The 114,704-nt window shown below is 69.6% G+C and carries 102 protein-coding genes, 1 tRNA gene and 5 pseudogenes (1 of these 108 running past the window's edge); 77 read left to right on the top strand and 31 right to left on the bottom strand.

The window, feature by feature from the left end:
- Together ABZV38_RS00810 and ABZV38_RS00805 are read left to right on the top strand one after the other, a co-directional pair.
- Nucleotides 1–376, top strand: the final stretch of a protein-coding gene (locus ABZV38_RS00810) for a methionine adenosyltransferase (protein WP_356323100.1). 872 nt of this gene lie to the left of the window's left edge; 376 of the gene's 1,248 nt are visible here — the last part of the coding sequence; its start codon lies beyond the left edge, outside the window; the stop codon is at nt 374–376.
- Nucleotides 377–1,066: 690 nt separating this feature from the next.
- Nucleotides 1,067–1,771 (top strand): 4'-phosphopantetheinyl transferase superfamily protein, encoded by a 705-nt coding sequence (locus ABZV38_RS00805; protein WP_356323098.1) that lies wholly within the window; start codon nt 1,067–1,069, stop codon nt 1,769–1,771.
- Nucleotides 1,772–2,398: 627 nt separating this feature from the next.
- Here ABZV38_RS00805 and ABZV38_RS00800 read toward each other — a convergent pair.
- A complete protein-coding gene (locus ABZV38_RS00800) occupies nt 2,399–3,370 on the bottom strand; it encodes a helix-turn-helix domain-containing protein (protein ID WP_356323096.1) in 972 nt (323 codons plus the stop codon).
- 366 nt (nt 3,371–3,736) lie between these two features.
- Between ABZV38_RS00800 and ABZV38_RS00795 the strand changes: the two genes are divergently transcribed.
- The 30 genes and pseudogenes from ABZV38_RS00795 to ABZV38_RS00650 all read left to right on the top strand — a co-directional run.
- Nucleotides 3,737–3,937 carry a hypothetical protein gene (locus tag ABZV38_RS00795; protein ID WP_356323094.1) on the top strand — a complete coding sequence of 67 codons (201 nt, stop codon included), beginning with the start codon at nt 3,737–3,739 and terminating at the stop codon, nt 3,935–3,937.
- A gap of 8 nt (nt 3,938–3,945) precedes the next feature.
- A complete protein-coding gene (locus tag ABZV38_RS00790) occupies nt 3,946–4,299 on the top strand; it encodes a hypothetical protein (RefSeq protein ID WP_356323092.1) in 354 nt (117 codons plus the stop codon).
- A 38-nt stretch (nt 4,300–4,337) separates the two neighbouring features.
- Complete coding sequence (locus tag ABZV38_RS00785; RefSeq protein WP_356323090.1) at nt 4,338–7,592, top strand: amino acid adenylation domain-containing protein; 3,255 nt, start codon at nt 4,338–4,340, stop codon at nt 7,590–7,592.
- A 37-nt stretch (nt 7,593–7,629) separates the two neighbouring features.
- Nucleotides 7,630–10,269 carry an acyl-CoA dehydrogenase family protein gene (locus tag ABZV38_RS00780; protein ID WP_356323087.1) on the top strand — a complete coding sequence of 880 codons (2,640 nt, stop codon included), beginning with the start codon at nt 7,630–7,632 and terminating at the stop codon, nt 10,267–10,269.
- A gap of 121 nt (nt 10,270–10,390) precedes the next feature.
- Entirely contained in the window at nt 10,391–11,617 is a 1,227-nt protein-coding gene (locus tag ABZV38_RS00775; protein WP_356323085.1) for a cytochrome P450, read from the top strand.
- 47 nt (nt 11,618–11,664) lie between these two features.
- Nucleotides 11,665–12,243, top strand: a complete 579-nt coding sequence (locus ABZV38_RS00770; RefSeq protein ID WP_356323083.1) for a GNAT family N-acetyltransferase — start codon at nt 11,665–11,667, stop codon at nt 12,241–12,243.
- A gap of 11 nt (nt 12,244–12,254) precedes the next feature.
- Complete coding sequence (locus tag ABZV38_RS00765; protein ID WP_356323081.1) at nt 12,255–12,836, top strand: hypothetical protein; 582 nt, start codon at nt 12,255–12,257, stop codon at nt 12,834–12,836.
- A complete protein-coding gene (locus ABZV38_RS00760; RefSeq protein WP_356323079.1) occupies nt 12,833–13,909 on the top strand; it encodes a BtrH N-terminal domain-containing protein in 1,077 nt (358 codons plus the stop codon). Before ABZV38_RS00765 ends, ABZV38_RS00760 begins: the two co-directional genes overlap by 4 nt.
- Nucleotides 13,910–13,914: 5 nt before the next feature.
- Nucleotides 13,915–15,192: a DegT/DnrJ/EryC1/StrS family aminotransferase gene (locus tag ABZV38_RS00755; protein WP_356323077.1), complete on the top strand. Its 1,278-nt coding sequence runs from the start codon at nt 13,915–13,917 to the stop codon at nt 15,190–15,192.
- 8 nt (nt 15,193–15,200) lie between these two features.
- Complete coding sequence (locus tag ABZV38_RS00750; RefSeq protein WP_356323075.1) at nt 15,201–16,058, top strand: transketolase; 858 nt, start codon at nt 15,201–15,203, stop codon at nt 16,056–16,058.
- On the top strand, nt 16,051–16,980 hold the full coding sequence (locus ABZV38_RS00745; RefSeq protein WP_356323073.1) for a transketolase C-terminal domain-containing protein: 930 nt from the start codon (nt 16,051–16,053) through the stop codon (nt 16,978–16,980). Before ABZV38_RS00750 ends, ABZV38_RS00745 begins: the two co-directional genes overlap by 8 nt.
- A 19-nt stretch (nt 16,981–16,999) precedes the next feature.
- Nucleotides 17,000–17,167 (top strand): lysine biosynthesis protein LysW, encoded by a 168-nt coding sequence (locus ABZV38_RS00740; protein ID WP_356323071.1) that lies wholly within the window; start codon nt 17,000–17,002, stop codon nt 17,165–17,167.
- Nucleotides 17,168–17,192: 25 nt separating this feature from the next.
- Nucleotides 17,193–18,053 (top strand): RimK family alpha-L-glutamate ligase, encoded by an 861-nt coding sequence (locus ABZV38_RS00735; RefSeq protein ID WP_356323069.1) that lies wholly within the window; start codon nt 17,193–17,195, stop codon nt 18,051–18,053.
- Nucleotides 18,050–19,060: an N-acetyl-gamma-glutamyl-phosphate reductase gene (gene argC / locus ABZV38_RS00730; protein WP_356323066.1), complete on the top strand. Its 1,011-nt coding sequence runs from the start codon at nt 18,050–18,052 to the stop codon at nt 19,058–19,060. Before ABZV38_RS00735 ends, argC begins: the two co-directional genes overlap by 4 nt.
- A gap of 5 nt (nt 19,061–19,065) precedes the next feature.
- On the top strand, nt 19,066–19,881 hold the full coding sequence (locus ABZV38_RS00725) for a [LysW]-aminoadipate kinase (RefSeq protein WP_356323064.1): 816 nt from the start codon (nt 19,066–19,068) through the stop codon (nt 19,879–19,881).
- A 2-nt stretch (nt 19,882–19,883) separates the two neighbouring features.
- The gene (locus ABZV38_RS00720) at nt 19,884–20,972 is read left to right on the top strand and encodes a M20/M25/M40 family metallo-hydrolase (RefSeq protein ID WP_356323062.1); all 1,089 of its coding nucleotides are present in this window, start codon (nt 19,884–19,886) and stop codon (nt 20,970–20,972) included.
- Nucleotides 20,969–21,784: a sulfotransferase family protein gene (locus ABZV38_RS00715; RefSeq protein WP_356323060.1), complete on the top strand. Its 816-nt coding sequence runs from the start codon at nt 20,969–20,971 to the stop codon at nt 21,782–21,784. Before ABZV38_RS00720 ends, ABZV38_RS00715 begins: the two co-directional genes overlap by 4 nt.
- The gene (locus tag ABZV38_RS00710) at nt 21,781–23,031 is read left to right on the top strand and encodes an MFS transporter (RefSeq protein ID WP_356323058.1); all 1,251 of its coding nucleotides are present in this window, start codon (nt 21,781–21,783) and stop codon (nt 23,029–23,031) included. Before ABZV38_RS00715 ends, ABZV38_RS00710 begins: the two co-directional genes overlap by 4 nt.
- A 36-nt stretch (nt 23,032–23,067) precedes the next feature.
- The gene (locus tag ABZV38_RS00705; RefSeq protein WP_356323056.1) at nt 23,068–23,424 is read left to right on the top strand and encodes a VOC family protein; all 357 of its coding nucleotides are present in this window, start codon (nt 23,068–23,070) and stop codon (nt 23,422–23,424) included.
- A 56-nt stretch (nt 23,425–23,480) separates the two neighbouring features.
- Nucleotides 23,481–23,753: a phosphopantetheine-binding protein gene (locus ABZV38_RS00700; RefSeq protein WP_356323053.1), complete on the top strand. Its 273-nt coding sequence runs from the start codon at nt 23,481–23,483 to the stop codon at nt 23,751–23,753.
- On the top strand, nt 23,750–25,273 hold the full coding sequence (locus ABZV38_RS00695; RefSeq protein WP_356323051.1) for an amino acid adenylation domain-containing protein: 1,524 nt from the start codon (nt 23,750–23,752) through the stop codon (nt 25,271–25,273). Before ABZV38_RS00700 ends, ABZV38_RS00695 begins: the two co-directional genes overlap by 4 nt.
- Nucleotides 25,273–26,571 (top strand): condensation domain-containing protein, encoded by a 1,299-nt coding sequence (locus ABZV38_RS00690; RefSeq protein ID WP_356323049.1) that lies wholly within the window; start codon nt 25,273–25,275, stop codon nt 26,569–26,571. Before ABZV38_RS00695 ends, ABZV38_RS00690 begins: the two co-directional genes overlap by 1 nt.
- Before the next feature lie 124 nt (nt 26,572–26,695).
- On the top strand, nt 26,696–27,247 hold the full coding sequence (gene cysC / locus ABZV38_RS00685) for an adenylyl-sulfate kinase (protein WP_356323455.1): 552 nt from the start codon (nt 26,696–26,698) through the stop codon (nt 27,245–27,247).
- A complete protein-coding gene (gene cysD, locus ABZV38_RS00680; RefSeq protein WP_356323047.1) occupies nt 27,244–28,176 on the top strand; it encodes a sulfate adenylyltransferase subunit CysD in 933 nt (310 codons plus the stop codon). The genes cysC and cysD overlap by 4 nt, the downstream gene beginning before the upstream one ends.
- Entirely contained in the window at nt 28,176–29,498 is a 1,323-nt protein-coding gene (locus ABZV38_RS00675) for a GTP-binding protein (RefSeq protein WP_356323045.1), read from the top strand. The genes cysD and ABZV38_RS00675 overlap by 1 nt, the downstream gene beginning before the upstream one ends.
- 180 nt (nt 29,499–29,678) lie before the next feature.
- Entirely contained in the window at nt 29,679–29,840 is a 162-nt protein-coding gene (locus ABZV38_RS00670; protein WP_356323486.1) for a hypothetical protein, read from the top strand.
- A 267-nt stretch (nt 29,841–30,107) separates the two neighbouring features.
- Nucleotides 30,108–31,235 carry an ABC transporter substrate-binding protein gene (locus ABZV38_RS00665; protein ID WP_356323043.1) on the top strand — a complete coding sequence of 376 codons (1,128 nt, stop codon included), beginning with the start codon at nt 30,108–30,110 and terminating at the stop codon, nt 31,233–31,235.
- A gap of 34 nt (nt 31,236–31,269) precedes the next feature.
- Nucleotides 31,270–32,067: an ABC transporter ATP-binding protein gene (locus ABZV38_RS00660; RefSeq protein ID WP_356323041.1), complete on the top strand. Its 798-nt coding sequence runs from the start codon at nt 31,270–31,272 to the stop codon at nt 32,065–32,067.
- Nucleotides 32,054–32,953: an ABC transporter permease gene (locus tag ABZV38_RS00655; RefSeq protein WP_356323039.1), complete on the top strand. Its 900-nt coding sequence runs from the start codon at nt 32,054–32,056 to the stop codon at nt 32,951–32,953. The genes ABZV38_RS00660 and ABZV38_RS00655 overlap by 14 nt, the downstream gene beginning before the upstream one ends.
- A 206-nt stretch (nt 32,954–33,159) precedes the next feature.
- A pseudogene (locus tag ABZV38_RS00650) lies at nt 33,160–33,544 on the top strand (PAS sensor protein); the annotation flags it as partial.
- 493 nt (nt 33,545–34,037) lie between these two features.
- On the opposite strand, the gene ABZV38_RS00645 reads toward ABZV38_RS00650, so the two are convergent.
- From ABZV38_RS00645 to ABZV38_RS00625, 5 genes are all read right to left on the bottom strand, one after another.
- Complete coding sequence (locus ABZV38_RS00645) at nt 34,038–34,328, bottom strand: hypothetical protein (RefSeq protein WP_356323484.1); 291 nt, start codon at nt 34,326–34,328, stop codon at nt 34,038–34,040.
- A gap of 997 nt (nt 34,329–35,325) precedes the next feature.
- Complete coding sequence (locus tag ABZV38_RS00640; protein WP_356323037.1) at nt 35,326–37,044, bottom strand: relaxase/mobilization nuclease domain-containing protein; 1,719 nt, start codon at nt 37,042–37,044, stop codon at nt 35,326–35,328.
- A 5-nt stretch (nt 37,045–37,049) separates the two neighbouring features.
- Nucleotides 37,050–37,625, bottom strand: coding sequence for a plasmid mobilization relaxosome protein MobC (gene mobC, locus ABZV38_RS00635; RefSeq protein WP_356323034.1), 576 nt, complete (start codon nt 37,623–37,625; stop codon nt 37,050–37,052).
- A 91-nt stretch (nt 37,626–37,716) separates the two neighbouring features.
- Complete coding sequence (locus ABZV38_RS00630; RefSeq protein WP_356323032.1) at nt 37,717–38,538, bottom strand: DUF2637 domain-containing protein; 822 nt, start codon at nt 38,536–38,538, stop codon at nt 37,717–37,719.
- Between the two features lie 187 nt (nt 38,539–38,725).
- Nucleotides 38,726–39,973, bottom strand: coding sequence for a DUF3631 domain-containing protein (locus ABZV38_RS00625; RefSeq protein WP_356323453.1), 1,248 nt, complete (start codon nt 39,971–39,973; stop codon nt 38,726–38,728).
- Nucleotides 39,974–40,263: 290 nt separating this feature from the next.
- Between ABZV38_RS00625 and ABZV38_RS00620 the strand changes: the two genes are divergently transcribed.
- From ABZV38_RS00620 to ABZV38_RS00605, 4 genes are all read left to right on the top strand, one after another.
- Nucleotides 40,264–40,788, top strand: a complete 525-nt coding sequence (locus ABZV38_RS00620; RefSeq protein WP_356323030.1) for a helix-turn-helix transcriptional regulator — start codon at nt 40,264–40,266, stop codon at nt 40,786–40,788.
- A gap of 179 nt (nt 40,789–40,967) precedes the next feature.
- Nucleotides 40,968–41,189, top strand: a complete 222-nt coding sequence (locus ABZV38_RS00615; protein ID WP_356323028.1) for a helix-turn-helix domain-containing protein — start codon at nt 40,968–40,970, stop codon at nt 41,187–41,189.
- Nucleotides 41,189–42,337 carry a tyrosine-type recombinase/integrase gene (locus ABZV38_RS00610; protein ID WP_356323025.1) on the top strand — a complete coding sequence of 383 codons (1,149 nt, stop codon included), beginning with the start codon at nt 41,189–41,191 and terminating at the stop codon, nt 42,335–42,337. The genes ABZV38_RS00615 and ABZV38_RS00610 overlap by 1 nt, the downstream gene beginning before the upstream one ends.
- A 102-nt stretch (nt 42,338–42,439) precedes the next feature.
- Nucleotides 42,440–43,609 (top strand): hypothetical protein, encoded by a 1,170-nt coding sequence (locus ABZV38_RS00605; protein ID WP_356323023.1) that lies wholly within the window; start codon nt 42,440–42,442, stop codon nt 43,607–43,609.
- A gap of 239 nt (nt 43,610–43,848) precedes the next feature.
- Here the strand turns inward: ABZV38_RS00605 and ABZV38_RS00600 are convergent.
- Nucleotides 43,849–43,922: transfer RNA gene (locus ABZV38_RS00600), tRNA-Gly, on the bottom strand.
- A gap of 477 nt (nt 43,923–44,399) precedes the next feature.
- On the opposite strand from ABZV38_RS00600, the gene dcd reads away from it, so the two are divergent.
- From dcd to ABZV38_RS00585, 3 genes are all read left to right on the top strand, one after another.
- Complete coding sequence (gene dcd, locus ABZV38_RS00595) at nt 44,400–44,975, top strand: dCTP deaminase (RefSeq protein WP_355768366.1); 576 nt, start codon at nt 44,400–44,402, stop codon at nt 44,973–44,975.
- Nucleotides 44,976–44,984: 9 nt separating this feature from the next.
- On the top strand, nt 44,985–45,494 hold the full coding sequence (locus ABZV38_RS00590; RefSeq protein WP_356323021.1) for a phosphoribosyltransferase: 510 nt from the start codon (nt 44,985–44,987) through the stop codon (nt 45,492–45,494).
- A gap of 86 nt (nt 45,495–45,580) precedes the next feature.
- Nucleotides 45,581–45,949: a hypothetical protein gene (locus ABZV38_RS00585; protein ID WP_356323019.1), complete on the top strand. Its 369-nt coding sequence runs from the start codon at nt 45,581–45,583 to the stop codon at nt 45,947–45,949.
- A gap of 1,233 nt (nt 45,950–47,182) precedes the next feature.
- Here the strand turns inward: ABZV38_RS00585 and ABZV38_RS00580 are convergent.
- From ABZV38_RS00580 to ABZV38_RS00540, 9 genes and pseudogenes are all read right to left on the bottom strand, one after another.
- Nucleotides 47,183–47,329 (bottom strand): chaplin, encoded by a 147-nt coding sequence (locus tag ABZV38_RS00580; RefSeq protein ID WP_356323018.1) that lies wholly within the window; start codon nt 47,327–47,329, stop codon nt 47,183–47,185.
- 100 nt (nt 47,330–47,429) lie between these two features.
- Nucleotides 47,430–48,548, bottom strand: a complete 1,119-nt coding sequence (locus ABZV38_RS00575; RefSeq protein ID WP_356323016.1) for a hypothetical protein — start codon at nt 48,546–48,548, stop codon at nt 47,430–47,432.
- 842 nt (nt 48,549–49,390) lie between these two features.
- Complete coding sequence (locus ABZV38_RS00570) at nt 49,391–50,305, bottom strand: Yip1 family protein (RefSeq protein ID WP_356323014.1); 915 nt, start codon at nt 50,303–50,305, stop codon at nt 49,391–49,393.
- Between the two features lie 117 nt (nt 50,306–50,422).
- The gene (locus ABZV38_RS00565) at nt 50,423–50,650 is read right to left on the bottom strand and encodes an FG-GAP repeat protein (protein ID WP_356323012.1); all 228 of its coding nucleotides are present in this window, start codon (nt 50,648–50,650) and stop codon (nt 50,423–50,425) included.
- A gap of 128 nt (nt 50,651–50,778) precedes the next feature.
- Nucleotides 50,779–51,207: pseudogene (locus tag ABZV38_RS00560) on the bottom strand (hypothetical protein); the annotation flags it as partial.
- A 137-nt stretch (nt 51,208–51,344) separates the two neighbouring features.
- Nucleotides 51,345–52,829 (bottom strand): FG-GAP-like repeat-containing protein, encoded by a 1,485-nt coding sequence (locus tag ABZV38_RS00555; protein ID WP_356323011.1) that lies wholly within the window; start codon nt 52,827–52,829, stop codon nt 51,345–51,347.
- Between the two features lie 392 nt (nt 52,830–53,221).
- Complete coding sequence (locus ABZV38_RS00550) at nt 53,222–54,697, bottom strand: VCBS repeat-containing protein (protein ID WP_356323009.1); 1,476 nt, start codon at nt 54,695–54,697, stop codon at nt 53,222–53,224.
- Between the two features lie 323 nt (nt 54,698–55,020).
- Complete coding sequence (locus ABZV38_RS00545) at nt 55,021–57,288, bottom strand: (Fe-S)-binding protein (RefSeq protein ID WP_356323007.1); 2,268 nt, start codon at nt 57,286–57,288, stop codon at nt 55,021–55,023.
- A gap of 109 nt (nt 57,289–57,397) precedes the next feature.
- Nucleotides 57,398–57,997 (bottom strand): sugar transferase, encoded by a 600-nt coding sequence (locus ABZV38_RS00540; RefSeq protein ID WP_356323005.1) that lies wholly within the window; start codon nt 57,995–57,997, stop codon nt 57,398–57,400.
- Nucleotides 57,998–58,313: 316 nt separating this feature from the next.
- Between ABZV38_RS00540 and dnaK the strand changes: the two genes are divergently transcribed.
- From dnaK to ABZV38_RS00520, 4 genes are all read left to right on the top strand, one after another.
- Nucleotides 58,314–60,167 carry a molecular chaperone DnaK gene (dnaK, locus tag ABZV38_RS00535; protein WP_356323003.1) on the top strand — a complete coding sequence of 618 codons (1,854 nt, stop codon included), beginning with the start codon at nt 58,314–58,316 and terminating at the stop codon, nt 60,165–60,167.
- On the top strand, nt 60,164–60,814 hold the full coding sequence (gene grpE / locus ABZV38_RS00530; protein WP_356323001.1) for a nucleotide exchange factor GrpE: 651 nt from the start codon (nt 60,164–60,166) through the stop codon (nt 60,812–60,814). The genes dnaK and grpE overlap by 4 nt, the downstream gene beginning before the upstream one ends.
- Before the next feature lie 93 nt (nt 60,815–60,907).
- Nucleotides 60,908–62,092 carry a molecular chaperone DnaJ gene (gene dnaJ / locus ABZV38_RS00525; RefSeq protein ID WP_267003701.1) on the top strand — a complete coding sequence of 395 codons (1,185 nt, stop codon included), beginning with the start codon at nt 60,908–60,910 and terminating at the stop codon, nt 62,090–62,092.
- A gap of 1 nt (nt 62,093) precedes the next feature.
- Entirely contained in the window at nt 62,094–62,540 is a 447-nt protein-coding gene (locus tag ABZV38_RS00520; protein ID WP_030929299.1) for a helix-turn-helix domain-containing protein, read from the top strand.
- A gap of 207 nt (nt 62,541–62,747) precedes the next feature.
- Here the strand turns inward: ABZV38_RS00520 and ABZV38_RS00515 are convergent, their stop codons facing one another.
- Complete coding sequence (locus tag ABZV38_RS00515; RefSeq protein ID WP_356322999.1) at nt 62,748–63,731, bottom strand: helix-turn-helix transcriptional regulator; 984 nt, start codon at nt 63,729–63,731, stop codon at nt 62,748–62,750.
- Nucleotides 63,732–63,885: 154 nt separating this feature from the next.
- Between ABZV38_RS00515 and ABZV38_RS00510 the strand changes: the two genes are divergently transcribed.
- On the top strand, nt 63,886–64,044 hold the full coding sequence (locus tag ABZV38_RS00510) for a hypothetical protein (RefSeq protein WP_356322997.1): 159 nt from the start codon (nt 63,886–63,888) through the stop codon (nt 64,042–64,044).
- Nucleotides 64,041–64,361 (top strand): hypothetical protein, encoded by a 321-nt coding sequence (locus ABZV38_RS00505; protein WP_030929305.1) that lies wholly within the window; start codon nt 64,041–64,043, stop codon nt 64,359–64,361. The genes ABZV38_RS00510 and ABZV38_RS00505 overlap by 4 nt, the downstream gene beginning before the upstream one ends.
- 93 nt (nt 64,362–64,454) lie before the next feature.
- Here ABZV38_RS00505 and ABZV38_RS00500 read toward each other — a convergent pair whose 3' ends face one another.
- Nucleotides 64,455–64,874, bottom strand: a complete 420-nt coding sequence (locus ABZV38_RS00500) for a TIGR03618 family F420-dependent PPOX class oxidoreductase (RefSeq protein WP_356322995.1) — start codon at nt 64,872–64,874, stop codon at nt 64,455–64,457.
- A 222-nt stretch (nt 64,875–65,096) separates the two neighbouring features.
- Here ABZV38_RS00500 and clpB point away from each other — a divergent pair, with 222 nt between their 5' ends.
- Nucleotides 65,097–67,703 carry an ATP-dependent chaperone ClpB gene (clpB, locus tag ABZV38_RS00495; protein ID WP_356322993.1) on the top strand — a complete coding sequence of 869 codons (2,607 nt, stop codon included), beginning with the start codon at nt 65,097–65,099 and terminating at the stop codon, nt 67,701–67,703.
- A gap of 291 nt (nt 67,704–67,994) precedes the next feature.
- Nucleotides 67,995–68,552: a YbjN domain-containing protein gene (locus ABZV38_RS00490; RefSeq protein ID WP_356322991.1), complete on the top strand. Its 558-nt coding sequence runs from the start codon at nt 67,995–67,997 to the stop codon at nt 68,550–68,552.
- Nucleotides 68,553–68,681: 129 nt separating this feature from the next.
- Here the strand turns inward: ABZV38_RS00490 and ABZV38_RS00485 are convergent, their stop codons facing one another.
- Nucleotides 68,682–69,860, bottom strand: coding sequence for a pyridoxal phosphate-dependent aminotransferase (locus ABZV38_RS00485; RefSeq protein ID WP_356322989.1), 1,179 nt, complete (start codon nt 69,858–69,860; stop codon nt 68,682–68,684).
- 153 nt (nt 69,861–70,013) lie between these two features.
- On the opposite strand from ABZV38_RS00485, the gene ABZV38_RS00480 reads away from it, so the two are divergent.
- The 8 genes from ABZV38_RS00480 (at nt 70,014) to ABZV38_RS00445 (ending at nt 77,674) form a co-directional block, all read left to right on the top strand.
- Nucleotides 70,014–70,274 (top strand): hypothetical protein, encoded by a 261-nt coding sequence (locus ABZV38_RS00480; protein ID WP_356322987.1) that lies wholly within the window; start codon nt 70,014–70,016, stop codon nt 70,272–70,274.
- A gap of 304 nt (nt 70,275–70,578) precedes the next feature.
- Nucleotides 70,579–71,100: a DUF2617 family protein gene (locus tag ABZV38_RS00475; protein WP_356322984.1), complete on the top strand. Its 522-nt coding sequence runs from the start codon at nt 70,579–70,581 to the stop codon at nt 71,098–71,100.
- Between the two features lie 84 nt (nt 71,101–71,184).
- Nucleotides 71,185–72,786 (top strand): polyamine aminopropyltransferase, encoded by a 1,602-nt coding sequence (locus tag ABZV38_RS00470; RefSeq protein WP_356322982.1) that lies wholly within the window; start codon nt 71,185–71,187, stop codon nt 72,784–72,786.
- 88 nt (nt 72,787–72,874) lie between these two features.
- Nucleotides 72,875–73,804, top strand: coding sequence for an SRPBCC domain-containing protein (locus ABZV38_RS00465; RefSeq protein WP_356322980.1), 930 nt, complete (start codon nt 72,875–72,877; stop codon nt 73,802–73,804).
- A 21-nt stretch (nt 73,805–73,825) separates the two neighbouring features.
- Nucleotides 73,826–74,623 carry an aldose 1-epimerase gene (locus tag ABZV38_RS00460; protein ID WP_356322978.1) on the top strand — a complete coding sequence of 266 codons (798 nt, stop codon included), beginning with the start codon at nt 73,826–73,828 and terminating at the stop codon, nt 74,621–74,623.
- 26 nt (nt 74,624–74,649) lie between these two features.
- On the top strand, nt 74,650–75,189 hold the full coding sequence (gene pyrE, locus ABZV38_RS00455) for an orotate phosphoribosyltransferase (protein WP_356322976.1): 540 nt from the start codon (nt 74,650–74,652) through the stop codon (nt 75,187–75,189).
- Between the two features lie 213 nt (nt 75,190–75,402).
- Entirely contained in the window at nt 75,403–76,425 is a 1,023-nt protein-coding gene (gene fbaA / locus ABZV38_RS00450; RefSeq protein ID WP_356322974.1) for a class II fructose-bisphosphate aldolase, read from the top strand.
- An 88-nt stretch (nt 76,426–76,513) separates the two neighbouring features.
- Nucleotides 76,514–77,674 (top strand): MalY/PatB family protein, encoded by a 1,161-nt coding sequence (locus ABZV38_RS00445; protein WP_356322972.1) that lies wholly within the window; start codon nt 76,514–76,516, stop codon nt 77,672–77,674.
- Nucleotides 77,675–77,742: 68 nt separating this feature from the next.
- Here the strand turns inward: ABZV38_RS00445 and ABZV38_RS00440 are convergent, their stop codons facing one another.
- Nucleotides 77,743–78,384 carry a hypothetical protein gene (locus ABZV38_RS00440; RefSeq protein WP_356322970.1) on the bottom strand — a complete coding sequence of 214 codons (642 nt, stop codon included), beginning with the start codon at nt 78,382–78,384 and terminating at the stop codon, nt 77,743–77,745.
- 121 nt (nt 78,385–78,505) lie between these two features.
- On the opposite strand from ABZV38_RS00440, the gene ABZV38_RS00435 reads away from it, so the two are divergent.
- The 8 genes from ABZV38_RS00435 (at nt 78,506) to ABZV38_RS00400 (ending at nt 87,096) form a co-directional block, all read left to right on the top strand.
- The gene (locus ABZV38_RS00435; protein WP_356322968.1) at nt 78,506–80,023 is read left to right on the top strand and encodes an MFS transporter; all 1,518 of its coding nucleotides are present in this window, start codon (nt 78,506–78,508) and stop codon (nt 80,021–80,023) included.
- Between the two features lie 57 nt (nt 80,024–80,080).
- Nucleotides 80,081–80,494, top strand: a complete 414-nt coding sequence (locus tag ABZV38_RS00430; RefSeq protein WP_030977723.1) for a DUF3151 domain-containing protein — start codon at nt 80,081–80,083, stop codon at nt 80,492–80,494.
- Nucleotides 80,495–80,653: 159 nt separating this feature from the next.
- On the top strand, nt 80,654–81,502 hold the full coding sequence (locus ABZV38_RS00425; RefSeq protein ID WP_356322966.1) for a tryptophan 2,3-dioxygenase family protein: 849 nt from the start codon (nt 80,654–80,656) through the stop codon (nt 81,500–81,502).
- Nucleotides 81,495–82,733, top strand: a complete 1,239-nt coding sequence (kynU, locus tag ABZV38_RS00420) for a kynureninase (RefSeq protein ID WP_356322964.1) — start codon at nt 81,495–81,497, stop codon at nt 82,731–82,733. Before ABZV38_RS00425 ends, kynU begins: the two co-directional genes overlap by 8 nt.
- 109 nt (nt 82,734–82,842) lie before the next feature.
- Nucleotides 82,843–83,718 carry an alpha/beta hydrolase gene (locus tag ABZV38_RS00415; RefSeq protein WP_356322962.1) on the top strand — a complete coding sequence of 292 codons (876 nt, stop codon included), beginning with the start codon at nt 82,843–82,845 and terminating at the stop codon, nt 83,716–83,718.
- 132 nt (nt 83,719–83,850) lie between these two features.
- Entirely contained in the window at nt 83,851–85,170 is a 1,320-nt protein-coding gene (locus tag ABZV38_RS00410) for a histidine kinase (protein WP_356322960.1), read from the top strand.
- Nucleotides 85,167–85,829, top strand: coding sequence for a response regulator transcription factor (locus tag ABZV38_RS00405; protein ID WP_356322958.1), 663 nt, complete (start codon nt 85,167–85,169; stop codon nt 85,827–85,829). Before ABZV38_RS00410 ends, ABZV38_RS00405 begins: the two co-directional genes overlap by 4 nt.
- A gap of 37 nt (nt 85,830–85,866) precedes the next feature.
- Nucleotides 85,867–87,096 (top strand): cytochrome P450, encoded by a 1,230-nt coding sequence (locus ABZV38_RS00400; RefSeq protein ID WP_356322956.1) that lies wholly within the window; start codon nt 85,867–85,869, stop codon nt 87,094–87,096.
- Nucleotides 87,097–87,166: 70 nt separating this feature from the next.
- Here ABZV38_RS00400 and ABZV38_RS00395 read toward each other — a convergent pair whose 3' ends face one another.
- Both ABZV38_RS00395 and ABZV38_RS00390 read right to left on the bottom strand, forming a co-directional pair.
- Nucleotides 87,167–88,789 (bottom strand): ABC transporter permease, encoded by a 1,623-nt coding sequence (locus tag ABZV38_RS00395; RefSeq protein ID WP_356322954.1) that lies wholly within the window; start codon nt 88,787–88,789, stop codon nt 87,167–87,169.
- A pseudogene (locus ABZV38_RS00390) lies at nt 88,786–89,316 on the bottom strand (ABC transporter ATP-binding protein); the annotation flags it as partial. The gene ABZV38_RS00395 and the pseudogene ABZV38_RS00390, both read right to left, overlap by 4 nt.
- Here ABZV38_RS00390 and ABZV38_RS00385 point away from each other — a divergent pair.
- A pseudogene (locus ABZV38_RS00385) lies at nt 89,317–89,517 on the top strand (MarR family transcriptional regulator); the annotation flags it as partial.
- Between the two features lie 46 nt (nt 89,518–89,563).
- Here ABZV38_RS00385 and ABZV38_RS00380 read toward each other — a convergent pair.
- Both ABZV38_RS00380 and ABZV38_RS00375 read right to left on the bottom strand, forming a co-directional pair.
- Entirely contained in the window at nt 89,564–89,836 is a 273-nt protein-coding gene (locus ABZV38_RS00380; RefSeq protein WP_355994427.1) for a DUF1876 domain-containing protein, read from the bottom strand.
- A gap of 78 nt (nt 89,837–89,914) precedes the next feature.
- Complete coding sequence (locus ABZV38_RS00375; protein ID WP_356322952.1) at nt 89,915–90,772, bottom strand: diacylglycerol kinase; 858 nt, start codon at nt 90,770–90,772, stop codon at nt 89,915–89,917.
- A 186-nt stretch (nt 90,773–90,958) separates the two neighbouring features.
- On the opposite strand from ABZV38_RS00375, the gene ABZV38_RS00370 reads away from it, so the two are divergent.
- The gene (locus ABZV38_RS00370) at nt 90,959–92,242 is read left to right on the top strand and encodes an adenylosuccinate synthase (RefSeq protein ID WP_356322950.1); all 1,284 of its coding nucleotides are present in this window, start codon (nt 90,959–90,961) and stop codon (nt 92,240–92,242) included.
- A 60-nt stretch (nt 92,243–92,302) separates the two neighbouring features.
- On the opposite strand, the gene ABZV38_RS00365 is transcribed toward ABZV38_RS00370, so the two are convergent.
- Nucleotides 92,303–93,832: a substrate-binding domain-containing protein gene (locus ABZV38_RS00365; RefSeq protein WP_356322948.1), complete on the bottom strand. Its 1,530-nt coding sequence runs from the start codon at nt 93,830–93,832 to the stop codon at nt 92,303–92,305.
- Nucleotides 93,833–94,289: 457 nt separating this feature from the next.
- Between ABZV38_RS00365 and ABZV38_RS00360 the strand changes: the two genes are divergently transcribed.
- The gene (locus tag ABZV38_RS00360) at nt 94,290–95,171 is read left to right on the top strand and encodes a glycoside hydrolase family 19 protein (protein WP_356322946.1); all 882 of its coding nucleotides are present in this window, start codon (nt 94,290–94,292) and stop codon (nt 95,169–95,171) included.
- A 99-nt stretch (nt 95,172–95,270) separates the two neighbouring features.
- Here ABZV38_RS00360 and dnaN read toward each other — a convergent pair whose 3' ends face one another.
- The gene (gene dnaN / locus ABZV38_RS00355; RefSeq protein WP_356322944.1) at nt 95,271–96,410 is read right to left on the bottom strand and encodes a DNA polymerase III subunit beta; all 1,140 of its coding nucleotides are present in this window, start codon (nt 96,408–96,410) and stop codon (nt 95,271–95,273) included.
- Nucleotides 96,411–96,775: 365 nt separating this feature from the next.
- On the opposite strand from dnaN, the pseudogene ABZV38_RS00350 reads away from it, so the two are divergent.
- Nucleotides 96,776–98,226 (top strand): annotated as a pseudogene (locus tag ABZV38_RS00350) (helix-turn-helix domain-containing protein).
- A 30-nt stretch (nt 98,227–98,256) separates the two neighbouring features.
- Here the strand turns inward: ABZV38_RS00350 and ABZV38_RS00345 are convergent.
- A complete protein-coding gene (locus ABZV38_RS00345; protein WP_356322942.1) occupies nt 98,257–100,122 on the bottom strand; it encodes a protein kinase in 1,866 nt (621 codons plus the stop codon).
- Nucleotides 100,123–100,300: 178 nt separating this feature from the next.
- Here ABZV38_RS00345 and ABZV38_RS00340 point away from each other — a divergent pair, with 178 nt between their 5' ends.
- The 3 genes from ABZV38_RS00340 to ABZV38_RS00330 all read left to right on the top strand — a co-directional run bounded on the left by ABZV38_RS00340 (nt 100,301) and on the right by ABZV38_RS00330 (nt 103,311).
- Nucleotides 100,301–101,683, top strand: coding sequence for an aspartate aminotransferase family protein (locus ABZV38_RS00340; protein WP_356322940.1), 1,383 nt, complete (start codon nt 100,301–100,303; stop codon nt 101,681–101,683).
- 112 nt (nt 101,684–101,795) lie between these two features.
- The gene (locus ABZV38_RS00335) at nt 101,796–102,527 is read left to right on the top strand and encodes a GntR family transcriptional regulator (RefSeq protein WP_356322938.1); all 732 of its coding nucleotides are present in this window, start codon (nt 101,796–101,798) and stop codon (nt 102,525–102,527) included.
- A gap of 133 nt (nt 102,528–102,660) precedes the next feature.
- On the top strand, nt 102,661–103,311 hold the full coding sequence (locus tag ABZV38_RS00330) for a hypothetical protein (protein ID WP_356322935.1): 651 nt from the start codon (nt 102,661–102,663) through the stop codon (nt 103,309–103,311).
- A gap of 66 nt (nt 103,312–103,377) precedes the next feature.
- Here ABZV38_RS00330 and ABZV38_RS00325 read toward each other — a convergent pair whose 3' ends face one another.
- Nucleotides 103,378–104,211: an SLATT domain-containing protein gene (locus ABZV38_RS00325; RefSeq protein ID WP_356322933.1), complete on the bottom strand. Its 834-nt coding sequence runs from the start codon at nt 104,209–104,211 to the stop codon at nt 103,378–103,380.
- A gap of 358 nt (nt 104,212–104,569) precedes the next feature.
- Between ABZV38_RS00325 and ABZV38_RS00320 the strand changes: the two genes are divergently transcribed.
- From ABZV38_RS00320 to ABZV38_RS00290, 7 genes are all read left to right on the top strand, one after another.
- Nucleotides 104,570–104,905 carry a YbaB/EbfC family nucleoid-associated protein gene (locus ABZV38_RS00320; protein WP_356323451.1) on the top strand — a complete coding sequence of 112 codons (336 nt, stop codon included), beginning with the start codon at nt 104,570–104,572 and terminating at the stop codon, nt 104,903–104,905.
- A gap of 73 nt (nt 104,906–104,978) precedes the next feature.
- Nucleotides 104,979–105,578: a recombination mediator RecR gene (recR, locus tag ABZV38_RS00315; protein WP_356322931.1), complete on the top strand. Its 600-nt coding sequence runs from the start codon at nt 104,979–104,981 to the stop codon at nt 105,576–105,578.
- A gap of 92 nt (nt 105,579–105,670) precedes the next feature.
- Nucleotides 105,671–106,330 (top strand): DUF5063 domain-containing protein, encoded by a 660-nt coding sequence (locus ABZV38_RS00310; RefSeq protein WP_356322929.1) that lies wholly within the window; start codon nt 105,671–105,673, stop codon nt 106,328–106,330.
- 221 nt (nt 106,331–106,551) lie between these two features.
- Complete coding sequence (locus ABZV38_RS00305) at nt 106,552–107,823, top strand: aspartate kinase (RefSeq protein ID WP_356322927.1); 1,272 nt, start codon at nt 106,552–106,554, stop codon at nt 107,821–107,823.
- Nucleotides 107,820–108,884, top strand: coding sequence for an aspartate-semialdehyde dehydrogenase (locus ABZV38_RS00300; protein WP_356322925.1), 1,065 nt, complete (start codon nt 107,820–107,822; stop codon nt 108,882–108,884). Before ABZV38_RS00305 ends, ABZV38_RS00300 begins: the two co-directional genes overlap by 4 nt.
- A 378-nt stretch (nt 108,885–109,262) precedes the next feature.
- Complete coding sequence (locus ABZV38_RS00295) at nt 109,263–109,838, top strand: SigE family RNA polymerase sigma factor (protein ID WP_356323449.1); 576 nt, start codon at nt 109,263–109,265, stop codon at nt 109,836–109,838.
- Nucleotides 109,835–111,169 carry a hypothetical protein gene (locus ABZV38_RS00290; RefSeq protein WP_356322923.1) on the top strand — a complete coding sequence of 445 codons (1,335 nt, stop codon included), beginning with the start codon at nt 109,835–109,837 and terminating at the stop codon, nt 111,167–111,169. Before ABZV38_RS00295 ends, ABZV38_RS00290 begins: the two co-directional genes overlap by 4 nt.
- A 78-nt stretch (nt 111,170–111,247) precedes the next feature.
- Here ABZV38_RS00290 and ABZV38_RS00285 read toward each other — a convergent pair whose 3' ends face one another.
- The 3 genes from ABZV38_RS00285 to ABZV38_RS00275 all read right to left on the bottom strand — a co-directional run bounded on the left by ABZV38_RS00285 (nt 111,248) and on the right by ABZV38_RS00275 (nt 114,658).
- Nucleotides 111,248–112,051 (bottom strand): SURF1 family protein, encoded by an 804-nt coding sequence (locus tag ABZV38_RS00285; RefSeq protein WP_356322921.1) that lies wholly within the window; start codon nt 112,049–112,051, stop codon nt 111,248–111,250.
- An 80-nt stretch (nt 112,052–112,131) separates the two neighbouring features.
- The gene (locus ABZV38_RS00280) at nt 112,132–113,979 is read right to left on the bottom strand and encodes a prolyl oligopeptidase family serine peptidase (protein WP_356322919.1); all 1,848 of its coding nucleotides are present in this window, start codon (nt 113,977–113,979) and stop codon (nt 112,132–112,134) included.
- Between the two features lie 115 nt (nt 113,980–114,094).
- Entirely contained in the window at nt 114,095–114,658 is a 564-nt protein-coding gene (locus ABZV38_RS00275; protein WP_356322917.1) for a helix-turn-helix domain-containing protein, read from the bottom strand.
- Nucleotides 114,659–114,704 lie beyond the last annotated feature (46 nt).

Raw genomic sequence — 114,704 nt, 5'->3', positions numbered from 1 at the left:
CACCGGCAGCTCGATCGAGTCCGGCGACGAGGGCGTCGTCGGCCGAGGCAACCGGGTCAACGGGCTGATCACTCCGCTGCGGCCGATGAACCTGGAGGGCGCCAACGGCAAGAACCCCGTCTACCACGTCGGCAAGCTCTACAACATCGCCGCCCAGCGCCTGGCCCAGCGGCTGTATGAGGCCACCAACGGGCACGCGGAGGTGCATCTGGTCAGCACCACCGGCCAGCGCCTCGACCAGCCGTGGAGGATCCTGGTCCGTCTGTCCTCCCCGGATATCGAGGTCGACAAGGTCCAGGCACTCGTTGCCGAGACCCTGGAGGGATTCCCCGCCCTCACTGACGAGCTGGTCTCGGACGGGATCGTGCTGAGCTGATGACGACGCAGACGCTCGGAGAGGTGCCTTCGGGATGTCGGGAGCGGCTGCTCGCGCACTACGGCCCATCAGTTCAAGAGTGGCTGGAGGCGGCCCCAGGCCTCCTGGCAGAGGCAGCGAAGCGGTGGAACCTCTCGCTGAGGAGCTACCACGATGCGGGACATGCCTCGGCGGTTGCGCTTGCTGTAGACAACAAACAAGGCCCAGGTCGTTGACCTGGGCCTTCATCATGGAGCGGGTGACGAGAATCGAACTCGCGCTCTGAGCTTGGGAATCTATGGCGCGCAGATGTGCCGTATAGCTGCTGAACTGCGGTTTCCTACTCCCGGCAGCCCCGTTGGGGCTGCCTTTGTGCACCCGCTCTGACCGCTGTTCACCGCCCTTAAGGGCACGGCGGGGGCACGCCCCTGACGTGATGACTCATGGCGTCGTCTGGTTCCCGCCGATGCCCGGTAAAGAGAATGGCCGCCGCCAGCCGACTCCCCCGGCATTGCGTCCGCAAGTGGGTGGACATGGGGCTCGCTCGTCGGAGTGGGCCCCCTTCTGCCTGCTCAAGTCGGACAGCTGCGGCTATCGGCTCGTCCTGTGTGCACTGGGCGGCGAGGTATCGCTCGGCGTCCAACGCTGCCGCACAGCCGGTGCCGGCCGCGGTGATGGCTTGGCGGTAGGGGAACTGCTTAGGGTGTGCGAATGGTCGTGCGAATATGGGTCGTCGAAGCGGAGTCAGCCGAAGCGGAGGCCCGGAGCCTGTTGTCTCCGGCGGAGTTGTCCCGTGCCGACGAGCTGGGCAGGGAGCAGGTGCGGAGGACGTTCGTCACCTCTCGTGCGGTGCAGCGGGCGCTGGGGGCGCGGTATCTGGGGATGCCAGAGCCCGAGGTCGGCATCAGCCGGGCCTGTTCCCACTGCAGTGACGGCGACCACGGGAAACCCCATTTCACGGCGGCTCCGGAGCTCGACTTCTCTGTCTCGCACACAGGGGACCTCGTCGTCATCGCGGCCGCGACCGGCACAAAGGTCGGGCTTGACGTGGAGCTGGTCAGCCGCACGATCGAGATCGACGAGATCGTCCACACACTCGCTTCGGAGGGCGAGCGGCGGGGTCTCGCCGCGTACCGCGGGGAGTCGCTGCGGACCGCGCTGTTCCGGATATGGGCGCGCAAGGAGGCAACGGTCAAGCTGACCGGACACGGGCTGCTCCAGGTGCCCTTCCTCGCGCTGTCGGTGGACGGCCCGGTTGCCCGGATCGACGATCCGCCAGCCGACTGGCCGGATCAGGCCATCCACCTCAACGATCTGTCGCTGGGCTACGGAAGCGTGGCCGCCCTGGCCACCACCGTGCCGCGGCCGGAGATCGACATCGTCACACTGCAGCGGGTTGCCGATCTGTCGCTGTGACCCCGTGGGGTGCCGGGGAGGTCGCGGACGCCGCGGTAGTGGCCTGTCGCGTACCAATGCCCGCGCAACAGGCCGACCGGAAGGAAGCCGAGCGCCGTTTAGCCGGAGACGTCGAGGGTGTCCGGCACAGGGCGACGAAGGACACGCACCATTGTTGCGGTGCGCAGGAAATCCAGCAGGGCGCTGAATGCGGAGCCACCCCGGCGGCCGAGGACGGTGTCCCCGTACCGGAAGACCGCGGCACCCTGGCGGGTCAGCTCCCCACGCGAGCAGCGCCTCGTTATGCGTGACCCGGTAGCCCCAGGGATCCGCGCGCCGCGTCCTCGGCGGCGGTCCGCGCGGCCGAGGTGGCCGCCGGGGGGCAGCTCCAGCTCAGGCGTCAAAAACGCTCCAGACGTGCCGATCGACGGGTGTGGGCGAACCACAGCGCCTGCGGCATCGTCGCGTCCCCTTGGAAACCTGACGACCCAGCACGGCGTCGACGGTGTGAGTGGCCGGGGTGATCCAGCTGTGGATCCGGCGCAGCAGAGGATGGAAAAGCCGTGCCCACCGCGGCGTCCAGCAGCGGCTTCGGGTACTCGACTCGATCAGGGGAGGGTGACGGCCAGGTGTGGCCCGTGGGTGTGGTCAGAGCCAGCCGCGTTGTGCGGCTTTGGTACCGGCTTCGAAGCGGCTGGAGGCACCGAGGCGCTCCATGATCGAGGCGACCTGTCGCCGGATGGTGCGATCGGTGAGGCCGAGGCGCTGTCCAGCTGCTTCGTCGGTGAGGCCGGTGCCGAGCAGACGCAGTAGTCCGCGTTCGTGGTCGGTGAGGCCGCCTTGAGGGTCGTCGGGGCGGGTGGTTCCGAGGGGGACCGCGGTGTTCCAGGCCTGCTCGAAGAGTTCGAGCAGGGCGGAGACGATGCCGGGTTCGGTGACGTGCAGCGCGCCTTTGCGGTTGTCCGCCGGGTCTATCGGCACCAGGGCGTGGGTGCGATCGACGACGACCATCCGCTGGGGGACGGTCGACGCGGTGCGTACCTCTCCGCCGTGGCTGAGCAGCACGTCGGCGTAGTCGGCGATGTGGGCGTGGCGGCGGGCGAGCTCCTGGAAGAGGCTGCGCATGGACACGCCGCGGGCGAGGGCGGCGAGGTCGTGCTCGCGGCCGGCGTCGAGGTCGTCGGCGCTCTGGATGCCGGGCTGGACGCCGATGATCTCGGTGTGGGCGGCGCGGCACAGGCGTTCGAGGCAGTTGTGGATGGCGTCCATGCCGAGCAGGCGCTCGCCGTGGGTGGAGCGGTGCTGGACGCGGTCGGCGAGCATGCGGGTGACCACCGCGCGCGAGGCGGCCAGCTCGGCCTGACGGGCGGCGAGGTCGGCCTCCTGGCGGGCCACGATCTCGGCCAGGCCGACATCGGGATCGACGGCACGCATCTGCCCCGGGTGTTCGCTGGAGGCACGCACCAGCATCAGCTCTCCGAGCTCGTCGAGGCAGTCACCGACGCGCGACGGAGTCAGGCCGCACATCTTCGCGAGCTGGTCGACGCCGTGGCCAGGGTGATCGAGCATGGCCTGATAGACGTCAGCGGCTTCGGTGGTCAATCCGAGTGCTTGCAGCATGGCCCTACGATCCCCCTGGAACGCTCCCCTCCGGGTCCCCGGCTGGGCAGCATGATTTCACCCAGCGGCCCGTCCGAGCAAGTTTGTGCTCGGCGTTCCCCCAGGTCAGGGCCCTACATGCGACGATTCGTTCGATGATGTTCAAAAATGCCCTCACGGTATAAAACGTGGGTAAGTCGACCATGCCGGAAAGATGGGACCGGCCCCATGTCCTGAACCGGATAGGCCCTGTTCAGGACCCCCGGAAAGCCTTCCGAAGGCGGGGATCTGCGGCGAAGCTATTCATCGCCCGCCGACAACAGTCCGAACGGCCACCGGACGAAGCGTCAAGCCGTGACGCGAGACCGGAACAGGACGCCTGCCCTCGTGATTCCGAAAGGGCTGATCGCCATGATCCGCACCCGTATAGCCCAGGCCACCGCGGTCGTCGCCCTTGTGCTGGCCACCGCCGCGCTCCTGCCCTCCGCCGCGGTCGCGGCCGAGCCCGCCCCCTCCTCCGCGCCGGTGGTCGTGGCGGACTCGGCGGTCGAGCCCCTGTCTCAGGAGACCGGCACCTGGGGCGGCTGACCCTCCGTATGGACATCGTCTACGCCAGCCTGCGCCGTCGCACCAGAGCCCCTGACGAGCCGGCGAGTGAGTTGGCAGAGGCGCTGAGCACCCTGTGGGCCCACGCGAGGCTCGAGGACGGCCTGGAGCACGTGTCCGGCCGTTCCGAGTGGGACCGTGTCGACTTCCTGATGTACCTGCTCACCCACGATTGCGGCACTCTCGGATTCTGCAGCGCGGTGTACCGCGTCCGGTCCCTGCTGCACCGCTGCCACGAGGCTTCCGCGCTGATGCAGCGCCGCTATCTTCCCCCCGACGCGCCGACGGACCTGCTTGGCGCCACGGGATTCCGTTGCTGCGCCGCTCAGACGCCGCAGAACTAATTCTTCGTATCGCCCATCGAAACCAAGGGGGGATTTGTGTGAGTTCAGCGCACGATCGTACCGCTGCGGACAAGAAGCAGTCGCTCGCAGGCATGCTGGCACGCGCTCGTGCCAGGGTCACCGAGGGACCCCGTCCTCGTCAGGACCGGAACAACGTCGCCCTCTCCTACTCACAGAACACCCTGTGGTTCGTCGACCGGCTGCAGGCCGGCACGTCGACCTACAACGTCCCCTTCCTCTTCCGTCTCGAAGGCGATCTCGACGTCGAGGCCCTGACCGATGCCTTCACGAGCATCGTCAGGCGTCATGAGGCGCTGCGGACCTACGTTCTCGTGGAGAACGACGAGTACTTCCAGGGCATCGTCGAGGACCCCGAGGTCACGATCGAGAAGACGACCGTGGAGTCCGAGGCCGAAGCCGACCGGATCACGGCGGAACTCGCCGGGACCGGGTTCACCCTGACGGAGTTCCCACTGTGGCGCGCCTCCCTCGTCACGGTTCGCGACGACCTCCACTACTTCGGCTTCGTCGTCCACCACATCATCTTCGACGGAGTGTCGACGTCGATCTTCTTCGAGGATCTCGAAGAGGAGTACAACGCGCGGCGTTCGGGCACCACGCCCAAGGTCGAGGACCCCGCCGTCCAGTTCGCCGACTTCAGCGAGTGGCAGCGCAAGCGGATGAGCGCCGGGGCGTGGCAGGAGAGCGTGGACTACTGGTCCGAAACCCTCCGCGACGTCGATGTCATGGATATTGCCGGCGACCGTCCCCTCCCGCCCCAGGTGACGTACGCGGGGGCCGCGGAGGTAAGCACCTGGCCGGGTCTCGCGGCACAGGTCAACGAGCTCGCGTCGTCCCTGTCGACCACGCCGATCACGGTCCACGCCACGGCGATGGCCGCTCTCTTCCGCCGGTACTCGGGCTCCGAGGAAGTCATCTTCGGAATGCCCACCGCCAACCGCGGCGAAGTCGAATGCGAACGCACCCTCGGGTTCTTCATCAACATGCTGCCGCTCCGCTGCGACGTCGATCCCGACGCGACGTTCCGGGAGAACCTCTCGGGGGTCCAGCGACGCTTCCGTGAGGGGCAGTCGCACGGGCAGTTGCCGCTCGAGGAGATCATCGCCAGTGCCGGAGTGAAGCGTGAGTCCTCGCGTTCCACGCTGTTCCAGTACACGCTGACGATGAACGAGTGGGCCGAGCCGCTCCGACTCGACGGGATATCCGCGGTCGAGCGGGAGTGGGAGACGACGCAGGCGAAGTTCTTCCAGTCCTGGACGGTCACCAAAAAGGGCGCGGACCTGGAGATCCACACCGCGTACAACACCGACATCTTCGACGCGGCGACCATCGCGACCATGCAGCGGGTGTTCGTGGGGATCCTGCGCAGGGCGATTTCCATGCCGGATGCCGGCATCCGGCAGTCGTGGGCCCATGACGAGGACTCTCGTGCCGTACAGGCGCGTTGGGGCAAGGGCAGCGAGGCGCCGACGCCCACGGGCAACGTGTTCACGCACTTCTCCCGGATCGCGGACGAGCACGGGCCGCGCGTGGCCGTCAACGCCCCCGACGCGGTGCTGACCTACGACGAGCTGCGCCGGCGCGTCGAGGCGATCCGCGCCCACCTGGCGGCGGACGGGGTCGGTGCCGGCGATCGTGTGGGCGTCGCGCTCGCGCCGTCGTCCGACTTCCCCGCCACCGTGATGGCGCTGATGGCGCTGGGTGCCGTGTACGTGCCCGTCGACGCGATGAACCCGCCGGGCCGCATCGAGACGATCATTCAGAACGCCGAAGTGCAGCGGGTGGTCTGCGACGCGACGACGGCCGGAATCGCACCCGGTCTCGAGTTCCGGCTTCCGGCGGACCTTCCGGACGCGGCCGACGCGTTCGACGCGGTCCCCGGCGAGAGCGCGACCGCGTACCTGATGTACACCTCGGGCAGCACGGGTACGCCGAAGGGCGTGCTCATCAGCCACGACAGCATTCTGGGATTCGTCCAGAACGTCCGGACGCTGTTCGAGCTCGCTCCGGAGGACCGTTTCCTCGGCTATGCGTCCTGTGGGTTCGACGTCTCGGTCTTCGAGATGTTCGGCGCGCTGCTGACCGGTGCTTCGCTCCACGTCGTACCGTCCGCGATGCGTCTCGACATGTCGGGCGTCCAGCAGTTCCTCGAGGAGCACCGCATCACGGTGACGGACCTGCCGCCGTCGGTCATGAAGCTGCTCGATCCGGCTCCGCTGAACGACCTGCGCATCGTCTTCGTGGGCGGCGAGGCCTTCTCCCACGAGCTCGTACGGGCCTGGGGCAAGGGCCGGCGCCTCTTCAACGGGTACGGCGTCACCGAGTGCACCGTCACCAGCATCGTCGAAGAGCTGAAGGAACCGCTGCGTGCGGCCGCCCTGCCGATTGGCGGCCCGATGGACAACCACGTCGCCTACGTGCTGGACGATCAGCACGTACCGGTGCCCCAGGGCGTCATCGGCCAGCTGGCTATCGGCGGAGTCGGGCTGACGTCCGGCTACTGGAACCGGGACGAGGAGAACCAGCAGCGATTCATCCCGGACCCGTTCGCGGACGACCCCGCAGCGCGCCTCTACCTGACCGGTGACCTGGCGCGGCACACCGGCGACGGCCGTCTGGTGTACGTCGGCCGGGCCGACAAGCAGGTCAAGATCAACGGCGTGCGGATCGAGATCGGCGAGATCGAGAGTGCCATCCGCAGCGCCCCCGGTATACGCAACGTGTACGTGCGGGTCCAGCAGGACCAGGACCAGAAGAGGGTCGTCGCGTACTGCGCGACCGGTGGAGCCCACGACGTGTCCGAGACGGCACTGCGGGACCACTGCCGCAGGCACCTCGTGTCCACGATGGTGCCGAGCACCTTCGTGATGCTCGACGAACTGCCGGTCAACGCGAGCGGAAAGATCGACGAGCGGGCCCTGCCCAGCGTCGATTCCGCGGTCGAGGCGGAGCCGGCGGAAACGCTCACTGATCTCGAACGCCAGATGATGACCAAGGCCTTCGAGCCCATCCTCGGGCGCAGCGACTTCGCGAAGAACGTCAGTTTCTTCGACCTGGGCGGGACGAGCCTGCAGGCCGCCCAGCTGGTCTCCAAGATCAAGAAGATCTTCTCGACCGAGATCTCGCTGGCCGCGTTCTTCGCGGACTCGAGCGTGCAGAGCATGGCCCTGGAGGTCGAACGCTCCAGGCTGGCCGGCCTGTCCCCCGAGGAACTGGAAAAGGCCATCGAGCAGATGACCGAAGAGGACGTCGCCCGACTCCTGGCCGAGTGAACAGCTGGATATGGACCGGGACGGCAGGGAACGCGTGATGCAACGTGAAGGGCACCGTCTGAACGCCTATCTCCGTACGAGATCGGCGAGGACGGACACATCAAATCTCATCGAACTGAGCCAGTCGGCATCGTCCGGCCCGGTGCTCCTGTTCGCTCATCCGGTGGGTGGCAGTCTGCTGGCCTACCAGCCGCTCGTCCGCAGGCTCGCCGACCACCGGTGCCTCGGACTCGAGGCCTCGGCCAAGACGCTCGCCGAGGACGGGCCCGTCGACTCGGTCCAGGAGCTCGCGCGGCAGTACGTCGCGGGCTTCGGCGACAGCGGCCCCCAGGTCGACGTGGTCTGCGGCTGGTCGTTCGGTGGCGCTCTCGCGTGGGAGATCGCGTGCCTGCTCGCGGAACGGGGAGTGCGGCCGAAGGTGGTGCTCATCGACTCGACGTGGCCGGAGGGGCACTGCCAGGACGCGACGCCCGCGGAGGCGCTGCGGAGCTTCGTCCACGACGCGCTGCGGCTGAGCGGACGTGACGGCGGTTGCGACGTGGACACGGAGGCCGAGGCCGCCGCGGTGCTCGGCATGGACCTGGAGACCTTCAGCGAGCGCTTCGAGATTTTCGCGTGCAACAGGCGGCTCATCGCCAAGTGGCAGCCCACCCCGGGCAAGCTCGACGTCGCGTCCGTACGCGCCGTGGAGTCCATCACGTCGGATTGGGCAACGGTGACCTCGGGCAACGTGCACGTGCAGGACCTCCCCGGCGACCATTACGGCCTGCTCGGAACCGACGGGAACGTCGTCGCGATCGAACGGGCCATCAGGGACGACCGCCCGGCGGCGGCCCCCGTCCTGGTCCCGCACGAGCAGGCCGCGGAGGCCGGCGCGGCCGGTCTCCAGGACTCCCTGACGAAGCTCATGGACACGGCCCACTGGCGGGACCTGGTGATCAGGTCCCGGCGGATGGACCCGGACGCCATCGCCGAGGCGTACCGGGAGCTCGGCACCCGCGGCCTGCTCACCCCGGACTGGCCGAGCGAGTACGGCGGCTCCGCAACGCCGACCCGCCTCGCCATCGAGCTCTTCGAGGGCTTCGCCGCCAGCGGTCTGCCGGACCTCGTGTACGCGCTCACGGTGCAGATCGTGGGCAACTTCGTCCTGAAGTCCGGTTCGGACCGGCTGAAGCGCGAGCTGCTTCCGCGCATCAGCCGGGGCGAGGAGTTCGCCACCGTCCTCTACAGCGAACCCCGCGCCGGCAGCGACCTCGCCGCGCTCCGCACCAGGGCGGAGCGGCGGGACGACCGTTACGTGCTCAACGGCGTCAAGGTGTTCAGCATCTACAGCGACATCTCCGGTTCGGCGCTGGTGGCCGCGCGCACCGGGCAGGAGGGGCACAAGTACGACGGCATCACCCTCTTCGTGATCGACCTGGCCGCCGAGGGCGTGAGCGTCGAGCTCGTCGACACGCTGCAGCGTGAACGGATGTGCCGGGTCCGCCTGCAGGACGTCGAGGTCGAGAGCTGGCGGCGGGTGGGCGAGGAGGGCCGCGGATGGGCCCTACTCGACGGGGCCCTGGCCATCGAACGTACCGGCATCGACCACGTCGTCAGGGCGGCACGCTGGCTGACGGCGCTGCGCGGGACGACCGGCCGGCCCACGAGCCTCCAGCGGCTCGAAGGGCAGGTCGAGTGCGCCACGACGCTGGCCCGCGCGGCTGCCGAGGTGTTCCTGCGTACCGACGTCAAGGCGACCGACACCGCCGTGGCCAAGCTCTACACGAGCGAGACCTGTCAGCAGGTCGGCCACGAGGTGCTCCGCCGCTGGAGCACGCTCGGGAAGGCGTCAGGCCTCGACGAGCTCGCCCATGAGGAGCTGTTCTCGGGGCTGACCGAGTCGCCCGGACTGACCCTGTCCGCCGGCACGTCGGAGATGATGCTGTCCACCGTCGGGACGGACCTCAGGGAGGAGTCCTCCCGGCGCTGCCTGGAGATCCTGCACCGCTTCGGCGGAGAGCTCGTCGACACGGTCATGGAGGTCCTCGAAGCCGCCGGCACGGGCATCAAGGTCGAGCCCCTGTTCGCCCACTCGCCGACGCGGCGGGAGGCGCTGGAGAAGACCCTGGCCGACCTCGGGTTCGACCAGGTCGAGCGCCCCGAGGAGGAGGGCGGTCTCGGACTCGGTCTCACCGTCGGCTGTGCCATCAGCCTGACCACGGGGTACCTCGGGTATGAGAACGCCTACCAGCCGTGCCGTGCCGGGACCGGGGGCGACCCCGCATCCCACGACCGGTGCCCCGCTCACGAGTGCAGGCTGCGGCACGCGGCCTACGTGCTGGGACTCGGCATCGGGTTGTTCCGGACCGCCTGGGAGTACGCCTCCACCCGGGAGCAGTTCGGGAAGAAGCTCGTCGACGCCGACGCGCTGATGTTCCCCCTGATCCGTTCGTACGCCGAGCTGACCGCGCTCGGCGCGCGACTCCACGAGATCGCGGACACGGGCGGGGACGAGGGGGTCGTCCGGCGCTTCGAACTCGTCGAGCAGGACGCGCTGGTGCGCGTGGTCCGCAGCGCGATGCAGGTGCTGGGGGCCCAGGGCATCACGGAGTGGTCCGTCGCCTCGCGCTTCTACATGCGGTGCGCGGAGAGCATCGGATCGCTCGACCACGAGGGCATGGAGACCGACGGCTGACCCGGGCCGTCGGCCGGCCCGGCCGACGGCCCCACCGGTCGCGGGGGCGACGAGCCCCGCCCGGTCGGACCGCCCGCGTGTTCTTCGAATGCCGTCATTCCCATACAAAGGTAGTCTTCTCATGCGACTTTCCCCCAAGGGCTCCGAATCATCGGACATGACCTCCTCGGACATCTACGAGGAGTCGCAGTACGGGGCCCGGGACATGCACCCCGTGTGGCGGCAGCTGCGCGGACGCGACGGACTCCACCGTCAGCAGACCCCCGACGGCCAGGACTTCTTCTCCGCGATGCGTTACGCGGAGGTCCGCGAGGTCCTGAACGACCACAAGACGTTCTCCTCGGCGTACAGCACCATGCTGACCGTACGCGGGGACGGGGACGTCGCGGCAGGGGCGGCGATCCACCTCACCGACCCGCCGCTGCACTCCGACATTAAGCGCAACTTCACCCCCCTGATGACGCGGCAGGCGACCCTCCGCCTCCAGGAGGGGATCCGCGCCCGCATGTCCGAGCTGTTCGACGCCGTCCGCGGACGCGAGACGTTCGACTTCTGCGACGCCATGCTGACGCTGCCGATGACGATCACCGGCGAGCTCATGGGCATCCCGCAGGAGGAGTGGACCGTCACGGGCAGGGCCACGGTCCAGGCGATGGGGGGCGTCGACCCGGACGTCTCGGAGTACCAGCGCCGCTTCCAGCTCTTCGAGGCCCACACCACGATCATGTCGGTGCTCGGGGAGGTCCTGGAGTCCGACCCGCCCGCGGACTCGGTGAGCGGCCGCTGCCCGGCCGCCGCCCACGCGGTGCCGGACGACGGAAGGAACGTTTCCCTGCTGAACGCGTACGCGTTCCTCATGGGAGCCAATCCGACCGTTCCCCAGACCATCAACCAGACGCTGCTGCTGCTGGCCGACGACGACGACCTGTGGTCGTGGTTCATGCGCCAGGAGGAGACCGACCAGCGGTTCATCGACGAGGCCCTCCGCTGGGCGAGCCCCGTCAACCACGTGCTGCGCCGCGCCACGGTGGACACCACGATCGGCGGCACCGACGTGCCGGCCGGATCCCTGGTCGCCGCCTGGATCGCCTCGGCCAACCGTGACGAGGAGGTGTTCGAGGACGCGTACCGGTTCGTTCCCGACCGCTCCCCGAACCAGCACCTCGCCTTCGGACTCGGCGTGCACCGGTGCATCGGCCAGCATGTCGCCTCAGCCGGCATCAAGCAGTTCCTCGACCTCTGGCGGCAGAACGTGCGGTCCATGCGGCTGGACGGCGACCCCAAGCACCTTATTTCCAACTTCCTGAACGGCGTGGTGAGTCTGCCGCTGGCCGTGACCTGGAAGTAGACAGTTGCTCCCAGGTCGACGGTGGAAAAGCCCGGAGGGCGGAACCGATGAGTGAATTCGTCATCAGCGTTGTCGGACCGGACGACTGGCCCGCGATCAGCGAACTCTTCGAGCCGAAGGGCCCGGTAGAGAACTGCTGGTGCACGTACTTCCGGATGACAGCGAAGGAACGCACCTCCTGCGACCCGGCGGAACGCCGGGACAGGCTCCGCGACCTGGTCCGGGCCGGGGAGCGGGTCGGCGTCATCGGCTCCGTCGACGGCGTTCCGGCCGGCTGGATCGGCGTCGGCCCCCGCCAGGGATTCCCGCGGCTGCGGGGCTCCCGCGCGGCGAAGCCGGTCGAGGGCGACGACTTGGAGCGCATCTGGTCGGTCGTGTGCCTCTACGTGGCACGCGAGCACCGGCGCCGGGGACTGGCCCAGGCACTCATCGACAGGGCGGTCCAGTGGGCCCGGGACGAGAAGGCAGACGTGATCGAGGCATACCCCGAGGACGACCGCGACCCCGCGGACGAGATCGACCGCTCAAGCTTCCACGGCCGGGTCAGCACCTTCGAATCCTGCGGATTCACCGTGGTCGAACCCAGGCTCCAGCGCCGAGCGCTGGTACGTAAGGATCTCCGTTGACTGTTCACACGATGCTTGCGCTTGAACCGTTCCTCAACAATCAAGCGGCCACCACCCAGAACAACCTGTCCGACGGGCGGCTGAACGTCTGGCGCAACTCGCTGCCGGCCCAGCCCGGGCCGCTGGAGCGCGTCGTCGACGGCGTCCCGCTGCGCAGCGCCAGGCTCGACGGAAACGGGCCCGACAACGTGCTGTGCGCGGGCCAGCGGATCGAGGTCCCGGAGCGGCGGTGGGACTGGCTCTACCTCATCGGCTGCGGAGAGCGGCGGGTGCGGGACGTCATCACCTGGCACTTCTCCAACGGCTCCGTGGACCGCGACCACCTCGCCCTCTCCGACCTGTGGGAGGGCCTGTCGGACCACGGCGAGGAGCTCGCCCTGCGCACGGACGTCATCCACTACCCGTACCACGTACAGGAACGCATCGGGATCACGCTCTGGTGCCAGCGCGTTCCGATCACCTCGCGGCAGCCGCTCAGCGCCCTGTCGCTGCCCAAGAACCCGGCCGTCCATCTCTTCGCGATGACGCTCGTCGGGCAGTCCGCGAGCGCCGGCTCCGAAGAGCTCCGGCCCACAGAGGGGGACCAGCAGTGACCATCGCCAGCACCGTCGGCACGACGGCGCGCCCGCCGCGCTGGAACGGCGCCGCCGGCACGTATCCCCAGTGGTACGAGGACCCGCTGAGCTGCCTGCAGACCACCCTGGGCAGCGTCCTCCTGGAGCACGGGCTGCGGCCCGTCGACGTCCTCGGGCAGTCCTGCGAGTTCGTCTTCGCCCCCGACGACGTCATGTGCGAGGAGTTCTACCGCCCCGTACAGAGCAGCCGGGGCGTGGCGGGCGACCTGTGCCCGTACCACGACGTGGAGTCCGCCTGGACGACGGGATCGACCGCGGACGACCTGATCGCCCTCATCGAGGAGCACTCCGGCGTCATCGTGGCGGTGGACAACTACTACCTGCCGTTCCGCCCCGCCTACCAGGACGTGCACGCGGCCCATCTCGTCGTGGTGCCGGCCTGGCGGCGGACCCCGGACGGGGATGTGGAGTTCTACGTCTCCGACGTGCAGCCGCCGGCCTTCCAGGGCTGGTTGTCCGCCGAGCACCTGGTGGCCAGCTGGACCTCCGGCAATCCCTCCGACACCCAGGACGTCTTCTTCTCCAGCCGGGAGATCGGCGGCCGGGTGCTGACGACGAAGGTGCGGCAGGCACCGGGGGAGCCCACCACCGAGCAGGTGGTCCGGGCGCTCCGTGGCAACCTCGAACGCTGGGACAACGGCGTGGCCGGACCCACGGACCGTCTCTGGGCGGGCCGGAGCGGTCTGCGCCGGTTCGTCGACCACCTGTCCGACCAGGCCGCCGCCCCGGCGTCGCTGCGGCCCGCGTACACCTTCGGCTGGTCCATGCAGGCCCAGGCGTTCCTGCACGGGAGGTTCGCCCGGGAGCGCGCGTTCCGGACGGACGATGCCCCGCTGGCCGCGGTCGCGGCATCGGCGGACCGGGTGGTGTCGGCCTGGTCGAACGTCCGACTGCTGTGCGCGCACGCGGCGAACGTGCCCGAGATATCCGAATTGATCCGGCGTCGCGGCGAGGAGCTGCTGCATGCCTACGAGCAGCTGGCTGTCGACTGGCGACTCGCCTTGTCGAGGGAATGGACGGACGTCCGATGAACCACGTGTCTGTTCCGATGAACCACGTTTCCGTGGGGGAGCTCGCGCTCACCGGAGGTGAGCCGGTCCTCGGTGAACTGGCCCCGGTGGGATGGCCGATGACGACCGACGCGGACCGGGCGGCGGTGCTCTCGGTCCTGGAGTCGAACGTCTTCGTCTCCGACCGGCCGAACGAACCGACCGCGGTCGAGCGGCTGGAGCGGTCCTGGGCGCAGTACCTGGGAGTGCGGCGCTGTGTCGGCGTGAGCAACGGCACCACCGCCATCGAACTGGCCCTCCTCGCACACGGAGTGGGCCCCGGCGACGAAGTCGTGGTCCCGGCCCTGACCTTCGTCGCGACGGCGATGGCCGTCGTGCACGTCGGGGCGACGCCGGTGTACGCCGACGTCGACCCGGTGACCTTCAACCTGTCCGCGGACAGCCTGACCGGGCTGATCACCGAGCGCACGAAGGCCGTCGTCCCGGTCCACCTGCACGGCCTCAGCGCTGACATGGACGTGATCAACGACATCGCCCGCCGGCACGGCCTCGTGGTGATCGAGGACGCCGCGCAGGCCCAGGGCGCCCGCTACCGGGGCACTCCGGTCGGCGCGTCCGGCAACACGGCGACGTTCAGCCTGCAGATGACCAAGAACCTCCCCACGTGCGGCGAGGGCGGCCTCGTCGTGACCGACGACGACGGCGTGGCCGACCGCATCGTCCAGCTGCGCCAGTTCGGCGAGACGATCCGCCCCGACCGGCCGCGGCGCTACGTGAGCCACCGACTGGGTTTCAACGCGAAGCTGAACAACGTCCAGGCGGCCTACACCTCCAGCCAGCTGGAGCGTTTCACCGAGTACCACGAGGCCCGGCGGGCCAACGTCGCGGCCTTCATGGACCGGCTGCGGGACCTGGACGGCCTGATGTGCCCCTCGGAGCCGGACGGCTACGAGCACGCGTGGCACATTCTGCGCTTCGTCCCGGACCTGGACCGGATCTTCCCGGGCACGGACACCGCGACCGCGAGGAACCTGCTGATCAAGGCCCTGCGCGCGGAAGGCCTGCCGGCGACCCGGTACCAGATGATGCCGCTTCCCGAGCAGCCCGCCCTGCGGTCGATCTGCCGTCAGGAGCGCGGTTCCTGGCCGGTCACCCAGGACGTGGTCGACCGGAGCTTCACCATCCAGCAGCGCCACCTGTCTCCGGACGCCGGCCCCCTGCTCCAGGGCTTCGCCGACGTCATCGAGAAGGTCTGGTCGCACCGCAAGGCCCTGGCGGAACTCGCGGAAGGTGCGGACCGCTGACCAGGACCGTGGACGAGCCGGCGCTCGGACGGATGGAAGCCCACGCGCAACGCGTCCGCGAGCACGTCGTCGAGATGTGCTCGGGGCCCGAGGGCGGTCACCTGGGGGGCTCGCTGTCCGCCGTCGAGATCTTGGTGGCGCTGTTCTTCCACACCATGAACCTCGACCCCGACGACCCGGAGTGGAAGGAGAGGGACGCCTTCGTGCTCAGCAAGGGACATGCGGCGATGGCCCTCTACGCCACCCTCGCGGAACGCAGCTTCATCGAGCCGGAGGAGATCGGCACCTTCTGCCGGCCCGGCAGCAGACTGGCCACGCACGTCAACGTGGCTGTCCCGGGCGTCGAGTTCGCCACCGGCTCGCTCGGCCACGGACTCGCCCTGGCCAACGGCACGGCCTGGGCGCAGCGCCAGGCCGGCGACAGGCCCGCGCGCACTTTCGTCCTCGTCGGTGACGGCGAGCTCCAGGAGGGCTCGGTCTGGGAGGCGGCCCAGGTGGGCAGGGCCCTGGACGCCGACAACCTCGTGGTGGTGATCGACGTCAACGAGTTCCAGCAGACCGGTGCCGTCCGCGACGTGAGCGACGGCGCGCCGATCGCCGGCCGGTGGGCCGGCTTCGGCTGGCACACCGTCGAGGTGGACGGGCACGACCTGGCAGCACTCTGCTCGGCCTTCGACGAGGCGACACGGACGAAAGGACCGACGACTGTGGTCTGCCGGACGGAGAAGGCGCACGGCGTGGGCGCCCTCGCCGGCCGGGCCGTCTCCCACTTCGTCCGTCTCGACGAGGCGAAGCTCAGGCGGATCAGGGCCGGCATGCGCCGCCCCGCCCCGCTCGCGACGACGACGGAGGCCGGCCGTGGCTGAGATCGCACCGGAGCGGATGAGCACCCGCGCCGCCTTCACCGACGCCCTGCCGGAACTCGCCGTACGGCACGACGTGCTCGTCGTCGACACCGACACGGGAAGCATCAAGCCGACGGCCGAGATGGACTACGTCAACGTCGGCATCGCGGAGAACGCCGCCATCGGGCTCGCCGCCGGTGCCGAGCGCTGGGGACGGCGTGCCCTGGTCTGCACGTTCGCGGCCTTCTCGGTGAGCCGGGCGTACGAGTTCATCAAGCTCGACATCGCCTACCCGCGGCGCCGGATCTGCGTCGTCGGCACCCATGGGGGCGCGAGCGGAGGCTGGCTGGGCCCGACCCACCACTCCACCGAGGACCTCGCGCTGATGAACGCGCTGCCGCACATGCGGGTGGTCGTCCCGGCCGACGCGCACCAGGCCGTGTCGCTGCTGGAGCAGTGCCTCAAGTACGACGGCCCGACCTACCTGAGGCTCGGTCGCAAGGACTCACCGGTCTTCGGGGGACTGCCCGAACCGGAGCTCGGAATCCCACAGGAAGTGCGCCCGGGACAGGACATCGCCCTGGTCGCCACGGGGCCCGAACTCCTGGCCACGGCCCTGGAGGTGGCCGACCGGCTCGCGGACGAGGGATACGGCGCCCAGGTCGTCAACGTGCACACCGTCGACCCGGAATCCGCCGACGCCGTCGGCCGGATGCTTGCCAAGGCGTGCCGGTGGGTGGTCACGCTGGAGGAGGCGTGGACCTCGGGCGGCATGGGCGCGCAGGTCGCCGCGGCGATCGGGCACCGGGGCACCCCGTGGCTGCCCCTCGGCGTCAATGGCTTCCTTCCAGCAGGGACGCACGCGTCCCTGCTGGAAGAAAGCGGACTCACCACGGAGGCCGTTCTCGGCCGAGTGTTGAAGTTCGTCACCGAATCACAGTGATGGAGAAAGGAAAGAGGACATGGACACACAGTGCGTCAGCTGCTCCGGCACGCTGCCGATAGCCAATGACAGCTACGAGGGCGAGATCGTGAGTTGCCCCGGCTGTGCGACGGAGCTCGAGATCTACTCGACGAACCCGCTGAAGCTCGTGCTCGCCCCGGAGCCCGAAGAGGACTGGGGTGAGTGACCGGGGCGAGCGGGGAGGACGGCCGATGAGTTTCGGAATTCTCCTCTCCACCGTTCGCTACGAGGAGCGCCGGCTCCTGTCCGAGCTGGACCGCCGTGGTCTCCACGCGGTCCGGCTGGACCCCCGGAACCTCTCCTTCGGTCCGCACGACACGGAGCGGTTCCGGGGCATGACGGTGCTCAACCGTGAGATCTCCAGCCAGCGGGCGGCGCTCGCGGCCGAGTCGCTCGAAGCCTTCGGCGCCCGTCCGATGAACGACGCGTCGTCGACCCGGGTGTGCGGCAACAAGTGGTCCACGTACCTGCGGCTGAAGCAGTGCGGCATCCCCACGCCGACCACCCTGCTGGCGCCGTCGGTGGAAGCGGGGATGAAGGCGATCGAATCGCTGGGCTACCCCGCCGTGGTCAAGCCGCTGAGCGCCTCCTGGGGCAACCGCGTCAGCCTGATCACCGATCGGCACGCGGCGGACGCCGTCCTGGAGCACTGTGCGGCGATGCCGTCGGCGGTCGCGAGAACCGTGATCGTCCAGGAGGCGATCCGTCCGGGTGCCCCGGACATGCGGGGGATCGTGGTCGACGGCGTCTGCGTGGGCGTCATCTCCCGGTCGGGCAGCGACTGGCGCAACAACGTGGCCAGGGGAGCGACGGTGGAGCACCTCGCGCCGGACGAGGAGATCAACGGGCTGTGCGTCCGGGCGGCAGCCGCCGTGGGCGCGCGGATCGCCGGCGTGGATCTGGTCCGTGACGAGGACGGGACCCTCATGGTGCTCGAGGTCAACTCCCGCGTTGAGTTCCAGGGATTCGAAGGTGCGACGGGCGTCGATGTGGCCGCGAGGATCGTCGAGGCGTGTGCATCAGAAGTGATCGACGTGAAGGAAACGATATGAAGCGCGTCGTCGTGGTGGGCGGCAGGGGTTTCGTGGGCGGAGAACTGCTCCGCCTGCTCGTCCACCACCCCGAGGTACAGGTCACGGGCGTCACCTCCGACACCCAGGCCGGCCGTACGGTGGAGAGCGCGCACCCCCCGCTGCGGGGGAGCGGCCTGCGGTACAGCCGACGGGCGGACCTGGAGTCGGCCGACCTCGTCTTCCTCGCCGGTGTCCATGGCTCCACGGCGGAGATCCTCGACGAGATCAGCGCGCTGGCGCCGAAGCTCGTCGATCTGACCGCCGACTTCCGGATCCAGGATCCGGAACTCATGGAGCGCTATTACGGCTGGCGGCGGGAGGGCGAGCGGGCCGATGCGTTCGTCCGCGGTCTGCCCGAACTCCACCGCAAGCAGATCATCGACGCGGACCGGGTCGCCGTTCCCGGGTGCATGGCCACGAGCGCGATCCTCAGTCTGGCTCCGCTGGCCTCCCGAGGGCTGCTCCGCGAGGTCCAGGTCGACGCGCGGACCGGCAGCAGCGGCTCCGGGGCGTCCAGCGGCTCGGCGAACTCGCACGCCCTGCGCAGTGGGGTGATGCGCGTCTTCGCACCGTTCGACCACCGGCACGAGGCCGAGGTGATCGAGGCGCTCGGCGTGGACGTGTCCATGACCGTCACCGCGACGCCGCAGGTGCGTGGCGTCCAGACGGTGACGAAGATCGGCGTCGGGGAGGTGAGCGAGCGCGAGCTCCTGGCCATGTACCGCGAGGACTACGGAGCGGAACCGTTCGTCCGCCTGCTGAACAGCCCGCGCGGGGCGTACCGCTACCCGGACCCGAAGGTGCTGCTCGGCTCGAACTTCTGCGATGTCGGCATCGTCGCGGACAACCGCGGCAAGGCGCTCGCGATGGGCAGCCTCGACAACCTCGTCAAGGGAGCAGCGGGCGGCGCGGTGCAGTGCATGAACCTCATGCTCGGTCTCCCGGAGACGTGTGGACTCACGTTTCCCGGCCTGCATCCGGTGTGAGCGCGATGAGAATCGTGGTGAAGTGGGGCGGCAGCCTCCAGGAGAACAGCGAGGCGATCGCGGACGACATCGCCGCCCTGTGCCGGGACCACCAGGTCACCGTGGTGCACGGCGGGTCCCGGGACATCGACGACACCATCCGTGAACTGGGCCTGCCGCGACGCACCCTCCAGTCCCCGGACGGGATGGTGACCCGGTACACGGACGCGAAGACCCTGACCGCCCTCATGATGGCGATGCGCGGACGGACCCAGGCGCGAATCGTCTCGGAGCTGGGTGCGCGCGGCGTCGTGGCCGTCGGACTCTCGGGCATGGACGGGGGACTGGTCCGCACCAAGCGCAAGGCGGCGGTCCGCGCGGTCTTCGGCGACAGCGTCCGAGTGGTGCGTGACAACTTCGCCGGCCGCGTCGTCGAGGTGAACACGAGCCTCCTGGACGCCGTCCACGCCTGCGACATGGTGCCGGTCGTATGCCCTCCGGGCATGACGGGCGAGGGCCAGGCGACCAACGTCGATGCCGACCGCATGGCCTGCGCGATCGCGGCAGCCTGGCGCGCCGACCGGCTGCTGCTGTTCACGGACACCCCCGGCCTGCTCGCCGACCGGGACGATCCCTCCTCGACCATCCGCTCGCTGAGCCGGGACGAGGCCGAGGAACTGGTGCCCCGTCTCAGCGGCGGCATGCGGATGAAGATCGCCGCCGCCGTCGAGGCGCTCGACAACGGCGCGCAGACGGTCCAGGTGTGCGACGGCCGAGTGGAATCGCCCCTCGCAGCAGCTCTGCGCGGGGCCGGCACCCTCATAGGAAAGGGACTTGGCTAGCTGTGACGATCCAACATCTCAGTGCTCCCAACCAGGAGTTGACCGACGCCGAAGCCGTCGCGCTGCTCGCGGAGGTCGTGGCCACCCCTTCCGTCTCCGGTGGTGAACGGGAACTGGCCGAGCGACTGCGGAACATCGCCCTCGGCTTCGGGGCCGAAAGCTACCTCGACGAGGTCGGGAACGCGCACGTCCTCGTCGGGCACGGCGTGCACACGGTCATGCTGCTCAGCCACCTGGACACCGTGCCCGGCGCGGTGCCCTTCGAGCACACCGAGCGGCTGATCCGGGGCCGCGGCGCCGTCGACGCCAAGGGGCCCCTGATGGCGATGCTCGTCGCCGCGCTGACCAGCCGCGACCTCGGCATCCGCATCCACTGGGTGGGTGTCGTCGAGGAGGAGACGCTGTGGTCGCGCGGCGCCGAACACGTCCGTAAGACCGTCCCCGTGCCCGACGCCGTGATCGTCGGGGAACCCAGCGGGGCGTCGGCGGTGACCCTCGGCTACAAGGGCATGGTCGAGCTCAAGGCGACGTGCGACGTTCCGCGTACGCACGGCGCGACCCCCGGACCGAAGTCCAGCGAGATCCTGATCCGGGCTCTCGACGGGCTCCTCGACACCTACGCGGCCGACGGAAATGCGCACTTCAAGGACATCGGCATGATCATCAGGGACGGCCGGTTCGAGCCGTTCACGAGTTCCTGCTCGCTCAGCTTCCGGACCCCTCCGGGAACGGCCTCCGGCGAACTGCTCCGGAACGTCTCGTCGATCCTCGGCGAGGAGGTCGAGGTGGCGATGGTGTACGAGGTGCCGCCCGTCGTGGCTTCCCGGAGTTCCCTGTGCGTCCGCGCCCTGTCCCGCGCGATCCGGCTCGAAGGGTTCCGGCCCGGCCACAAGCTCAAGACAGGCACGAGCGACATGAACACCTTGAGCAGGACCTGGCAGGTGCCCATGGCGACCTACGGACCCGGGGATTCCCACGAGGACCACACCGACAGCGAGCACATTCTCGTAGAGGAATATCTCGCCGGAATTCGAATTCTGCGAACAGCTCTGCGTGAAATCGAGACTTCCCTGAAGGGGGTGGCATCATGACGGAACAGCCGATGCTTCTGGCTCTGTGGTCCGTGCCGCGATCGCGGTCCACGGCATTCGAGCGCGCGATGTACGAACGCGGCGATTTCCTGGTGATACACGAGCCGTTCTCGCGCGTGTCCGACTTCGGCGAGGTCGACGTCGAGGGCCGTACCTGCACGACCCAGGATCAGGTGATGGCTGCGCTCGTCGAGGTGGCGGCCGACCGGCCGGTCTTCTTCAAGGACACGACCGACTTCCGCATCGACGGCCTGGCCGCGAACCCCGACTTCCTGAAGCGGTGCCGGCACGCGGCCATGTACCGGAACCCCGGCGACACCGTGCGCTCGCACCTGGTGATGCAGGCCGACGCCCCATCCGAGGCGATGGGGTTCGGGAACCTGTGGGAGATCGTCTCGGCGGTGACGGACGCGGGTCTGCCGATGCACCTGGTCGACGGCGACCGGCTGGCCGACGGCCCGGAGGCGGAGATGCGGCGGTACTGCGAGGCCGTTGGGATCGCGTTCGTGGCCGAGTCCCTCGCGTTCCGGCGGGAACCCCCGGCGAGCTGGAAGGCGACCGGGCGCTGGCACGCCGGCGCGAGTGAGTCGAACGCGCTGGGGGCGTCCCCCGCCGGGAAGAAGCAGCTGTCGGGCGAGCTGGAGAACATCGCCCTCGCCTTCGAGCAGGATCAGCTGCCGTACTACGAACGCATCAGGGAAACGCTCGGCGGAGCCGTCGCCCAGCGGGTGCGGCGAGCGCCGAAGCCCGTGCCGGGACAACACGAACAGCGCATGAGAGTGCGGTTGAGGATGACAGGGGATCGGATATGACGTTGGGCCGAGATTTCACCAAGCTCTGGTGTTCGCAGGGCCTGTCCAATCTTGGTGACGGTCTGGTGCTGGCCGCCGTGCCCCTCCTCGCCGTCACGATGACCCGCGACCCGCTGCTGGTCGCGGGGATGACCGTGGCGCAGTTCCTGCCGTGGCTCGTCTTCACCCTGCCGGCGGGCGCCCTCGCCGACCGCATCGACCGGCGCCTCATCATGGTGGCGGGAAACCTGGTCCGCGCGGTGGGCTTCGGCCTGCTCGTCCTGACGCTCGTGGCCGACGTACGCAGCATCGCGGTCCTCTACCTCGCGGTGTTCCTCGCCGGCACGGCCGAGACGCTCGTGGACAACGCGGCACTCACGGTGCCGCCGCGCCTGGTGCAGCGCAGTGACCTGGAGCGGGCGAACGGACGGCTCTTCGCCACCCAGTCGGCCATCAACAACTTCATCGGACCCACCGCGGGCGCCGCTCTGTTCGCGATGTCGGCGGTCATGGTCTTCTCCTCCACGGCGGGACTCTTCGCACTCGGCGCGCTGGCCGCCTTCATGCTGCCGCGGATGATGCCGACCGCGAGCGACACGAGCGGCGACAAGCACACGCCCGGCGAGGTCGTGCGCAGCATCAGGGAAGGCTGGTCGTACTTCTGGAACCACCGCCTGCTGCGGCGGGTGGCGTTCATCTCCGGTTCGATCAACCTGTTCGGGTCCGCCACCGGCGGTCTGCTCGTTCTCCTGGTGACCGGCCCCATGGGTGTGTCCGCGTCCTGGTACGGCCTCTTCATCGCCGTCCCGGCCGTGGGCGCCGTCCTCGGCTCGCTGATCGCCGCGCGGGTTGTCCCGGTCATCGGTGGCGGACCGGTGACCTGGCTCGCCGCGCTCGTGCCCGCCGCCAGCTACGTCGTCCTCGGTCTCAGCGGCAGCATCGTCCTCTCCGAGGTCGCCATGTTCCTCGCCGCGGTCGCCACGGCCCTGAACCAGATCGTGGTCAGCACGCTCCGGCAGGCCGTCGTCCCCGACGGGCTCCTCGGCCGGGTCACCGCCGGCTACCGCCTGATCGTGCTCGGCGCGGTGCCGGTCGGGGCGCTCCTCGGCGGCGGACTGGGGCGCTGGCTGGGGCCGGAGACCACCTTCGTCATCTGCGGCTTCGGACTGACGGCAGCGGCGATCGTCTTCGCCTCCCGGGTCACGACCCGCGCCCTGCGCGAGGCGGAGGAGGCCGCCCGGCCCGCTGCCCCTCAAACGGTCTCCTGAACAAGGCCGCAACCCTTCCAGAAAGAGCACGTCCTGATGAGCCTGACCCTGTCGCACACGACGGTCGACGCACGCGACCCCTACGCGCTGGCGCGCTGGTGGTGCGAGTTGGCGGAATTCACCCCGCACGAGGGCGTGCGTCCGGGATCGGACGAGTGCTACGTGACCGGCGAGCACGGACACACGGTGCTCTTCATCCTCGTGCCCGACGAGAAGACCGTGAAGAACCGCGTCCACTTCTGCATGCGCCCCAAGGGGCGCTCGCAGGACGTGGAGGTGGACCGCGCGATCGCCCTGGGGGCGAGCGTGGTCACCGACTTCCGGGGGTCCCACGGCTGGGTGGTCATGGCCGATCCGGAGGGCAACGAGTTCTGCGTCCTGTCCCAGAAATAGGGGGCCCGCCGCCCCGTGAGCCAAGTGAAGCCCAACAGTTGAGAACAGGAGACCCCGTGACCGAGAACCACGATGTGCGCGAGGCCGAGTACGAGCAGCCGACGGACGAGCTGGAGGAAGAGGTCGCCGCCGTCATGGCGGAGGTCCTGTCCGTCGACCGGGTCGGCCGGCGCGACAGTTTCTACGACCTCGGCGGCACCTCGCTGTCCGCCATTCGCATCTGCGCCCGTCTCGAGCGGCGCCTCGGACTCCGTGTCGACCCCCTGTGGCTTCTCGACCACGACGAGCTGGCCGACTTCGCCGAGCAGATCCGGCTGGGTGCGGAATGACGGAGAACACCCAGCCGCCGCTGCGCGGTGTGCACGCCGCGGTACTCCAGCACGCCGAGGCGAACCCCCACGCCCTCGCCCTGGTCCACGGCGACGAGCGCGTCGACTACCGGACGCTCACCGAGGCGTCGGCGGCCCTGGCCGGCCGTCTCGTCGGATGGGGCGTGAAGTCCGGCGACATCGTCCCCATGCTGGTGCCGCGCGGTGCCCACCTCATCGCCCTCCAGCTCGCCGTGCTGATGAGCGGAGCCGCGTACGCCACCCTCGACCCGCGCTGGCCGGCGAGCCGCATCGAGGCGATCCTGTCCCAGCTGGACGACCCGGTCGTCCTCGGTCTGCCGGGCGGGGAGGCCCTCGGCGTCACCCGGACCATCGCCCCGGCACCCCTGGCCGACCTGGCGCGGACCGGGGCCGCGGACCGGTTCGAGCCCCTGCCCGTCAAGCTGGACGACCCGGCGATGGTGTTCTTCACCTCGGGCAGCACGGGCGTCCCCAAGGGGGTGCTCACCCCCCACCGCGCCGTCACCCGCATGTTCGGCCCCGGCGGGCTGGACGGCTTCGGCCCGGGACACACCTCCGCGCAGGTCGCGCCCGCGGCCTGGGACATGTACGCCTTCGAGCTCTGGGGCCAGCTGACCGCCGGCGGCGCCGTCGTCGTCGTCGGCGACAACCACCTGATGCCCGGCCGGCTGCGCAGTCTCGTCGCCGACGAGCACGTCGACACGATGTGGCTGACGACCTCCCTGTTCAACCTGATCGTCGACGAGGACCTCGACGCCTTCGAAGGACTGGAGACGCTCTACGTCGGTGGCGAGAAGCAGTCCTCCCGGCACGTCCGGATGTTCCTGGAACGCTTCCCCGACCTGCCGCTCTGGAACGGGTTCGGACCGGCCGAGAACTGCATGCTGACGTCGGTGCACCGGATGGTGCCGGCGGACACACACGTACCCTCCGGCATCCCCGTCGGCGTGCCCGTCCCCGGCACGACGGTGGTCCTCCTGCGGGAGGACGGCGCACCCGCGGCACCCGGCGAGCGGGGTGAGATCGTCACCTTCGGCCCCGGAGTGGCCCTGGGCTACCTCAACAACGAGCCGCTGACCCGTGACCGGTTCCCGGAGCTGGAGGTGGCGGGCAGCAAGCGCCGCGTCTACCGCACCGGCGACCTCGGGCTCTTCGACGACCGCGGGATCCTGCACTACCACGGCCGCGGCGACCGGCAGGTCAAGCTCAGCGGCAACCGGATCGAGCTGGGCGACATCGAGGCCGCCGCCGCGGCCACCCCCGGAATCCGCACCTGCGCCGCCGTCGCGCGGACGGACGAGGGCGGCACGGTCGACCACATCGCGCTGGTCTACACGCTCGTCGAGGGCCACTCGCCGACCCCGCGGGAGGTGCGCAAGCACCTCGCCACCCTGCTCCCGGCGTACGCCGTGCCCGCCAAGTTCGAGCCGATGGACGAGCTGCCGCGACGCGACAACGGCAAGGTCGACCTCACCGCTCTGGAGAGGCGCCCCGTCTGATGCGCGAATTCCCCCAGACCTTCGAACAGGAGGCGCTCTGGATCGCCGACCAGTTCATGGGAGCCCCCTCGCCGTTCCTCGAGACCTGGGCCCAGCACATCGCGGGCCCCCTCGACGTCCCCGCCCTGGAACGCGCCCTGAGCGCACTGGTGCGGCGGCACGAAGTGCTGCGCACCACCTTCACCCACGGCGAGACCAGCACCGTCCAGCGCGTCCACCCGGACGGCGCCGTCCCCTTCGAACGGCTCCCGTGGCCCGGTGGAGACCTCCACGAGACCCTGCGCCGGGCCGGACAGCGCCCGCTCGACATCACCGAGTCGCCCGCCCGGATGACGCTGTACGACTACGCGCCGGACGAGTACGTGCTGCTGCTGCAGATCCACCACGTCGCCATCGACGACGCCTCGCTGGCGCTGCTCGACCACGAACTGTCCGCCCTGTACACCGAGGAGACTGGGGGAGAGCCGGCGAAGCTCCCCGCGCCGGGAACGACGCTCGGCGCGTACGCCCTCCGGACGCGGGAGGCCGGGATCACTCCGGAGGACCTCGCGTTCTGGGACGGTTTCCTGGACGGGATGCCGCCCCTCACCCAGCTGCCGCCCCGGGCCCGCCCGCTGCCGGAACGCCCGGGCACCGCGTGCGACTGCGTCCGCACCACCGTCCCCGACGAGCTTGGGCGGGCCGTCCGCGCGGCGGCCCGGTCGCTGCGCACCACACCGAACGTGCTGATGAGCACCTGCCTGGCGGTCACCGTCGCGGCTGTGAACGGCGACGACGTCATCGTCTGCAACCCCGTCTCCCGGCGCGGCGCGCCGGAGCTTGACGACGTCTTCGGCTGCCTCACCGACCTGCTGCCGGTGCGCTACCGGGTCCCCGCCGACGCCACCTTCGCCGAGGTGTGCGCAGCCGCGAAGCGCGTCTCCCTTGACGTACTGCGCCACCGCAACGTGCCGTACGGCATGATCGGCGGCGTCAACCGCGCCCGAGGCATGATGTCCGGCGCGCACCTGAACCGCGTCGGCCTCGTGCTCGACGAGTCCCCCGGCGAACTGTCCCTTCCCGGCCTGCGCTGCCGGCGCGTACACGTTGGGGGTGCCGCGGCGAAGTCCGACTGGCTCCAGTACGTGGTCACCGACGGCGACGGCTGGGACGTACGGGCCGACTACGCCACCGCATGCTTCACCGCCGACGAGGCGGCGGCCGTGCTCCGGCAGTGGGTGACCGTGCTGGCGGCCGTCGCGGAAAACTCCCGGGTGCCGGTGCGCACCGTGTTCGACCGGCTGGCCGGGACCGAATGATGCGGTGGCCGAACCGGCCGTATGCCGACCTGTGTGCGTCGCCCGTCGGCGACGCCCCTGCCCGATGTGAGCGGACGTCAAGAAAGAGAGCGACACTCCGGTGAAAACGGAACTGCGACCAAGCCTGACGACGCGCGACTGCGCGTGCGGTGCGACGGTATGGCTGACAGGCCTGCCCAGCTCGGGAAAGACGACGATAGCCAAGGCCGTGGCCGAGCAGCTCCGCGCCGAGGGGCACCGGGTGGAGGTGCTCGACGGGGACGAGTTCCGCGAGACCCTCTCGGCGGGGCTCGGCTACAGCCGCGAGGACCGGCACACCAACGTCCAGCGCATCGGTCTGGTCGCGGAAGTGCTGGCCCGCAACGGCGTACTGGCACTGGTGCCCTCCATCGCCCCCTACGCCGACAGCCGGCGGGCGGTGCGGGAGCGGCACCGGGCCTCCCACACCCCCTACCTGGAGGTCCACGTCGCCACGCCTTCGAGCACCTGCTCCGAGCGCGACGTGAAGGGCCTCTACGCGAAGCAGGCGGCCGGCGAGATCTCAGGTCTGACCGGGGTCGACGACCCGTACGAGGCTCCGGACCTACCCGACCTGCGCATACCCGCACACGCACAGAACGTCGCCGAATCCGCGGCGTCCCTGCTGAGCCTCCTTGTGGAAAGGCGTCTGATATGAGTTCCAGCTCCCTCGACATCGTCGAGGATCACCGCTCCGCCCTCAGCCACCTGGACGTGCTCGAGTCCGAGGCCGTGCACATCATCCGGGAGGTGGCAGGCGAGTTCGCGCGGCCGGTGATCCTCTTCTCCGGCGGCAAGGACTCGATCGTCATGCTGCACCTGGCGCTGAAGGCGTTCGCCCCGACGCCCGTCGCGTTCGCGCTGCTGCACGTGGACACCGGGCACAACTTCCCCGAGGTCATCGAGTACCGCGACCGCGTGGTCGCCGAGCATGGACTGCGGCTGCACGTCGCGTCCGTGCAGGACTACATCGACCGCGGCCTGCTCAAGGAACGCCCGGACGGCACCCGCAACCCGCTCCAGACCGTGCCACTGACGGAGACGATCCGGCAGGAGAAGTTCGACGCCGTGTTCGGCGGCGGGCGCCGTGACGAGGAGAAGGCCCGAGCCAAGGAGCGGGTCTTCAGCCTCCGTGACGAGTTCTCGCAGTGGGACCCCCGCCGCCAGCGGCCGGAACTGTGGCGCCTGTACAACGGTCGCCACGCCCCCGGCGAGCACGTCCGCGTCTTCCCGCTGTCCAACTGGACCGAGCTGGACGTGTGGCAGTACATCGCGCGCGAGGGCATCGAGCTCCCGTCGATCTACTACGCCCACCGGCGCCCGGTCTTCCGGCGCGGCGGCATGTGGCTGACGGCCGGCGAATGGGGCGACCCCACCGCGGACGAGCAGGTCGAGGACCGTCTGGTGCGGTATCGCACGGTCGGTGACATGTCCTGCACCGGTGCCGTCGACTCCGACGCGACCACCATCGAGAAAGTCATCTCCGAGATCGCCGCCTCCCGGCTGACCGAGCGCGGTGCCACCCGCGCCGACGACAAGATGTCCGAGGCCGCGATGGAAGACCGCAAGCGCGAAGGGTACTTCTAATGAGCACGTCCACCGAGCAGTTCGCCGACGTCTCGGCCACTACCCTGCTGCGTTTCGCCACCGCCGGCTCCGTCGACGACGGTAAGTCCACGCTCGTCGGACGGCTGCTGCACGACTCCAAGTCGGTGCTCACCGACCAGATGGAGGCCGTGGAGCAGGCGTCCCGCGCCCGCGGCGCGGAGGGCCCGGACCTCGCGCTGCTCACCGACGGCCTGCGGGCCGAGCGAGAGCAGGGCATCACCATTGACGTGGCCTACCGCTATTTCGCCACCCCCCGGCGCCGGTTCATTCTCGCCGACACGCCGGGCCATGTGCAGTACACCCGCAACATGGTCACTGGAGCCTCCACGGCCGAGCTGACGGTCATCCTGGTCGACGCCCGCAAGGGCATCGTCGAGCAGACCCGCCGGCATGCCGCCATCGCGGCTCTGCTCCGCGTGCCGCACGTCGTCCTCGCCGTGAACAAGATGGACCTGGTCGACTACCAGGAGTCCGTCTTCGCCGCGGTCACCGAGGAGTTCACGACGTTCGCGACGGAGCTGGGTGTAGCGGAGATCACCGCGATCCCGATCTCCGCACTCGTCGGCGACAACGTCGTGGCAGCCTCCGCCCAGATGGACTGGTACGGCGGCCCCACCATCCTGGAGCACCTGGAAGCGGTTCAGCTGGCGGACGATTCGAAGAGCAGGCCCTCTCGCTTTCCCGTACAGATGGTCATCCGGCATGACGGGGAGCGCCATTACGCGGGTCAGTTGCTCACCGGCCGCCTCCGGGTCGGGGACACGGTGACCGTGCAGCCCTCCGGTCGCGTCACCACCATCACCGCACTCGACGTCCTCGGGCAACCGGCCGACGTCGTGTCTGCGGGTTCGTCCCTCAGCGTCCGGCTCGCTGACGAGATCGATGTCGGGCGTGGTGACATGATCACCACCGGCGCGCAGTCCCCCCGACTCACCAAGGTGGTCGAGGCGACCGCATGCCACGTCGCGGACACCCCGCTCACCGTCGGCCAGCGCCTGCTGCTCAAGCACACCACCCGTACCGTCAGGGCGATCGTCGAGGAGATCCCGTCGCGGCTCACGCTCGACGACCTCTCCCAGCACCCCGACCCGGGGCAGCTCGTCGCAAACGACATCGGTCACGTCAAGGTGCGCACCGCAGAGCCGCTCGCCCTCGACTCCTATGCCGACTCGCGGCACACCGGCTCGTTTCTCCTGATCGACCCGGTCGACGGCACCACTCTCGCGGCGTGCATGGCGGGCGAGCCGTTCGCCGCCCGGATCGCCAAGTCGGGTGCTGCAGATGACGGGTGGGACTTCTAGAGGCCCAGCCAGACCACGTATCGGTGTGGAGGCGGCTGGCGGTGCTGTCGGCCGCCGCCTCCAGCAGCGGGGGCGCCGGCCCCCGCCCTGCTTGTCGCTGCCCGGTCAGGACCCCGAGTTGGCGTACCCGTCGGGGGCAGCCGACGACACACGCCCACCGAGGCCGCCTGGGCCGACGGCATGACCTCGGAGGCGGACGCGCTCATCCGGTGCACCGGCTTCCGCCCCGCCGAGCCGCTCGCGCTCGACGCGTACGCCGACTCGGGCCGCACCGGGCCCTTCCTGCTGATCGACCCGGCCGACGGAACCACCTGGCGGCGGGCGGGGCGGGCGAGGCCTTAGCGGCCAAGGCCGAGACCGCCGTCCAGGCAGACGAAGAGGGATGGGACTTCCAGCTCATGCTTGACGATCTCTAATCCACCTCCGCGAAGGAGGGCGGCCGCGTAGGCGGCGGCGCCCTCGGCAGCGGCCGGGGAGGGGTGGCGCGATGTGCGTGATGACGTATGCGCACCGCATGCGCGCCCACACCCCCACGAGCCGTACCTGCCCTTGCTCCACAGACGAAGACGTGCGTCATGAGATGACCACGTCACGAGAGGAAGTCCTCCCGTGCCTGCCATCCGCATCACCCGTACCACTGCACGCCGCGGCGTCGCCGCCGCTGCCGCCCTGCCGCTGCTGATCGGCGCCCTCGCCTCGTGCGGCTACGGCTCCCAGGCAGACAAGGCCGAGGACAAGAATGCCAATGTGGCCGCGACGGACGGCAAGAAGCTGTCGGCCTCAGAGGTCCGCATCGGCTACTTCCCGAACCTGACCCACGCCACCGCCCTGGTCGGCCTCCAGGAAGGCCTGATCCAGAAGGAACTGAACGGCACCACGATCAAGCCGCAGTCCTTCAACGCCGGTCCCTCCGAGATCGAAGCCCTCAACGGCGGCTCTCTCGACATCGGCTTCATCGGCCCCTCCCCGGCGATCAACGGCTACGTCAAGTCCAAGGGCTCCAACCTGCGGATCATCTCCGGCTCCGCCTCCGGCGGCGTCAAGCTGATCGTGAAGCCGGACAAGATCAAGACCCTGGACGACCTCAAGGGCAAGAAGATCGCCACCCCGCAGAAGGGGAACACCCAGGACGTCGCCTTCCTCAACTGGATCTCTGAGAAGGGCTGGAGCGTCGACCCCGAGTCCGGCAAGGGCGACGTCTCCGTCGTCCGCACCGACAACAAGGTCACCCCCGAGGCCTTCAAGCAGGGCTCCATCGACGGCGCCTGGGTGCCGGAGCCGACCGCGTCCAAACTCGTCTCCGACGGCGGCAAGGTCCTCCTCGACGAGACCGATCTGTGGCCCGACAAGAAGTTCGTCATCACCAACATCATCGTGTCCCAGAAGTTCCTCAAGGAGCACCCGGACGTGGTCGAGGCCATCCTCGCGGGCACGATGAAGACCAACGACTGGATCAACGCCAACCCGGACAAGGCGAAGGACTCGGCGAACGTGAAGCTCGCCGCCGAGGTCGGCAAGCCCCTCGACGCGAAGGTCATCGACCCGGCCTGGCCCAGCATCCAGGTCACCGACGACCCGCTGGCCGCCACCCTCAAGACACAGGCCGACTACGCCGTCAAAGCCAAGCTCATCGAGCAGCCCGACCTGGCCGGTATCTACGACCTGACGCTCCTGAACAACGTCCTCAGGGCCGCCGGCAAGCCCGAGGTCTCCGACGCCGGTCTCGGCGTCAAGTAACCCCGCAACCCAGCAATCCCAGGAGGTGACGATCATGGCCACCACGTTTGCCAAGGCTGCCGAGGGCATCACGGCGGAGCAGCACTCTCACGCCGCCCGCATCGAGCGCGTCTCGAAGTCCTTCTCCGGCCCGGCCGGATCGCAGCTCGTCCTGGACGACATCAGCCTCGATGTCGCTCCCGGAGAGTTCGTCACCATCCTGGGTGCCTCGGGGTGTGGGAAGTCCACCCTGCTCAACCTGGTCGCGGGGCTCGACAAGCCGACCGCCGGCGCCATCGAGACTCCCGGCGGGCGGCCGGCCCTGATGTTCCAGGAGCACGCCCTCTTCCCGTGGCTCACCGCGGGCAAGAACATCGAACTCGCCCTGCGCATGCGCGGGGCGGCCAAGGCCGAGCGCCGTACGGAGACCGAGCGGCTGCTCGAGCTGGTCCGCCTCGGCGGCGCGTACGGCAAGCGGGTCCACGAGCTGTCGGGCGGCATGCGCCAGCGCGTGGCCCTGGCCCGGGCGCTCGCCCAGGACAGCCGGCTGCTGCTGATGGACGAGCCGTTCGCGGCGCTCGACGCGATCACCCGTGACGTGCTGCACGGCGAGCTCACCCGCATCTGGGAAGAGACCGGCCTCTCCGTCCTCTTCGTCACGCACAACGTCCGCGAGGCCGTCCGGCTCGCCCAGCGCGTGGTCCTGCTGTCCTCGCGGCCCGGCCGGGTCGCCAAGGAGTGGACCGTGGACATCCCGCAGCCGCGCCGCATCGAGGACGCGGACGTCGCGGAGCTGTCCGTCGAGATCACTGAGCACCTGCGTGGGGAGATCCGCCGTCATGGCCAGCACTGACATCAAGCCCAAGGGCAAGGCCAACGGCACGGACGACCTCGCCGGGCTGGAAGCAGGCCTGGACGCCCTCGACGCGGTCCAGACCCACCGCCACCCGGCCCGCGAGATCCTCGTCAAGAAGGTCCTGCCGCCGTTGCTGGCCGTGGGCATCGTGCTGCTGGTCTGGCAGATCCTCGTCGCCGCGAAGATCACCGAGGAGACCAAGCTGCCCCCGCTGTCCGCGGTGTGGGACAGCCTCTCCGACATGTGGCTCAAGGGCACCCTCTTGGACGTCATCTGGACCAGCGTGTCCCGCGGCCTGCTCGGCTTCCTGCTGGCCCTGGCCATCGGCACCCCGCTCGGCCTGCTGGTTGCCCGGGTGAAGTTCGTCCGCGCCGCGGTCGGCCCGATCCTGCAGGGTCTGCAGTCGCTGCCGTCGGTGGCCTGGGTGCCGCCGGCCGTCCTGTGGTTCGGTCTGAACGACACGATGATGTTCACGGTGATCCTGCTGGGCGCCGTCCCGTCCATCGTCAACGGCCTCGTCTCGGGCATCGACCAGATCCCGCCGCTGTTCCTGCGGGCCGGCCGCACCCTGGGCGCCACCGGCCTGCGCGGCGCCCGGCACGTGGTCATGCCGGCCGCTCTGCCCGGCTACCTGGCCGGCCTCAAGCAGGGCTGGGCCTTCTCCTGGCGCTCGCTGATGGCCGCCGAGATCATCGCCTCCTCGCCCGACCTTGGCCTGGGCCTGGGCCAGTTGCTGGAGAACGGCCGCAACAACATCGACCTGCCCGGCGTGTTCCTCGCGATCATCCTGATCCTCGTCGTCGGCATCGCCATCGACCTGGTGATCTTCAGCCCGGTCGAGCGGTGGGTGCTGCGCACCCGCGGACTGCTGGTCAAGAACTGAGTCCGATGTCTCCCGCACCCGTACCTGGTCATTGCCCACGGCAGCCGCGACCCGCGGCACGCCGCGACCTGTACTCCCTGCCCGGGTGGCGGTGGCCCCGAACATCAGCGCCCCGGGTCCGGCGCCCGGACCGCATCGCGGTGGGCGCGGAAGCAGGCGACGCAAATGTGGTGGCGGACGTCCTGGGCGCGGCCCCGGAACTGGCCCGCCTGCTGCTGCGCTCCTATGTCGTCGTCGACGTCAGTGAGCGGCATCGCGCCAAGGCCGAGGCTGCCGGGGTCCGGCAGCGCCTCGCGCTCGTAGCCGACGCCTCCATGCGCCTCGGGACCACGCTCGACCTCGACCAGACCGCCCGCGAACTCGCCGAGGTCTCAGTGCCGGAACTGGCCGACGTGGCTGCGGTGGACGTGCTCGACAGCATCCTGCACAGCCGTGAGGCCGTTGCCGTACACGCAGGGTCAGCGGTATTCAGGGCCCTCGCCGTGGCTGCCGCGTACCCCACAGACGCGGTGCGTGAACACCGGCCGCCCGGTCCGCGTGCCCCACGTGGACGCCGATGACCTGATCCGCATCGCCCGCAGTTCCGAAGCCGTCGGCATGTCAGCAGGAGGTCGCCGGAGGCATCGGCGTGCGGGTCCGCGGCCCGCGAGAAGGCGGGCGCGAAGCCGAGGCCGCGATTCGGGCGAGAAGCCTGACCAACACGCCGACGGGCGGGGACAACCTTCGGGTTGTCCCCGCCCGTCGGCGTACGTGTGTGGGTGTGAAATTCGAGGTCAGCCCCATGGGCAGCCGCTGGAGTGTGTCTTCCTCTCAAGAGCGCACGGCACACCACTGGTAATTCTGTGGGTGTGGATGAACCTTGCCGCTTCCCCTTGCGTCTGGATAGCTGCGCAACGCTACTTTCCTGGCGTGACGGAGCGAGTGGTCTCGGCCGCCACCGCGGCCAGCAGCACCGCTGTCCCTGGCTGTGGGCTGTTGGTCGACTGGGTCAGGTATCTCGCCACCATGCCCACGCTGGGCTGTTCGACTCGCAGAGCGTCAGACAGGCGTGCGGCGGCGAATCGGATGGCCGCTATGGCGGCCTTCAGCTCTGTCTTGACGACCTGCTCGCCGAGGCCGGGGCAATTGCGAACGAGGTGTGTGCAGTGAAGTACGCCGGACACAGCGCCACCGGAGCGCTGTCCTCGCCCAACCAGCCGTGGTATCCCTCGGCAGGGAGTCGGCCCTCGAACTTTGGGAACGCGAGTACGACATCGAAATCGCCCACCGTAGTTGTGAGGGGTGCAGCCGCGAGGGCGGGATCGATGTCGCACATTCGGCCGACCGTCGGCTCGCTGGATGCCTGGTAGACGGCGTCGACTCGGATGTCGTTCATAGGGATCGATGTTCCTCCACCTGATCGAAGTTTCGCAGCCGGATATCTCGAGCTCTCGACTTGGGGCGGTGGGACGGTGCGGAGGGCTCCCTCAGGGAACGGGATTCGAGTTCGTCTGCACACCGTGCACGTGCTGCGCGTGAGGTCATCCGAGTGGGGCATTCCTGCGGGGGCACGCGGAGGGCACGGCGAGGGGCCAGAGATATAGACAATGACGAAGGCCCAGGTCGCTGACCTGGGCCTTTCTTCAAGAGCTGACGTAACGCTAGCGCCCGCCACCGCGACGTCCTGACTGCCGAGCGCAAGAAACACGCCCCGATCTGCTGGGAGAGAGGGTTCTTCTCGATCAGAGGCCTCACGCGCCCCATTGCCGCCGACCTCGGTGGCAGCGTCAATATGTAGTTGAAGTATAAACTATCCGCCTTGGTGTCCGCCTATGCACCCTCGCCGAGCTTGTCCGTCCATACCCCCGGCGCGCCTGTGGCCTCTGCTCCACGCCATGAAGCACCGACCGCTGCCTGAAATCCTGGCCAAGTCGGGCAAGGCTCAGCTGGAGACTCATCGGGGCCGGACACGTGCCGTCATCTCTCGTCGACATTCCCGAGCCGGTTGATCGCCAGCTGCCTCCGCAACCCGTCGACAAACGCTGTTCCTGAAGATGAACGAAGCCAGTCTCATGACGTCTGGCTCGATTGTCACGCAGCACGCCAAACCTCCACCGGCCGTCTTGCCTTCTGCAGGCTTGGGGCCTTCCCCTACCCCAACACGCTGAACTTGACAGAGAACGGGCGCACGACGACTACGGAGAACCGCTCTGTACCTGACCGGCAAGTGCAATGAGTACTCCAGGCGATAGAGCGCGGCAACAACCTGGAACTCGAAGCGCCCTTGCGTAAGCACGTCGCCCGTCTGCTCGATTGATCCAGCTCTGTCCGCCTGCTGGGCAGGGGGACAGAACTCCCGAAGGGCAGTTACGCCATGGACGCTGATGTCGTCCTCAACGCCGACGGGGGTGCGCAGCCTCCGCACTCGGGAGGGTCGCGGGAGGAGCGGTCTGCTGGGCCTGCTTCGCTGTGCGTTCTCCTGCTGGCGCAGCGGTGGGTATCTCGGCGGGTACGAGGTCCAGCCGGTATAGGCGCCAGACGAGCACCTCGCTGAGGGAACCCACGCTTTCGAGCTCGCGCTGCGCAGCGACCCTGCGCAGGAGCGCTGTGGTGTCGTGGCCGGCGCGCCGGGCTTGATCCAGCACGGCCGCCAGGGCTGGCCAGCTGGCCTCGGCCTGAACGCGGTCAGCCAGCTTGGGAAGTGCGGAACGGATCGCGTCGGCGTGGTTTTGCTGTGTCCGGGCGGAGAGCCTTTTGCCGTAAGCACGTATGTCGGCCAGGGGGGCTGCAGCAGCTGCCTGGTAGGCGGCGCGCAGGCGTTCGGCGGTTTGGCGGGAGGCTTCGGCTTGCTGGGCGTGCTGGTGGGCGGCGTGCCAGCGTCCGGCGACGATGACGGTGAGCATCAACACGTCGAGGACCAGAGCGGTGGTGGCGCCATCTGCGCCGCGTCCGAGGGCAGGGCCGGAGTGGATGATCTGGCGGGCTGCTCGGCGCAGGGCGTGCATCTGCGTTTGTTCGGCGCGGATGTGGGAGCGGGTTGCGCGCTCGAAGATTCGCGCGGCTTCCCGGAGGTCCGCATGTGGACGGCCCGGGGTGGTTTGGGCGAGGGCGTTGAGGACTTCGCTCACTCCGATGAGGTGGGCAGCCACAGTCTCGTCGTCTTGGGAGGTGATCACGGTGAGGGTGGTGTCGGTGGCTTCGGCGGCGAAGCGGCGGGCGCGGGCCTGGGCGGATTCGCCGGCTCGTTCCATGAGGGCCGGGGGCTCGGGGGCGTTCCCGTTGGCCTTGAATCGCTCACGGATCTTGGGCAGGGACAGGTCTGGTGCGAGTTTCGAGCCCGAGTACCAGATGGGTTCCTGGTCGGCGTTGCGATCGCCGACGATCGCGATGGCGTAACCGAGCAGGTCACCGGATGGCGCGACGCGCTTCTTGATGCGTACGCCTTCGGCGGCCAGGCGGTCGAAGAACTCGGTCTCGTCAGCGGCGCCGGCGAGGGCGCGGTGGACGTGCTCTCGCAGCAGTTCACGCGAGGTGGCCTCCTGACCGAGGCGTTCGGCTTTGCGGCGCTCGGCGCTGGTGGGGCGTTTCGCGGCGGTGCCGTCGCCCTTCTTCAGTTGGCGCAGGCCGAATTCCCTTTCGATCTTGCGGCATTCAGCCTGGGCGCGAGTGGCGTCCTTGTGGCGGCGTGGCTGGGTGCGGTCGGCGCGTACGAGGGTGGCGACAATGTGGATGTGGTCGGGGGCGTGCCGGACGGCGATCCAGCGGCATGCTTGCTCGTCGCCTTCGGGGGCGATGCCAGTGGCGTTGACGATGCGGCGTGCGACGGTGGCCCATTCCTCGTCGCTCAGGATGCGGTCGGTGTCCGCGGTACGCACCGAACAGTGCCAGACATGCTTGGCCGGCGCCTTGTCCTTCAAGGCGTCGACCCACTGGTCGAGATCGGCGGCGAGCTCGGTGAACGTGGCGCTCGGATCGCGGCCGGGATCGGCGATGAAGGGGTCATAGGCGGCGACGATGTGCGGGTCGACGTGAGCCTCGATGTCGCTGGTTCGGTAGAGATACTTGAGCAGGCCGATCGTCCGGCCGCCGGGCGGATTGATGTCGGGGACCAAGGAGTTCAGCCCACCAACGTCCGGGCGGCGGCCTTCACCATGGCTGCCGCCTCGCCGACCTCATTTGTGGCGCGGGCGAGGTGGACGACGTCGCCGCCGGAGTTCAGGATCCGCGCCATCTGATTGATGTTGTTGCCGACACGGGCCAAGCCGACGCGGGCAGCTTCGAGCCTGTCGAGAGCCTCGTCCTGGTCGAGTCCGTTCCGGCCGCGGAGTTGTGCGTGGACCGCCTGAGCGATGAACCGGGCTTTGGAGACCCCCTTTGCGTCGGCGGCGGCCTGGATCTCGGCTTCTTCGGCCTCGCTTGCGCGGAAGGTCAGGCGTTTCACGCGCTGGCGGGGCTGACGGGGGCGTCGACGGCCCTGCCTGACTGCGTGCCTCTCCTGCTGGTGGCCGCCCTCGGCCACCAGTTCCTCGTCCGGCGCCCCCTGTCGCAGGACCTCCTCCGCCACCCCTGGGGCGGGGGCAAGCGCGCTGGACCGGCCCTTGGACGGTCCAGCGCTACAGCTTGCTTCGCCTGGGGCTGGGGTGAAGGTCATCTGCTCCTGGGGTGAGGGGAGTTCGTGATCGAGGTCATGCATGGGGACTCCTGTAAGCGGTGGTGGGGTGAGGGCCGCCCCTCCCGCACTGATTTGCGGGAGCGGCGGGCTGGGGTGACGAGGGCCGCGGAGTTCAGTCGGTGCCGACGGTGGCCTTGTCGAGTTCGTCCTGCAGCAGGTTCTTGACCTCATCCAGGCGGCTCCGAGAGATGCCGAAACCCTTGTCCCGGATCGCCTTCTCGACGTTGCGGCGCGAGACGCGGCCGGCCCGCCCGAGGGAGGCTGTGCGGCCGATGTCGATGGCCTGCTCCAGGGAGACGCTTGGCTGGTGGCCTCGTGGCTTACCGGGCTGGTGCGCGGTTTCCGCCACTTGCTTGGTGGCCGGTTCCGCCACGTCGCTGGCCTTCGTAGCGGGTGGCGGTGCTGTAGCGCTGTCCGTGTTTCCCGAGGTGGCTTTGTGGCCGTTATTGGCGTTGTGGCCCTTGCTGTTGTGGCTGTCGGGAGTGGTCGGGCGCCGGGCGACGAGGAGGTAGAAGTGGACGGCTCCGGCCAGGGCGAGTGGGGCGATGGCGGAGATGACGCCGACGGTGATGTCGTCGAGGGCGAGGCCGGTGTGGCGGGCTTGCTGGTTGAGACGGATGGCGTGCAGGACGTTGGCCCAGATGCTCGTGGCGGTGGCGATGCCGACCAGCGCCGAGACGTAGAGGCGAGAGGACAGAGGCGCGGTCCGCAGGATGAGCAGGGCGCCGATTCCGATGGCGATGAAGCCGTCGATGACGAGCGGGAAGGCGTAGGTGAGAGTCCTGTGGATGTGGCTGGCGGCGGCCATCTGGCGCAGGGCGTCGTAGGAGAGCGCGAAGGCTGCCACAGCCAGCAGCGCCACACCCGTGCGGATCGCGGCGGCCAGTGGCACCGGGGAAGCGGATGGGGCGATGGCGGTGGTGGGTGAAGGCAAGGGTGGTGCTCCAGGAATGCGGCGGCGGCTGATGTGGCCGTGGTGTGGGGAGACTCGTCGCGACTCGTTGCACACCTGGTCAGGACAGGTACGGGTGCGGCGGTGATGTCGAGTCGACTCGTTGCCGGTCTCCGACTCGTCCCCGCGCTGACCTGCGCGGAGACGAGTCGCGACGAGTCGTGTCGGGTCAGGCGCCGGTCGTGGGTTCCGGCGTGGACTCGGGGCAGTAACGCGCCCAGGAGTCGGAGAACTGCAGGCGGGCGAAGCCCTTGGCCTGGACGTCGCCGTGGAAGCGGCGGTTGGCCGAGCTGATGCCGTAGTCCCTCAGCAGGAGCTGCAGTCCGCGAGGGGTGAGGCCGTTGGCGGTGTACTCCGGCCAGGGGGTCTCGTCGTCCTTGTTGAGGATGTCGAGGAGGCGGCTGGTGCGAATCACCGGCGGGTTGCCTTCGGCGACGAAGGCGCGGCGGATGTCGACCAGGAGCCGGATGCCCAGGCCGCTGCTGTCCTGGTCCTGCTGGGCCTCATGCTTCGTCATGGCCAGGCAGGCGGCGCGCGCGAGGTCGGGCCACTGGCCGCCGGCGAGGTCGGCGACGGCGACCAGCGGCTCCCAGGTGTCGGCGGCCCGGTCCTCGACCGGCATAGACGGCGTCAGGTCCATCGCCTCGGCGTGGAGCGGGGCCAGCCATGCCACGATCCGGTCGCGCAGAGCGTGCAGCTCGGGCGTGTCCCGGACGGTGCGGAACTCCGCGACCTTCTCTCCCGGCCTGCGTCGGCGCATCCGGATGACGACTGATCGGTCCATGATCGTGTCGGGCAGGTCGCCGATCCCTGCGAGGGCGGCCATGGCGAAGGTGGGGAACTTCGCCACCTCGTGGTTGGGTCCGGAGACCCGCAGAGTAGGACGGTTTCGCTGGTGCCCCGCGTTGAGCAGGCCGCGCATCTCCTCGTTCTTCTCCGCGACCTTCGCGGAACCGAAGAGGGCGTCGGCCTCGTCGACCAGCAGGGTGGGCGGGGTCTCGGTGATCGACCGGAAGACCGCGGCGGCCGAAGCGTTGACCGTGATCAGCGGATCGTGGACGGTCTCGGTGATCACGTCCAGGAGCCGAGACTTGCCGCACCGTTTGGCCGGCCCGACCACGGCCAGCCTCGGAGCGTGCTGCCACGCGGTCTGCAGGTGGGTGGCCGCAACCCACAGCGTCACGGCCGTGAAGGCTTCCTCGTTCGGCAGCACGACGTACCGCCGGATCTGCGCCCGCAGATCTACCAGCACCTGCTCGCCCTCGGAGGCCGGGGCGAGTTCGGGCTCGTCGGCGGGCGGCTCTGCCGACGGTGGCGTGGAGGGCGCGGGCTCGGCGGGCCGGCCGGGTATGGCAACGGTCGGCCATACGACGGGCGTGGCGGGGAGGGATGGCGTCTTCGGGGTGGCTTCGTCCATACTGGACATCGAGCTCCTCTGCTTGCGGGCCACATGGGACGGCAATCCCGGCCTCGCAGGTTGATCGCTAGGGATGGCGGTTGAGAGGTTTGCGCTTGGCCCCCCGGCTGTGCCGGGGGGCTTTTTCATGCGGCGTGCGGCCCTACGACTCCTTCGGTCTGCTGCGGCTGGCACCACTACTATGCCACACGAATTGCCGATTGCAGAAGTGTTCTGCATCTCGCAAGATCATGCTACTGTTGATCTCGTTGCAAATGGCAGCGATGCACTACGTATGGAAGGAGGTGGGTATGGCAGACGAAGGCTCCCCCCAGGGGGTCCTGCTCAGCGGCGAGGAGAACGTCGCGGTACGGATCAAGCTGGAACGCGAAGCGCGCGGCTGGAGCACCAACTCCCTGTCCGACCGCATGAACGAGGCCGGGTTCGAGATGAACCCGTCCGCGGTCTGGCGCATCGAGAACCGCAAGCGCCGTATCAACGTGGACGAAGCGATCGGGTTTGCCGAGGTCTTCGGCGTCTCGCTGCGCAACCTGGTCGGCCCTCCCCGGCTCGCGGCCATGGCCCGAGCCATGGAGCTCATCGACGACGTCGTCGACGCGTACCGCCAGACGCAGCGCGCCAACGCCGCCTTTACACGGGCGCGCGACGCCCTCGACGCCTACCTCGCTGAGCACCCCGACATTCGCGAAGAGGCCGATGTGATGGTCTCCAACGCCATGGCCGAGGCGGCCAGCAGCCACCTGCTGCAGGCTTACGGGGCCCAGCCCGGCGAACATCCCCACGCCGACCAGCACGGTTCCGCCCCAGAGGCGTAGCCCAGCTCCGACACCCTGGGCCCGCAAGCCCCCAGGACCGGGTCAGCACAACCGCCATCCCTTTCGATCGACCCCGGCAGACCGGCGTTGCCGCGCCCATGACTGCCAGGAGAGGACTCCCCTTGCGCCGACCGGCAATAACCCCTGCCTCCACACAGACTGCGCGTGCTGCGGAGGAGGTGACACACACGGCTGACCGCCTCCTCACCGTGGAGGAGGCCGCCGAGCGACTTGGAACAGGCGTCCGCTTCATCCGGCGCCTCATCCAGGAACGCCGCATCCGCTACGTGAAGCTCGGCAAGCCCGTCCGCATCCCCAGCAGCGCGATCAACATGTACATCGCCGAGCGCACCGTGCCGACTCTCCGCGAATCGCAGTCCCGCTTCGGGAAGGCAGCCTGATGGCGGGCCGCAAGCCGCAGCGGCGGCGTGAGTTCGGCACCGTTCGCCAGCTCCCGTCGGGCCGGTGGCAGGCGCGCTACTGGGCCCCGGACGGCAGCCGCCGGACTGCCCAGGAGACCTTCGCGACCCGCACCGAAGCCCAGACCTGGCTCACGCTCACCCAGGCCGACATCGAGCGCAAGCACTGGGTGGACCCCGACGCCGGCGCAGTGAACTTCGAGGCGTATGCCGCGAAGTGGGTCGAGGAGCGTGGGCTCTCCGCCACCACGGAGGAGTTGTACCGCAGGCTCCTGCGGTTGCACCTCCTGCCCGCATTCGGCTCCACGAACCTGGACGACATCACGCCGCCCGGCGTGCGCACCTGGCGAGCCGAGCGGCTGGAGGCGACCGGCGCCACGACGGTGGCGAAGTCGTACCGCTTGCTCAAGGCCATCATGGAGACGGCGACCGACGACGAGCTGATCCGCCGCAACCCCTGCCGGATCAGGGGCGCCGGCAGCGAGAAGGCCAAGGAACGCCCGACGGCCACCGTCGAACAGGTCGACGCTCTCGCTGATGCCATGGGGCCGAGGTGGCGGCTGATGGTGTACTTCGGTGCCTACGGGCCGATGCGCCCGGAGGAGCAGGCGGCCCTGCGGCGGTCCGACGTCACGCTCGAACCCCTCGCGGTCAAGATCAGTGACGCAGCGCCCGAGCTGACGACCGGCCGTCGCGTCGAGGGCGACACGAAGTCGACCGCGGGCAGGCGCACCGTCTTCCTCCCGGCCTTCCTGCACATCGAGGTGAAGCGGCATCTGGACTGGTACGCCGAGAAGGAGCCAAACGGGCTCATGTTCGTCGGCGAGAAGGGCGCGCCCTTCCGACGGTCCACCTTCGGTCGCAAGTGGCGCAGGGCACGGGTCAAGGTCGGTCTGCCGGAGGGCTTCCGCTTCTACGACCTCCGCCACACCGGCCACACCCTGTCCACCCAGTCGGGTGCCACGCTCAAGGACACGATGGTTCGCGCGGGCCAGTCCTCGGAGAAGGCCGCGCTGATTTACCAGCACTCCGACGACGAGCGGCAGCGAGAAGTTGCCACGGGGATGGATGAACGGGTGCGCATCCAACGTCTTCAGGCCGCTGAACGCAAGAACGCCCACGAGATGTAGCGGCACCACTGGGTTGGGGCAGACCACGTGAGGGTCTGCCCCAACCCGTCAAAGGAACTGTTTTCCCTCGCGCGGTGGTACTGCCCTGCCACCCTGGCTCGCGTGACTTACGTCGTGACTGTGGGCACCCAGATCCTCGCCGGCACTCAGGAGATGGACCCCCTGCAACGTGCGGGTGCTGTATCCCTGCTTGAGCAGGGCTTTGCATCGATCGATGCCATCGAGGGTCCGGACGGCCTGGAAGTCGATCTCCTCGACTCGATCGTGGCGGTGTACCCCGGCGGGGCGTTGCTGAAGGTCTTCGTCGAAGCTCCCGCGCTGGAGTTCGCCGAGGACGCTGTCCGATCCGCCGTGGGCGACCTACTGGAGCGCTCGGAGCTGCTCTCCGAGTGGGTCATCGAGCGGTGCGAGGTGCAGTTGCACTCGGAGTTCGCGAAGGAGAGTCTGGACGCGGCAGACGGTCCTGATGCACCACCCGACGACCCGGCCTCCCGCAAAGCACGTCACGCTCAGCCGGTCGTCGGCTCGGGCTCCGAGTCCTGGACTGAGGCGGATCAGGCGGCTGAGAGCGCGGCCATGCGGCTCTCGCTCCGCTCAATGGCCGGCGAACTGAAGTCCTTCGGCCCGGAGATGTTCGGAGTCGTCAGCGAGGAGGGCAAGGAACAATCCGAGGAGGATGCGTACGACTTCGGTGTTTCGGTGGAGGACGCCGAACTCGCGGCCGGAGCACTGGTATACGGCACTCATCTACTCGTGGACGAACTCTTCGAGGATGTGCAGAGCCTCACCCAGTACCGAACAACCGTCGCCGAGAGCGAGCGCCCTTTCTGGCTCCTCGAAGAGCTGCCCAACCGATACGCGCTTCAGTACGACGCCTCCTTCTCACGCCGCTTCCTCGTGACCGCGATCGCTTTGACTACCCGCTTTACCAATGGATCTTTCCAGCAGCTCAGTTGCGTGGCAGAGGAACTCGCGCTCAGGCTCCTGCTGGGACAGGCCAAGAGCACCCTTGACCTGTACGGCCTACTGGACTCGGGAACAGCGTCAGCGCTCGACTCTTTCGCCGACCAGGTCTATGAGGACATGGATCATGAGTGGCTGTACGACGATGCGGCGGACGGCATCGATGAGGACCCGGCACTCGCGTCCATGGGCATCGCGCCTATGAGTATCAAGAGCTGGTTCACCCCCTTCAATGAAGGCAGATACGTCCATCCCTACGCACTCGACGTCGAAGAGGACTCCGTGGGTGGGGGTGAACCAACGGAGTAGGGCCGTCGGGGCCGCCACTTCGCATAAGTAATGCCCACCCACACTCCTTCGGGGTGATGCAGGTCACATCAAGTGAGTCTCGGAATTCGAGACGTCTTGAGCTGTCGCCGCGTGAACCGGGCCGACGCCCGCCCCTTGGGCTGCAGGTTCAGGCAACTTGGGGCACGCGGAGGGCACGGCGGGCCGTGAGCGGTCCAGACAACAAAGAAGCCCCGGGCCGATGGCCTGGGGCTTTTTCATGGAGCGGGTGACGAGAATCGAACTCGCGCTCTGAGCTTGGGAAGCTCATGTTCTACCATTAAACTACACCCGCGCGGAGCGCTGGTTGATCAACGCTCACCGTCGCACACTCTACCCCATTGCAGGCCCCCGGTGCGTGAGCCGGGGGCCCGGGTGTCGTGTCCGGGGTGTGGATGCGGGTGCCGTGGGCGGGAGTTGGGGCGTAGCGTACGTAGTCGGAGTGCCGTCTGGAGCGGCGTCCCGTTCATCCCCTAATGTGGCTTTCTCGTCCAAGGCTTGTTGGGGAAGGGACTTGATGGACTCCATGGAGCGCACCGTCGTCCGCTGTGCCGAAGGGCACGTTTTCGCTACCGCTTCGTTCCCGATGCAGCAGCTCGGGGCCGGCCGGATCGGTCCCGGGAGGCTTATTCGCTGTCCGCGTTGTGCCCGGTTGCGGCATGCCGTTCCTGTGGTGTTCGAGGAGCGGTAGAGGCGTCGGCAGACGGTTGTGGCAGAGCGCGCGGGGTGGTCCGGTTGGGGCGGTCCCGCGCGTTCTGCGTATCCTCGGGACGTGCTTCTCTCAGATAAGGACATCCGGGCCGAGATCGACGCCGGGCGGGTCCGCATTGATCCGTTCGATCCGTCGATGGTGCAGCCCTCGAGCATCGATGTGCGGCTCGACCGCTACTTCCGGGTGTTCGAGAACCACCGCTATCCGCATATTGACCCAGCCGTCGAGCAGGCGGACCTGACCCGTACGGTCGAGCCGGAGGGGGACGAGGCGTTCATCCTGCACCCCGGTGAATTCGTGCTCGCCTCGACATACGAGGTCATCTCGCTGCCCGACGATCTTGCGTCGCGGCTGGAGGGCAAGAGCTCGCTCGGCCGGCTCGGGCTGGTGACGCATTCGACAGCCGGGTTCATCGATCCCGGGTTCTCCGGGCATGTGACCCTGGAGCTGTCGAATCTCGCGACGCTGCCCATCAAGCTGTGGCCGGGAATGAAGATCGGCCAGCTGTGCATGTTCCGGCTGAGTTCGCCGTCGGAGTTCCCGTACGGCTCCGAGCGGTACGGGTCGCGCTACCAGGGGCAGCGTGGACCGACGGCCTCGCGTTCGTTCATGAATTTCCATCGGACTCAGGTGTGATGCCGGACCATGAATGACGTACGGGAGAACCTGACGTACGAGGGGTTCGGTCATGCCGTGCGGGAGCTCGCGCAGACCGTGGCCGACGACGGCTATGAGCCGGATGTGGTGCTCAGCATCGCGCGGGGCGGGGTTTTCGTCGCGGGCGGGCTGGCGTACGCGCTGGACTGCAAGAACATCCACCTGGTGAATGTGGAGTTCTATACCGGGGTCGGGACGACTCTGGAGATGCCGGTCATGCTGGCGCCCGTTCCGAAGGCCATTGATTTCTCGGACAAGAAGGTTCTCATCGCCGACGACGTCGCCGATACGGGCAAGACGCTGAAGCTGGTCCGCGATTTCTGCATCGATCACGTCGCCGAGGTGCGCAGCGCGGTCATCTACGAGAAGTCGCACTCGCTCGTGAAGTGCGAGTACGTGTGGAAGAAGACCGATCGCTGGATCAACTTCCCGTGGAGTGTCTTGCCTCCGGTACGTAAGTCGGGGGAGCCGATCACGCCCTCGAAGGAAGCTCTCTGACCTGCTAAGACGTCGTTTCTTTTGGCTAGAGCGAGTGCTGTTGACCGACTCGGATGTGTGTCAGTGCGGTGTGAGAGCCTCCGGGCATGAGCTACGACCTGGCTGTCTGGGAAAGCGAGCGGCCGGCGGATGACAAGACCGCCGGACGGGTCTTCAACGAGCTGTACGACCGCTATCTCGACGGTGAGCCCGAGGAACCTCCGTCCGAACGCATCGGGGCGTACATCACCGCGCTTCTTGAGCGGTGGTGCGACATCACCGAGGACGAGGAAGAGACCTCGCCTTGGTCGGTCGGGCCGTTGATCGACAGTGCAAGCGGTCCGCTCATCTACTTCGGGATGAGCTGGAGCATGGCCGAGGAAGCGTCGGCCTACGCGGCAGCCCTGGCGGACTCGAGGGGGCTGGTCTGTTTCGACGTGCAGCAAAACCGGCTCAGACCCACGCTTGGAAGGTAGGACAAGCTTGGAGCGAGGTGGGGCTGGCTGGACGTCGGCGCCTACTGGCTTTGCCCCCCGCAGGCAGCCGCAGTTCCCCGTGAGTCCCCGCCCGATCCGGCGCGGTTGTGGCACGAGCCGATCCTCTTCGATGCGAGATATCGGCAGGGCTGTCGCTGAAGTCCGCTGTGGTGCTTCGTGGCCTCAGGGCCGTCGGCAGCCGTCTGTGTTCGGGATGGTCCTGTGCTTGGCTGCCGTACGCCAAGGCAGGTGTGCAACGCTGTCGAGGTGACTGATCCTCTTTTCCTCTGGCTGGCAGCGCTGCCGCAGGCTGTACCCGCCTCAGAGGCCCGAGTTCACTGGAACCTCAAGGATGAGCCCACACCCATCCTTGATCTCGCGCTACGGCAGGCCCCGTTTTTCTACCTCGGCTCCTGGACCGAGCAGCATGAGTCCGAGGAACCTCAAAGGGCGAGGTGCCCTGCCCTTCGGTGTCGGACTGGCTCTTCTTCAAAGGCACTATCGACGAATACCACGTACCGGCACTCGATGATCGACTCATCGCAGAGCTTGTCAGCCTCTTCGAGCCTCGCACTGGCGACCTGCCCGCTGAGGCGGCGGCTCCGGATGAGCTGAGGGCTTTCCTGGTCGATCACCTTGGGGACGGCGTGCTGTGTCAGGAAGAACCTCCAACGAACCAAAGGCTCAGAAGCCGAAGAAGCGACACGCCGGGTCTTCGACCTGCGGTCACGTAATCGATCAAGGCTTTGACCTGCTGCTGAGCTGTCGGCAGCTGTCAGCATTGGTCATCGTTGAGCACCCTTCCACGGCCCCGAGACGGCCGCGGGAGGGCGCTCCGTGGTGCGATGACATCCGCTTGAGGAGTTCGATCCCGTGGTGGTGCGACCTCCCGGAACAGGCCCTCGTGGCTGCTTGGCGTTCCGATTTTGAATCGCTGTTGTCCACCCTCGTTCAGCGTCGTTGATGTCGGCTGGTGATGTCGGCCGGACGATCTGTGCGCTGATGGGTATTGCCTTTGCCCCCTCGCGGGCTTTGGCTTTGTGCGCGGCGGAGATGATCACGTCGGCGCGCTGTTCGTCGCAGAACTGGTCGACGCGGTGAGGACGGCGTCGGTGCCTTCATGGCTGTACCCGGCGGCCCTGCGGGAGCGGGTGTGCCGGTGCACGGACCGCTGAGCACCGCCCGTATCCGCAGGGACCCGCCGGGTTCCGGCTCGGTGAGCGACCTGGCCGGCTAGCCGTTGACGCAGGCGTTGCCCGCCGCAGGATTGAGCACTCCGATGACGTTCACCGTGTTGCCGCACACGTTGACGGGGATGTCCACCGGGGCCTGTACGACGTTGCCGGACAGCAGACCGGGCGAGCCCGTCGCGGTGCCCACGGCTGAGTCCTTCGCCTTGACGGTCAGGGTCGTGGGGTCGGGGAGATTCAGGCCGACCGTGGTGATCCCGTCAGGGCCGTTGACATAGGTTCCCGCCTTGTCAGCTGACCGTGCAGGACTCCGTGCCGACGGCCAGGTCGCCGCCGTCCAGAGCCACCGACGAGCCGCCCGGCTCAGCGGTGACGGTGCCGTCGCCGCAGGTCGTCGACGCGTTCGCGTCCGAGGCCACATTCACGCCGGCGGGCAGGCTGTCGGTGAAGCCGAAGTCGTTCTTCGCCGCCAGTTCACTGGTGTTGGTCACCGTCATCGTGAGCGTCGAGGTGCCGCCCTCGTCGATGGTGGCAGGACTGAACGCCTTGTTCAGCTGCGGAGTCGCATCCAGGATCCGAATGTTGTCGAAGGCGTGGTCATTACCGCCCCAGCTGCCTTGCCCATTGACCATCTTGATGCCCAACTCGGTGCCGTTGAACAGTACGGCCCTGTCGCTGGCGAACGACCCGGCCATGAGCCCACTTCTTCCTCCGGGGTAGGGGTGGGAGTTGGGGTCGGTGCAGGGATTGATGGGGGTGGTGAAGGTCGGGATGTCCGGACCGCTGCCAGTGAGGTAGAACTTCAGCAGCGAATCCTCGTAATCGCAATTATCTGCCGCTACGTCCACCGCGAAGGTGAAGTAGCGGTTCGGCTTCGCGATCGGGATCGGCTGCTCGGTCCGGAATTCCACCCGGTCGGCACCAGGGTCTACATTGTCGCTGTACGCCGACACTGCGTGGTTGGTCGGCGGATTCGTCCCGCCGATCTGCCCCAGCACATTGGCCATGTCCTTCAGTTGCGGCACCCACCGGCAGCCAGGCTGATCAGCACCGGTCTGGTTCAGGATGATGCCGTTGCACTGTCCGTGGTCAAGCCACGGTGGGTCGGCCGTGTACGTCTCGTTCAGCGGTGGAGCCCCAACGTAGTCCTCCAGGAAGACCGGGGTCTCGCCTGCCTGTTCGAAGTCCTCGAGGAACACCGTGGCCGGAGCCTGCGGGACCCCCGGAGTGCCGGGCGCATGAAGGGCGTTCACTCCTGCCGACGCAGCCAGAGCTTGGGCTTGAGCGGCAGGAAGAGTACTCGCGATCGCAAGTGCCACCAGGGACACCGATGCAGTGCGCGTGCACCAGGAAAGCTTCACTGCGGAAATTGTCGCCACCTCTTTTCCAGTCATCAGGCGTACAAGCAACAGTGAACATGGGCATATATAAGGCGGCCCGAACAATTTGCTATGCACCCCGAAAGATAGATCGGCCACATTCAAGCACGCGCCCCGAAAGAAAGGTGACTGGCTAGGTTGGTGATTGCATCTTTCACCGCACTGGTCGAGCCTGGATTAAACCTATGAGTGTATATTGAAATTTCATTCAAATGACGCTCGGATGCGCGCCACGTACTCATAAAGATTGATTAGTCGAGAAATGGCCTGCGCATTCGCATTGAGGTCGGCGGAACGGGTTTGGCCTGCCCGGTCCGGGGTCGAGCATGATCGTTCCCCGTGAGTCCCCGCCCGTTCTGGCGCGGTTGTGGCACGAGCCGATCCTCTCGATGCGAGATATCGGCAGGGCTGTCGCCGAGTCCGCTGTGGTGGTGCTTCGTGGCCTCAGGGCACCCCGGGGGCCCAGAGACGGCCCGAGTAGCTTTCGTGGCACCTGGAAGCAACTCAAGTGAGGGCAGAGTTCGTAGTGATCACCCCACCACCGGCGCCCCTTGTTGTCCCAGATGCGGTACCCGCCCGGGACCCCTCTGGCCGCATGCCGTCTCCGGCTCATGGCGTCGCCTTCATCGTCCGGAGAGATTCGGGTGTAGATCCCCACCTTGCGCGCCACGATGAACGGGCCTGCCCTGCTTCTCAAAGCAGAGCATGACTACCACCGTCATAGAGTCAAGTCGGTCTGGAGTGTGGAGAAGCCTGTCGTGCGGCGCAGTGGGCAGGTTCTCGACGCCTGAGGCGGGAACAGCAGTGAAAAGTGGATGACCCCCGGTGCCGCGGCGCCGGGGGTCATTTCTGTGGTGCGGGTGGTGAGTGCGTCAGATCGTGCCGAGCTTGATGATCGACAGGAGTGCGATCAGCTGGATCGCCGATGCACCCAGTGCCTTCGGCCACGGCAGGTCGTGCGACTTGCTGACCATCGAGGTGAAGAGTGCGGCCGAGGCCAGCCAGGTCACCCAGCCGAGGATCTGGACCAGGGAGTTCTCGCCGCCCAGGAACAGCGCGAATATCAGGCGTGGGGCGTCCGTGATCGACATGATCAGCATGGAGAGGCCGACCGTCGGCTGCCAGGCGCCGTCGCCACCGAGCTGGCGGGCGAGCGTGTGGGTGACCGCGCCGAGGACCAGGCCGCCGACGACGAAGCCGACGCCCGTGAGGATGACGTACGGGACGGCGGTGGAGATCGTCGCGTGGATCGCGTCGTCGCGGGCCTGGTCGAAGCCGAAGAGCGCCAGCAGGCCGTAGAGGAACGTGACGATGAGCGCCGGGCCCCAGACGGGGTAGTCGCGCATCTGCCAGAACGTCGGGGCGGGGCGCAGCACGATGCCGCTCAGCAGGTCCCTCCAGTGCAGGCGGGGGCCTGCGGGCTGGGCGGGGGCCTGGCCGGCGCGGTAGGTGTTGCCGTCGCCGTACGGGTCCTCGTTGATGCTGAACGCTTGCGTGTGACCCGCGTTGTTGGCGTACGGGTCGCCTCGGTGGGGGTACTGGGGCTGGTTGTACGGGTCGCCGAAGTATTCGGGCTCGCCGTGTGCGCCGCCGTAGCCGCCGTTGCCCTGATGGCCGCCGGTCCGGCCGGCAGCGTACGGCGTGCCGTTGCCTCCCGTCGGCGGGTATGGCTGCTGACCGTACGGCGGCGGTGGTGCCTGCGTGCCGTACGGCTGCTGCCGCGGTTGCTGTTGCCCTTGCTGCGGGGTGCGGTTGTCCCGGCCGCGTCCGATCCTGAATCCAGCCACGTAATCGAACGTACCTGGTCCGGGGCAGTGAGGTGCCGGGCCCGGAGGATCGGGCCCGGCTTTGCGGCCGAGCTGTGACATCCCCTAAGGGTGTCCCGAGCCAGCAATAAGGGGTGCCTACGGGGCGGTCGGGACCCCGGTGGTGCTCTGGTGGAACACCTTGCCCCCTTCCGTGGACAGGCCGCCCCACTTCCCGCGGAACACGGTGACGCTGCCGACCAGTGCGGCGTCGCCGATGCTCTCGTAACAGCTGGAGACGGCGGCGTCGTCGTGTCCGTCACCGTTGATGTCGCCGGTGGAGATCGCGTTACCGAAGTAGTCGCTCGACTCGTCGTCGCCGGGCACACCCGGGTGTCCTGGTCGATGACCTGTTCCGTGTCGGTACGCACTCCATCGTCACCTCCCAGGTAGGTAACGATGGAGCCGATAGCGTAGCCCGGGCTGCCACCCCAGGCCCAGCTGACGATCACGTCGTCGTAGCCGTCGGCGTTGAGGTCACCGGAGGTGAGCGTCCTCGCCCCGCGGGAGGTGCCGGGTTCCAGGTCGGTGCTCAGCTTGAACTTGGAAGCGGCTCCGGAGGACTTGGTGAATCCTCCCTTGTAGATCCAGACTGCGCTGCCCGTGCTGCCCACCGCGAGGTCGGCTCCGCCGTCGCCGGTGAAGTCGCCCATGGCCAGGGACTTGCCGAAGAGATCGTGGCCGGACGGGTCCGGATCGCTGATGGTCGTCCCGCAGGACAGACCAGGGGTGCTGCCCCAGAGGACCACGACCGTGCCGCCGTTGGTGTCGGCGCCGACGTCCTCGCCGCCGGTCCCGACGACGAGGTCGGCGTATCCGTTGCCGTTGAAGTCGTCTGCGTACTTCGCGGGCGCGGCCGTCGCCGGGGTGGTCGGGAGAGTCAGGGGGTGAAGGCCGCCGCCGTGAGCGCGACAACGGTCGCGATGGTGCGCTTGCGCATGTTGTCGGGCTTCCGGGAGAGGGGGAGGCCGGACCCACGACAGATGCGCGGGCCCGGCCGGATTGTGGTGCGGGGTCGGCGTCAGTCCGTGAAGTTGGCGCCCAGACGCGGGGTGCCGGTGGCGGAGATACCGAGGGTGGAGGTGTAGATGCCGGAGGAGGAGGCGAGGGTGCCGTCGGCGTTCACGCGGACCGGGTAGAGCGCGCCGTTGGAGCCGTTCTCGCCCAGCGCGCCCACGTACACCTCGTCGCGGCCGTCACCGTTGAGGTCGTCGAGGTGGACGTCCGAGCCGAACTGGTCGTTCTTCTCATTGGTGTTGGGGACGTACGCGTTGTTCTGCTCGAGGAACAGGGCGCCCGAGCCGGTGATTCCGGAGCCGTCCGCGGCGCCGTACAGGACCGTCGCCGCCCCGGCGTTGGCGCCGCCGGTCAGGTCCTCGCCGGGGGTGCCGACGACCAGGTCGAGGTGGCCGTCGCCGTTGACGTCGCCGAGGTCGACCTCGGCACCGAAGCCGTCGCCGCCCTCGCTGCCGCCGGGGACGCCGGGGGTCTCCTGCGTGAACTTCTGGGTGTCGCCGGCGGACGGGCCCGACGCGGTGCCGTGCACCACGGAGACTGCCCCGCTTTCGGCCTTGCTGTTGGAGTCAGCCCAGAAGTTGCCGATGACGACGTCGTCGTAGCCGTCGCTGTCCGTGTCGCCGAGATCCGTGATGACACCGGTGGGCAGGCGCTGGGAGCCCGTCGCGCTCAGGCCCGACGTGCTGCCCGGGATCCAGAGGTTGGCGTTGTAGTCGGTCTCGGTCGAGTAGCCGTTGACGATCAGGTCGTCGCTGCCGTCGCCGTTGGCGTCGCCCGAGTGGAGGTTCCAGATGCCCGCGCCGTCGCCGCTGTAGACGGCGGCGGAAAGCGTGGTGTGCCGGCCTGTGGTGTTGGTGCGGGTGAACGGGCCGGTGAAGATGTCCACCGTGGCGGAACCATGGTTGGACGCGATCGCGAAGTCGGCCTTGCCGTCGCCGTTGAAGTCGCCGGCCTCGGCCGGCCCGCCGAAGCCGTCGTGCTTGGTGGGCCGCGGGTCGGCGACCGTCGTACCGCCGGTGAGGCCCGAGGGCGAGCCCCAGAGGATGGCCGCCGTGCCGCCGTCCGTGTCGGAGCCGACGTCTTCTCCGGGGGCGCTGACCAGCAGGTCGTCGTACCCGTCGCCGTTGAAGTCCCCGTACGCCGAGTCTGCGCCGAAGACGTCGCCGCTCTCGGCGTTGCCGGGTACGCCTGCCGTGTTCTGGCTGATCGTCGCGTACTTCTTGGAGACCGTGCCGCCGTAGACGACGGCGATCTGCCCGGCTTCCGTGTGGCCGCCGACATAGGCGTGCGAGGCGGAGACGGCGGTGTCGCCGATGCCGTCGCCGTTGAAGTCGGCATCGGCGTCGGCGCGGGCCACGCCGGTCACCGCGGACGCGCTGCCCGCCGACACGGCGAGCAGCCCCGCGGTCAGCGCGGCGGCCGCTGCCGTCGCGGTAGCGAGGCGTATACGCGTGGGTGAAGGAGCGGGGGTGCGCTTGTGCTTCTGCATGCGGGTTCTCCTGCAGCATGCGGGGATGCCTGGCGGGCATCCGCAGTCAATGGGGTGCGTTCCGCGAGCGTTTGCCGGGAGTTGTCCCAGGTGTAGCCCTGCGGTTGGCGAACAGGAGACTCGCGGTGGGGCCGGAGGGTTGTATGGAGGGCGCAACTATTTCTGGGGCGGGAGGTGGAGGCGGGAGGGAGGAGGCGCAGGCCCTCCCCGGAGGCTCCCGCTGCCGGCCGAGCACAGCCCTGTACGAAACCGCACCAAAGCCCCCGGCGTCACCGGGACCGCGCCCGGGCACGGCGGCTCCTCGTCGGCCTCGCGGTACCGGATCCCCCCGACTTCGCGTTCGCTCCGGGCGCTCCCGCCGCCACGTCCGCGCAGCGTCGAGCCAGGCGCGGCTATTCGATCCGGAGTTGTATGCCGATGTCGTGCGGTGTGAACCCTTGCGACCGGTGCGGATCGAGGCCGTCGGCCGTGCCGCGCAGCACGATGTACTGGCCCTTGCGCTTGTTGTAGAGCTCCCCGAACACGATCACGTCATCGTGTCCGTCGCCGTTGACGTCGAGCAGCGGACCCGAGTGGACGAAGTAGTTCCAGTAGTGCGGGTTCGGGCTGCCGGGCAGTCCGTCGCTCTCCGCGTCGACCGACTGCTCGCCGTCGGCGGACGGCACACCGGACGCGCCGCCCGGCAACAGCGTGATCTTTCCGTCGTGGCGGCGGAAGCCGGGGGTGTCGACGAGGACGTCGGGTTTGCCGTCGCCGTTCACCTCGCCGACGACGGGCCCGCCACCGAAGTCCTCGCGGCGCCCGGTGCCGAGCGGCGTGTCCGAACGACCCGTCCCCAGGCCGGACGTGGCGCCGTAGCGGACGGTGACGCCGCCCCGGGCGCCGGGTGTCGGCAGGAGCAGGTCGGGAACGCCGTCCCCGTCGGCGTCCCCGGCGCCCGGGGTGGCGGGGCCGTCGAAGGTGGAGATGGCCCGGCCGAGCGCCGCCTCGGGCCCGCGGTCGCGTACGAAGGCGCCCTGCGGTCCGTCCTTCTCCGCGCCGCCTTCGTAGTACGCCACCGAGGTGAGGCCGTCGGGCGCGCTCTCGTCCTCCTCGGAGTCGAACTGGTACGTGAGCACCGCTTCCGCGCGGCCGTCCGCGTCGAAGTCACCCGTCGTCGCCGAGTACGGCGTCGCGTAGCCCTCCTGGGAGAGGTCCACCTCCACCGAGCGCCGGTGGCCGCCGTCGTGGTCGAACGGGCCGTACAGGATGCGTCCGCTGCCGCCCGGCTTACCGTAGTTGGGGTCGCCTCTCCCGCCGTGGCCGCCGTCGAGCAGATCGGTGTGGCCGTCCCCGTCGAAATCGGCGGCGGCGAGGGGGTGGAACGGCTCGGGCCCGCCGACCCGTCGTGGCGGTTCGAGGCCGCGCGCGCCGCCGTACATCACGAAGCCGTAGCGCTGCTCCGCGATGGCCCGGGTGCCGGCCAGGTCGGTGAAGCCGTCGCCGTTCAGGTCGGCGCGCAGGAGCGGGCCCTCGTAGTGCCAGTCCTTGCGGTCGGCCGGGAAGCGGTCCGACCAGTCGGTGCGCAGACCGTCCCGGGACCCGTAGACCACGACCAGGGTCGACTTGAAGCGCTTCTTGTCCTGGGAGGTCGAGCTCACGACGGTCGTGTAGTCGTCGTACCCGTCGCCGTTGAAGTCCCCGGAGTCCGGGTGCGCGGAGCGCTTCCCGGCGTCGGGTTTCGACCAGGCCGGCGGGCCCGGGTCGGCGGTGCAGCCGGAGAGGAGGGCGGCGCCGGACAGGGCGGCAGCCGCCGCCAGGAACGTACGCGGGCGGAAGGACGCGGACAGCGGGCGGCGGGGCGCCGCCAGTGGGCGGAACGGACGCATCAGGCGGTGAACTCCTCCGTGAAGAAGCTGACGCGAGGCTTCTTGGCGACGAAGCCGCCACCCTCGGCGCCCGGGTGTACAGCCATGTGCACCATCAGCTGTGACCCCGCCCGTGCCTCGACTGCAATTCGCCATGATGCCGGTGGGGCGGAGGAGGGGCAGAGGCAGGGGTTTGCCTGGTTCACGTGACCCAGGTCCGGGGCATGGTGCTCCGCCCCGGACCCCGCTCCTCAACGCCGGAGGACCTGGGATCGGCGCAGGGGCCGGATACGGCAGGAGGGGCTGATGGGGAGTTCCCCAACAGCCCCTCCTGCGGCCGAAAGCTACTTCACCGGCTCCGGCTCCGGCGCACTCGCGGACTCCGGCTCGCCCGCCGGGTCCGCCGGGGTCTTCACCGAGTCCAGCAGCAGCTGCGAGACGTCGACCACCTGGATCGACTCCTTCGCCTTGCCGTCGTTCTTCTTGCCGTTGACCGAGTCGGTCAGCATGACCAGGCAGAACGGGCAGGCGGTGGAGACGATGTCCGGGTTGAGGGAGAGGGCTTCGTCGACGCGCTCGTTGTTGATGCGCTTGCCGATCCGCTCCTCCATCCACATCCGGGCACCGCCGGCGCCGCAGCAGAAGCCGCGCTCCTTGTGGCGGTGCATCTCCTCGTTCCGCAGACCCGGCACCTTCGCGATGATCTCGCGCGGCGGCGTGTAGATCTTGTTGTGCCGGCCCAGGTAGCACGGGTCGTGGTACGTGATCAGGCCCTCGACCGGGGTCACCGGGATCAGCTTGCCCTCGTCGACGAGGTGCTGGAGCAGCTGCGTGTGGTGGATGACCTCGTACTCGCCGCCGAGCTGCGGGTACTCGTTCGCGATGGTGTTGAAGCAGTGCGGGCAGGTCGCGACGATCTTCTTCGACGACTTCGGCTTCTTCGTCGTCTCGTCCTCGTCGTCCTCGCCGAACGCCATGTTCAGCATCGCGACGTTCTCCTGGCCGAGCTGCTGGAACAGCGGCTCGTTGCCCAGACGGCGGGCCGAGTCACCCGTGCACTTCTCGTCGCCGCCCATGATCGCGAACTTGACACCCGCGATGTGGAGGAGCTCCGCGAAGGCCTTGGTGGTCTTCTTCGCCCGGTCCTCCAGGGCGCCCGCGCAGCCGACCCAGTAGAGGTAGTCGATCTCCGACAGGTCCTCGACGTCCTTGCCGACGATCGGGACCTCGAAGTCGACCTCCTTGGTCCACTCGACGCGCTGCTTCTTGGCGAGCCCCCAGGGGTTGCCCTTCTTCTCCAGGTTCTTGAGCATCGTGCCCGCCTCGGACGGGAACGCGGACTCGATCATCACCTGGTAGCGGCGCATGTCGACGATGTGGTCGATGTGCTCGATGTCGACCGGGCACTGCTCCACGCACGCACCGCAGGTGGTGCAGGACCAGAGCACGTCCGGGTCGATGACGCCGTTCTCCTCGACCGTGCCGATGAGGGGGCGCTCGGCCTCGGCGAGGGCCGCCGCGGGGACGTCCTTCAGCTGCTCCTCGGTCGCCTTCTCGTTGCCCTCCATGTCCTTGCCGCCACCGGCGAGCAGGTACGGGGCCTTGGCGTGCGCGTGATCGCGCAGCGACATGATCAGGAGCTTCGGGGAGAGCGGCTTGCCGGTGTTCCAGGCGGGGCACTGCGACTGGCAGCGACCGCACTCCGTGCACGTGGAGAAGTCGAGGATGCCCTTCCAGGAGAACTGCTCGACCTGGGAGACACCGAAGACGTCGTCCTCGCCCGGATCCTCGAAGTCGATCTCCTTGCCGCCGGACGTCATCGGCTGCAGCGCGCCGAGCGCGTCCGCGCCGTCCGCGTTCCGCTTGAACCAGATGTTCGGGAAGCCGAGGAAGCGGTGCCAGGCGACACCCATGTTGGTGTTGAGCGAGACCGTGATCATCCAGATCAGCGAGGTGCCGATCTTGATCATCGCGGTGAAGTAGATCAGGTTCTGCAGCGAGCCGAGGGCGAGGCCCTTGAAGGCGAGCACCAGGGGGTACGAGACGAAGTACGAGGCGTCGTAGCCCTCGACGTGGTGGATCGCGCCCTCGAGACCGCGCAGGGTCAGGATCGCCAGGCCGATGACGAGGATGACGTACTCGACGAAGTACGCCTGCCAGGCGATCGAGCCGGCGAAGCGCGACTTGCGGCCGGCCCGCGAGGGCAGGTTCAGCAGCCGGATGGCCATCAGCGTGACGATACCGAGCACGGTCATGATGCCGATGAACTCGATGTACATCTCGAACGGCAGCCAGCCGCCGACGACCGGCAGCACCCAGTCGGCCTGGAAGAGCTGTCCGTACGCCTGGAGCAGCGTCGGCGGCAGCGTCAGGAAGCCGATGGCAACGAACCAGTGCGCGAAGCCGACGATCCCCCACCGGTTCATCCGGGTGTGGCCGAGGAACTCCTTGACCAGGGTGATCGTGCGCTGCTTCGGGTTGTCGGTGCGGCTGCCTGCCGGGACCGGCTGTCCGAGTCTGACGAACCGGTAGATCTGCGCGACGGCTCGGGCGATGAGCGCAACGCCGACCACAGTCAGCACCAGCGACACGATGATCGCGGCGAGTTGCATTTGGGGGCTCCTCGGGCCTGCGAGGGTGGGATCCAGCATGTGCGGGACGTGCCGGAGTACCAGCGATTACTAAGCAGTAACTTAATCAGTCTGTGCTGACACTATCCACTTATTCCGCCGCGCTGTAGCCGCGCAGTCGGTGATCTGTGTCGCTCAGGTGTGCCTTGCCGTGGTGGGTGAGCCCGCGGACCGTGGCGCGCAGCGGGATATGTACGGCCGCCGCCAGGATCGCCAGGTCGAGCCCCAGCCAGTGATGCTCGGCGTAGTGCTGGTCGAGCAGGGCCGGTTCGTCCCACGGCATTCCGGAGCGGGAGCGGACCTGGGCCAGGCCGGTCAGGCCGGGTCTCAGTTCCTGTCGCCAGTGTCGCGCGCCGGTCCCGTCCCCGGTAGCGCCGGTCGTTCCGTCGGCGGTACCGGTCCGCTCGGCGTCCGGAGTGAGCGGTTCCGGTCCGACGAGGGAGAGCTCTCCCCGTACGACATGGGGCAGCCGGGAGAGCAGGTCGAGGCGCAGCCGGCGGGTGCGCAGGGTGCGCAGGACGAAGGGCCGGCCGGCCAGGCCGATCCGCACGGAGCGGGTCAGTGCGCCGCCGGGGGGCCGCCGTGCGGCGAGCGCGACGGCTCCTGCGGCGAGCAGGGGGGCGGCCAGGACGAGCAGGACCGAGCCGAGGGCCAGATCCAGCGCGCGCTTCGCCGTCATCTGCGTCTGCATCGTTCACACCTGCCGGGTTGGACGGGTCGGTGCCGGTTTTGTGCATCTCACGGCATTTTGTGACAGAACGATCCCACGCGGCGATGATGGAGCGGGGCGTGTGGGCCGCCGGGTCGGCAGGTGTCACCCTCGATCGGCGGTAGGGATCACCGGGTGTGTGCCCGGAAATGCACCCCCCGCATCTCGGACAAACCGCAGGTCGCGTGTGGTGTGTGCACGATAGTTGAGTCGCATCGACTCAGGTCTGTTGACTCTGAGGCGGGTGTCATGCATCCTTGAGTCAGATCCACTCAAGTAGTCAGTTGGAGGAATTGAAATGGCACGTGCGGTCGGCATCGACCTGGGCACGACTAACTCCGTCGTCAGCGTTCTCGAAGGCGGCGAGCCCACCGTCATCACCAACGCCGAAGGCGCCAGGACCACGCCGTCCGTCGTCGCCTTCGCGAAGAACGGCGAGGTGCTGGTCGGCGAGGTCGCCAAGCGTCAGGCGGTGACCAACGTCGACAGGACCATCCGGTCGGTCAAGCGCCACATGGGCACCGACTGGAAGATCGACCTCGACGGCAAGAGCTTCAACCCGCAGCAGATGAGCGCCTTCATCCTGCAGAAGCTGAAGCGCGACGCGGAGGCGTACCTGGGCGAGAAGGTCACCGACGCGGTGATCACCGTCCCGGCGTACTTCAATGACTCCGAGCGTCAGGCGACGAAGGAGGCCGGCGAGATCGCGGGCCTGAACGTCCTGCGTATCGTCAACGAGCCGACCGCCGCCGCGCTGGCGTACGGGCTCGACAAGGACGACCAGACGATCCTCGTCTTCGACCTCGGTGGCGGCACCTTCGACGTGTCGCTCCTGGAGATCGGCGACGGCGTCGTCGAGGTGAAGGCCACCAACGGTGACAACCACCTCGGTGGTGACGACTGGGACCAGCGCGTCGTCGACTACCTGGTGAAGCAGTTCGCCAACGGTCACGGTGTGGACCTGTCCAAGGACAAGATGGCTCTCCAGCGTCTGCGCGAAGCCGCGGAGAAGGCGAAGATCGAGCTGTCCTCCTCGACGGAGACCACGATCAACCTGCCGTACATCACGGCATCCGCCGAGGGCCCGCTGCACCTGGACGAGAAGCTCACGCGCGCCCAGTTCCAGCAGCTCACCGCGGACCTCCTGGAGCGCTGCAAGAACCCGTTCCACAACGTCATCAAGGACGCGGGCATCCAGCTCTCCGAGATCGACCACGTCGTTCTCGTCGGTGGCTCGACCCGTATGCCGGCCGTCGCCGAGCTTGTCAAGGAGCTGACCGGTGGCCAGGACGCCAACAAGGGTGTGAACCCGGACGAGGTCGTCGCCATCGGTGCCTCGCTCCAGGCCGGTGTCCTCAAGGGTGAGGTCAAGGACGTCCTGCTCCTCGACGTCACGCCGCTGTCCCTCGGTATCGAGACCAAGGGCGGCATCATGACGAAGCTCATCGAGCGCAACACAACGATCCCGACCAAGCGGTCCGAGATCTTCACGACGGCCGAGGACAACCAGCCGTCGGTGCAGATCCAGGTCTACCAGGGCGAGCGCGAGATCGCGGCGTACAACAAGAAGCTCGGCATGTTCGAGCTGACCGGTCTGCCGCCGGCCCCGCGTGGTGTCCCGCAGATCGAGGTCGCGTTCGACATCGACGCCAACGGCATCATGCACGTCGCTGCCAAGGACCTCGGCACCGGCAAGGAGCAGAAGATGACCGTCACCGGTGGCTCCTCGCTGCCGAAGGACGAGGTCAACCGGATGCGTGAGGAGGCCGAGCAGTACGCGGAGGAGGACCACCGCCGTCGCGAGGCCGCCGAGTCCCGCAACCAGGGCGAGCAGCTCGTCTACCAGACGGAGAAGTTCCTCAAGGACAACGAGGACAAGGTTCCCGGTGACGTGAAGACGGAGGTGGAGGCCGCGCTCACCGAGCTGAAGGAGAAGCTCAAGGGCGAGGACACCGCCGAGATCCGTACCGCCACCGAGAAGGTCGCGGCCGTCTCGCAGAAGCTGGGCCAGGCGATGTACGCCAACGCACAGGCCGAGGGCGGCCCGCAGGGTGACGCGCAGCCCGGCCAGGCGCACGCCGACGGCGCGGACGACGTCGTCGACGCCGAGATCGTGGACGACGAGCGGGACGCCAAGGGCGGTGCGGTGTGACCGAGGAGACTCCGGGCTTCGAGGAGAAGCCTGACGTCCCCTCCGGCGCCACCCCTGACGGAGCTGAGCCGAAGGACGTCGCCCCCTCTTCGGAGGAGGGGGCGTCCCCGGCCGGGGACGCAGTACAGACAGCCGGCCTCACCGCCCAGCTGGACCAGGTCCGCACCGCGCTCGCCGAGCGCACGGGCGACCTCCAGCGGCTCCAGGCCGAGTACCAGAACTACCGCCGCCGCGTCGAGCGGGACCGGGTAACGGTCAAGGAGATCGCTGTTGCGGGTCTCCTGTCCGAGCTCCTGCCCGTGCTCGACGACGTCGGTCGCGCCAGGGAGCATGGCGAGCTCGTGGGCGGGTTCAAGTCGGTGGCCGAATCGCTCGAGACGGTCGTCGCCAAGCTGGGCCTGCAGCAGTTCGGCAAGGAGGGCGAGCCCTTCGACCCGACGATCCACGAAGCGCTGATGCACTCGTACGCGCCGGATGTCACGGAGACGACCTGCGTGGCGATCCTCCAGCCGGGGTATCGCATCGGCGAGCGCACCATCCGCCCCGCGCGGGTGGCGGTGGCCGAGCCCCAGCCGGGGGCGGCCCCCGCGGCGGCGAAGGAAGAGAAGACAGACGACGAGGAGAGCGGTGGCACCGAGGAGGTCTGACATTTCGTCCGACCACCGCGGGGCCCACCGTCTGCCCCGGCGACCGGCCCTCGGGCCGGTCGCCCGGCCGATCGTCCGGAAGGAGGGACGTCGATGAGCACGAAGGACTTCGTCGAGAAGGACTATTACAAGGTCCTCGGCGTCCCCAAGGACGCCACCGACGCCGAGATCAAGAAGGCGTACCGCAAGCTCGCCCGCGAGTTCCACCCGGATGCCAACAAGGGTGACGACAAGGCGGAGGAGCGCTTCAAGGAGATCTCCGAGGCCAATGACATCCTCGGCGACTCCAAGAAGCGCAAGGAGTACGACGAGGCGCGAGCACTCTTCGGCAACGGCGGCTTCCGGGCCGGTCCCGGTGGTGCGGGAGGCAACTTCAACTTCGACCTGGGCGACCTCTTCGGAGGCACCCAGGGCGGCGGAGCCGGCGGCCCCGGTGGTTTCGGCGGCGGCGGTCTCGGCGATGTCTTCGGCGGCCTGTTCAACCGGGGCGGCGGTGCGGGGACACGCGTGCAGCCGCGCCGCGGTCAGGACATCGAGTCCGAGGTGACGCTCAGCTTCACCGAGGCGGTCGACGGGGCCACGGTCCCGCTGCGGATGTCCAGCCAGGCACCCTGCAAGGCGTGTTCGGGCACCGGCGACAAGAACGGCACCCCGAGGGTCTGCCCGACCTGTGTCGGCACCGGCCAGGTGTCGCGCGGCAGCGGCGGCGGGTTCTCGCTCACCGATCCCTGCGTGGACTGCAAGGGCCGGGGCCTCATCGCCCAGGACCCGTGCGATGTCTGCAAGGGCAGCGGGCGGGCGCGTTCGTCGCGCACCATGCAGGTCAGGATCCCGGCGGGCGTCTCCGACGGCCAGCGGATCCGGCTGCGCGGCAAGGGCGCTCCGGGCGAGCGCGGCGGACCGGCCGGCGATCTGTACGTCGTCGTCCATGTCGACGCCCACCCGGTCTTCGGCCGCAGGGACGACAACCTCACGGTCACCGTGCCCGTCACCTTCGTGGAGGCGGCGCTCGGTGGCGAGGTGAAGGTCCCCACGCTCGGCGGGCCCCCGGTCACCCTGAAACTCCCTGCCGGTACCCCCAACGGGCGTACGATGCGCGCCCGGGGCAAGGGTGCGGTGCGTAAGGACGGCACCCGGGGCGACCTGCTGGTCACCGTCGAGGTGGCCGTGCCGAAGGAGCTGGGCCCCGAGGCGCAGGACGCGCTGGAGGCCTACCGGAAGGCGACCGCGGGGGAGGACCCGCGGGCGGAGCTGTTCCAGGCCGCGAAGGGAGCATGATGTGGACGGCCGACGACGTAATCCGTATCAACTGACCGATGACTCGCCGGTGTACGTGATCTCGATCGCGGCCCAGCTCTCGGGCCTGCATCCGCAGACACTGCGCCAGTACGACCGCCTCGGCCTGGTCTCCCCGGACCGCACGGCAGGCCGTGGCCGGCGCTACTCGGCCCGCGACATCGAGTTGCTGCGCACCGTGCAGCAACTGTCGCAGGACGAGGGCATCAACCTGGCGGGCATCAAGCGCATCATCGAACTGGAGAACCAGGTGGCCGCGCTCCAGCAGCGCGTCGCCGAACTCTCGGCGGCGGTGGACGGCGCGGCGGCGGCGATGCAGCAGCGCGAGGCGCAGGTGCATGCGTCGTACCGGCGCGATCTGGTGCCGTATCAGGATGTGCAGCAGACCAGTGCGTTGGTGGTCTGGCGGCCGAAGAGGCCGAAGGAGTAGGCGCGGTTACGGCGCACGGACGGCCGAGGCCCGTCACCCGGAAACGGGTGGCGGGCCTTCCGCGTCGGGGCGGGCAGCGGCACCGTCCGGACCGACGATGCCCGACTGGATGATGAGCGCGCCCAGATGGGTCCGACCCCACCATGCTCTCCCCCGTTGCGTGACCACGCAGCCGGCCGGCGGCCGGGACGGTGTGGCTGCGAACGGTCAGGAACCCTGTTCCAGGATTCCTGACCGAGCTATCAAATAGCCGAGTTGGGCTCGGCTGCTGCTGCCGAGAGTGGAGGACAGCTTGGCGACATGCGCACGGCAGGTGCGGACGTTCATGCCGAGGCGGCGGGCTATCGCCTCGTCGACGTACCCCTCGACCAGCAGGGTCGCAATGGAACGCTGGACGCCCGTGATGCCGTCGGGGGCCGGGTTGTACGGGGCTGCTTCGTTCAATGGAAGCGCCCGGCGCCAGAGTTGTTCGAAGACCTTCGTCAGGTACGCGACCAGACCGGGATGCCGTAGCTCGAGGGCGATACGGCGGTCGTCCCTGGCTGGAATGAAGGCGACGGTCTCGTCGCAGATGATGAGACGCTCGATGAGCTCCTCGAGTGTGCGTATCTGCAGTTTGGCGCCGGCCATCAGTTCCACGTAGGCGAACGTGCGCTGGCTGTGCCTGACCGTGTGCTGGTAGAGGGTGCGGACGCTGATGCCACGGTCTATCAGGGGTTTGCTGCGGGTCAGGGCCTCGCTGAGGACATCCTCGCTGCGTCCGCCACCGGGCTGGATGGTCAGTACCTCCGTGCGGCTCTCGGCGATGGCCAGATCGAGTGCTCCGTTGATCCGGTCGATGCCTTCCAGCACAGTGATCGCGTGCGTGGGTGCCGGACTCTGGGCGCTGATGGCCATGAACGGTTCGAAGGCCTCGGCCAGTTCCACGGACGTCCGTCGGCGGTCCTGGATCTCGCGTTCCAGCGGATGGAGCCGCTGCGCCAGGGCGGCGGAGGGCGGAACCGGGCGGAGCCACGAGGCGTCGTCCGGGTCGGGCAGCAGCAGCCCGAGCTCGATGAGGCAGGGTGCGGGTTCCACCTCGGCGCGAGCGATGCGTCCGACGCTCAGTGCGCTGGCGTACAGCCGAGCCCCCTCGGTGCACAGGTCCGTGACCGGGTGAGTATGTGTCGGTTTCGTGTTGGTTGTAGGCAAATCTCCACCCCCCAGGGTCCTGTACGTGCAGGAACATGATGCATCGCTCCTGTGGCATTGACGTGCCTGAATGAGCCATCGTCTTGTCAGGCGGGGGAGAGGAAACCATCAAGTGAGGACGAAGCCGACTATGTACAAGCGAATGCTTCGCTCAGTGCTTGCCACTGCTTTTGCCGCTGCTGCGCTGCTGCTCGCGGCAAATATGTCTCCCGGGGATGTCGGCTGGGACAGCGTGCAGTCCGGCTCCGCCATCGGCGTCCAGGGTTCCGATGTCGGGTGGGACAGCATCCCGGCGAATCTGGCGGGCGCATGACCATCCCGCCGGACGACCGGGTTTTCCGGCGGGAGATGGCCTCTGCCTACCGCTCAGGGTGGCACTTCATCGATCTGCTCACGGCACTTCCCCGCCATGGCGATTCGTTGATGGTCACCCTGCTCGGGGAGCCGATCGTCGTCGTCCTGGAGGACGACGAAGAGGTCCGCGCCTACCGATGCCTTCGTCGCCCCCGTGGGGCGCCGCAGCCCGTTCGTTGTGCCATCCGGTACGGAATGATCTTCGTCAACCTCGATCAGCGTGACCATCAGCTGATCGAACCCGAAACCATCACCGCCACCCCCCGCAGTGCCTGAGCGATCCCCCGTCGTTCCATGTCGCTCAGACACTCCCCCACACAGCGGCGCCATCGTGACCTGAACACGGTGGCGCCGCTGTGCTGTCCGGGGTCAGGTGCGGACCGGCGCGCCCCGGCCGAGGGCCCGGTCGAGGGCGATCTCGATGACGACCCGGTCCGGGTTGGGTGCCGGGGTCCGCTCGTAGCGTTCCGCGTAGCGGCGTACCGCGTCGGCGACCACGTCCTGTTCCGTGCGGATCGTCGCGCGGCCCTCCAGCGTCGCCCAGCGGCCCCGGTCCACCTGGCAGACCGCCACCCGTGCCCCGTCCGGGCCGGCGGCCAGGACGTGGGCGACCTTTCTGCTGCTCTTGTTGGTGATGATGCGCGCGAGCCCGGCCTCGGGGTCGTACGTCACGCCGACCGGCACCACGTGCGGCGTGCCGTCGGGGCGGAGGGTGGTCAGGGTGCACACGTGGTACTCGCGCCAGAAGGCGAGGTACTCGGGGCTGGGGTTGCGTACGTCTTCGGCCATGGACAAAGGGTAGGCAGTCGCCGCGTCCTGCGGTGGCGCAGGTACTGTCCGGCCGGTTGACTCGGACGGGAACGGGGTCTGTCGGTGGTTTACCCCGGAGGGCGGCGGCTTTCGCCATGTTCTCGCCTTGAGTGGAATAGACTCAACTTTGTGGACGTTGGCTGAATCAGTTGTCGTGAACGAAGTGGACGGACCAGCCACCGCAAGGAGGAGAGAGCGCACGTGGACGCCGAGCTGACCAACAAGAGCCGGGACGCCATCAACGCGGCCACCAGCAGGGCCGTGAAGGACGGGCACGCCGATCTGACCCCGGGGCATCTGCTGCTCGCTCTGCTGGAGGGCGAGGACAACGAGAACATCACCGACCTGCTCGCCGCCGTCGACGCCGACCAGGTCGCCGTACGGACCCAGACCGACCGGCTGCTGGCATCGCTGCCCAGCGTCACCGGGGCGACCGTCGCCCCGCCGCAGCCCAACCGCGAGCTGCTCGCCGTCATCTCCGACGCCGCACAGCGTGCGAAGGAGCTCGGCGACGACTACCTCTCCACCGAGCATCTGCTGATCGGCGTCGCGGCCGAGGGCGGCCGCGCCGGTGAGATCCTCACCCAGCAGGGTGCCAGTGCGAAGAAGCTGCTGAACGCATTCGAGAAGAGCAGGGGAGGGCGCCGAGTGACCACACCCGACCCGGAGGGTCAGTACAAGGCCCTGGAGAAGTTCGGCACCGACTTCACGGCGGCCGCGCGTGAGGGCAAGCTCGACCCCGTCATCGGGCGTGACCACGAGATCCGGCGCGTCGTGCAGGTGCTGTCGCGGCGCACGAAGAACAACCCCGTGCTCATCGGCGAGCCCGGCGTCGGCAAGACCGCCGTCGTCGAAGGGCTCGCGCAGCGCATCGTCAAGGGCGATGTGCCCGAGAGCCTGAGGAACAAGCGGCTCGTCTCGCTGGACCTCGGGGCCATGGTCGCCGGGGCCAAGTACCGCGGCGAGTTCGAGGAGCGGCTGAAGTCCGTCCTCTCCGAGATCAAGGAGAGCGACGGGCAGATCATCACGTTCATCGACGAGCTGCACACCGTCGTGGGCGCCGGGGCCGGCGGGGACTCCGCCATGGACGCAGGCAACATGCTCAAGCCGATGCTGGCCCGTGGTGAGCTGCGGATGGTCGGTGCGACGACGCTCGACGAGTACCGCGAGCGCATCGAGAAGGACGCCGCGCTGGAGCGCCGCTTCCAGCAGGTCCTGGTCGCCGAACCGTCCGTCGAGGACACCATCGCGATCCTGCGCGGGCTCAAGGGGCGGTACGAGGCACACCACAAGGTGCAGATCGCGGACTCCGCGCTGGTCGCCGCCGCGGCGCTGTCCGACCGCTACATCACCTCCCGCTTCCTCCCCGACAAGGCCATCGACCTGGTCGACGAGGCGGCGTCCCGGCTGCGCATGGAGATCGACTCCTCGCCCGTCGAGATCGACGAACTGCAGCGCGCCGTCGACCGCCTCCGGATGGAGGAACTGGCGCTGAAGAGCGAGACCGATGCCGCTTCCGTCCAGCGTCTGGAGAAGCTCCGCCGCGACCTCGCCGACAAGGAGGAGGAGCTGCGCGGCCTCACCGCCCGCTGGGAGAAGGAGAAGCAGAGCCTCAACCGCGTCGGTGAGCTGAAGGAGCGCCTCGACGACCTGCGCGGACAGGCCGAGCGCGCCCAGCGCGACGGCGACTTCGACACCGCCTCCAAGCTGCTGTACGGGGAGATCCCGGGCCTGGAGCGGGAGCTCGCGGAGGCCGACGAGGCGGAGCAGGTTGCAGCCAAGGAGCCCAAAGACAACCTCGTCAAGGACGAGGTCGGCCCGGACGACATCGCCGATGTCGTCGGCGCCTGGACCGGCATCCCGGCCGGCCGGCTCCTGGAGGGCGAGACGCAGAAGCTGCTGCGCATGGAGGGGGAGCTGGGCAGGCGGCTGATCGGTCAGACCGAGGCCGTGCAGGCGGTGTCGGACGCGGTACGCCGCACCAGGGCCGGTATCGCCGACCCGGACCGGCCCACCGGATCGTTCCTCTTCCTGGGCCCGACCGGTGTCGGCAAGACCGAGCTGGCGAAGGCGCTCGCCGACTTCCTGTTCGACGACGAGCGGGCCATGGTCCGCATCGACATGAGCGAGTACGGCGAGAAGCACAGCGTCGCCCGGCTGGTCGGTGCCCCGCCCGGCTATGTGGGGTACGAGGAGGGCGGCCAGCTCACGGAGGCGGTCCGCCGCCGCCCGTACAGCGTCGTCCTGCTGGACGAGGTGGAGAAGGCCCACCCCGAGGTCTTCGACATCCTGCTCCAGGTGCTCGACGACGGCCGGCTCACCGACGGCCAGGGCCGGACGGTGGACTTCCGCAACACCATCCTGATCCTGACGTCGAACCTGGGCAGCCAGTACCTGGTCGATCCGCTGATGAAGCCGGAGGCGAAGAAGGAGCGGGTCCTGGAGGCCGTACGCGCCTCGTTCAAGCCGGAGTTCCTCAACCGGCTCGACGACCTGGTGGTCTTCTCCGCCCTCTCCGGCGACGAGCTCGCGCACATCGCTGCGCTCCAGGTCGAACGGCTCGCCAAGCGGCTGGCCGACCGGCGGCTCACCCTCGACGTCACCCCGGCCGCGCTGGCCTGGCTGGCGAAGGAGGGCAACGACCCGGCGTACGGAGCGCGGCCGCTGCGTCGCCTCATCCAGACCGCGATCGGCGACCGGCTGGCGAAGGAGATCCTCGCGGGCGAGGTCACGGACGGGGACACCGTGCGGGTGGACGTGTTCGGGGAGGGCGACGAGGCCGGCCTGATCGTGGGCGCCGTGCGGTGACGGACCGAGCGGGCGTCGGACGCCGAACGGGCTGAAGTGTGCGAGGACGAGGGCGGAGCCTCGTCCTCGCACACGACTGCCGTGGGACGGGGCCAGGATCGCCAGGAGCAGGCCCGATTGGTCCGTCCGCGTGTTCCCTCCATGGCATGCGCTCCCTCCGGATCGGCCCCTCCCGGGGCCTCAGCGCGGGCCGGATCATGTCAGCCTGTAGCTGATCGGCCCAGTTGGGGGTTGCCATCCCCCGCCTGCCATGGGAGAGGATGGCGGCAACCGTACGAAGGGATATTCACGGTGAGCATCGACCCGTCCTCGATTCCGAATTTCGGGGGCCAGCCCGAACCGCAGGCGGCAGGGCCGGAGGGCCCCGTCGTCCCTGACCAGGACCTCGTCAAGCAGCTCCTCGAGCAGATGGAGCTGAAGTACGTCGTCGACGACGAGGGCGACCTCGCGGCGCCGTGGGAAGAGTTCCGCACGTACTTCATGTTCCGTGGTGAGGACGAGCAGCAGGTCTTCTCGGTGCGTACGTTCTACGACCGCCCCCACGCCATGGACCAGCGCCCGGTCCTCCTCGACGCGATCGACGACTGGAACCGCCGCACGCTGTGGCCCAAGGTCTACACGCACGTCCACGAGGCCGAGGAGGGCGCCGAGGACACCGAGACCTCGGTCCGTCTGATCGGTGAGGCGCAGATGCTCATCGGTACGGGCGTCAGCCTGGAGCACTTCGTCTCGTCGACGGTCAGCTGGGTGCGGGCCTCGATCGAGTTCGACAAGTGGCTGCTGGAGCGTCTGGGCCTGGAGCCGGCCGAGAAGAAGGCCGAGGGCGACGACGCGGCGCCGAGCGCCTGACCCGGAGCGCCTGCGAACGACAGCCCGGCCGGAGGCGGCGGTCACCACGACCGCCGCCTCCGGCCGGGCTTCTGTCATTCCGTGCGCCGGAGGGAGGCGAGCTCCGGCAGGGTGCATTTCCCGTGGGGCCTACAGACCCTTGAGGCGTGAAACGGCCTCGCGCAGGACGTCCTCGCGTTTGCAGAAGGCGAATCGGACCTTGCTGCGGCCGGCCTCCCGATCGTCGTAGAACACCGCGTTGGGGATGGCGACGACCCCGCACCGCTCGGGCAGTGCGCGGCAGAAGGCGAAGCCGTCGGCCCCGCCGCCGAGCGGGCGGATGTCGGTGGTGACGAAGTACGTCCCGGCCGGCCGGTACACCTCGAAACCGGCCTCGGCGAGCCCGCCGCTCAGCAGATCCCGTTTGGCCCGCAGATCCGCGCGCAGCCCCTCGAAGTAGCTGTCGGGGAGGTTCAGTGCCTCGGCGACCGCGTACTGGAACGGGCCTGCGGAGACGTACGTCAGGAACTGCTTGGCCGAACGGACCGCCGTCACCAGCCCGGGGCTCGCGGTCACCCACCCGACCTTCCACCCGGTGAACGAGAACGTCTTGCCCGCCGACCCGATGGTCACGGTCCGCTCGCGCATTCCGGGGAACCCGGCGATCGGCAGGTGCTCGCCCTCGAAGACCAGGTGCTCGTACACCTCGTCGGTGACGACGAGCAGATCCCGCTCGCAGGCGAGTGCGGCGATCGCCGCCAGCTCCTCACGGGTCAGGACGGTGCCGGTGGGATTGTGCGGGGTGTTGAGGAGGATCAGCCGAGTGCGGGGGGTGACGGCGGCGCGCAGCTCGTCGAGGTCGAGCCGGTACGTACCGCTCTCCACGTCCGGGCGCAGGGTGACCGGGACACGGGCGCCGCCCGCCATGGCGATGCAGGCGGCGTACGAGTCGTAGTACGGCTCCAGGGCGATGACCTCGTCACCGGGCTCCACGAGGGCGAGCAGGGTGGCGGCGATGGCCTCGGTGGCGCCCGCCGTGACGAGGATCTCGGAGTCGGGGTCGTACGTGAGCGCGTACCGCCGCTGCTGATGGGCGGCGATCGCGTTGCGCAGTTCGGGAACGCCGGGGCCCGGCGGGTACTGGTTGCCGTGCCCGGCCCGCAGCGCGCGGACCGCGGCCTCCCGGATCTCTTCGGGGCCGTCGGTGTCGGGGAAGCCCTGGCCGAGGTTGATGGAGCCGGTCCGTACGGCCAGCGCCGACATCTCCGCGAAGATCGTCGTGCCGAATTCGGCGAGGCGGCGGTTGAGCAGCGGTCGTTCCTGTGTCATGACCGCCATCCTGTGCCGAAGCTCTGGAGTTGCTCAAGTCTGCTTTGGCTCCGCGGGCCCGCGGGCATCCCCCTCTTACGCCGGAATCGGCGGCAGGCGTCAAGAACGTGAAGCGGGGGGATCCGCTTCGGGGGACGGAAGGACGTGAGGTCAGTGGGGGCCTTCTTCGGGGTAGTGGTCGCGATCGTGGTGGTCGCCTTCGTCGTCGTGCTGGTGCGGGCGGCGAAGGGCAGCAAGCCGGTTTCCCGGCGTGCCGGGCGCCGCGGCGCGGGCGGCGGCGCGGCCGCCGGTGGCAGCTGGTGGGCGGGCGGCGGCGGTAGCTCGTCCTGCGGAAGCAGCGGTCACTCCGGCGGTCACTCGTGCGGCGGCGGCTCCTCGTGCGGCGGCGGGGGCGGATGCGGCGGAGGCAGCTGACACGGGGCAGCTGGTCCGCGTCACCGGGTGCCCGGCGGGTGAACTCCCGCCGGGCACCTTTTTGTTGGGTCAGGCGGCGCGTACCCGGTGAACACGTGAACCGTAGGGCCCCCGAGGGGATGGAAACCACGTCAAGTTGGGCAAAAACGCTGTGGATCGTCGCGCTTCGTGATTCCCTCGTTGGAGAGAACATCCAGCCCTCGGACCCCAGTTGGACCTGATCGGGCGCTCCCCACCTCCCACGTGTATCGCCATGGGGGCGTCCCCTGTCCCTGTGTCCATGTGTGTTTTGCGGAGCCGACCCATGCTCACGACCCTCCAGACGGCCTATTCCGACACCCGTGCTGCCGATCTGGCCTGGGCGCTGGGGCGCGAACCGCTCCCCGCCCTGGCCGTACTCGACCTCCAGCTCGGCGGTGCCCACCTGCAACTGCGGCTGCTCGGTGCCTCCCATCAGGTACTTCTCGAAGAGAACGGCGGCAGTTGTTCCGAGACGGTGGCCTGTATCCCCGGCAGCAGCACACCACTGCCGCTCGGAGTCGCCAAACGGCTCGGGGAGTGGGAATACGCATTCGCGGCGCGCGTCGAGACGCTCTCCGCGGGCTCCTTCGCGGCGCGTGCGCAGGAACTCCTCGCGCTGGTGACCGACCATCCGCACGGCCTCGCCGGGACGTTCCCCGGCAGTCCGCACGCCTTCACCGCCATGCTCGCGCAGCGGACGGAGGACCAGGTGCGGTGGCGCACCTGGCATGCGTACCCGCAGGAGGGCCGGTTGGTGGTGACCCGTACCCGCGTGGGCGTGCGGATGCCGGCGGTGGCTCACTGAGTCACCCAAACTCCTTTGCGTACGCGGCACTTGCACCCTTGTGGGTGACAGGTGGCGACGCCGTCGTGACGTAGCGTTCGCATCATGATCGACCAGCAGGTGTCGCTGCGAGGGGGCGCGGCGCGGATCCCTGTGCGGCCGCGGACCGGCCGGCTTCTCGTGCTGGCCGCCGTGTTCATCTGCGCCGCCTGCGGACTGGTGTACGAGCTCGAACTGGTCGCGCTCGCCTCGTACTTGATCGGGGATTCCGTCACCCAGGCTTCCGTCGTGCTGTCCGTGATGGTCTTCGCGATGGGTATCGGCTCGCTGCTCGCGAAAGGTTTGCGCAGCCACGCCGCAGTGGGCTTCGGGCTGATCGAGGCGGGGCTCGCACTGATCGGCGGCTCCTCCGCGCTCGTGCTGTACGCGACATTCGCCTGGATCGGGGAGTCCCGGCTCGCGCTGGTCGGGTTCTCGCTCGCGATAGGCATCCTCATCGGTGCGGAGATCCCGTTGCTGATGACCCTGATCCAGCGCGTCGACCGGCAGGACGCGGGCGGGACGGTCGCGGATCTGTTCGCCGCCGACTATGTGGGGGCGCTCGTCGGCGGGCTGGCGTTCCCCTTCCTGCTGCTGCCGGTCCTCGGCCAGCTCACCGGGGCGCTGCTCACCGGCATGGTCAACGCGGCGGCGGGCGGGGCGCTGGTGCTGTGGGTGTTCCGCCGGGACCTCACCCCGCGCTCCCGGTGGCTGCTGATCCTCGTCAATGTGTCGGTGATCGCCCTGCTGGCCACCGCCACGGTCCTGGCCGACGACTTCGAGCGGGCGGCGCGGCGCGCGGTGTACGGGGACGAGGTGCGGGTCGCTGTGCAGACCGATGTGCAGGAGGTCGTTCTCACCGGGGCGGGCCGCAGCTCCCTGGACCTCTACCTGGACGGGCGGCTGCGGGTCAGAGCCCAGGACGAGTACCAATACCACGAGGCGTTGGTCCACCCGGCGATGAACGGGCGCCACGCGCGGGTGCTGATCCTGGGCGGCGGCGACGGTCTGGCCGCCCGCGAGGTGCTGCGCTACCCGGACGTACGGAGTGTCACGATCGTCGAGATCGACCCCGGCGTCACCCGACTGGCCCGTACGGACCCGGCGCTCTCCGCGCTGAACGCGCATGCGTACCGCGACCCGCGGCTGACGGCCGTGACGGCGGACGCGTTCAATTGGCTGCGGGCGGGGTACGGCGGCTACGACGTGGTGATCTCCGATCTGCCCGACCCCGGCATCACGGCGAGCACGAAACTGTATTCCGCGGAGTTCTACGGCCTGATCGCCGAGGCCCTGGCCCCGGGCGGCCGCCTCGTGGTGCACGGGGGTCCGCCGGGCACCCGGCCGCGTACGTTCTGGACGGTCGAGGCATCGGTACGGGCGGCGGGCCTGAGCACCCGCTCGTACTCCGTCAGCGGCCGCCGCACCGGCTTCGCGGCGGGCCCGGACCGGACGACGGACCGAGCGAAGGCCCCGCACGGCTGGGGTTTCGTCCTTGCCCGACCGGGACCGCGCGCCCCGGCGCCGGGTCTGTCCCCCCGGGCACCGGAGCTCCGCTCCCTGACGGAAGGGGTACTGGCGGGCGCGGTCCGGGACGCGGAGCGGGGGCGGCCGCCGGAGCAGGCGCCGTCGACGCTGGTGCATCCGCGGTACTGGGAGGAGCCGTGAGGGGGCGGGGGAGGTCTTGGGTGCTGAGTGCCGCTTGCGGGTGCGGAAGCGCTGACGCGGCGGCCGGGCCTGAGTAGGCTCGGTTTCCATGGAGCATGAGGTGTTCGTTCCGGTTCCGGTCGCGTCCCTTCGGCGGACGCTGGGCGATCCTGCCCGGGTCGCGCGCTGTGTGCCGGGCCTCCAGCAGGACGCCGACGCGTCCGCCGGCCCCCTGTCCGGCCGGCTCAAGGTCCGGATCGGCGGCCACACGATCACATACCGCGGCACGCTGACATCGGCCGCGCTGCCGGACGGGGCCGGGATCTCCGTAGCGGGCGAAGGCGTGGAGGCGCGGGGCAGCGGCTCGGCGAAGCTCGCTCTGACGATCCGCCTGACGGAGACGGACGGCGGTACGACGATCGGGTTCACGGGCACGGCGGGCGGCGAGGGCCGCATCGTGGAACTGGAACGCGAGGCGACGCTCGCGGCGGCCCACCGGCTGCTGGACCGCTTTACGCAGCAGCTGGTGACGGAGACGCTGGCGGCCCATGGACCGGCTGCCGACGGCCCGGCCGGCGAGTCCGACGGGCCGGCCGGGGCGGTTGTGGACCGGGCCGTCGACGAAGCCGTGGACCGGGCCATCGAGGAGGCCGCGGAGACGGCGGACGAGACGAGGGCGGGGGAGACCCCCGAAGAGTCCCCCGAGAGCGGGTCCACCGAGGACGACGCCACCGGGACGGTCCCCGGCACCGGTTCGGTCTTCGACGCGCCCGTCCCCCCGCCGTCGCTCGACCCCGTCGCGGACATCGAGTTCACCGTCCCCGACGGACCGCCCGCCGAGGCCGCGCACGCCCGGCGGACCATGATCGGGCGCAGTGCCGAGGAGGTCGACCACGCGCCGCCGCGCGGGCGTTACGCCCCCGTGCCGTCGCCCGACTCGACCACCGCGGGCGCCACCCTGCGCTGGGTTGCCCCGGCGGCCGCCCTCGCGATCGCCTCGGCGGTCGTGGTGGGCCGGGCGCTGCGGCGCCGGAGGTAGCGGCGCCAGTAGTGTCGTCGTGTGAGCAGTAGCGAGAAGAGCGTCCGGCTGTCCGTCGGCGACACCGAGTTGACCGTGAACCCCGCCAACGGCTGCCGGATCAGCAGCCTCCGGATCGGCGGTACCGAGCTGCTGCGGCAGGGGGAGCGGTACGGCTGCTTCCCGATGGTGCCGTGGTGCGGACGGACCGGGAACGGTCACTTCCTCAACGGCGATGTGCCTCATCAGCTGCCCCTGAACTCCCCGCCGCACGCCATTCACGGCACCGGCCGCGACACGGCCTGGCGCACCGGCAAGGCGAGCGGGTCGGAGGCCGCGTTCTACTACGACCTCGCCGAGCCGTGGCCGTATCCGGGCCGGGTGACCCAGACCTTCGAACTGGCCGAGGACTCGCTCACGCTCGCGTTCGGTATCGAGACGTACGGGGACTCGTTCCCGGCGCAGGCCGGCTGGCACCCGTGGTTCCTGCGGAACCTCGGAACCGGGGGCGAAGTAGAGATCGCCTTCGACGCCGCCTGGCAGGAGGAGCGGGGCGAGGACCATCTGCCGACCGGCCGCCGGATCCCGGCCATGCCCGGCCCGTGGGACGACTGCTTCGGGATGCCCGACGGGGTCGATGTGACGCTCACCTGGCCGGAGCAACTGGAGTTGAAGGTGAAGAGCCGGGCCGAGTGGGTCGTCGTCTACGACGAGCAGGCCGAGGCGGTCTGTGTGGAGCCGCAGTCGGGCCCGCCGAACGGACTGAACACCGCGCCCCGGTATGTGACCCCGATCGAGCCGCTGGAGATCGCGACGACCTGGAGCTGGCGCAGGCTCTGAGCCGGACACGCCCTAAGCTCGTATCCATGACTGACGTACGCGCTGAGCTGCTCCAGCAGATCAAGGACAAGGCCGTGGTGCACGGCAAGGTGACCCTCTCCTCGGGTCTGGAAGCCGACTGGTACATCGACCTGCGTCGCATCACGCTGGACGGCACCGCCGCTCCGATGGTCGGTCAGGTCATGCTCGACGAGACCGCCGAGCTGGACTACGACTGCGTGGGCGGGCTGACGCTGGGCGCCGACCCGGTGGCCACGTCGATGCTGCACGCCTCCGCCGCGCGCGGGCAGACCCTGGACGCGTTCGTCGTACGCAAGGCGCAGAAGGCGCACGGCATGCAGCGCCGGATCGAGGGCACGGACGTGAAGGGCCGCCGCTGTCTGGTGGTCGAGGACACCTCGACCACCGGCGGTTCGCCGCTGACGGCCGTCGAGGCGGTGCGCGAGGCCGGTGGCGAGGTCGTCGCCGTCGCCACGATCGTGGAGCGGGGTGCCGCTCCGGCCATTGCCGAGGCCGGTCTCCCGTATGTCCACGCCTACACGGCGGCGGACCTCGACCTGGCCTGATCACTGGCCTGACCTGCGATTTTCTTCAAGGGCGGACGGTTTCACGTGAAACCGTCCGCCCTTGTCGTACGCCTTCGGTTCCCCGGCCGGAACGTTGAGGGAGTACGCCGGGTGGAGCCGGAGCGAGAGTCTGGGAAGATGGGGGCGACGATGACGTCGCCCCCAGGTCAGGGAACCAGCAACGCACACCCGCACATCCCAAGGAGCGGACAGATGCCCATCGCAACCCCCGAGGTCTACGCCGAGATGCTCGACCGGGCGAAGGCAGGCAAGTTCGCCTACCCGGCCATCAATGTGACGTCGACCCAGACCCTGCACGCTGCACTGCGCGGCTTCGCGGAGGCGGAGAGCGACGGCATCGTCCAGATCTCCACCGGTGGGGCGGAGTTCCTGGGCGGCCAGTACAACAAGGACATGGTCACGGGCGCCGTCGCCCTCGCCGAGTTCGCGCACATCGTCGCCGCCAAGTACGACGTCACGGTCGCGCTGCACACCGACCACTGCCCCAAGGACAAGCTGGACGGTTATGTGCGTCCGCTGCTCGACATCTCCGCCGAGCGCGTCGCCAAGGGCCTGAACCCGCTGTTCCAGTCCCACATGTGGGACGGTTCGGCCGAGACCCTCGCCGACAACCTGGCCATCGGCCAGGAACTGCTGGCCAAGGCCGCCGCCGCCAAGATCATCCTCGAGGTCGAGATCACCCCGACCGGTGGCGAGGAGGACGGCGTCACCCACGAGATCAACGACGAGCTGTACACGACCGTCGACGACGCGCTGCGTACCGCCGAGGCGCTCGGCCTGGGCGAGAAGGGCCGCTACCTGCTGGCCGCCTCCTTCGGCAACGTGCACGGCGTCTACAAGCCCGGCAACGTCGTGCTCCGTCCCGAGCTCCTCAAGGACCTCCAGGAGGGCGTCGGCGCCAAGTACGGCAAGTCGGCCCCGTTCGACTTCGTCTTCCACGGCGGCTCCGGCTCCACCGAGCAGGAGATCGCCACCGCGCTGGAGAACGGCGTCGTGAAGATGAACCTCGACACCGACACCCAGTACGCCTTCACCCGCCCGATCGTGGACCATGCGTTCCGCAACTACGACGGCGTGCTGAAGGTCGACGGCGAGGTCGGCAACAAGAAGGTCTACGACCCGCGCAGCTGGGGCAAGTCCGCCGAGGCGGGCATGGCCAAGCGCGTCACGGAGGCCTGCGCCAACCTGCGGTCCACCGGCACCAAGCTGAAGTAGTAGTAGGTACGAACGGCGGCCGTGGGCCCGGTACTCCCTGGGGTGCCGGGCCCACGGCATGTCCGCGAACGAGAACGAGGAGCCCACTGTGCAAGCGAACGCGCGCTATGACTTCGACACCGTCATCGACCGCAGGGGCACCTGGTGTGTCCAGTGGGACGGGGTCGCCGACCGGTTCGGGGTCGACGGGCTGCTCCCGTTCACCATCTCCGACATGGACTTCGAGACGGCCCCCGAGGTCCTGACCGCACTGCGGACCCGCCTCGACCACGGCGTACTCGGCTACACCAGCTGGCAGCAGGACGACTTCCGGTCGGCGATCGCGCACTGGTACGGGACCCGGTACGGCACCGAGCTGGACACCGGCCGGCTGGTCTACGGCCCGTCCGTGCTCAGCCAGTTCTCGCAGCTCCTCCAGATGTGGACGGCCGAGGGCGACGGTGTGGTCGTCCACACCCCCACGTACGACGGCTTCCGCAAGGCGATCACCGGCCTCGGCCGCGAGCTGCGGGGGGTGCCGCTGGGGGACACCGGGGCGCTGGAACGGGAACTGGCACGCCCCGACGCGAAGGTGCTGGTGCTCTGCTCGCCGCACAACCCGACCGGCCGGGTGTGGACGGAGCCCGAGCTGGTCGACATGGCCGCTCTGGCAGCGCTCCACGGGGTCGCGGTGATCAGCGACGAGATCCATGCGGACTTCGTGCACGACGGGCACCGGCATGTGCCGTGGACGCGGGTGGCCGGCGACACCCGCTGGGCGGTGATCTCGTCCGCGTCCAAGTCCTTCAACTTCCCGGCGCTGACCGGCTCGTACGGCATCATCGGCGATCCGGCCGACCGGACCGAGTTCCTGCGCCGCATGGAAACGGCGGAGGGCCTTGCCTCCCCGGCGGTGCTGTCGCTCACCGCCCACATAGCCGCGTACCGGCAGGGCGGGCCGTGGCTGGACGCTGCACGCGCGTACGTGGCCGGGAACCTGGCCCTGGTCGCGGAAGGCCTCAACGGGGCGTTCCCCGAACTGTCCTGGCAGCCCCCGCAGGCCGGCTATCTGGCGTGGATCGATCTGCGCCCCCTGGGTGTGGACGACGAAGCGCTGCAGCGGGTGCTGATCGAGCGCGAGAAGGTCGCGATCATGCCGGGTGCGGTGTACGGCGCCGAGGGGTTCCTGCGGCTGAACGTGGGGTGCCCGCGGAGCAAGGTCGAGGCGGGCGTGGAGGCGCTGGTGCGGGCGCTGGAGGTCGTGAGGTAGCGGACGGCTGCCCGCCAGGCGGCGAAGGGCGAACGCGTTCCCTGCCGCCCGCCGCCGGGCGCCGTGCATCAGCCGAGCGGGGAGGCGTGTCCCGGCCGGCATCCGGAAGGGATGCTGTTTCCGCTGATGTTGAAGTCCCCGCAGGTGAGAAAGACGTGGTTCAACTGGCCGAGCCCGTAGGCGAGCGCGCCGACGATCACGACGACGCCGATGACCGTCCTTCGCTGGCGTGCGGAGAGTTCCGACTCCCCGAAGAGCAGGAGGTGCAGGAGCACCCAGACCAGCAGCGGGGTGCCGACGATGCTGAGGATGCCGCCCGCCAGGAAGAGTGTCTTGTCCGGCCAGCCGTCGTGGCGGGGCACAACGGCGGCGATGGCGATCCACACGCTGGGCAGGGCCAGACAGGCCCAGTACACCCAGCCGTGCCGCGGCCCGCGTCCGCGCATCAGCAGGGCCGTCAGCATCACGGCGGTCGACACGGCCCAGAGCGTGAGCAGTTGGTAGTAGAAGACGACGTTGTAGGCGCCGAGTGTGAAAGCGGGCTCCCAGACCGCCAGCGCTCCGCCGCCGGCGATGACGGCGGTCCTCGGCACCACCTGGCTGATGGCGGCGCTGCGGCTGCGGTGGGGGGCGGGGCCGGTGCCTGCGCCCACACCCGCGCCGGCACCCGCGTCTGCGGAGCAGGTCTCGTCGTCATCCATGGAATCCATCTCCGGAATCTGGACATTTCCGCACACATTACTCAGTGCTCATCCGCTGCGGGCGCGGGCGGCGGGCAGAGCGGCCGGACCCGGACTGGCCGGAGCGCCCCGTAGCGGCGATGCTGCTCGCATGGGTGAGACACCGGCCGGTGAGATCCGTGCTGCCTCCGCACCGGGACGCTGGGTCGTACTGACCACCGTTCTCGGGTCCAGCATGGCGATGCTGGACTCCACCGTCATCAACGTTGCCCTGCCCCGCATCGGCAAGGACCTCGGCACCGACCTGGCCGCCCTTCAGTGGACCGTCAACGCCTACATGCTGACGCTCGCCGGGCTGATCCTTCTCGGTGGGGCGCTCGGGGACCGGTACGGGCGGCGACGGGTCTTCGTCGTGGGGGTGATCTGGTTCGCCGGTGCCTCGTTGCTGTGCGGCGTTGCGCCGAATGCCGCCGTACTGATCGGTGCCCGCGCTCTCCAGGGAGTGGGCGGGGCGCTCCTCACCCCCGGGTCGCTGGCGTTGATCCAGGCGAGTTTTCATCCGGACGACCGGGCGCGCGCGGTGGGGCTGTGGTCGGGGTTCGGAGGGGTGGGGGCCGCCATCGGGCCGTTCGTCGGGGGGTGGCTCGTCGACGGCCCCGGGTGGCGGTGGGTCTTTCTGATCAATGTGCCGGTCGCCGCCGTCTGCGTGCCGGTGGCGCTGCGCCACGTACCCGAGTCGCGGGACCCGCAGGCACGCGGGCGCTTCGATGTTCTGGGGGCCGTGCTCGGCGCGCTGGCTCTTGCCCTGGTGACGTACGCGCTGATCGAGGCGCCCGGGCAGGGGGCGTCCGCTGCGGTGATCGGGGCGGGCGTGGGCGGAGTCCTGCTCGGGGTGGCGTTCGTGCAGGTGGAGCGGCGGCGGGCACACCCCATGCTGCCGCCGTCGGTGTTCGAGTCCCGGCAGTTCACCGCCGTCAATGTCGTCACGCTCTGTGTGTACGCGGCGCTCGGCGGCTACTTCTTCCTCTCCGCCATCCAGCTCCAGGTCGTGGCCGGGTACTCCGCCCTCGGCGCCGGGACCGCTCTCCTTCCGACCACGGTGCTGATGCTGCTGTTCTCCGCCTCGTCGGGCGAGCTGGGGCAGCGGATCGGGCCCCGTATCCCGCTCACCGTCGGGCCGCTGCTCGCCGCCGCCGGGATGCTGCTCATGCTGCGGGTGGGGCCCGGCGACGCCTCCGTCTCCGCGTACGTACAGCACGTGCTGCCCGCCGTCGCCGTGCTCGGACTCGGCCTGGTCACCCTGGTCGCGCCGCTCACCGCGACCGTCCTTGCCTCCGTCGACACCGCGCGGGCCGGGCTGGCCAGCGGGGTCAACAACGCCGCCGCCCGCGCCGCCGGCCTGATCGCCGTGGCCGCGCTGCCGCTGCTGGCCGGGATGGGCCCGGAGGCGTACCGCGACGCCGGTCAGTTCGCCGCGGCCTTCAAGAGGGCCATGCCGATGTGTGCCGGCCTGATGGTGCTGGGCTCGGTGATCGCCTGGGCGACCGTACGGACACCGCCCGCGGTCCGCAAGAGCAAGGCGCGTCCCGTATGCGCCGTGCACTGCGGTGTCGTGGCGCCTCCCCTGGAGCCCGCTCGGGACGAGAACGGGGACCCGGGCCGGACCTGACCGCTCCGGGGACGCCCGGCTACCCCCGGCGCGCATGTGCCAGGCACACTTGAACCCATGTCCATCCACGAGAACCTGCTCGGGGGACCTCCCCCGACCCACCTGCCCGACGACCCCGAGCCGCGCGAGCTCCTCGCGAACGGCACGGCTCCCGCCGATGTCGCCGCGAAGTACCCGACCTCTTCGCTGGCCTGGGCACAGCTCGCCGACGAGGCGTTCGAGGGCGGCCGTGTCATCGAGTCGTACGCCTACGCCCGCACCGGCTACCACCGTGGTCTCGACGCGCTGCGCAGGGCCGGCTGGAAGGGCCACGGGCCCGTACCGTTCGAGCACGAGCCGAACCGCGGCTTCCTGCGCGCCCTGCACGCCCTCGCACGCGCCGCCCAGTCGATCGGTGAGCAGGAGGAGTACGAGCGCTGCTCGACGTTCCTCCGCGACTCTTCGCCGACCGCCGCCGAGATCCTGGGTTAAGACCTCCGAGAAGGTGTTCCGGCCCCGCAGACGTACCGCCGCCTGCGGGGCCTGCACGTTTCCCCGGGGTCCGCTTAGGATGCGGGCAGGGGACCGGAGCTCCATCACCTCACGGAAGGGGCGGACCGCTACCCGGAAGCTCGTGTCGAGGAGACAGCAATGTCGACGATCCACCCCGACCCCGAAGCCACCGGTGCGGACACCCCGCACCTGGACTTCGCGGGAACGACTCCGTACGAGGACTATGTCCAGGCGGATGTCCTGACCCACCTCCAGCACCTGCGCTCCGACGACCCGGGCGAGATGGTCTTCCTGGTCACCACCCAGGTCATGGAGCTGTGGTTCACGGTCATCGTCCATGAGTGGGAGACCGCGGCGCACGCCCTGCGTGAGGACCGGCTGCCGGTGGCGCGCGATGCGCTGAAGCGGTCGGTACGGGAGTTGGAGGCGCTCAACGCGTCCTGGACGCCGCTCGCCCAGCTCACCCCCGCCCAGTTCAACTCCTACCGCGCCGCACTCGGCGAGGGCTCCGGCTTCCAGTCGGCGATGTACCGGCGGATGGAGTTCCTGCTCGGCGACAAATCCGCGTCCATGCTCGTGCCGCACCGGGGCGCGCCCCGCGTCCACGCCGAGCTGGAGAAGGCGCTCGCCGAGCCGAGCCTCTACGACGAGGTGCTCGCCCTGCTCGCCCGACGCGGTCACGCGGTGCCGCAGTCGGTGCTCGGCCGCGACCTGACGCAGAAGTACGAGCCGTCCTCCGAGGTCGAGGCCGTCTGGGCGGAGATCTACTCCGACCCCGAGCGGTACGACGAGCTCGTCCGGCTCGGCGAGGCGCTCACCGACGTCGGTGAACTGGTGTGGCGCTGGCGCAACGACCACCTCGTCGCCACCCGGCGCGCGATGGGCTCGAAGACCGGCACCGGCGGCTCCGCCGGGGTCGCGTGGCTGGAGAAGCGGGCCACGAAGAACGTGTTCCCCGAGCTGTGGACGGCGCGCAGCCATGTCTGAGACCTTCGCCGCGCGGGCCGCGGCACTCGACGCCGCCGACGAACTCGCCGATCTGCGCAAGCTGTTCACCCTCGACGACGGTGTGTACCTCGACGGCAACTCGCTCGGCGCGCTGCCGCGGCACGTACCCGCCCGGGTGCAGGAGGTCCTCACCCGCGAGTGGGGCGAGCTGCGCATCCGGTCCTGGGACGAGAGCGGCTGGTGGACCGCGCCCGAGCGGATCGGCGACCGGATCGCCCCGCTCGTCGGGGCCGCAGCGGGACAGATAGTCGTCGGCGATTCGACGAGCGTGAACGTCTTCAAGGCCGTCGTCGCCGCGAGCCGGCTGGCACCGGAGGGGCGCGACGAGATCCTCGTCGACGCGACGACGTTTCCCACGGACGGGTACATCGCGGAGTCCGCCGCCCGGATGACGGGGCACCGGCTCGTCCCCGTCGCACCCGGGGACGTGCCGGGCGCGGTCGGGCCGCGTACTGCGGCCGTCCTGCTCAACCACGTCGACTTCCGCACCGGCCGGCTGCACGACCTGTCCGGCCTCACCGCCACTGTGCACGCGGCGGGCGGCCTCGCCGTCTGGGACCTGTGCCACAGTGCGGGCGCGCTGCCCGTGGGCCTGGACGCACACGGGGTGGACCTGGCGGTCGGCTGTACGTACAAGTACCTGAACGGCGGACCCGGTTCGCCCGCGTACCTGTACGTCGCCGAGCGGCATCAGGCGGCCTTCGACTCGCCGTTGCCGGGGTGGACGTCGCACGCCGACCCGTTCGCGATGGATCCCGGGTACGCGCCCGCGGACGGTTCCGTGCGCGGCCGGGTCGGAACCCCGGACATCCTGTCCATGCTGGCGCTCGAATCGGCGCTGGACGTGTGGGACGGGGTGCCGGTCGAGGCGGTACGGGCCAAGTCGCTGGCCCTGACGGACTTCTTCCTGGAGTGCGTGGGGGCGTATGCGCCGGAAGGTGCGGTCGCTGCGGTCACGCCGCAGGCGCATGCGGAGCGCGGCAGCCAGGTGTCGTTGCGGTGCGTGGACGCGGGGATCGCCGAGCCGGTGATGCGTGCGCTGATCGCGCGGGGTGTGGTCGGGGATCTGCGGCGGCCGGATCTGCTGCGGTTCGGGTTCACGCCGCTGTATGTGGGGTTCGCGGATGTGGAGCGGGCTGCGCGGGTGCTGGGTGAGGTGCTGAGCGAGATGTCGGGCGGGGCGCTCGACGGGGCGCTCGGCGAGGTGTGACGCCTGCCGCGTCCCCACGGTGAATCCCCGTGGGGACGCGGCTTTGCGTGCTGGTACCGTCCCCGCTGGTCAGGCCAGTTGGGTGCCGCAGTCGGATGGTTGGAGCAGCATGTCGGATTCTGCCGCGCGTGATCGGGACGCAGTCGAGACCGAGTCGGCGTTCTCGCATCCGGCCGTCGCCCCCGACGCCTCGGCCGCCTACGGCGACCATCCCGACCAAGTGATCGACTTCTACGCTCCGCGCGACGGGCGGGCCGGGGCGCCCGTCGTGGTCGTCCTGCACGGTGGTGCGTGGCGGGGGCCGTACGACCGGCTCCATGTGACGCCGTTCGCGGACTTCCTGGCCCGGCGCGGTTTCGCCGTCGCCAACGTCGAGTACCGGCGCGGCAGCGAGCTCCCGCAGCAGCGGGGTTCCGGTCCGGTCGCGGGCCGTTGGCCGGAGACGTTCGACGATGTCGCCGCGGCGATGGACGCGTTGCCCGGGCTGCTGGCCGCCGCGCTTCCGGAGGCCGATGCACGGCGGATCGTCGTCACCGGGCACTCCGCGGGCGGGCAGCTGGCGCTGTGGGCCGCGGCCCGGCACGTACTGCCGCAGGGGTCGCCATGGCGGCTGGCCGCGGCGCCGCCGCTGCGCGGGGTCGTCGCCCTTGCGCCGATCGCCGACTTCGCCACGGCGGTGGAGCTGGATGTCTGCTCCGGCGCGGTGGGTCAACTCCTGGGGCGGGAAGAGGATTTTGCCGCGCGGAGCCCGTACGCCGATCCGGCCGCGCTGCTGCCGACCGGTATCGCCACCGCGGTCGTACAGGGACGCACCGATCTGACCGTGCCGCACGTGGTCGCCGAGGCGTTCGTGGACGCGGCGGCCAAGGCGGGCGAGACGGTGGGGCTGACGCTGCTGGAGGAGGTCGGGCACTTCCCGTTGATCGATCCGGCGGCGGACGCGTGCGCGGTGGTGGCGGAGGAGATCGCCCAGTTGGCGTGGTGACAGGGGGCGCAGAGGGCACCCGGCGCTCGCATGTGTCACTGATTTCCCGGGTCCAGTAGTCCTTGCGACGGATGCCGCAGGATCCGTATCACTGCTGACGACGTGGTGCGCCCGGCCGCCTACCTTGGGAGCGTGACCGAGACCAACAGGACCAGAAGCCCCGAGTTCCGGCTGGCCGCAGGGGCGATAGGCGGCCTGCGGCAGGACCTCTTCCATGATGCGTTCGCCTACCGTCCGCTGGCGCCCATGCGGACCGACGGGGCGCGGACCCGGCGGCTGTCCGAGCGGATGCGCGCGCGGACCGCCCGGACGCCGCACGCGCTGGTCGGGCTGGCCGCGCTGATCACAGTCCTCATAGGCATCGGCGCGGCGGACGGCTCCGGGATCCGGTCCGGGATCGAGATCATCGTGGCCGGGCTGCTCCCGGCGCTGACCGTCGTGATGACGCTGTTCCGGCCGGTCGGCGCGTTCTGGATGTCGTTGGCGCTCACTCCGGTGACAGCCATGATCACCGGTGGCGACTGGCCGTGGGTGCCGAGCATGTTCCTCTCGCACCTGGTGGTGCTCGTCGTGGTCGCGGCCCGGACCCGGCCGCGTACCGCCGCCTGGATGTGGGTCCTGACCGTGGTGCTCGGCACCTTCCTGGAGAACTTCGGCTGGCACTACTCGACGACCACCGGGCCCATGGCCGTGGCCTCCGCGTTCACCCTGCTCGTGGTGACCGTCGTGCAGACCCGCCGGGAGGCGGAGCGCGAGGTGACTGTGCAGCGCACCGTCACCGCCGTGGAACGCGACCGGCGCACGCTGCTGGAGGAGCGCACCACCATCGCCCGCGAGCTGCACGACGTGGTCGCCCACCACATGTCGGTCGTCGCGATCCAGGCCGAGGCCGCCCCGTACCGGGTGGAGAACCCGCCGCCCGAGCTGGAGCAGGCCTTCGTCACCATCCGGGAGAACGCCGTCGCCGCCCTCACCGAACTGCGCCGGGTCCTCGGCGTCGTGCGGGCCGAGGACTACGAGGCGCCGGACGCCCCGCAGCCCACCCTCGCCGAGCTCGACCGACTGCTCGCCAATGTGGCGGACGCGGGCCTGGTGGCGGAGAAGACGGTCACCGGCGCGGTACGCGAACTGCCCCAGGGCGTCGAGCTGTCGGCGTACCGGATCATCCAGGAAGCCCTCAGCAACACGTTGCGGCACGCGCCCGGCGCCACCGCCAAGGTCGAGATCGGCTATGTGCTGGGCGGGCTCGGGCTGCGGGTCGTCAACGGGCCGCCGACCGGTCCGGTGAAGTCCTCGCCGGGCGCCGGGCACGGTATTACGGGGATGCGGGAGCGGGTCGCCATGCTGAACGGCGAGATGACCGCCGAGACGACGGCGGACGGCGGGTACGAGATCGCCGTGTTCATCCCCGTACCCCTGGCCCAGGAACCGACGCAGAGCGAGACCTCATGAACGACATCCGTGTTCTGATCGTCGACGACCAGATGATGGTCCGCGAGGGCTTCTCGGTGCTCCTGGGGGCGATGCCGGGCATCGAGGTCGTCGGCGAGGCCGTCGACGGCCGGCAGGCCATCGCCCAGGCAGCCGCGCTGCGGCCCGACGTGGTGCTGATGGACATCCGGATGCCGGAGCTCAACGGCATCGAGGCGACCCGTGAGATCGTCGCGAACGACGCGGCCGCCAAGGTGCTCGTGCTGACCACGTTCGACCTCGACGAGTACGTGTACCAGGCGCTGCGCGCCGGGGCGTCCGGGTTCCTGCTGAAGGACGCCTCCGCCCGCCGGCTCGCCGACGGGGTACGGGTGGTGGCGGGCGGGGAGGCGCTGCTGGCGCCGACCGTCACGAAGCGGCTGATCACCGAGTTCTCCCGGCTCGCCGGGGCCCCGCGGCCGCCCGCGCTCGCCCGGATCGGCGATCTTACGGAGCGTGAGACGGAGGTGCTCGTCCTCATCGCGCAGGGCCTGTCGAACGCGGAGATCGCCTCGCATCTGGTGGTCGCCGAGTCCACCATCAAGACGCATGTGAGCCGCATCCTGGTAAAGCTGGGGCTGCGGGACCGTACGCAGGCGGCGGTGTTCGCGTACGAGGCGCGGCTGGTCACCCCGGCCTGAGCTGCCCCACCGGCGGGCGGGCGGTTAGCGTCCTTCCATGCACCCGTCTCCGCAGCCCGAGTCCGCCGCTTCGTTCGATCCCTGGTCGCCGGCGTTCGTCGCCGACCCGTACCCCGCCTACGCCGCGCTGCGGGCCACCGGCCGGGTGCACCGGTTCGAGCCCACGGACCAGTGGCTCGTCCCGCACCACGCCGACGTGTCGGCGCTGCTGCGGGACCGGCGCCTGGGCCGCACCTATCTGCACCGCTTCACCCACGAGGAGTTCGGCCGCACGCCCCCGCCCGACGCGTACGAGCCCTTCACCACCCTCAACGGGCAGGGGCTCCTCGACCTGGAGGCCCCCGACCACACCCGGATCCGGCGCCTGGTCTCCAAGGCATTCACCCCGCGTACGGTGGAGCAGCTCGTCCCGACGGTGCGGCGGCTGGCCGCCGAGCTGGTCGACAGCTTCGTCGAGGCGGGCGGCGGCGACCTGCTCACCGCGGTCGCCGAACCGCTGCCCGTCGCCGTCATCGCCGAGATGCTCGGCATCCCCGCGGCCGACCGCGCTCCGCTGCGGCCCTGGTCGGCCGCGATCTGCGGGATGTTCGAACTGAACCCGTCCGAGGAGACCGCGAGCGCCGCCGTCCGCGCCTCGGTGGAATTCTCCGCCTATCTGCGGGAGCTGATCGCGGAGCGCCGCAAGAACCCCGGTACGGATCTGATCTCCGCGCTCATCGCCGCGCACGACGAGGGGGAGCGGCTGAGCGAGCAGGAGATGGTCTCCACCTGTGTGCTGCTGCTGAACGCGGGCCATGAGGCGACGGTCAACACCACCGTCAACGGCTGGTGGACGCTGCTGCGCCACCCGGAGCAGCTGGCGGCCCTGCGGGCCGACCACGGGCTGCTGCCCACGGCCGTGGAGGAGTTGATGCGGTACGACACTCCGCTGCAGATGTTCGAGCGCTGGGTCCTCGACGACATCGAGATCGACGGCACAGTCATCCCGCGCGGCTCCGAGGTGGCCCTGCTCTTCGGCTCCGCCAACCGCGACCCGGCCCGCTTCACGGACCCGGAGACGCTGGACCTGTCCCGGCGGGAGAATCCGCATGTCTCGTTCGGCGCGGGCATCCACTTCTGCCTGGGCGCGCCGCTGGCGCGGGTCGAACTGACCGCGTCCTTCGGCGAATTGCTGCGCCGCGCGCCCGGGATGCGACTGGCGGCCGAACCGGAGTGGAACCCGGGTTACGTGATCAGGGGCGTGAAGGAGCTGCGTGTGGAGCTGTGACCGTTCCTGGCCTCAAGCCCCCATGCCCTTGAGGCCATGGGGGAGATCGAGGACAAGAACAGTCACCCGGTCATCCCTGTACGTCCCGCCTCCGCAGCGCCCCCAGTCCCGCCGCCACCTGGACCACCGCGCCCGCGGTGAGCGACAGCGCCGGCAGCCACTGCATCTCCGTGCCCGGCAGCTTCGGGAGGTGGCTGAACGGCGACAGGTCCATCACCGGCTGCGGCACGTTCACCGCCGGGCCGATCCACCCCAGCGCCAGGCAGATTCCGACCACGCCCCACGAAGCCACCGCGGCCTTCGGCAGCGCCCCGTACAGCAGTACCGCGAGCCCTCCGAGCAGCCAGATCGCGGGCAGTTGCACCAGCGACGCACCCAGCACCGCCGGGAGTTCGTGCCCGTAGCCGGCGGCCAGGCCGAGCCCGCCGACCATCATGATCAGTGCCGCGCCGCCGAAGGCGACGACCAGATGGCCGGCCGCCCATCCGATCCGGCCGACACCGCCGGCCAGCACGGGCTCGGCGCGCCCCGCGGTCTCCTCGCCGAGCAGCCGCAGCACCGACGCGACGATGTACAGCGCGGCGACCATCCCCAGCATCGAGACCATCGCGGCGAGGAACGCGTCGGTCAGACCGGCCTGTCCGCCCATCCGCTCGAAGATCTCCTTCGTCTTCTCGTTGTCGCCGACGAGATCCGCCGCCCCGCCGGTCAGTCCGCCGAAGACGGCGCCGACCGCGGCGAACGACAGCGTCCACCCGATCAGCGCACCGCGCTGCAGCCGCACCGCCAGGCCGAAGGCGGTGGAGATCCGCCCCACCGCCGGTCCGGGCCTGGTCGGGAGGAAGCTCATGCCGACGTCGCGCCGCCCGGCCAGGGTGTACGCGAGGGCGCCCTGGACCAGCACGGCGGCGCCGATCACCAGCAGGACCCACCACCGCTCGTCCGCGTACGCCCGGACGTTCTCGGCCCAGCCGATCGGCGAGAGCCAGTTCAGTACGGACGAGGCGTCGTCCGTCGATGCGTCGCCCGCCGCCTTCAGGACGAACGCGGCGCCGATCACCGCTGCCGCGAGTCCCTTCGCGAGCCGCGCGCTCTCGGTGAGCTGGGCGGCGATCGCGGCGGTGCAGGCGAACAGCACGCCGACCCCGGCCACCGCCAGCGCGAGCGCCACCGCCCCGGCGCCGCCCGCCCCCGAGCCGGCCATCGAGGCGACGATCAGCAGAGCGAGCGCGGCATTGGCGATCAGGGCGGCGAGCAGGGCGGACGTCAGGGGGGCGCGGCGCCCCACCATGGCCGAGGAGAGCATCTCCTGACGGCCGGTCTCCTCCTCCTCACGGGTGTGCCGGATGACGATGATCAGGCTCATGACGGCTGCCATCGCGGCGCCGAAGCCGACCATCCGCCAGGCGACGAGCCCGCCGACGGAGTCGTCGAAGACGGGGCCGTACATCGCGCGCAGGGAGCTGTTGCCGTTCATCGACGCGGCGATTTCGGCGCGCTGGGCGGCGGTTTCGTAGAGCGAGGAGATGGACTTCCCGATGGAGGAGAACGACCCTCCCAGCACGAGCACCCAGATCGGCATCATGATCCGGTCGCGCCGCAGCGCGAGCCTGAGCAGAGGGCCGGCGCCGGCGAGCTGCCCGCCCCCGGCGGGGCGTCCGGCCCGGGTCGCGGCCACGGTGACGGCAGTCATCGTGCCGTCACCCCCGCGGGCTCGTCGGTGTCGGCGGCGTAGTGCCGCAGGAAGAGTTCCTCCAGCGTGGGCGGGGTGCTGGTCAGGGACCGTACGCCGGACTCGGTGAGCGACCTGAGGACGGCGTCCAGCTTGTCCGTGTCGACCTGGAGCTTGACGCGCATGCCCTGGATGTCGATGTCGTGCACGCCGGGCAGGTGGGCGAGTCCGTTGGGTGCGCCGGCCAGTTCGGCGGTGATGTTCGTACGGGTCAGGTGCCGCAGGTCCGCCAGCGAACCGGTCTCCACCGTCCGCCCCTGCCGGATGATGCTCACCCGGTCGCAGAGCGACTCGACCTCGCTGAGGATGTGGCTGGAGAGCAGGATCGTCCGCCCGCGCTCGCGTGCCTCGGTGACGCAGCTCCGGAAGACCTCCTCCATCAGCGGGTCGAGTCCGCTGGTCGGTTCGTCCAGGATCAGCACATCGACGTCGGAGGCGAAGGCGGCGACGAGGGCGACTTTCTGCCGGTTGCCTTTGGAGTACGTGCGTACGCCACCTTCGCCAGCCGCGACCGGGTCCTGACCCGCTGGGAGCACACCCTGAGGGAGGGCGCACGGACCCTGGGCCAGGACACGCCTGCCGGTGCGCGGCTCGCGGAGACGGCGGAGTTCTTCGAGTTCCTGCAGACGGAGCTGGTCGGCCTGATGGACCGCTGGCGCGACTACCGCAAGAAGTTCGACCTCCCGTAACGGAACGGCTGGGGACGGGGCGCTGGGCCCTGAGCTCCGGGGCGGCTCAGGCCAGCGGGTGCGACGTCCGGCCGGACGCCTCGTCGATCTCGTCGTGCGCCTTGGTCAGCAGGTTCATCGCGAGTTCGTTCATTGCTCTGGCTCCTGCGATCTCCTCGCCGACCCTCGGCTGCTGGGAGTCGGAGGGGTGGCGGCTGGCGTACCCGTGCGCACGTACCTCGTTGCCGTCAGGGAGCCGTACGAGGGCGGCGGCGCGGGTGCGGTGGTTGTCTTCCTCGAATTCCAGCTCGATGTGCCATCCGACTGCGGTCTTCATCATGACCATCACCTCCGGGACCTCTTACCAGAGTGCGCCCGTTCCCGCGCCCGCGCACGGTCGGCCCCGCGACGTGTGGCGCTACCCCTCGGCCACCGGGAGCATCAGTCCCCACGCACCCGCCCGCACCGTCCAGGTCCGCGTCCGGACCGGGCCGGCGACCCGGGTGTCCGCCCGGTAGCGGAAGTCCGCGCCGGAGACCGTGACCGCCTTGGCCTCCGCCGTCAGCACTTCACCCTTCGCGGTGTGGACGACCACGTCCGCGAGGCCTCCGTCGCCGCCCTGCGAGGTCACCGTCACCGATTCGACCGGGCTGTCCAGATCGTTCAGCACCACCCCGTCCGTCTCGACCCGCAGTCGATGGGTGCGAGGTGTGGCGGGCGAGGTGGGCGGGGCGGGGCGGACCAGTGTGCGGACCAGGGAGCGGCAGGTGTCCCAGACCGCCGTGACACCCGTGTGCGCGGTCGCGGCGCCCGGCGCCGTGGGCAGGGCGGGGATGTGAAGGGAGCCGAGGACGACACCGTCGCTGTCGTCGACCAGCAGGTCGAGCCGGCGCACGGCTCCGTCCAGCGCCGCGCGCGCCGCGGCCACCGCACCCCTGGGCACACCGAGCGAATGCGCGAGTTCCAGCGCGGCCGCCGCGCCCACCGGAATCAGCGCGAGCGTCTCACCGGTCAGCTCCCGATCCCGGTGCAGCAGCGTCACGGCGCGCAGCAGCGTCCGGTCGTCGCCGATGACCACGGGACGCCGACCGCCCCGGCGGGACAAGGCCCGCGCGAACTCCTCGGGCCCGTCCGGCAGGCAGATTTTTGCGTGCGAACCGGCGCTCAGCACGTCCTTCGCGATACGGACGGACTCGCCGTCGGTCCGGCGGGCGACCGGGTCGATCACCACCAGCAACTGGTGCGCACCATTGCCGGGGGGCTGGGCAGCCGACACCTCGGTCCTTCCTCGGGTAGCATCTTGGTGCAAGAGCCCCTTGCGCTATTGCGCCAGGGGCTTCGTCTATTCCGGGGCACCCGGTTCGACGGTTCAGGCTTCGTCGTACATCGTCGTACGGCATGTACGACGTTTACGTACGCCCCCTGACCTTGGACATGCCCCGCCCGGAAGGGGTGTACGCCTGTGCCCGCACTTGTGCTGCTCGGTGCTCAGTGGGGTGACGAGGGCAAGGGAAAGGCCACCGACCTCCTCGGTGGATCCGTGGACTATGTGGTGCGTTACCAGGGCGGCAACAATGCCGGCCACACGGTGGTCGTCGGCGACCAGAAGTACGCACTTCATCTCCTCCCCTCCGGAATCCTTTCACCGGGGTGTACCCCGGTCATCGGAAACGGTGTCGTCGTCGACCCGGCTGTCCTGCTCTCCGAGCTGAGTGGGCTGAACGACCGCGGCGTGGACACGTCCAAGCTGCTGATCAGTGGTAATGCTCATTTGATCACCCCGTACAACGTCACGATCGACAAGGTGACGGAACGGTTCCTCGGGAAGCGCAAGATCGGCACGACCGGCCGCGGCATCGGCCCGACGTACGCCGACAAGATCAACCGGGTCGGCATCCGCGTCCAGGACCTCTATGACGAGTCGATCCTGGAGCAGAAGGTCGAAGCTGCGCTGGAGCAGAAGAACCAGCTCCTCGCCAAGGTCTTCAACCGGCGCGCCATCGAGGCCGGCAAGATCGTCGAGGAGATGCTCCAGTACGCGGATCAGATCAAGCCGTACGTCGCCGACACGACGCTGATCCTGAACGACGCCATCGACGCGGGCAAGGTCGTCCTCTTCGAGGGCGGCCAGGGCACACTGCTCGACGTAGACCACGGCACGTACCCCTTCGTCACCTCGTCGAACCCGACCGCGGGCGGCGCCTGCACCGGTTCCGGCGTGGGCCCGACGAAGATCAGTCGGGTCATCGGCATCCTCAAGGCGTACACCACGCGTGTCGGCGCCGGCCCGTTCCCGACGGAGCTGCTCGACGAGGACGGCGAGGCGCTGCGCCGGATCGGTGGCGAGCGCGGTGTCACCACCGGTCGTGACCGCCGCTGCGGCTGGTTCGACGCGGTGATCGCGCGGTACGCGACCCGGGTCAACGGCCTCACCGACTTCTTCCTCACCAAGCTGGACGTGCTGACCGGCTGGGAGCAGATCCCGGTGTGTGTCGCGTACGAGATCGACGGCAAGCGGGTCGAGGAACTCCCGTACAGCCAGACCGACTTCCACCACGCGAAGCCGGTCTACGAGATGCTGCCGGGCTGGTCCGAGGACATCACGAAGGCCAAGACCTTCGACGACCTGCCGAAGAACGCGCAGGCGTACGTGAAGGCGCTGGAGGACATGTCCGGCGCCCCGATCTCCGCGATCGGTGTCGGCCCCGGCCGTACCGAGACCATCGAGATCAACTCGTTCCTGTAGGACGGGACCACGCGGAGGGGGGCCGGGGCGGCTGGTGCGCCCCGGCCCCCCTCCGCGCATTCACTCCTCCCCGCAGATCCGCAGCCCCTTCGGCGTCGCGCACGGCAGATGCCCGTGCGTACGGATGACGTCCTGGCCGTTGCCGCGGCTCAGATAGCCGAGGAAGCTGGAGGCCAGCGAGTCGGCGGGCGGCTGGCCGTACGTGTAGGCGTACTCGATCTCCCGGTACGGGTAGGTGCTGGAGCCGATCGTGTCGACGGACGGGACGGTGGAGTCGATGGCGAGCTGGTGCGCCCCCTCCAGCGCGGTTCCGGAGCGCAGCTCGCTGTAGCCGATCGCGCCGTCGAGCCGGCCGACGGTGGCCAGGACCTGGTCGGTGGAGTCGAGTTCGCAGCGGATGACCCGGGCCGCGGCGTCGTCCTTGGTGGCGCAGTCGCGGGACGACTGGGCGGGTTCGTTGTGGCCGAGGACGCGCCGCTGGAAGACCTCGCGGGTGCCGGAGTTGGCGTCCCTGCTGACCAGGAGTACCGGCAGGTCGGGCCCGTCGAGCGCCTTCCAGTTGCGGATGTCGCCCCGGTAGATCTTCCGGATGGTGGCCAGGGAGAGGTTCTTGACGGGCACCCGGTCGTTGACGACGAGGCGGAAGAGCGAGACCGCGACCCGGTTCTCCCGCAGCTGCGGATAGCCGTCCGGTTTGGGTCCGTCGGAGAGGGCGATCAATGCGGGGGAGCCGGACTTCCCGGCCGTGGCGCCCCGGTCGGCGAGCTCCCGTATCCCCGCGTTGCTGCCGTGCGCATCGACGGTGACGGTGGAACCCTCGCACTCCTTCTCGTACTTCTGCGCCAGTTCCCGCACGACCGGTTCGAAGGCGGTGGAGCCGGTCACCACCAGGGTGCCCCGGGCGCAGCCCATCGGGGGCGGGGTGTCGTCGCGGACCAGGATGATCGAGGCCAGGGTGACGACGCAGACGGTCAGTGCCACGGTGATGAGCCGGGCGGCCCGGCCGAACATCGGGGGCTTCTCGTCGGGACGGACAGCGGTGTTGGGTGTCACCTCGCCGTCCCGGATGCCGCCGGTGATCCTGATGGGGCTGCCCACGTGCGAGCCGGTGAGCAGCACCAGCAGCTTGAAGTGCTCGCCCCGGTTGAGGGGGACGCGCGGCAGCCGGATGAGCCGGCCGCTGTGGCGCATCCCGCCCGCCGGGGTGAAGTGCTCCATCAGATGGTCGGCGCCGGGTGCCTGGGTGACTGCGATGCCGCGTACGGTGCGGCCGGTGAACTCCACGGTCAGTCCGTGCAGTTCACGGCCCGTGTAGTCGTTGTCGGCTATGGACTGCGAGCCGTCGTTCTCGACGCGCAGCAGGACGAGCGTGGCATCGGCCATGTCGGGCGTCTCGCTGAAGAGCCCGAGCCGGACATTGGCCCGCCCCTCGCTGACGTCGCTGCCGATCGGGGTGTCCATCTGGACCCGGTAGCCGATGCGCTTGCGGCGGGGTACGCGGCGCTCGTACCAGAGCACTCCGATGGAGGCCAGGACACCGAGCACGGCGGTGCACACGGCCACGATGTTCTCGGCGCTGAACCACTCCACGGCTTTCTCGCGCTCCCCTCGTCGAACGCGTGCACGCACGTAGGCGCATCGGTGCGGTACCGGTCCCCGGTTCGGGTCACCGTATGTGTGCGATAGGGGAGTTGGGGTGGGCAGCCGGATCCTTTCGGCTGACGTTCGCCTGCCGTTCGCGCAGCGGTCGGCCTCGGTGGGCCGGCCGGCCGGTTGTTCCGCATGCTGGACGGCCGGGAGGTTTTTGGTTCGGGCCCGGCCGTGTGTCCGGCCGGTGATCCGGATGCACTCCTTCCGGAATTACTGCTGTTGAGGGCCGCCCCGGCGCGGCGCATTCGCTGCGAACGCGCATCGGGGCGCCTCTTCGGGAAGGCTCCCGGTGTTGGTCTAGACCTTGACAGGTGCAGACCAGCGGCGCTTGAGTGACGGTCACCCCCCATAGCGGTGCACCGATGAGTTCGGTGCACCGCGCCGAAGGAGTGATCACATGATGAGGCGCGTCATGGGCATGCTGGCCGCGCTGGGCGCGGTCGTCGCGATGCTCGTCGTTCTCCCCGCCTCCACCGCCTCGGCGGCCGAGTGCGCGGCACCCTGGAACGCCTCGTCCGTCTACACGGGCGGCGGAGCGGTCTCGTACAACGGGCACAACTGGACCGCGAAGTGGTGGACGCAGAACGAGCGGCCGGGCAGTTCCGACGTCTGGGCGGACCAGGGCAGCTGCGGTGGCGGCACGGATCCGGGCACCCCGACGGGATTCGTCGTCAGCGAGGCGCAGTTCAACCAGATGTTCCCGAACCGGAACCCCTTCTATACGTACAGCGGACTGACCGCGGCCCTGAGCGCCTACCCGGGCTTCGCCAACACCGGCAGCGACACGGTCAGGCGTCAGGAGGCGGCGGCGTTCCTTGCCAACGTCAGCCATGAGACGGGCGGTCTGGTGTACGTGGTCGAGCAGAACACGGCCAACTACCCGCACTACTGCGACACCGGCCAGCCCTACGGCTGCCCGGCCGGACAGGCCGCGTACTACGGCCGCGGTCCGATCCAGCTCAGCTGGAACTTCAACTACAAGGCAGCGGGCGACGCACTCGGCATCGACCTGCTCGGCAACCCGTACCTGGTCGAGCAGAACGCGTCCGTGGCCTGGAAGACGGGTCTTTGGTACTGGAACACCCAGAACGGTCCGGGCACCATGACCGCCCACAACGCCATGGTGGGCGGCGCCGGCTTCGGCGAGACGATCCGCTCCATCAACGGCTCGCTGGAGTGCAACGGTGGCAACCCCGCCCAGGTCCAGAGCCGCATCGACCGGTACCAGGCCTTCGTGCAGATCCTGGGCACCACCCCCGGCGCGAACCTGAGCTGCTGATCAGCCGGTGAACTGACCCACTGATCCACAGCCTGTGGATCGCCGCCCGACGGGGGCGTGCCCGGCCACGGCCTGGACACGTCCCCGCTCCGGTCTTCCTCAGACCAGTGGTTTCACCGACATCAGCAGGTGCCGGTGCGTCGGATGCGGTGCGGCGCCCTTGTCCGCCTCCGGCCGGCTGTCCTCGGCCGACCGGCCGGTGATCAGGGCGCGTTGGCCGGGACCCATCAGGTGGAACTGGACGGCCGGCGCGTCGAACGAGGCCAGGGCGTCCATCAGGTACGAGGGGTTGAACGCGACCGTCAGTTCATCGGTGCCCGCCAGGACGGCGGGCAGCCGCTGGGACGCGACATCGTCCTCGTACCCCGCCTGCAGCAGCACCGAGTCGCCGGCGAAGGTCAGGTGGAGCGGGCTGTCGCCGTCCGCGACCACCGCGACGCGCTTGACGGCCTCGACCAGGGGCGCCCGGTCCGTCACCGCGGTCGTCGGGTCCGCCATCGCGAACAGCTTGTCGTGCCGGGGGAGCCGGCCGTCCAGGAGCCGGACCGTGGTGCGCATTCCGGCGAGTTCGAAGCCGACCGATCCGGCGTCCAGAGCGACGCTGACCATGCCGGAGCGGCCGAAGGAGCGGGCGATCTCCGTCAGGCGCCGGGCGGACACCACTACATCGGCCGAGACGTCCGCCACCGCCGGCTTCCATGCGAGCGTGCGCACCGCGAAGCGGTACCGGTCGGTGGCGGCCAGCGTCATCGTGTCGCCGTCGAGCCCGAGCCGGATCCCGGTGAGGGTCGGCAGTGTGTCGTCCCGGCCCGCGGCCACTGTCACATGGGCGACGGCCGCGGCGAACTCCTCCGAGTCCACCGCACCCAGCACCCCGGGCAGCGCCGGCAGCGCCGGGTAGTCGTCGAGCGGCAGCACCGACAGTCCGAACCGGGCGCCGCCGCCGGTCACCGAGAACCGTGAACCCTCCACCGCGCACACCACCGGGCTCTCGGGCAGCACCCGGCACACATCGAGCAGCCGTCTCCCCATGACCAGCACCCGCCCGGCCCGTACGGTCTCGGCCTCGACCTCGATACAGGCGGACGCCTCGTAATCGAGGCCGGAGATCCGCAGCCACCCGCCGTCCGCCTCCAGCAGCAGCCCGCCGAGCACCGGCACGGGCGAGCGTGTAGGCAGCACCCGGGCTGCCCAGGCCACGGCATCGGTCAGTGCACTGCGATCGATACGGAACTCCATGGCGGGGCCCTTCTCCGTCGGTCCAGGTGATGACCCGACGTTAGGCGGTGCCACTGACAATCGGCCCCGGGCCGGTGCGGCCGACGACAGCGACCACCCCCGTGGGTCGCTGCCGCCGTGCCTCCCCGTCGTCCCCCGAGTTCCGTGTGGCCCCCGTGTTCCCCCGACGCACTCGGAAGACGTTCGGACTCTAGGGCTGGGGGTAGACGACGGGGAGATTCAATTCGCACTGTGTGGACGTTGCAGGGGTATCAGTCCGCACAGTCGAACCGGTAGGCTTCACTCCGCTTTTCTGCGGAGTGCAGGACGGGTAGGGAGCGAGGGGACCGGTGCGAGCAGGGGAACGTGCCGACGACGTGCTGCGGATGCATCGCCTGGCCCGCGTCGGCGGCTCGCAGGAGCTGCTGCGCTGGGTGTCGGGGCGGGCCGGCGGCTGGGCCGGACTGCTCGACACCGACGGCACCGTCCTGCGCGGCGTGGCCCGTACCCCGGACCTCACGAGCGCCTCGGCCCTGGCGCTGGCCACCGAGGGCGTGAAGGAGCTGACAGCTCTCCGCGCCCGCTCCTTCGCTCTCGACAAGGGCCCGGACACCGCGCTGCTGTTCCCCCTCGACGGCACTCCTGACGCCCCGGCCCCGATCCTCGCCGTCGTCGCCCGCCGGCCGCTGCCGGACGGACTGGCCACGCTCCTCGCCGATGTGGCGATGCCCCTGACCATGTGCTGGGCGGCCGAGACGGTCGAACGCAAACGCCGCCGTGTGGACCTCGCCGAGTCCCGCGGACGCGAAGCGGTGCTGCATCTGCTGATGACCGGCCAGCTCTCCATCGCCCATCAGGTGGCGGGCGCGCTGAAACCCACGCTGCCGGACCCCGTCCAGGTGTGCGTGGTGCAGTGCTCGGGCGGCCGGCGGGACGAGGTGGTGCGGGTGTGCGCGGACATTTCCGGCGGCCGGTCCTGGATCGTCCGGTGTCCGGTGTACGCACGCCACCTGATCCTCGTCGTGCCCGCCGGGCCGGACGGTGCCGATCCGCAACTCGGCCTCGACGTCGCCGCCGTGGTGGACGACTGTGTCGTGGGCGTGAGCGAGGACGTGCCGCTGAGCGACACGGCGACCGGATACCGGCAGGCGTTCCATGCCCTGGCCGTGGCCCGCGGATTGCCCGCGCGCCACGCCCGGTTCGGCTCGGCACCGGAACCGGCCCTGGTCGTCGGCGCCGCGGGTGCGCAGTGGGCCGACACCCTGCTGGCACCGCTCCTCACCCACCTGCCACGACGCAGCCAGGACCCCGGCAGCCAGGAGCTGGCGGCAACCCTCTCCTCCTGCTGGCGTTCTCGTCGCATGCGACGCAGCACCTGAAGATCCATCGCAACACCCTTGCCGCCCGGCTGCGGTTGATCGGCGAGCTGCTCGGCCTGGACCTGGGCCGGGTCGCCGATCAGGCAGCGCTCGACCTGGCTCTGCGCATCCGGGCCGCACCCGCACGTGCCGTCCGGCCCACGGAGCCCGTACCGGTCGGCGCCCTGGACGAGATCCTGCGGCGCCCCGCCGTCCGCCAGTGGGCGGCCGAGCAGCTGCGCCCGCTCGCCGCGACCGGTACGGCGGCCGAGACCACCCTGCGCACCTGGCTGAAGTGCGAGGCCCAACTCGGCCCGACCGCAGCCGCGTTGGGCATCTCGGTACCGGGTGTCCGCAAACGCCTCACTCGGCTCGAAGCCGTGCTTCAACGCTCTCTGCTCCAAACCCCCAGCGCGCGTTACGACTTGTGGCTGGCGTTCCGCACGCTGGACGTCGCGGGCGGCACCGGAACGGCGTGAGGTCCGGCGCCGGACCGGTCCGGCGGTGGGTCAGTCGCTCTTCGTGTACGTGAGTTGCTCGCCGGTCTCCGTGTTCTCGCGGCGCAGGGTGCCGTCCGGGAGCAGGGTGAGTGTGGTGGCCTTGCCCGGGGTGCAGGACGACATGGGTTCGCCGAGCGTCACCGTGGAGGGGCCGATGCGGATCGGTTCGTCGGGGGAGGGCTCGGAGGTCAGGTCCGCCTGGAAGACGCAGCGGTAGGTGCCACCGCTGTCGATCGGGCCCTCCGCGGTGAGGGTGAGGACGGCCTGGCCCACCTTGCCCTGCTGGATGACGAGTTCGCGGGTGGAGTGGCCTGCGGCGTTGTCGATGGTGCCGGACCAGGTGCCCACGTAGGCCTCGGGGATGGGGCCGTCGCCGTTCTTCGAATCGTCACTGGGGGACGGGTCGGTGGAGGACGACGGAGAGTCGTCGGGGGTGGGGGAGTCCGACGGGGCGGCGGAGTCGGAGGCGGACGCGGCGGGCGACGGGGTGGGCTTCGTGCCGTCGTCGTTCATGAGCGCGTACACCGAGCCGCCTGCACCGATCGCGACGAGCACCGCGACCGCGACGAGCGCGATGGTCGACCCCACGCCGCGCCGCGCCGGCGCGGGCTGCGCGCCGGGCGCGACGGCGGGGTGGAGCGGGCCGTACGGGGGTGTGGGGCCGAAGCCGGGGTGCTGCTGCGGGTACCCGTAGCCCTGACCGGGGTGCGGTTGGGCGGGCAGTTGCGGGTAGCCGTACGCGGGGGCGGGCTGTCCGGGCGGCGGCGGTCCGAACCCAGGGACCGGGGCCGGGACCGGTCCGGGTGCAGGGGGCTGAGGGCCGATCACAGTGGGCAGCGCGTGCACTGCGCCGGGCGCCGGGGCCGACGGAGGCTGCGGGCTGCCCACAGGAGGCACCGCGTCCTGGGGCCCTGCGGCCGCCACCGCCCCCGCCGACTCCTCCGGATCTTCCGAATCCAGCAACTCCACCGCATGGCGGCCCAGTTGGGCGATCAGCGCGCCCGGCAGCCACGGTTCGGCCGCCTCGTCCTCCACCAGCTGCTCCAGGATCGCGTCCGTGGACGGCCGGGCGGCCGGGGCCTTGAGGAGGCAGTCCCGGACGAGGCCGGCCAGGTCCGCCGGGACACCGGTCAGGTCCGGCTCCTCCTGCGCGATCCGGAACATCAGGGCATGGACGTCGTTGTCCGCCCCGCTGAACGGAAGCCGGCCCGTCGATGCGTATGCCAGCACCGAGCCGAGGCAGAACACATCGCACGCCGCGGTCACCCGCTCACCCCGCACCTGCTCCGGTGCCATGAAGCCGGGCGAACCGACCAGGGAGCCGGTGCGGGTGAGGCCTCCGTCGGTGACGGTGTCGAGTGCCCGGGCTATGCCGAAGTCGATGACCCGCGGACCGTCGATCGTCAGCAGGATGTTGGACGGCTTCAGATCCCGGTGGATGAGGCCGGCGGAGTGGATGCCCTGGAGTGCGCGGGCGAGCCCGGCCCCCAGAATGCGGACCGAACGCCCGGGCAGCGGACCGTAGGCCCCCGGACCCGGACGCGCCGGGGCGCCCGCGTGACCGGAGACGGTGGCCTGGAGGGACGGCCCGGCGACGTACCCGGTCGCGACCCACGGCACCGCGGCCTCGGTATCGGCGTCGAGTACGGGGGCCGTCCAGGCCGAGCCGACCCGGCGGGCGGCCTGCACCTCCTGGCGGAAGCGGTCGCGGAACTCCTGCTGTTCGGCGAGCTCCCGGCGTACCAGCTTGATCGCGACCGTACGGCCCCGGTCGGAACGGGCGAGATAGACCTGCCCCATGCCGCCCGCGCCCAGCCGACCCAGCAGGCGGTACGCGCCGATGCGCTGCGGATCCCCGGAGCCGAGCTTGTCCATGGTGTGCAGTCCTTCCCCCTCCGGCGACGCGCCGCCGATGCGGCTTGAGAATAGCGTTCGGCGGAAGACCCAGCCGGGACACCGCTGCCAGCCGACCCGACACCCTGCTCACCAAACCGCCCCACGCCATACAAGATGGCCATGTCGAGCCGCTCACCGCACGACCTACGCTCGCCGCATGACCCCTCATGCCTCCCATGGATCCCACGCTCCGCAGGTCGACTCCGCGGCCGGTGCGGCCGTGAAGGCCGCCGACCGTGCGCACGTGTTCCACTCCTGGTCCGCCCAGGGCCTGATCGACCCGCTCGCCGTCGCCGGCGCCGAGGGGGCGTACTTCTGGGACTACGACGGCAACCGCTACCTGGACTTCACCAGCGGTCTCGTCTACACCAACATCGGCTACCAGCACCCCACCGTCGTCGCCGCGATCCAGGAGCAGGCGGGCAAGCTCGCCACCTTCGCCCCCGCATTCGCGATCGAGGCCCGCTCCGAGGCCGCACGCCTCATCGCCGAGCGGACCCCCGGCGACCTGGACAAGATCTTCTTCACCAACGGCGGCGCCGAGGCCGTGGAGAACGCCGTCCGGATGGCCCGGCTGCACACCGGCCGTACGAAGGTGCTGTCCGCCTACCGCTCGTACCACGGCGCCACCTCGACGGCCATCAACCTGACCGGCGACCCGCGCCGCTGGCCGTCCGACAACGGCTCGGCGGGCGTCGTCCGGTTCTGGGCCCCGTTCCTGTACCGCTCGCCGTTCTACGCCGAGACCGAGGCCGAGGAGTGCGCCCGCGCCCTTCAGCACCTGGAGGACACCCTCGCCTTCGAGGGCCCCGCCACCATCGCCGCGATCATTCTGGAGACGATCCCCGGCACGGCGGGGATCATGACGCCGCCGCCCGGCTACCTCGCCGGTGTCCGCGAGATCTGCGACCGGTACGGCATCGTCTTCGTCCTCGACGAGGTGATGGCCGGATTCGGGCGCACCGGCAAGTGGTTCGCCGCCGACCACTTCGATGTCACGCCCGACCTGATGACCTTCGCCAAGGGCGTCAACTCGGGTTACGTGCCGCTCGGCGGTGTCGCCATCTCCGCCGAGATCGCCGCCACCTTCGAGACCCGCCCCTACCCGGGCGGACTCACCTACTCAGGGCACCCGCTGGCCTGCGCCGCCGCCGTCGCCACCATCGGTGTGATGGAGGACGAGAAGGTCGTCGAGCACGCCGCCCACATCGGGGAGACGGTTCTCGGCCCCGGCCTGCGCGATCTCGCCGAGCGCCACCCGTCGGTCGGCGAGGTGCGTGGCCTCGGCGCGTTCTGGGCGCTGGACCTGGTCCGTAACAAGGAGACCCGCGAGCCCCTCGTCCCGTACAACGCGTCGGGCGAGGCCAACGCTCCGATGGCGGCCTTCGGCGCGGCGTGCAGGAAGAACGGCCTGTGGCCCTTCATCAACATGAACCGCACCCACGCCGTTCCGGCCTGCAACGTCACGGAGGCCGAGGCCAAGGAGGGACTGGCGGCACTGGACGTGGCCCTGTCGGTGGCTGACGAGCACACCGTCTGACGCATCCGTCCGACGCATCCGTACGCATTCCGTATGGCGCCCCTCCCTGTGCCCGGAACCGGGCACACCGGCCCTGGCTTAAGGTGGCCGCAGCCGAACAGGGAGGGTCGCCATGTGCGCGAGCGGAACGGTGACCCGCAGTACGCTGCGGCAGCAGATTGCGGACGCGCTGCGTGACGAGGTGCTCGCCGGGCGTTTGCAGCAGGGACGGGAGTTCACCGTCAAGCAGATCGCCGAGCAGTACGGGGTCTCCGCGACGCCCGTGCGCGAGGCTCTCTTCGACCTCTCCGCGCAGGGGCTGCTCGATTCCGATCAGCACCGCGGTTTCCGGGTGCACGAGTTCACCGTGGCCGACTACCGGGCGATGGTCGAGGCCCGCACCCTGGTCATGGACGGAGTCATCCGCGACATCTTCTCCGGACCCGCGCCCTCGCGCGCGCAGGCGGCGAAGTACCGCGAGTCACTGGTCTCGGTCCGCCGCAGGGCAGACGAGGCCGCGCGGGCGGCGCGCTGCGGCGACCTCGACATCCTGATCGGCTACGACCTGCGTTTCTGGCGTGAGCTCGGCGCGCTCGTCGGCAACACGTACATCACCGACTTCCTGCACCGGCTGCGCGTCCAGTGCTGGGTGTTCGCCGTGCCGTATCTGCGCAGCGACGTGGACGTACGGGACTGGCTCTGGAACGGCCATCCGGCCCTGGTCGCGGCCATCACGCTGGGCGAGCACGACGCGGTTCGTGCGGCGATCGACGAGTACAACGCCCACGCGCTGATGTGGGCGGACCGGCTCGCGGCCGGCGACCCGGCGCACCCGGGACACGCCGAGAAGCCGAAGGCGTCGTAGGGGCGAGCGGCCCCGGCAACGAGGTGTTCGCGAGCCGGTCATGAGGGACCACTGTGCGCAACGTGCCGATCGCATTACGCTGTCCCGACCATCGCACGCACCCTTGCGAGCACCCGTTGGAGAGCGAGTCTTCGTGGCCTGTGACCTGTGGCTGGTCCCCCTCGTCGATGTGCTGTGCCACAGCCCCGACAATCCGTTCGCCGAAGAGATAGCCATCTACGACAAGGCGCTGGGCGATGCCGGACTGCCGGCCGTACCCGTCTACGCCTACATGCCGGGCCTGACCGGCGACGTGGCCCCGGTGGCGGGCTTCGACTACGACGCGCTGCACTTCCTGCGCCGCGCCTATCTGCTGCAGCTGAGCGGCCTCGCCGTCACACCCGTCGATGAACTGGGCGGGGACTACGAGCAGCTGCTGGAGATGTTCGAGCCGACGGCGCAGCAGTCCCATCTGGTCTGGCACTACGACCACGCGGGGGCATACGTCCCCGTGGACTTCCCCTCCCCGCTCTCCAACGACGAGCTGCTGGCGGGCGGCGGCCCGTTGGGCTCGGCGCACGGGCTGCTGCGGGAGCTGGAGTTCGTCGCCCCCTCCATCGGCATCGACCCGGCGAACCCGCCGGCCGCCCCCGCACCGCCCACCGCGCCGACCTCGCTGGAGGAGCCGGCGAGCCCGATTCCGTACGACGACAGTCCGTTCGCCCGCGAGCGGCACGTCTGGCTGGGCCTGCACGCGGCGGTGACCCGCAGTCTCGCCCAGGGCTCAATGATCATCTTCAGCTGACGCGACGGCCGGGCCCCCGCCCCGGAGTCACGGGCCCTTCAGGAGCCACCGATCGCCGATCACCGATCAGCGCGGTGGCTCCGGGGGCCGCTGGCGCGGCATGTTCGGCCGGGTCATCGACTGGAGCGGGAACCGCCCCGGCGGAACCCACTGCTCCGTACGCCCCCCGATCCCGCTGCCGGACACCAGTGCCTGCATCCCCATCGGCGCCGGCCCGGCCCGGAACTCGACCATCCAGTCCGCGGTCTCGGACCGCACGAGCTCCGTGATGTCCTCGGAGAACCGTCGCAGCACCCCCAGGCACCGCTCCGCCGCCTCGCTCGCCGTCCCCTCGGTCGGCCCGAGCACCTCCCGTACGCACTCCGACGCCCAGTCGAACTGCAGCACCTGGAGCCGGCGCTGCACGGCCTGGGCCGTGGCGAGGTTCCTTATCCAGCCTGAGGTCAGGCCGAAGAACCGGTCGCAGGCCATGCACGCGGCGCCCAGCAACAGCAACAGATAGCCCCAGCCGGCCGCGCCGTCCAGCGCCCCCGTCAGATCGAGGAGCGGCAGCGCGGCGCCTGCGACCACCCCGGCCGCCGTGCCGATCCGCAGCACCCTCGCGCCGCGCCGCTTCCACACCCGGTCGGCCAGGTACCAGCGGGCGGTGCGCAGCGCGTCGGCCTCGACATAGCGGTACAGCTCGTCGAGGCGTTCCGCGGGTTCGCCCCAGTCTCCGAGCGGGAACGGCTGCCCGGTCAGATCCCGGCCCCGCGCACCGGAGCCCAGGCCCGGGCCCGGGTCCGGGCCTGGGCCCGACTCCGGGCCGGAGCCCGGGCCCGAACCCGGCGGAACGGCCGAGCCGGGCGCACCGGGCTCGTTGCGGGGCGCCCCCTCGGGCTGCATCTCCGGCTGACTCACCGGGGCACTCCTCTGCACTCTGCGTATCGACGTACCAACGCGTGTTTCGACGCGTGCACTCGACGGCGGGCGGACTTTCGACGTGGCCGACCGGTCCCGCTTGCGTAACCCTGCGTGACGGACGGTGCACGTGTGCGTACTGATACGCATGCCCTTCCTACCGCCGAATGGTGGGCCGTGGGGTCGAAATCGCGGTATTCCCGGGTGTGCAGGGCCTGTGATCAGGTATAGGAGTCTCGCTGCCGTTGACGGGATCTCACCCGAAAGAGTTGCTCACCAGTGGGTGGGGCGCGGTGCCCGGGGAGCACGTAGGCTCGGCATACCGAAACAATTTGTCGTCGAAATGCCAGGAGTGACCGTGATTCCCGGTGGTGGCCAGCCCAATATGCAGCAGTTGCTGCAGCAGGCCCAGAAGATGCAGCAGGACCTCGCGAAGGCCCAGGAGGAGCTGTCGAGGACCGAGGTCGAGGGGCAGGCGGGTGGCGGTCTGGTGAAGGCGACCGTGACCGGTTCCGGCGAGCTCCGCAGCCTGGTCATCGATCCCAAGGCCGTCGACCCCGAGGACACCGAGACGCTCGCCGACCTCGTCGTCGCCGCCGTCCAGGCAGCGAACGAGAACGCGCAGCAGCTTCAGCAGCAGAAGCTGGGCCCGCTGGCCCAGGGGCTGGGCGGCATGCCCGGTCTGCCCTTCTGATCCGTCAGCAGACCAACTACCGTACGTACCACGACGGCAACAGCCGCGGGTCTCAGCTCAGGAAGGCGTCCCGTTGTACGAAGGCGTGGTTCAGGACCTCATCGACGAACTGGGCAGACTACCCGGCGTCGGTCCCAAGAGCGCGCAGCGGATCGCTTTCCACATCCTGCAGGCCGAGCCCACCGATGTGCGCCGTCTCGCCCATGCCCTCCTGGAGGTCAAGGACAAGGTCCGGTTCTGCTCGGTGTGCGGCAATATCGCGCAGGAGGAGCAGTGCGGGATCTGCCGCGACGCGCGCCGCGACCAGACGGTGATCTGTGTGGTCGAGGAGCCGAAGGATGTCGTGGCGATCGAGCGGACCCGTGAGTTCCGGGGCCGTTATCACGTGCTCGGCGGGGCGATCAGCCCGATCGAGGGCGTCGGCCCGGACGATCTGCGTATCCGTGAGCTGCTGGCGAGGCTCGCCGACGGTTCCGTCACGGAACTGATCCTGGCCACCGACCCCAACCTGGAGGGCGAGGCCACCGCGACATACCTGGCGCGGATGATCAAGCCGATGGGTCTGCGGGTGACGCGGCTGGCCAGCGGGCTGCCGGTGGGCGGTGACCTCGAGTACGCGGACGAGGTCACTCTGGGCCGCGCGTTCGAGGGGAGGCGGCTGCTCGATGTGTAGTACCCGTATCACCACGTCTCACGTCGGTTTTACGTTCAGCGCCGCTATGTTCTACTCACCGTTCGCGACCGTGCCCACGGGAGGTCCCCTCGATGTCTGACGCCACGCTGAACTCCGTCACGCAGGACCCGGACGACTTCGCCGTCCAGATCGCGGACCAGATCAAGGCGTTCATCGTCGCCGTGACCGAGGTGTCCAAGGTCGACGAGCCGGAACAGGCCGTCCCGATCCTGCTCCTCCAGGTCTCGCAGCTGCTGCTGGCAGGGGGCCGGCTCGGCGCGTACGAGGACGTCGTCCCGGACGAGCGTTACGAGCCGGACCTGGGTGCCGAACCGGACGCGGACGGCCTGCGCGAGCGCTACGCGACCCTCCTCGAACCGATCGACGTCTACTCCGAGGTCTTCGACCCGTACGAGCCCCGCAAGGCCCCGGTTCCGTGCCGCATCTCCGACGGCCTGGCCGACCTGGTCACGGACCTGCGCCACGGCCTGGCCCACTACGAGGCGGGCCGCACCACCGAGGCGCTGTGGTGGTGGCAGTTCTCGTACTTCTCCAACTGGGGCTCCACCGCCTCCGCGACCCTGCGCGCCATCCAGTCCCTGGTCGCCCACATCCGGCTGAATCAGCCCCTCCAGGAGCTGGACGGTCTGGACACGGACCAGGACGCGGGCGAGGACGACCTGGCCGAGGAGGCGGGCCGGGTCATGGCGGAGGAGATCGCGGGACCGCTGGGCCTGCGCCCGGTGAAGTAGCCGTCCCGGCTGCACGGAGCGGCCGGCCCGGCGTGTGGGCTGGGGCACATACGGGAGTGGATTCCGTTGCGCCGGGCAGCAGCCTTGTACGAGCAGTTCGGAGCGACACGTCGATGATCACGTGGTGAGCGGGACATCTCACGATGTGATATCTGCGGGGCGTTTCCGGACTGCTCGTTAAACTGAGGCGACCGAAGTAATGGATTGAGCGAGGAGCGCACGTGGGCCTTGTCGTGCAGAAGTACGGAGGTTCCTCCGTAGCCGATGCCGAAGGCATCAAGCGCGTCGCCAAGCGAGTCGTCGATGCCAAGAAGAACGGCAACCAGGTGGTTGTCGTGGTGTCGGCGATGGGCGACACGACGGACGAGCTGATCGATCTTGCCGAGCAGGTGTCACCGATGCCTGCCGGGCGTGAGTTCGACATGCTGCTGACCGCCGGAGAGCGGATCTCCATGGCCCTGCTGGCGATGGCGATCAAAAACCTGGGCCACGAGGCCCAGTCGTTCACGGGCAGCCAGGCCGGCGTCATCACCGACTCGGTCCACAACAAAGCGCGCATCATCGATGTCACGCCGGGCCGCATCCGGACCTCGATCGACGAGGGCAACATCGCCATCGTCGCCGGGTTCCAGGGGGTGAGCCAGGAAGGCAAGAACATCACCACCCTCGGCCGCGGCGGGTCCGACACCACCGCGGTCGCACTCGCGGCCGCGCTGGACGCCGAGGTCTGTGAGATCTACACCGATGTGGACGGTGTCTTCACCGCCGACCCGCGGGTCGTGAAGAAGGCCCGGAAGATCGACTGGATCTCCTTCGAGGACATGCTGGAGCTGGCCGCGTCCGGCTCCAAGGTGCTGCTGCACCGGTGCGTGGAGTACGCACGCCGCTACAACATTCCGATCCACGTCCGCTCGTCCTTCTCCGGACTGCGCGGCACCTGGGTCAGCAACGAGCCGCAAGGGGACCAGAAGGTGGAGCACGCGATCATCTCCGGAGTCGCCCATGACGTCTCCGAGGCCAAGATCACGGTCGTCGGCGTACCCGACAAGCCGGGCGAGGCCGCCGCGATCTTCCGCACCATCGCGAACGCGGAAGTCAACATCGACATGGTGGTGCAGAACGTCTCCGCCGCGTCGACCGGTCTGACCGACATCTCGTTCACGCTGCCGAAGGCCGAGGGCCGCAAGGCCATCGACGCCCTGGAGCGCAACCGCGGCACGATCGGCTTCGAGTCGCTCCGCTACGACGACCAGATCGCGAAGATCTCCCTGGTCGGCGCGGGTATGAAGACGAATCCCGGGGTCACCGCGGCCTTCTTCGAGGCGCTGTCCGACGCCGGTGTGAACATCGAGCTGATCTCGACGTCGGAGATCCGCATCTCGGTGGTCACCCGCGCCGACGACGTCATCGAGGCCGTGCGCGCCGTGCACACCGCTTTCGGCCTCGACAGCGACTCCGACGAGGCCGTCGTCTACGGGGGCACCGGCCGATGACACCCCGCCGCCCTTCGCTCGCGGTCGTCGGAGCGACCGGGGCGATCGGCGGTGTCATGCTCCAGATCCTCTCGCAGCACGCGGACGTCTGGGGCGAAGTGTCGCTGATCGCCTCGCCGCGTTCGGCCGGCCGCAAGCTGGTCGTTCGCGGTGAGGAGACCGAAGTCCTCGAACTCACCGAGGACGCGTTCGACGACGTGGACGTCGCCCTCTTCCTGGTGCCCGACGACGTGTCCGCACGGTGGGCACCGATCGCCGCGTCCAAGGGCGCGGTCGTCGTCGACGACTCGGCGGCGTTCCGGCTGGACGCGGACGTGCCGCTGGTCGTGCCCGAGATCAACCCTCACGCCGTACGGATGAGGCCCCGGGGCATTGTCGCCAGCCCCAACTGCACCACGGCGTCGCTGATCGTCGTCGTCGGTGCGCTGCACGCCGAGTTCGGGTTGCGGGAGCTCGTCGTCTCCTCGTACCAGGCAGTGAGCGGAGCGGGCCGCGAGGGTGTCGCGGTGCTGCGCGAGCAGCTGTCGATGGTCGCCGGTACGGAACTGGGCACCAAGCCCGGAGACGTACGCCGGGCCCTCGGGGACACCGACGATTCGCCCTTCGCCGCGCCGGTGGCCCTCAACGTCGTGCCCTGGGCCGGAACGGAGGCAGGGGACGGCTGGTCGTCCGAGGAGCTGGCGATCCGCGACGAGTGCCGCAAGATCCTGGAGCTGCCTAACCTGCCGGTGTCGGCGACCTGTGTGTACGTGCCCGTCATCGCGACGCACTCGATGTCCGTGCACGCCCGCTTCGAGAACGAGGTCGGGGTCGACCGGGCGCACGAGATCCTGGCGACCGCACCCGGTGTGGTCCTGTTCGACAGCCCGGCCTCCGGCGACTTCCCGACGCCGTCCGATGTCGTGGGCACCGATCCGACCTGGGTCGGGCGGGTGCGACGGTCGCTGGACGATCCACGCGCCCTGGAACTGTTCGTATGCGGCGACAACCTCCGCAAGGGGACGGCGCTGAACGTGGCGCAGATCGCTGAATCAGTGGCCGCCGAGTTTCCCCGCGCGTGATCCAAGCTGATCGAACCTGATCGAACCTGTTTTGTACGCTCTGTGAATGCCCCGTGAGCAACTTGCTGGTCTGAACCTCTTGAGCTGGGGCGTTGCGGTGTCCGACGATGACCTTTCGGCCCGCTGGAACCAGTAGCCGGGCACTACGCGTCTATGCCGTCACTTCGTGCGGGTGGGGCGCGAAAACGGGGCATTTGTGGAAGAGCAGGTACGTATGAGGGTATGTCGCACAGCGCCAAACGCGGTGCCGCACGCGTACAACCCTGACGGGGGGACGCGTGTCCAACAGGCGTGGCAGAGGTTCTCGACATCACAGTGGTGCGCCCGTTGCGAGGCGCTTCCGTGCGTCCGCTCCGGCGGCCCCGCGCACCCGGCGGTATGCCGGTGATTGCGCCCATGCCCGCTGCGCGACCCGCCCAGCTGCCGTCACAGCGCGGGGGCGCTGAGGAGAGCGTGGCAGCCGGGACCACGGTCGACCATCTCACCGAGACCTACCGCGCCCACTACCGTTCGCTGCTCGGCCTCGCGGCCCTGCTGCTGGACGACACCGCGTCGTGTGAGGACGTGGTGCAGGAGGCGTTCATCCGCGTGCACTCGGCGCGGAGCCGGGTACGTGAGCCGGAGAAGACACTCGCGTACCTGCGCCAGACGGTCGTCAACCTGTCGCGCTCCGCGCTGCGCCGCCGCATCCTCGGGCTGAAGCTGCTCTCCAAGCCGATGCCCGACATGGCGAGTGCCGAGGAGGGTGCGTACGACCAGCTGGAGCGGGACGCGCTGATCAAAGCGATGCGGGGGCTGCAACGGCGCCAGCGGGAGGTGCTGGTGCTGCGCTATTTCGCGGACATGACCGAGGCCCAGGTGGCCGAGACGCTGGGGATATCTCTGGGTTCGGTCAAGGCGTACGGCTCCCGCGGTATCGCGGCGCTGCGCGTCGTGATGGAGGCCCAGACATGAGTTGGCGCGAGCGCAAGCAGGACCCTCCGCAGGAACGCACGCACGAGCGTGAGATCGACCGGACTGGAAACGGAATTGTGAATCACGGGCCGGAGAGCACGCCGAACGTGAACTCGGATGGGAACTCGGATACGGACGCCGTGTCCGTCGAGGGAGCACCGGAAGGGCAGGGCGAGGGAGACGACTCCGCCGAAACGGACCGGCTCGCCGGTCTGACGGCCCTCTTCGGCGCGGTATCGGGTGCGGGTGCAGGTGGTGCAGGTTCGGGCTCGGGTCCCGATGGCGGCTCCGGTGGCTTCGGGGGCTTCGGTGGTTCCGACGGCTCCGGTTCGGACATGGACGAGGTCGCCCTGCGCCGTATGCTGCGCGGCGCTGTGGAGGGCCTCGAACCCGGCGACGGCACCCTCGACCATCTGAAGCGCGCCGTCCCGGCCCGGCGCGCCAGGAAGCGGCAGGCCTTCGTCGGAATGGCGGCGGCGGCGCTGCTCATCGGCACGGCGGTCCCCGCGTTCGTACACGTCGCCGGCTCCGAGGGCTCGAACACCGCCAACCCGGCCATCGCCGCGCACGGCGAGCAGGCGCAGGGCGGCACCGGCTCCGACACCAGCTCGGAAGCCGGTGAGAAGGCCGGTGGCGGTACTGCCAACGGGAAGAGCACCGGTGGCAACGGCCACCCGAACAGCACCAGCAGCCCCTCGGACACCGCTGGCCGGCGCAGCGACGGCGACGTGGCCGGCGGCGGTGCGGGCCCTGCCAACAGTGCGGCGGCCTCGATGCCGGTCTGCGACCCGGGACAGCTCGGTGTCGCCTCGGCCCAGACAGGTGCGGCCGGTACCGACGGCACGGTGTACGGCAGCTTCCGCATCTCCAACATCTCCGGCACGGACTGTTCGGTGACCACCAGCGGCACCGTGGGCTTCCAGGCGATGGGCGCGGCCGACCCGGCCAAGATCGATGTCGTGCAGCACACCGCGGGCGACGCGGCGACCGGACTGCCCGACCCGTCGCAGGAGGCGGGCGCAGTGCTGCTGAAGCCGGCCATGGCGTACGAGGTGCAGTTCGCCTGGGTCCCGAATGACACCTGTCCGACCTCCGGCGGGTCGCCGACCCCGACCCCGACCGACGGTGCGGCGGGTACCTCGGACGGCACCGGTGACGGCACGTCGCAGACGGCTGTACAGCTCGGCAGCGAGGACGGTGGCACGACGCTCGACGGCAGCGTCGCCGTGACGCACACACCGGAGCCCGGGGCGCCGGTCGCGGAGACGAAGATCTCCAACGCCTGCGCGGGCACGATCTACCGGACGGGCGTGCTCGCGCCGACGGCCTAGCGCGATGACGCATACGTGAGGGGGCCCGCCGGTTTCGACCGGCGGGCCCCCTCACGTGCGTGCGTATGCCGGGACGCCTCAGGCTGTGCCCGCGCCCGTATCCGTATCGGACACGAGGCCCAGTTTCACGTCCCGCGCGGCCTCCGCCTCACGGCGGACCAGCCGGAACCACATGAAGAGCACGAAGGCGGCGAAGACGAACCACTCGCCGGTGTAGCCGAGGTTCTGGAACGCCTTCAGGTCGAGCCCGCTGCCCTGCGGGGCCACGGCCGGTACGGGGCGCAGCGCGCTGTCCTTGGCGTCGCCGCTGCTGTCGGTGCCCTGGAGCGTCACCCACGCGTCGTACACGTCGTACGGCACGAGGTTGACGAGGGACGCGGCGCTGATGATGCCGAGCTGCCCGTCGGGGAGGCCTCCCGCCGCGTCGACGCCGTCGGTGCCCGTGTTCTCGGACGCCTGGAGGTCGCCGGTCACCGTGACCTCGCCGGTCGGCGCGGCGGGCACCGGGGTGTGCCCGGGCTTGCCGGGCAGCCAGCCGCGGACCACTGGCAGGGCCTTGCCGCCATCGGTGCGCAGCATGTTCAGGACATAGAAGCCGCTCTTGTCGTCCAACTCCCGGCCGGGCACCAGGAACTGGTCGGCGTACCGGCCGGTGGCGGTGGCCGGGCGGCCGGACGTCACCGTGTCGACCGGCAGCAGATCATCGAGAGGCTTTGCCGCTCTCGCCCCCGGCGACGGCTGCTTCGCGGCCTGCTCGTGCGTCTGCACGCGGTCCTCGAAGCGGCCGAGCTGCCAGGTGCCCATGAAGACGCAGAGCGAGATGGCCAGTACGGCGAAGAGGTTGATCCCCCACCATCGCGGGGTCAGCAGGAACCGGTACACCCCTCCACGGTACGGTCCCCGCTCCGGAACCCCGGAGCGGGGGGCCGCCCGCGCCACAACCCAGGCGGCCCGGGCACCCGCTACCCGAGGTGGCGCCGGGCGAAGTCCAGCTCCAGCCGGACCTGCTTGATCCGCTCCTCGACGACGAGCGAGCCGTGCCCCGCGTCGTACCGGTACACCTCGTGGACCGCGTGCCGGGCCTTCAGCCGGTCCACATAGTTCTCGACCTGGCGGATCGGGCAGCGCGGGTCATTGACGCCCGCCGAGATGTAGACCGGCGTCCGTACGGCGTCGACGTACGTGAGCGGGGACGAGGCCTCGAACCGCTCCGGCACCTCCTCCGGCGTACCGCCCAGCAGCGTGCGGTCCATCGCCTTCAGGGCCTCCATCTCGTCGTGGTACGCCGTGACGTAGTCCGCGACGGGGACCGCGGCCAGGCCCAGCGCCCAGTCGTCCGGCTGTGTGCCGAGGCCGAGCAGCGTCAGATAGCCGCCCCACGAGCCCCCGGCCAGGACCAGCTTCGCGGGGTCCGCCAGCCCGGACTTGACCGCCCACTCCCGGACCGCCGCGATGTCCTCGAGCTCGATCAGGCCGACCCGGTGCTTGAGCGCGTCCGTCCAGGCCCGCCCGTACCCCGTCGAGCCGCGGTAGTTGACGCGGACGACCGCGTAGCCGTGGTCCACCCACGCGGCGGGCCCGGACGCGAAGGCGTCGCTGTCGTGCCAGGTCGGGCCGCCGTGAATCTCGAAGACGGTCGGGAACGGCCCCTCGGCCGGGGCGGCGGGCCGCTGCACGAGCGCATGGATCCGGCCGCCGGGCCCGTCCACCCACACGTCCTCCACCGGTACCGACGCCGGAGCCTTCGCACCCGGCGGATCGAGCACCACCGCACCGGTCGTGGACCGCACGGCGGGCGGCTGGGCGGCAGACGACCACAGGTACTCCACGGTGCCGTCCGGCCGGGCCGTGGCTTCCGAGACCGATCCGGTCGGCGTCTCCACCCGTACCGGAGCGCTGTCCGCCCCCGGCTCGTACCGCCACAGGTCGCTGCGGGCCTCGAAGCCGTGCACGATCAGCAGCGCGGAGCCGTCCGGATACCACTCGGCGCCCACATCACCGGGCAGATCGATCGCGAGATCCGTCTCCGTCCCCGCCACCGGGTCCCAGATCATCGGTTCCCAGCGGCCCCGTCGCTGATGCCCGACCAGCAGCCGGGTGTCCCCGGCCACCGGCGCGAAGCCCAGCACCGACAGGCCCAGCTCCTGCGTACCGCCCTTGGTGTCGTCGAGTTCGGCGACCGTCGTCCCGTCCGGCCGCACCACGCGCAGCGCCGAATGCATCGCGTCGCCGTGCTCGGTGTGCTCCAGGGCGATCAGCGTCCCGTCGTACGACAGGTCCCCGACGCCCGCCGACTCGCGGTGCCGGTAGATCTCGACGGGCGGAGCCCCGGGCCGTACGACATGGATCGTCGTCCCGTCCTCATCGGTCGACCGGCCGACCACCGCCGTCCCGTCCCGCCCGATCGCGAGCCCCGCCGGGTACGAGGGTTCGAGTCCGGGGGCCGCGGGCTCGTCCACCGTCCCTCCGCTCCCGTCGCCGCCGTGGAACGGCTGGCGCATCCACACCCCGAACTCGTCGCCGTCGGTGTCGTTGAACCACCAGATCGTCTCGCCGTCCGGCGTCAGTATCCCGTCCGTCGTCCCGTTCGGCCGGTCGGTGACCTGCCGCTGCTTCCCGGTCGACCGGTCCCACGCATACAGCTCGTACGTCCCCGTCGCATTGGAGACGAACAGCGCACGGTCCGCCGCGTCCTCCGCCCAGTCGGGCAACGACACCCGGGGCGCCCGGAAACGCTGTTCCCACTCCGGAACGGAATCGGTCGTCCGCGCCGGAACGGAATCGGTCGTCGCGCCAGTGATCTCAGTCATGCCCCCCATTCTGCGCCGGGGGGCGGACAAGTGGCCCGCATCGCCCGCAGCCTGTGGATAACCTCCCCGGCCGGGTGCGGCTCGGCGTCGCACGCGCCGTCGGACTGACGAGCTGTCAGGGCCTCGCCGGTGCGGGGGTGGGGCCGGCCCGGTCCCAGCCGGGGGAGCGGACGTCGACGGTGAGGGTGCTCATCGCAACTTCCTCGCCGCAGGTGCGGCAGATCCACGCGGCGTCCAGGTCGTGCCCGTGTGCGCCGTCGCCCGCGCCGCCGTCGCCCTCCCCAGGGACCTCCGCGTCGGTGGTGGCCACCGGTTCATGGACCATGACGACCGGCGGCTCCTCGTGCACCCAGCGGTCGCCCCAGTCCAGCAGGGCCCGGATCACCGGAGCCAGGTCCCGGCCCGCCTCGGTCAGGTGGTACTCGTAGCGCGGCGGCCGTTCGTTGTACGGGCGCCGCTCGACCACGCCGGCCTGCTCCAGTGACCGCAGTCGGGCCGCGAGCCGGTCCCGGGGCGCACCGGTGTTCCGGGCGATCGCCTCGAACCGGTGGTTACCGAAGAAAATCTCGCGCACCGCGAGCAGCGCCCACTTCTCGCCCACCACCTGGAGCGTGGCGGCGGCGGAACACGGGCGCCCGGGCAGTGCGCCGATGCCGATACGGCTGTCGGAACGCTTCATTGCACTCACCTCTACAAGGTTGCCATATCAAACTGACTGGCGCTAC

Source organism: Streptomyces sp. NPDC005181 (genome assembly GCF_040608395.1).
Taxonomy (GTDB): Bacteria; Actinomycetota; Actinomycetes; order Streptomycetales; family Streptomycetaceae; genus Streptomyces.
The sequence above is the reverse complement of the archived record's forward strand: the minus strand, read 5'-3'. Positions and strand labels throughout refer to the sequence as shown.

Excerpts from the sequence above, each read along its gene's own strand:
- ABZV38_RS00805 (WP_356323098.1), top strand. The coding sequence starts at position 1,067 with ATGGTCGTGCGAATATGGGTCGTCGAAGCGGAGTCAGCCGAAGCGGAG.
- ABZV38_RS00800 (WP_356323096.1), bottom strand. The coding sequence starts at position 3,370 with ATGCTGCAAGCACTCGGATTGACCACCGAAGCCGCTGACGTCTATCAG.
- ABZV38_RS00790 (WP_356323092.1), top strand. The coding sequence starts at position 3,946 with ATGGACATCGTCTACGCCAGCCTGCGCCGTCGCACCAGAGCCCCTGAC.
- ABZV38_RS00780 (WP_356323087.1), top strand. The coding sequence starts at position 7,630 with ATGCAACGTGAAGGGCACCGTCTGAACGCCTATCTCCGTACGAGATCG.
- ABZV38_RS00775 (WP_356323085.1), top strand. The coding sequence starts at position 10,391 with ATGCGACTTTCCCCCAAGGGCTCCGAATCATCGGACATGACCTCCTCG.
- ABZV38_RS00770 (WP_356323083.1), top strand. The coding sequence starts at position 11,665 with ATGAGTGAATTCGTCATCAGCGTTGTCGGACCGGACGACTGGCCCGCG.
- ABZV38_RS00765 (WP_356323081.1), top strand. The coding sequence starts at position 12,255 with ATGCTTGCGCTTGAACCGTTCCTCAACAATCAAGCGGCCACCACCCAG.
- ABZV38_RS00740 (WP_356323071.1), top strand. The coding sequence starts at position 17,000 with ATGGACACACAGTGCGTCAGCTGCTCCGGCACGCTGCCGATAGCCAAT.
- ABZV38_RS00735 (WP_356323069.1), top strand. The coding sequence starts at position 17,193 with ATGAGTTTCGGAATTCTCCTCTCCACCGTTCGCTACGAGGAGCGCCGG.
- argC (WP_356323066.1), top strand. The coding sequence starts at position 18,050 with ATGAAGCGCGTCGTCGTGGTGGGCGGCAGGGGTTTCGTGGGCGGAGAA.
- ABZV38_RS00725 (WP_356323064.1), top strand. The coding sequence starts at position 19,066 with ATGAGAATCGTGGTGAAGTGGGGCGGCAGCCTCCAGGAGAACAGCGAG.
- ABZV38_RS00715 (WP_356323060.1), top strand. The coding sequence starts at position 20,969 with ATGACGGAACAGCCGATGCTTCTGGCTCTGTGGTCCGTGCCGCGATCG.
- ABZV38_RS00710 (WP_356323058.1), top strand. The coding sequence starts at position 21,781 with ATGACGTTGGGCCGAGATTTCACCAAGCTCTGGTGTTCGCAGGGCCTG.
- ABZV38_RS00705 (WP_356323056.1), top strand. The coding sequence starts at position 23,068 with ATGAGCCTGACCCTGTCGCACACGACGGTCGACGCACGCGACCCCTAC.
- ABZV38_RS00695 (WP_356323051.1), top strand. The coding sequence starts at position 23,750 with ATGACGGAGAACACCCAGCCGCCGCTGCGCGGTGTGCACGCCGCGGTA.
- ABZV38_RS00690 (WP_356323049.1), top strand. The coding sequence starts at position 25,273 with ATGCGCGAATTCCCCCAGACCTTCGAACAGGAGGCGCTCTGGATCGCC.
- cysD (WP_356323047.1), top strand. The coding sequence starts at position 27,244 with ATGAGTTCCAGCTCCCTCGACATCGTCGAGGATCACCGCTCCGCCCTC.
- ABZV38_RS00675 (WP_356323045.1), top strand. The coding sequence starts at position 28,176 with ATGAGCACGTCCACCGAGCAGTTCGCCGACGTCTCGGCCACTACCCTG.
- ABZV38_RS00670 (WP_356323486.1), top strand. The coding sequence starts at position 29,679 with ATGACCTCGGAGGCGGACGCGCTCATCCGGTGCACCGGCTTCCGCCCC.
- ABZV38_RS00660 (WP_356323041.1), top strand. The coding sequence starts at position 31,270 with ATGGCCACCACGTTTGCCAAGGCTGCCGAGGGCATCACGGCGGAGCAG.
- ABZV38_RS00655 (WP_356323039.1), top strand. The coding sequence starts at position 32,054 with ATGGCCAGCACTGACATCAAGCCCAAGGGCAAGGCCAACGGCACGGAC.
- ABZV38_RS00645 (WP_356323484.1), bottom strand. The coding sequence starts at position 34,328 with ATGAACGACATCCGAGTCGACGCCGTCTACCAGGCATCCAGCGAGCCG.
- mobC (WP_356323034.1), bottom strand. The coding sequence starts at position 37,625 with ATGCATGACCTCGATCACGAACTCCCCTCACCCCAGGAGCAGATGACC.
- ABZV38_RS00625 (WP_356323453.1), bottom strand. The coding sequence starts at position 39,973 with ATGGACGAAGCCACCCCGAAGACGCCATCCCTCCCCGCCACGCCCGTC.
- ABZV38_RS00620 (WP_356323030.1), top strand. The coding sequence starts at position 40,264 with ATGGCAGACGAAGGCTCCCCCCAGGGGGTCCTGCTCAGCGGCGAGGAG.
- ABZV38_RS00610 (WP_356323025.1), top strand. The coding sequence starts at position 41,189 with ATGGCGGGCCGCAAGCCGCAGCGGCGGCGTGAGTTCGGCACCGTTCGC.
- ABZV38_RS00590 (WP_356323021.1), top strand. The coding sequence starts at position 44,985 with ATGAATGACGTACGGGAGAACCTGACGTACGAGGGGTTCGGTCATGCC.
- ABZV38_RS00585 (WP_356323019.1), top strand. The coding sequence starts at position 45,581 with ATGAGCTACGACCTGGCTGTCTGGGAAAGCGAGCGGCCGGCGGATGAC.
- ABZV38_RS00555 (WP_356323011.1), bottom strand. The coding sequence starts at position 52,829 with ATGCAGAAGCACAAGCGCACCCCCGCTCCTTCACCCACGCGTATACGC.
- ABZV38_RS00550 (WP_356323009.1), bottom strand. The coding sequence starts at position 54,697 with ATGCGTCCGTTCCGCCCACTGGCGGCGCCCCGCCGCCCGCTGTCCGCG.
- ABZV38_RS00545 (WP_356323007.1), bottom strand. The coding sequence starts at position 57,288 with ATGCAACTCGCCGCGATCATCGTGTCGCTGGTGCTGACTGTGGTCGGC.
- ABZV38_RS00540 (WP_356323005.1), bottom strand. The coding sequence starts at position 57,997 with ATGCAGACGCAGATGACGGCGAAGCGCGCGCTGGATCTGGCCCTCGGC.
- dnaK (WP_356323003.1), top strand. The coding sequence starts at position 58,314 with ATGGCACGTGCGGTCGGCATCGACCTGGGCACGACTAACTCCGTCGTC.
- dnaJ (WP_267003701.1), top strand. The coding sequence starts at position 60,908 with ATGAGCACGAAGGACTTCGTCGAGAAGGACTATTACAAGGTCCTCGGC.
- ABZV38_RS00505 (WP_030929305.1), top strand. The coding sequence starts at position 64,041 with ATGACCATCCCGCCGGACGACCGGGTTTTCCGGCGGGAGATGGCCTCT.
- ABZV38_RS00500 (WP_356322995.1), bottom strand. The coding sequence starts at position 64,874 with ATGGCCGAAGACGTACGCAACCCCAGCCCCGAGTACCTCGCCTTCTGG.
- ABZV38_RS00485 (WP_356322989.1), bottom strand. The coding sequence starts at position 69,860 with ATGACACAGGAACGACCGCTGCTCAACCGCCGCCTCGCCGAATTCGGC.
- ABZV38_RS00475 (WP_356322984.1), top strand. The coding sequence starts at position 70,579 with ATGCTCACGACCCTCCAGACGGCCTATTCCGACACCCGTGCTGCCGAT.
- ABZV38_RS00470 (WP_356322982.1), top strand. The coding sequence starts at position 71,185 with ATGATCGACCAGCAGGTGTCGCTGCGAGGGGGCGCGGCGCGGATCCCT.
- ABZV38_RS00465 (WP_356322980.1), top strand. The coding sequence starts at position 72,875 with ATGGAGCATGAGGTGTTCGTTCCGGTTCCGGTCGCGTCCCTTCGGCGG.
- pyrE (WP_356322976.1), top strand. The coding sequence starts at position 74,650 with ATGACTGACGTACGCGCTGAGCTGCTCCAGCAGATCAAGGACAAGGCC.
- fbaA (WP_356322974.1), top strand. The coding sequence starts at position 75,403 with ATGCCCATCGCAACCCCCGAGGTCTACGCCGAGATGCTCGACCGGGCG.
- ABZV38_RS00440 (WP_356322970.1), bottom strand. The coding sequence starts at position 78,384 with ATGGATTCCATGGATGACGACGAGACCTGCTCCGCAGACGCGGGTGCC.
- ABZV38_RS00435 (WP_356322968.1), top strand. The coding sequence starts at position 78,506 with ATGGGTGAGACACCGGCCGGTGAGATCCGTGCTGCCTCCGCACCGGGA.
- ABZV38_RS00430 (WP_030977723.1), top strand. The coding sequence starts at position 80,081 with ATGTCCATCCACGAGAACCTGCTCGGGGGACCTCCCCCGACCCACCTG.
- ABZV38_RS00425 (WP_356322966.1), top strand. The coding sequence starts at position 80,654 with ATGTCGACGATCCACCCCGACCCCGAAGCCACCGGTGCGGACACCCCG.
- kynU (WP_356322964.1), top strand. The coding sequence starts at position 81,495 with ATGTCTGAGACCTTCGCCGCGCGGGCCGCGGCACTCGACGCCGCCGAC.
- ABZV38_RS00415 (WP_356322962.1), top strand. The coding sequence starts at position 82,843 with ATGTCGGATTCTGCCGCGCGTGATCGGGACGCAGTCGAGACCGAGTCG.
- ABZV38_RS00405 (WP_356322958.1), top strand. The coding sequence starts at position 85,167 with ATGAACGACATCCGTGTTCTGATCGTCGACGACCAGATGATGGTCCGC.
- ABZV38_RS00400 (WP_356322956.1), top strand. The coding sequence starts at position 85,867 with ATGCACCCGTCTCCGCAGCCCGAGTCCGCCGCTTCGTTCGATCCCTGG.
- ABZV38_RS00395 (WP_356322954.1), bottom strand. The coding sequence starts at position 88,789 with ATGACTGCCGTCACCGTGGCCGCGACCCGGGCCGGACGCCCCGCCGGG.
- ABZV38_RS00380 (WP_355994427.1), bottom strand. The coding sequence starts at position 89,836 with ATGATGAAGACCGCAGTCGGATGGCACATCGAGCTGGAATTCGAGGAA.
- ABZV38_RS00360 (WP_356322946.1), top strand. The coding sequence starts at position 94,290 with ATGATGAGGCGCGTCATGGGCATGCTGGCCGCGCTGGGCGCGGTCGTC.
- dnaN (WP_356322944.1), bottom strand. The coding sequence starts at position 96,410 with ATGGAGTTCCGTATCGATCGCAGTGCACTGACCGATGCCGTGGCCTGG.
- ABZV38_RS00345 (WP_356322942.1), bottom strand. The coding sequence starts at position 100,122 with ATGGACAAGCTCGGCTCCGGGGATCCGCAGCGCATCGGCGCGTACCGC.
- ABZV38_RS00340 (WP_356322940.1), top strand. The coding sequence starts at position 100,301 with ATGACCCCTCATGCCTCCCATGGATCCCACGCTCCGCAGGTCGACTCC.
- ABZV38_RS00335 (WP_356322938.1), top strand. The coding sequence starts at position 101,796 with ATGTGCGCGAGCGGAACGGTGACCCGCAGTACGCTGCGGCAGCAGATT.
- ABZV38_RS00310 (WP_356322929.1), top strand. The coding sequence starts at position 105,671 with ATGTCTGACGCCACGCTGAACTCCGTCACGCAGGACCCGGACGACTTC.
- ABZV38_RS00300 (WP_356322925.1), top strand. The coding sequence starts at position 107,820 with ATGACACCCCGCCGCCCTTCGCTCGCGGTCGTCGGAGCGACCGGGGCG.
- ABZV38_RS00295 (WP_356323449.1), top strand. The coding sequence starts at position 109,263 with ATGCCGGTGATTGCGCCCATGCCCGCTGCGCGACCCGCCCAGCTGCCG.
- ABZV38_RS00290 (WP_356322923.1), top strand. The coding sequence starts at position 109,835 with ATGAGTTGGCGCGAGCGCAAGCAGGACCCTCCGCAGGAACGCACGCAC.
- ABZV38_RS00280 (WP_356322919.1), bottom strand. The coding sequence starts at position 113,979 with ATGACTGAGATCACTGGCGCGACGACCGATTCCGTTCCGGCGCGGACG.
- ABZV38_RS00275 (WP_356322917.1), bottom strand. The coding sequence starts at position 114,658 with ATGAAGCGTTCCGACAGCCGTATCGGCATCGGCGCACTGCCCGGGCGC.